At 41.4% G+C, this 115,343-nt stretch carries 100 protein-coding genes and 1 tRNA gene (2 of these 101 only partly in view); 57 read left to right on the forward strand and 44 right to left on the reverse strand.

The window, feature by feature from the left end; translation table 11 throughout:
• The 5 genes from DYH63_RS16475 to DYH63_RS16495 form a co-directional block, all read left to right on the forward strand.
• Nucleotides 1–745, forward strand: the 3' end of a protein-coding gene (locus tag DYH63_RS16475; protein WP_116789833.1) for a TonB-dependent receptor. The gene continues 1,640 nt to the left of window position 1, outside the view; only the last 745 of its 2,385 coding nucleotides appear in the window; the start codon falls outside the window, past its left edge; it ends in the stop codon at nt 743–745.
• Between the two features lie 19 nt (nt 746–764).
• Complete coding sequence (locus tag DYH63_RS16480; protein ID WP_116789834.1) at nt 765–1,328, forward strand: type 1 periplasmic binding fold superfamily protein; 564 nt, start codon at nt 765–767, stop codon at nt 1,326–1,328.
• Between the two features lie 266 nt (nt 1,329–1,594).
• A complete protein-coding gene (locus DYH63_RS16485) occupies nt 1,595–1,978 on the forward strand; it encodes a DoxX family membrane protein (protein WP_116789835.1) in 384 nt (127 codons plus the stop codon).
• A gap of 114 nt (nt 1,979–2,092) precedes the next feature.
• Entirely contained in the window at nt 2,093–4,213 is a 2,121-nt protein-coding gene (locus DYH63_RS16490; protein ID WP_116789836.1) for a prolyl oligopeptidase family serine peptidase, read from the forward strand.
• 205 nt (nt 4,214–4,418) lie between these two features.
• Nucleotides 4,419–4,931 carry a hypothetical protein gene (locus DYH63_RS16495; RefSeq protein WP_116789837.1) on the forward strand — a complete coding sequence of 171 codons (513 nt, stop codon included), beginning with the start codon at nt 4,419–4,421 and terminating at the stop codon, nt 4,929–4,931.
• Between the two features lie 35 nt (nt 4,932–4,966).
• Here the strand turns inward: DYH63_RS16495 and DYH63_RS16500 are convergent, their stop codons facing one another.
• The gene (locus DYH63_RS16500) at nt 4,967–5,911 is read right to left on the reverse strand and encodes a lipid A deacylase LpxR family protein (protein WP_116789838.1); all 945 of its coding nucleotides are present in this window, start codon (nt 5,909–5,911) and stop codon (nt 4,967–4,969) included.
• 2 nt (nt 5,912–5,913) lie between these two features.
• The gene (gene mtgA / locus DYH63_RS16505) at nt 5,914–6,591 is read right to left on the reverse strand and encodes a monofunctional biosynthetic peptidoglycan transglycosylase (protein WP_116789839.1); all 678 of its coding nucleotides are present in this window, start codon (nt 6,589–6,591) and stop codon (nt 5,914–5,916) included.
• Nucleotides 6,592–6,856: 265 nt separating this feature from the next.
• Between mtgA and recJ the strand changes: the two genes are divergently transcribed.
• Entirely contained in the window at nt 6,857–8,551 is a 1,695-nt protein-coding gene (recJ, locus tag DYH63_RS16510; RefSeq protein WP_116789840.1) for a single-stranded-DNA-specific exonuclease RecJ, read from the forward strand.
• Between the two features lie 355 nt (nt 8,552–8,906).
• On the opposite strand, the gene DYH63_RS16515 is transcribed toward recJ, so the two are convergent.
• From DYH63_RS16515 to DYH63_RS16550, 8 genes are all read right to left on the reverse strand, one after another.
• Nucleotides 8,907–9,665, reverse strand: a complete 759-nt coding sequence (locus DYH63_RS16515) for an SDR family NAD(P)-dependent oxidoreductase (protein ID WP_116789841.1) — start codon at nt 9,663–9,665, stop codon at nt 8,907–8,909.
• A 71-nt stretch (nt 9,666–9,736) separates the two neighbouring features.
• Nucleotides 9,737–10,138: a helix-turn-helix domain-containing protein gene (locus tag DYH63_RS16520; RefSeq protein WP_116789842.1), complete on the reverse strand. Its 402-nt coding sequence runs from the start codon at nt 10,136–10,138 to the stop codon at nt 9,737–9,739.
• A 297-nt stretch (nt 10,139–10,435) separates the two neighbouring features.
• Nucleotides 10,436–11,425: an aspartate-semialdehyde dehydrogenase gene (locus DYH63_RS16525; RefSeq protein WP_116789843.1), complete on the reverse strand. Its 990-nt coding sequence runs from the start codon at nt 11,423–11,425 to the stop codon at nt 10,436–10,438.
• 252 nt (nt 11,426–11,677) lie between these two features.
• On the reverse strand, nt 11,678–12,064 hold the full coding sequence (mscL, locus tag DYH63_RS16530) for a large conductance mechanosensitive channel protein MscL (RefSeq protein WP_116789844.1): 387 nt from the start codon (nt 12,062–12,064) through the stop codon (nt 11,678–11,680).
• 450 nt (nt 12,065–12,514) lie between these two features.
• Entirely contained in the window at nt 12,515–14,956 is a 2,442-nt protein-coding gene (locus DYH63_RS16535) for a bifunctional UDP-N-acetylmuramoyl-tripeptide:D-alanyl-D-alanine ligase/alanine racemase (protein ID WP_116789845.1), read from the reverse strand.
• A 3-nt stretch (nt 14,957–14,959) separates the two neighbouring features.
• Entirely contained in the window at nt 14,960–15,376 is a 417-nt protein-coding gene (locus tag DYH63_RS16540) for a type II toxin-antitoxin system VapC family toxin (RefSeq protein WP_116789846.1), read from the reverse strand.
• Complete coding sequence (locus DYH63_RS16545) at nt 15,376–15,633, reverse strand: DUF6364 family protein (RefSeq protein ID WP_116789847.1); 258 nt, start codon at nt 15,631–15,633, stop codon at nt 15,376–15,378. Before DYH63_RS16545 ends, DYH63_RS16540 begins: the two co-directional genes overlap by 1 nt.
• A 46-nt stretch (nt 15,634–15,679) precedes the next feature.
• A complete protein-coding gene (locus tag DYH63_RS16550; RefSeq protein WP_116789848.1) occupies nt 15,680–16,315 on the reverse strand; it encodes a thymidine kinase in 636 nt (211 codons plus the stop codon).
• Between the two features lie 102 nt (nt 16,316–16,417).
• Here DYH63_RS16550 and DYH63_RS16555 point away from each other — a divergent pair, with 102 nt between their 5' ends.
• From DYH63_RS16555 to DYH63_RS16580, 6 genes are all read left to right on the forward strand, one after another.
• Nucleotides 16,418–17,920, forward strand: coding sequence for a DUF8457 domain-containing protein (locus DYH63_RS16555; RefSeq protein ID WP_116789849.1), 1,503 nt, complete (start codon nt 16,418–16,420; stop codon nt 17,918–17,920).
• Complete coding sequence (gene rsmI / locus DYH63_RS16560) at nt 17,920–18,639, forward strand: 16S rRNA (cytidine(1402)-2'-O)-methyltransferase (RefSeq protein WP_116789850.1); 720 nt, start codon at nt 17,920–17,922, stop codon at nt 18,637–18,639. Before DYH63_RS16555 ends, rsmI begins: the two co-directional genes overlap by 1 nt.
• A 313-nt stretch (nt 18,640–18,952) precedes the next feature.
• Entirely contained in the window at nt 18,953–19,555 is a 603-nt protein-coding gene (locus tag DYH63_RS16565; protein ID WP_116789851.1) for a hypothetical protein, read from the forward strand.
• 124 nt (nt 19,556–19,679) lie between these two features.
• Complete coding sequence (locus tag DYH63_RS16570; protein WP_162927069.1) at nt 19,680–21,059, forward strand: glycine-rich domain-containing protein; 1,380 nt, start codon at nt 19,680–19,682, stop codon at nt 21,057–21,059.
• Nucleotides 21,060–21,126: 67 nt separating this feature from the next.
• The gene (locus DYH63_RS16575) at nt 21,127–21,402 is read left to right on the forward strand and encodes a hypothetical protein (RefSeq protein WP_116789853.1); all 276 of its coding nucleotides are present in this window, start codon (nt 21,127–21,129) and stop codon (nt 21,400–21,402) included.
• A gap of 133 nt (nt 21,403–21,535) precedes the next feature.
• A complete protein-coding gene (locus tag DYH63_RS16580; protein ID WP_116789854.1) occupies nt 21,536–22,153 on the forward strand; it encodes a hypothetical protein in 618 nt (205 codons plus the stop codon).
• Here the strand turns inward: DYH63_RS16580 and DYH63_RS16585 are convergent.
• Genes DYH63_RS16585 through DYH63_RS16595 form a run of 3 tightly spaced genes read right to left on the reverse strand, consistent with a single transcriptional unit; the run spans nt 22,122 to nt 25,235 of the window.
• The gene (locus DYH63_RS16585; protein ID WP_116789855.1) at nt 22,122–23,234 is read right to left on the reverse strand and encodes an NAD(P)/FAD-dependent oxidoreductase; all 1,113 of its coding nucleotides are present in this window, start codon (nt 23,232–23,234) and stop codon (nt 22,122–22,124) included. The two genes, DYH63_RS16580 and DYH63_RS16585, sit on opposite strands and share 32 nt — an antisense overlap.
• A 3-nt stretch (nt 23,235–23,237) precedes the next feature.
• Nucleotides 23,238–23,984, reverse strand: coding sequence for a DedA family protein (locus DYH63_RS16590; protein ID WP_116789856.1), 747 nt, complete (start codon nt 23,982–23,984; stop codon nt 23,238–23,240).
• A gap of 24 nt (nt 23,985–24,008) precedes the next feature.
• Complete coding sequence (locus tag DYH63_RS16595; RefSeq protein WP_116789857.1) at nt 24,009–25,235, reverse strand: dicarboxylate/amino acid:cation symporter; 1,227 nt, start codon at nt 25,233–25,235, stop codon at nt 24,009–24,011.
• A 255-nt stretch (nt 25,236–25,490) separates the two neighbouring features.
• Between DYH63_RS16595 and DYH63_RS16600 the strand changes: the two genes are divergently transcribed.
• The 3 genes from DYH63_RS16600 (at nt 25,491) to DYH63_RS16610 (ending at nt 29,324) form a co-directional block, all read left to right on the forward strand.
• Complete coding sequence (locus DYH63_RS16600; RefSeq protein WP_116789858.1) at nt 25,491–27,392, forward strand: S9 family peptidase; 1,902 nt, start codon at nt 25,491–25,493, stop codon at nt 27,390–27,392.
• Nucleotides 27,393–27,473: 81 nt separating this feature from the next.
• Nucleotides 27,474–28,676, forward strand: a complete 1,203-nt coding sequence (locus DYH63_RS16605; RefSeq protein ID WP_116789859.1) for a C1 family peptidase — start codon at nt 27,474–27,476, stop codon at nt 28,674–28,676.
• 78 nt (nt 28,677–28,754) lie between these two features.
• On the forward strand, nt 28,755–29,324 hold the full coding sequence (locus tag DYH63_RS16610) for a hypothetical protein (RefSeq protein WP_116789860.1): 570 nt from the start codon (nt 28,755–28,757) through the stop codon (nt 29,322–29,324).
• 84 nt (nt 29,325–29,408) lie between these two features.
• On the opposite strand, the gene DYH63_RS16615 is transcribed toward DYH63_RS16610, so the two are convergent.
• Nucleotides 29,409–29,882, reverse strand: coding sequence for a hypothetical protein (locus tag DYH63_RS16615; protein WP_116789861.1), 474 nt, complete (start codon nt 29,880–29,882; stop codon nt 29,409–29,411).
• Nucleotides 29,883–30,014: 132 nt separating this feature from the next.
• Nucleotides 30,015–30,485 (reverse strand): hypothetical protein, encoded by a 471-nt coding sequence (locus tag DYH63_RS16620; protein WP_116789862.1) that lies wholly within the window; start codon nt 30,483–30,485, stop codon nt 30,015–30,017.
• 162 nt (nt 30,486–30,647) lie between these two features.
• Between DYH63_RS16620 and DYH63_RS16625 the strand changes: the two genes are divergently transcribed.
• Entirely contained in the window at nt 30,648–32,231 is a 1,584-nt protein-coding gene (locus DYH63_RS16625) for an FMN-binding glutamate synthase family protein (RefSeq protein WP_116789863.1), read from the forward strand.
• On the opposite strand, the gene DYH63_RS16630 is transcribed toward DYH63_RS16625, so the two are convergent.
• From DYH63_RS16630 to pdxA, 8 genes are all read right to left on the reverse strand, one after another.
• Nucleotides 32,228–32,641: a hypothetical protein gene (locus tag DYH63_RS16630; RefSeq protein ID WP_116789864.1), complete on the reverse strand. Its 414-nt coding sequence runs from the start codon at nt 32,639–32,641 to the stop codon at nt 32,228–32,230. The genes DYH63_RS16625 and DYH63_RS16630 overlap by 4 nt on opposite strands.
• Nucleotides 32,642–32,761: 120 nt before the next feature.
• The gene (locus DYH63_RS16635; RefSeq protein WP_116789865.1) at nt 32,762–33,115 is read right to left on the reverse strand and encodes a DUF4890 domain-containing protein; all 354 of its coding nucleotides are present in this window, start codon (nt 33,113–33,115) and stop codon (nt 32,762–32,764) included.
• 117 nt (nt 33,116–33,232) lie between these two features.
• Nucleotides 33,233–34,585: an acetyl-CoA carboxylase biotin carboxylase subunit gene (accC, locus tag DYH63_RS16640; RefSeq protein ID WP_116789866.1), complete on the reverse strand. Its 1,353-nt coding sequence runs from the start codon at nt 34,583–34,585 to the stop codon at nt 33,233–33,235.
• A gap of 85 nt (nt 34,586–34,670) precedes the next feature.
• Nucleotides 34,671–35,159: an acetyl-CoA carboxylase biotin carboxyl carrier protein gene (gene accB / locus DYH63_RS16645; RefSeq protein WP_116789867.1), complete on the reverse strand. Its 489-nt coding sequence runs from the start codon at nt 35,157–35,159 to the stop codon at nt 34,671–34,673.
• Nucleotides 35,160–35,188: 29 nt separating this feature from the next.
• Nucleotides 35,189–36,187, reverse strand: coding sequence for a beta-ketoacyl-ACP synthase III (locus DYH63_RS16650; protein WP_116789868.1), 999 nt, complete (start codon nt 36,185–36,187; stop codon nt 35,189–35,191).
• A 175-nt stretch (nt 36,188–36,362) separates the two neighbouring features.
• Nucleotides 36,363–36,557 (reverse strand): 50S ribosomal protein L32, encoded by a 195-nt coding sequence (gene rpmF, locus DYH63_RS16655; protein ID WP_026993360.1) that lies wholly within the window; start codon nt 36,555–36,557, stop codon nt 36,363–36,365.
• Between the two features lie 9 nt (nt 36,558–36,566).
• Complete coding sequence (locus DYH63_RS16660) at nt 36,567–37,109, reverse strand: YceD family protein (protein WP_116789869.1); 543 nt, start codon at nt 37,107–37,109, stop codon at nt 36,567–36,569.
• Nucleotides 37,110–37,224: 115 nt separating this feature from the next.
• Nucleotides 37,225–38,289: a 4-hydroxythreonine-4-phosphate dehydrogenase PdxA gene (pdxA, locus tag DYH63_RS16665; protein ID WP_116789870.1), complete on the reverse strand. Its 1,065-nt coding sequence runs from the start codon at nt 38,287–38,289 to the stop codon at nt 37,225–37,227.
• Nucleotides 38,290–38,340: 51 nt separating this feature from the next.
• Between pdxA and DYH63_RS16670 the strand changes: the two genes are divergently transcribed.
• Entirely contained in the window at nt 38,341–38,931 is a 591-nt protein-coding gene (locus DYH63_RS16670; RefSeq protein ID WP_116789871.1) for a riboflavin synthase, read from the forward strand.
• A gap of 516 nt (nt 38,932–39,447) precedes the next feature.
• On the opposite strand, the gene DYH63_RS16675 is transcribed toward DYH63_RS16670, so the two are convergent.
• Nucleotides 39,448–48,636, reverse strand: a complete 9,189-nt coding sequence (locus DYH63_RS16675) for an FIDD domain-containing protein (RefSeq protein ID WP_162927070.1) — start codon at nt 48,634–48,636, stop codon at nt 39,448–39,450.
• A gap of 417 nt (nt 48,637–49,053) precedes the next feature.
• On the opposite strand from DYH63_RS16675, the gene DYH63_RS16680 reads away from it, so the two are divergent.
• Together DYH63_RS16680 and DYH63_RS16685 are read left to right on the forward strand one after the other, a co-directional pair.
• Nucleotides 49,054–50,313 (forward strand): putative DNA modification/repair radical SAM protein, encoded by a 1,260-nt coding sequence (locus DYH63_RS16680; protein WP_116789873.1) that lies wholly within the window; start codon nt 49,054–49,056, stop codon nt 50,311–50,313.
• Nucleotides 50,313–51,089 carry a TIGR03915 family putative DNA repair protein gene (locus DYH63_RS16685; RefSeq protein WP_116789874.1) on the forward strand — a complete coding sequence of 259 codons (777 nt, stop codon included), beginning with the start codon at nt 50,313–50,315 and terminating at the stop codon, nt 51,087–51,089. Before DYH63_RS16680 ends, DYH63_RS16685 begins: the two co-directional genes overlap by 1 nt.
• A 103-nt stretch (nt 51,090–51,192) precedes the next feature.
• Here DYH63_RS16685 and DYH63_RS16690 read toward each other — a convergent pair whose 3' ends face one another.
• Nucleotides 51,193–53,643, reverse strand: a complete 2,451-nt coding sequence (locus tag DYH63_RS16690; protein ID WP_116789875.1) for an AsmA family protein — start codon at nt 53,641–53,643, stop codon at nt 51,193–51,195.
• Nucleotides 53,644–54,041: 398 nt separating this feature from the next.
• Here DYH63_RS16690 and DYH63_RS16695 point away from each other — a divergent pair, with 398 nt between their 5' ends.
• The 6 genes from DYH63_RS16695 (at nt 54,042) to DYH63_RS16720 (ending at nt 59,321) form a co-directional block, all read left to right on the forward strand.
• On the forward strand, nt 54,042–54,368 hold the full coding sequence (locus tag DYH63_RS16695; protein WP_162927071.1) for a hypothetical protein: 327 nt from the start codon (nt 54,042–54,044) through the stop codon (nt 54,366–54,368).
• A gap of 262 nt (nt 54,369–54,630) precedes the next feature.
• Nucleotides 54,631–54,957 (forward strand): hypothetical protein, encoded by a 327-nt coding sequence (locus tag DYH63_RS16700; protein ID WP_162927072.1) that lies wholly within the window; start codon nt 54,631–54,633, stop codon nt 54,955–54,957.
• A gap of 136 nt (nt 54,958–55,093) precedes the next feature.
• Entirely contained in the window at nt 55,094–56,395 is a 1,302-nt protein-coding gene (locus DYH63_RS16705; protein WP_116789878.1) for a pyridoxal phosphate-dependent decarboxylase family protein, read from the forward strand.
• Between the two features lie 35 nt (nt 56,396–56,430).
• Nucleotides 56,431–58,272, forward strand: a complete 1,842-nt coding sequence (locus tag DYH63_RS16710; protein ID WP_240409025.1) for a hypothetical protein — start codon at nt 56,431–56,433, stop codon at nt 58,270–58,272.
• Nucleotides 58,239–58,805, forward strand: coding sequence for a 2'-5' RNA ligase family protein (locus tag DYH63_RS16715; protein WP_116789879.1), 567 nt, complete (start codon nt 58,239–58,241; stop codon nt 58,803–58,805). The genes DYH63_RS16710 and DYH63_RS16715 overlap by 34 nt, the downstream gene beginning before the upstream one ends.
• A 138-nt stretch (nt 58,806–58,943) precedes the next feature.
• Nucleotides 58,944–59,321: a hypothetical protein gene (locus DYH63_RS16720; protein ID WP_116789880.1), complete on the forward strand. Its 378-nt coding sequence runs from the start codon at nt 58,944–58,946 to the stop codon at nt 59,319–59,321.
• A gap of 59 nt (nt 59,322–59,380) precedes the next feature.
• Here DYH63_RS16720 and DYH63_RS16725 read toward each other — a convergent pair whose 3' ends face one another.
• Both DYH63_RS16725 and DYH63_RS16730 read right to left on the reverse strand, forming a co-directional pair.
• Nucleotides 59,381–60,142: an SDR family NAD(P)-dependent oxidoreductase gene (locus DYH63_RS16725; protein WP_116789881.1), complete on the reverse strand. Its 762-nt coding sequence runs from the start codon at nt 60,140–60,142 to the stop codon at nt 59,381–59,383.
• A 160-nt stretch (nt 60,143–60,302) separates the two neighbouring features.
• Nucleotides 60,303–60,701 carry a helix-turn-helix domain-containing protein gene (locus DYH63_RS16730; protein ID WP_116789882.1) on the reverse strand — a complete coding sequence of 133 codons (399 nt, stop codon included), beginning with the start codon at nt 60,699–60,701 and terminating at the stop codon, nt 60,303–60,305.
• A 54-nt stretch (nt 60,702–60,755) separates the two neighbouring features.
• Between DYH63_RS16730 and DYH63_RS16735 the strand changes: the two genes are divergently transcribed.
• A complete protein-coding gene (locus DYH63_RS16735) occupies nt 60,756–61,379 on the forward strand; it encodes a 2'-5' RNA ligase family protein (RefSeq protein WP_116789883.1) in 624 nt (207 codons plus the stop codon).
• On the opposite strand, the gene DYH63_RS16740 is transcribed toward DYH63_RS16735, so the two are convergent.
• Nucleotides 61,380–62,210, reverse strand: a complete 831-nt coding sequence (locus DYH63_RS16740; RefSeq protein WP_116789884.1) for a helix-turn-helix domain-containing protein — start codon at nt 62,208–62,210, stop codon at nt 61,380–61,382.
• A 94-nt stretch (nt 62,211–62,304) separates the two neighbouring features.
• On the opposite strand from DYH63_RS16740, the gene DYH63_RS16745 reads away from it, so the two are divergent.
• From DYH63_RS16745 to DYH63_RS16765, 5 genes are all read left to right on the forward strand, one after another.
• Nucleotides 62,305–63,492, forward strand: a complete 1,188-nt coding sequence (locus DYH63_RS16745) for an MFS transporter (protein ID WP_116789885.1) — start codon at nt 62,305–62,307, stop codon at nt 63,490–63,492.
• A 66-nt stretch (nt 63,493–63,558) separates the two neighbouring features.
• A complete protein-coding gene (locus DYH63_RS16750; protein WP_116789886.1) occupies nt 63,559–64,422 on the forward strand; it encodes a helix-turn-helix domain-containing protein in 864 nt (287 codons plus the stop codon).
• Between the two features lie 97 nt (nt 64,423–64,519).
• Nucleotides 64,520–64,732, forward strand: coding sequence for a putative antibiotic biosynthesis monooxygenase (locus DYH63_RS16755; RefSeq protein ID WP_116789887.1), 213 nt, complete (start codon nt 64,520–64,522; stop codon nt 64,730–64,732).
• 6 nt (nt 64,733–64,738) lie between these two features.
• Complete coding sequence (locus DYH63_RS16760; protein ID WP_116789888.1) at nt 64,739–65,647, forward strand: NAD(P)/FAD-dependent oxidoreductase; 909 nt, start codon at nt 64,739–64,741, stop codon at nt 65,645–65,647.
• Nucleotides 65,648–65,659: 12 nt separating this feature from the next.
• Nucleotides 65,660–66,253: a short chain dehydrogenase gene (locus DYH63_RS16765; protein WP_116789889.1), complete on the forward strand. Its 594-nt coding sequence runs from the start codon at nt 65,660–65,662 to the stop codon at nt 66,251–66,253.
• 51 nt (nt 66,254–66,304) lie between these two features.
• Here the strand turns inward: DYH63_RS16765 and pyk are convergent, their stop codons facing one another.
• The 5 genes from pyk to DYH63_RS16790 form a co-directional block, all read right to left on the reverse strand.
• Nucleotides 66,305–67,738 carry a pyruvate kinase gene (gene pyk / locus DYH63_RS16770; protein ID WP_116789890.1) on the reverse strand — a complete coding sequence of 478 codons (1,434 nt, stop codon included), beginning with the start codon at nt 67,736–67,738 and terminating at the stop codon, nt 66,305–66,307.
• Nucleotides 67,739–67,742: 4 nt separating this feature from the next.
• Nucleotides 67,743–68,219, reverse strand: a complete 477-nt coding sequence (locus tag DYH63_RS16775; RefSeq protein WP_116789891.1) for an IPExxxVDY family protein — start codon at nt 68,217–68,219, stop codon at nt 67,743–67,745.
• Nucleotides 68,220–68,337: 118 nt separating this feature from the next.
• Nucleotides 68,338–69,084: a ribonuclease III gene (gene rnc, locus DYH63_RS16780; protein ID WP_116789892.1), complete on the reverse strand. Its 747-nt coding sequence runs from the start codon at nt 69,082–69,084 to the stop codon at nt 68,338–68,340.
• Between the two features lie 7 nt (nt 69,085–69,091).
• Nucleotides 69,092–70,345, reverse strand: a complete 1,254-nt coding sequence (gene fabF / locus DYH63_RS16785; protein ID WP_116789893.1) for a beta-ketoacyl-ACP synthase II — start codon at nt 70,343–70,345, stop codon at nt 69,092–69,094.
• A 210-nt stretch (nt 70,346–70,555) separates the two neighbouring features.
• Nucleotides 70,556–70,792: an acyl carrier protein gene (locus DYH63_RS16790; RefSeq protein WP_026980165.1), complete on the reverse strand. Its 237-nt coding sequence runs from the start codon at nt 70,790–70,792 to the stop codon at nt 70,556–70,558.
• A 176-nt stretch (nt 70,793–70,968) separates the two neighbouring features.
• Here DYH63_RS16790 and purN point away from each other — a divergent pair, with 176 nt between their 5' ends.
• Both purN and rnhA read left to right on the forward strand, forming a co-directional pair.
• Nucleotides 70,969–71,541, forward strand: coding sequence for a phosphoribosylglycinamide formyltransferase (purN, locus tag DYH63_RS16795; protein ID WP_116789894.1), 573 nt, complete (start codon nt 70,969–70,971; stop codon nt 71,539–71,541).
• A gap of 157 nt (nt 71,542–71,698) precedes the next feature.
• Nucleotides 71,699–72,169 carry a ribonuclease HI gene (gene rnhA / locus DYH63_RS16800; protein WP_116789895.1) on the forward strand — a complete coding sequence of 157 codons (471 nt, stop codon included), beginning with the start codon at nt 71,699–71,701 and terminating at the stop codon, nt 72,167–72,169.
• 66 nt (nt 72,170–72,235) lie between these two features.
• Here rnhA and DYH63_RS21715 read toward each other — a convergent pair whose 3' ends face one another.
• Complete coding sequence (locus DYH63_RS21715) at nt 72,236–72,370, reverse strand: hypothetical protein (RefSeq protein ID WP_256386679.1); 135 nt, start codon at nt 72,368–72,370, stop codon at nt 72,236–72,238.
• A gap of 208 nt (nt 72,371–72,578) precedes the next feature.
• Here DYH63_RS21715 and DYH63_RS16805 point away from each other — a divergent pair, with 208 nt between their 5' ends.
• Together DYH63_RS16805 and DYH63_RS16810 are read left to right on the forward strand one after the other, a co-directional pair.
• On the forward strand, nt 72,579–73,508 hold the full coding sequence (locus DYH63_RS16805) for a PfkB family carbohydrate kinase (RefSeq protein ID WP_116789896.1): 930 nt from the start codon (nt 72,579–72,581) through the stop codon (nt 73,506–73,508).
• A 66-nt stretch (nt 73,509–73,574) separates the two neighbouring features.
• The gene (locus DYH63_RS16810) at nt 73,575–75,473 is read left to right on the forward strand and encodes an amidophosphoribosyltransferase (RefSeq protein WP_116789897.1); all 1,899 of its coding nucleotides are present in this window, start codon (nt 73,575–73,577) and stop codon (nt 75,471–75,473) included.
• 321 nt (nt 75,474–75,794) lie between these two features.
• Here DYH63_RS16810 and DYH63_RS16815 read toward each other — a convergent pair whose 3' ends face one another.
• Nucleotides 75,795–79,874 (reverse strand): DUF7948 domain-containing protein, encoded by a 4,080-nt coding sequence (locus DYH63_RS16815; RefSeq protein WP_116789898.1) that lies wholly within the window; start codon nt 79,872–79,874, stop codon nt 75,795–75,797.
• Between the two features lie 443 nt (nt 79,875–80,317).
• Here DYH63_RS16815 and DYH63_RS16820 point away from each other — a divergent pair, with 443 nt between their 5' ends.
• The 5 genes from DYH63_RS16820 to DYH63_RS16840 all read left to right on the forward strand — a co-directional run bounded on the left by DYH63_RS16820 (nt 80,318) and on the right by DYH63_RS16840 (nt 84,200).
• Nucleotides 80,318–81,580, forward strand: a complete 1,263-nt coding sequence (locus tag DYH63_RS16820) for a tyrosine-type recombinase/integrase (protein WP_116789899.1) — start codon at nt 80,318–80,320, stop codon at nt 81,578–81,580.
• Between the two features lie 7 nt (nt 81,581–81,587).
• Complete coding sequence (locus DYH63_RS16825; protein WP_116789900.1) at nt 81,588–82,241, forward strand: hypothetical protein; 654 nt, start codon at nt 81,588–81,590, stop codon at nt 82,239–82,241.
• Nucleotides 82,242–82,319: 78 nt separating this feature from the next.
• The gene (locus DYH63_RS16830; RefSeq protein ID WP_116789901.1) at nt 82,320–82,580 is read left to right on the forward strand and encodes a helix-turn-helix domain-containing protein; all 261 of its coding nucleotides are present in this window, start codon (nt 82,320–82,322) and stop codon (nt 82,578–82,580) included.
• A gap of 3 nt (nt 82,581–82,583) precedes the next feature.
• Complete coding sequence (locus DYH63_RS16835; protein ID WP_116789902.1) at nt 82,584–83,963, forward strand: DNA primase family protein; 1,380 nt, start codon at nt 82,584–82,586, stop codon at nt 83,961–83,963.
• A gap of 81 nt (nt 83,964–84,044) precedes the next feature.
• On the forward strand, nt 84,045–84,200 hold the full coding sequence (locus tag DYH63_RS16840) for a DUF1737 domain-containing protein (protein WP_162927073.1): 156 nt from the start codon (nt 84,045–84,047) through the stop codon (nt 84,198–84,200).
• Between the two features lie 300 nt (nt 84,201–84,500).
• On the opposite strand, the gene DYH63_RS16845 is transcribed toward DYH63_RS16840, so the two are convergent.
• Nucleotides 84,501–84,896: a hypothetical protein gene (locus DYH63_RS16845; RefSeq protein WP_116789903.1), complete on the reverse strand. Its 396-nt coding sequence runs from the start codon at nt 84,894–84,896 to the stop codon at nt 84,501–84,503.
• 428 nt (nt 84,897–85,324) lie between these two features.
• On the opposite strand from DYH63_RS16845, the gene DYH63_RS16850 reads away from it, so the two are divergent.
• Entirely contained in the window at nt 85,325–86,155 is an 831-nt protein-coding gene (locus DYH63_RS16850; protein WP_116789904.1) for a DNA adenine methylase, read from the forward strand.
• A gap of 4 nt (nt 86,156–86,159) precedes the next feature.
• Nucleotides 86,160–88,505, forward strand: coding sequence for a DGQHR domain-containing protein (locus DYH63_RS16855; RefSeq protein ID WP_116789905.1), 2,346 nt, complete (start codon nt 86,160–86,162; stop codon nt 88,503–88,505).
• Nucleotides 88,506–88,645: 140 nt separating this feature from the next.
• Here the strand turns inward: DYH63_RS16855 and DYH63_RS16860 are convergent.
• The 5 genes from DYH63_RS16860 to ileS all read right to left on the reverse strand — a co-directional run bounded on the left by DYH63_RS16860 (nt 88,646) and on the right by ileS (nt 96,266).
• Nucleotides 88,646–88,719, reverse strand: a tRNA-Ile gene (locus DYH63_RS16860).
• Nucleotides 88,720–88,827: 108 nt separating this feature from the next.
• A complete protein-coding gene (locus DYH63_RS16865) occupies nt 88,828–89,391 on the reverse strand; it encodes a hypothetical protein (RefSeq protein ID WP_116789906.1) in 564 nt (187 codons plus the stop codon).
• A 69-nt stretch (nt 89,392–89,460) separates the two neighbouring features.
• A complete protein-coding gene (locus tag DYH63_RS16870) occupies nt 89,461–92,238 on the reverse strand; it encodes a PD-(D/E)XK nuclease family protein (RefSeq protein WP_116789907.1) in 2,778 nt (925 codons plus the stop codon).
• 205 nt (nt 92,239–92,443) lie between these two features.
• Nucleotides 92,444–92,827, reverse strand: coding sequence for a TraR/DksA family transcriptional regulator (locus DYH63_RS16875; RefSeq protein ID WP_116790871.1), 384 nt, complete (start codon nt 92,825–92,827; stop codon nt 92,444–92,446).
• A 7-nt stretch (nt 92,828–92,834) separates the two neighbouring features.
• A complete protein-coding gene (ileS, locus tag DYH63_RS16880) occupies nt 92,835–96,266 on the reverse strand; it encodes an isoleucine--tRNA ligase (protein ID WP_116789908.1) in 3,432 nt (1,143 codons plus the stop codon).
• A gap of 325 nt (nt 96,267–96,591) precedes the next feature.
• On the opposite strand from ileS, the gene DYH63_RS16885 reads away from it, so the two are divergent.
• The 8 genes from DYH63_RS16885 to DYH63_RS16925 all read left to right on the forward strand — a co-directional run bounded on the left by DYH63_RS16885 (nt 96,592) and on the right by DYH63_RS16925 (nt 104,069).
• The gene (locus DYH63_RS16885) at nt 96,592–97,071 is read left to right on the forward strand and encodes a response regulator (RefSeq protein WP_116789909.1); all 480 of its coding nucleotides are present in this window, start codon (nt 96,592–96,594) and stop codon (nt 97,069–97,071) included.
• A gap of 28 nt (nt 97,072–97,099) precedes the next feature.
• Nucleotides 97,100–98,236, forward strand: a complete 1,137-nt coding sequence (locus DYH63_RS16890; protein WP_116789910.1) for a sensor histidine kinase — start codon at nt 97,100–97,102, stop codon at nt 98,234–98,236.
• Between the two features lie 52 nt (nt 98,237–98,288).
• Nucleotides 98,289–99,158: a hypothetical protein gene (locus tag DYH63_RS16895; RefSeq protein ID WP_116789911.1), complete on the forward strand. Its 870-nt coding sequence runs from the start codon at nt 98,289–98,291 to the stop codon at nt 99,156–99,158.
• A 55-nt stretch (nt 99,159–99,213) separates the two neighbouring features.
• Nucleotides 99,214–100,140, forward strand: coding sequence for an alpha/beta hydrolase (locus DYH63_RS16900; RefSeq protein ID WP_116789912.1), 927 nt, complete (start codon nt 99,214–99,216; stop codon nt 100,138–100,140).
• Nucleotides 100,141–100,143: 3 nt separating this feature from the next.
• Nucleotides 100,144–100,824 (forward strand): DUF4253 domain-containing protein, encoded by a 681-nt coding sequence (locus DYH63_RS16905; RefSeq protein ID WP_116789913.1) that lies wholly within the window; start codon nt 100,144–100,146, stop codon nt 100,822–100,824.
• A gap of 349 nt (nt 100,825–101,173) precedes the next feature.
• Complete coding sequence (locus DYH63_RS16915; RefSeq protein ID WP_116789915.1) at nt 101,174–101,584, forward strand: hypothetical protein; 411 nt, start codon at nt 101,174–101,176, stop codon at nt 101,582–101,584.
• A 191-nt stretch (nt 101,585–101,775) separates the two neighbouring features.
• On the forward strand, nt 101,776–103,257 hold the full coding sequence (locus DYH63_RS16920) for an amino acid permease (protein ID WP_116789916.1): 1,482 nt from the start codon (nt 101,776–101,778) through the stop codon (nt 103,255–103,257).
• 248 nt (nt 103,258–103,505) lie between these two features.
• Nucleotides 103,506–104,069 carry a 5-formyltetrahydrofolate cyclo-ligase gene (locus tag DYH63_RS16925; RefSeq protein ID WP_116789917.1) on the forward strand — a complete coding sequence of 188 codons (564 nt, stop codon included), beginning with the start codon at nt 103,506–103,508 and terminating at the stop codon, nt 104,067–104,069.
• A gap of 33 nt (nt 104,070–104,102) precedes the next feature.
• Here DYH63_RS16925 and DYH63_RS16930 read toward each other — a convergent pair whose 3' ends face one another.
• Nucleotides 104,103–104,675, reverse strand: a complete 573-nt coding sequence (locus DYH63_RS16930) for a lipoprotein signal peptidase (RefSeq protein WP_116789918.1) — start codon at nt 104,673–104,675, stop codon at nt 104,103–104,105.
• A gap of 209 nt (nt 104,676–104,884) precedes the next feature.
• Between DYH63_RS16930 and DYH63_RS16935 the strand changes: the two genes are divergently transcribed.
• The 6 genes from DYH63_RS16935 to DYH63_RS16960 all read left to right on the forward strand — a co-directional run bounded on the left by DYH63_RS16935 (nt 104,885) and on the right by DYH63_RS16960 (nt 112,936).
• A complete protein-coding gene (locus DYH63_RS16935; RefSeq protein WP_116789919.1) occupies nt 104,885–105,376 on the forward strand; it encodes a hypothetical protein in 492 nt (163 codons plus the stop codon).
• 39 nt (nt 105,377–105,415) lie between these two features.
• Nucleotides 105,416–106,591, forward strand: coding sequence for an efflux RND transporter periplasmic adaptor subunit (locus tag DYH63_RS16940; protein ID WP_116789920.1), 1,176 nt, complete (start codon nt 105,416–105,418; stop codon nt 106,589–106,591).
• Between the two features lie 13 nt (nt 106,592–106,604).
• Nucleotides 106,605–109,760, forward strand: a complete 3,156-nt coding sequence (locus tag DYH63_RS16945) for an efflux RND transporter permease subunit (RefSeq protein ID WP_116789921.1) — start codon at nt 106,605–106,607, stop codon at nt 109,758–109,760.
• A gap of 13 nt (nt 109,761–109,773) precedes the next feature.
• On the forward strand, nt 109,774–111,171 hold the full coding sequence (locus DYH63_RS16950) for an efflux transporter outer membrane subunit (RefSeq protein ID WP_116789922.1): 1,398 nt from the start codon (nt 109,774–109,776) through the stop codon (nt 111,169–111,171).
• 204 nt (nt 111,172–111,375) lie between these two features.
• Nucleotides 111,376–111,804, forward strand: a complete 429-nt coding sequence (locus DYH63_RS16955) for a hypothetical protein (protein WP_116789923.1) — start codon at nt 111,376–111,378, stop codon at nt 111,802–111,804.
• 79 nt (nt 111,805–111,883) lie between these two features.
• Nucleotides 111,884–112,936, forward strand: a complete 1,053-nt coding sequence (locus DYH63_RS16960; protein ID WP_116789924.1) for a PA0069 family radical SAM protein — start codon at nt 111,884–111,886, stop codon at nt 112,934–112,936.
• Between the two features lie 69 nt (nt 112,937–113,005).
• On the opposite strand, the gene DYH63_RS16965 is transcribed toward DYH63_RS16960, so the two are convergent.
• Complete coding sequence (locus DYH63_RS16965; RefSeq protein ID WP_162927074.1) at nt 113,006–113,365, reverse strand: TfoX/Sxy family protein; 360 nt, start codon at nt 113,363–113,365, stop codon at nt 113,006–113,008.
• Between the two features lie 112 nt (nt 113,366–113,477).
• A complete protein-coding gene (locus DYH63_RS16970) occupies nt 113,478–114,086 on the reverse strand; it encodes a superoxide dismutase (RefSeq protein ID WP_116789926.1) in 609 nt (202 codons plus the stop codon).
• 198 nt (nt 114,087–114,284) lie between these two features.
• On the opposite strand from DYH63_RS16970, the gene DYH63_RS16975 reads away from it, so the two are divergent.
• Nucleotides 114,285–115,343, forward strand: partial view of a UvrD-helicase domain-containing protein gene (locus tag DYH63_RS16975; protein ID WP_116789927.1) — the beginning only. The gene runs 2,100 nt beyond the window's last position; the window shows 1,059 of its 3,159 coding nt (coding positions 1–1,059); it begins with the start codon at nt 114,285–114,287; its stop codon lies beyond the right edge, outside the window.

The following is a 115,343-nucleotide window of genomic DNA, read 5'->3' on the forward strand; positions in this document are numbered from 1 at the left end:
GCGCAACCCTAACCCCAGCGAACTTTTTAGCGACGGCCTGCACCACAGCAATGCCACGATAGAACTGGGCAGCCTGCGTACCCAAAAAGAACAGGCACTTAAAGCATCGGCAACGCTGCTTAAAACTTCGGGCGATTTTACCTTTGAGGTTACGCCTTATGTAAACTCCATACACGATTTTATTTACCTGCAACCCACCGGGGTAGAATATACCATACGCGGTACATTCCCGGTATACCGCTATAGGCAAACGCAGGCACTTATGGCCGGTGCCGATTTGCACATGGGCTATAGCATAAGCAACCGCTGGGGCTACAGCTTTAACGGCGCTTATGTTTACGGGCAAAATACCCGCGATAACCTGCCCCTTATAGATATGCCGCCTGTAAACATTACAAACACAGTGCGCTATACCTATAAAGAATGGCATTCATTTTTTGCTGAAGTACGTAGCGAATCGGTAGTAAAGCAATGGCGTTATCCTGACTATAACTTTACTGCACCGGTACCGGTAAACGGCGAGCTTGTACAAACACTGGTAGACATCAGCACACCGCCATCGGGTTATGAATTGCTGCACTTTACCACAGGTGTACAATTTAACCTGGGTAAAAATGTAGCAGCGGTAAACTTCTCAGTTTATAACCTGCTTAATACCAGCTACCGCGACTATCTTAATCGCCAGCGCCTCTATACTGACGAGGTGAGCCGCAACTTTCAATTACAACTGAAGTTCAATTATTAATCATTAAATACTTTTCGACATGAAAAACCTGAAACTACTTGCGTTTATCGCATTTACAGCCATTACTGTATCTTCTTGCAGCGACGATGACACATCGCAACCCGTAAACGAGGAAGAAGTTATCACAACAATAACGGCTACCCTAACCCCTGCTACAGGTGGTACTGCAATTACCCTTACATCCCGCGATCTTGATGGCGATGGCCCTGATGCGCCGGTAGTAACCGTAAGCGGCCCTTTTGCCGCAGGTACAGCATATAACGGTACGGTAACATTCCTTAACGAGCTTGCCAGCCCGGCAGAAAACATTACCAGCGAGATACTTGAAGAAGGCCATGACCACCAGATCTTCTTTCAGCAAAACGGGTTAGGTACATTTACGTATAATGATACTGACGACCATGGCCACCCCATTGGCCTGAGCTTTAAGTATACTGCGGCTCCGGCAGCGGCTTCGGGTTCGCTGATTGTTACATTAAGGCACCTCCCTAACAAATCGGGTACCGGTGTATCGGGAGGCGATATTACTAATGCAGGCGGCGGTACCGATGCAGAAGTAGTATTCCCTGTATCAGTTCAGTAAGCTAAAAGGCTAAATCATAAGGGCGCGGATGCTGTTGGTTATCAATAGTATCCGCGCTTTTTATTTTACAGCACTTCAAAACCTTTAAGATTTCACAACAAAGGCGTACAATTAAACACCTCAAATAGTAATCTTTCTCTAAAAATTTAAATTTAACATTATTTACATAATTATGGTTTTCTCAGAATTAACTTAAATTTTTTAAGGAATATTTTATTAACTTGTGTAAACATTTCAATTCCACATCATTAAAAATTTATTCGCCTATGAATTCAAGTTTTACCCGCATTGTCCGCATACTGCTTGGGATTATTCTTATTGTATTTGGAGCTAATAAAATATACTCGTTTATCCCCTTGCCCCAACCACCTGCCGAGGCTTCCAGTTTTATGGAGTCGCTTATAAATACCGGTTACATGCTGACTGTTGTCGCCATTATAGAGATCTGTATTGGCTTCATGCTCATCCTTAAATTGTATGTGCCTTTTGCCCTGATGGTATTGGTACCTATATCATTAAACATACTGTTATTCCACCTGTTTTTAGATGTACCCGGCATAGGGGCAGCCATAGTGGTGGTAGCACTTAATGCCATATTGCTGTACAAACACAGGCGCAGGTATGTGCCACTTTTCAGGGAAGCATATTAGCATCCAATGCTTATATACCTGGCACGGGCACATAGGTTACTCCTTTCGGCCCGTGCTTTTTTATTTGTATTAGCTAAAGGCTTTTGCTTATTTTTGTGTAAATCCAATACCAGAATGAAAAAATCGGCATTAATATTTACACTGGCTACAAGCCTGAGCACATTCGCACAAATGAATACTATAAAATATCCGCAAACCCGAAAAGACAATACGGTAGACACTTACTTTGGCACAGCTGTGCCCGACCCTTATCGCTGGCTGGAAGACGACCGCAGTACAGAAACCGCAGCATGGGTAAAAGCCCAGAACGAGGTAACCAACAATTACATAGCGCAGATACCTTTTAGAGATGCCATAAAAAAACGCCTAGAGCAACTCTGGAACTACGAGCGTATATCTGCCCCATTTAAAGAAGGAAATTTTACGTACTATTATAAGAACGACGGCCTGCAAAACCAGAGCGTACTATATCGTAAAGGCAAAGATGGCAAGGAAGAAATTTTTCTGGATCCAAATACCTTTAGTAAAGACGGTACCACATCGCTTAGCATGGTACGCTTTACTAAAAAAGGCGAACTTGCAGCTTACATGATATCTGAAGGTGGCAGCGACTGGGGCAAGATTATCCTGATGGATGCCCTTACCAAAAAGCCATTGGGCGAAACCATAGAGAATGTAAAATTTAGCGGTGTGGCCTGGAAGGGCAGCGAAGGCTTTTACTACAGTACGTATGACAAGCCCGAAGGCAGCCTGCTTTCGGCAAAAACAGACCAGCACAAATTATACTACCACAAGCTGGGCACGCCACAAAGTGCTGATACCGTAATTTTTGGCGATGGCGAAAAACGCCGCTACGTAGGCGGTTACCTTACCGAAGACGAGCGTTTCCTGGTAATTACGGCTTCTAACAGTACCTATGGACGTATGCTGTTTGTTAAAGACCTTAGCAAGGCCAACAGCCCTATTGTTACCATGGTAGATAATTTTGACACCAACAGCAGCATAATAGACAATCAGGGCAGCACCCTGTTTATAACTACCGACTACAAAGCCCCAAACAACCGCGTAGTAACCGTTGATGCTGCTGCACCTCAACAGGCTAACTGGAAAGACCTGATACCGGAAACCGAAAACGTACTTTCTGCTTCAGATGGTGGAGGCTATATTTTTGCTACTTATATGAAAGATGCCATATCCCAAGTTAAACAATATGACTATAAAGGCAAACTGGTACGCGAAATTACCCTTCCGGGAATAGGCAGTGCAGGTGGTTTTGGCGGTAAGAAAGAAGAAAAAACACTGTATTATACCTTTACCAATTATGTAACACCGGGCAGTATTTATTCATTTGATGTAAAGTCGGGTAAATCGGCGGTGTACCAAACCCCAAAGATTGGGTTCAAAAGCGAAGACTACACGTCTGAACAGGTGTTTTACACCAGTAAAGACGGTACTAAAGTACCTATGATAATTACCTACAAAAAGGGACTTAAGCGCGACGGTAAAAACCCAACCATGCTGTATGGCTACGGTGGTTTTAACGTAAGCCTTACCCCTGCCTTTAGCATAAGCAATGCGGTATGGCTTGAAAATGGCGGTATCTATGCCGTGCCTAACCTGCGTGGTGGGGGCGAATACGGACGTAAATGGCACGATGCGGGTACGAAACTGCAAAAGCAAAATGTGTTTGACGATTTTATTGCCGCTGCCGAATATCTTATCAAAAACAACTATACATCACCTGATTACCTTGCCATTCGTGGGGGTAGTAATGGTGGCTTGCTTGTAGGTGCTGCCATGACACAACATCCGGAGCTGTTTAAAGTGGCCTTACCGGCTGTGGGTGTTATGGATATGCTACGCTACCACAAGTTTACCGCAGGTGCAGGATGGGCATATGACTATGGCACAGCCGATGATAGTAAAGAAATGTTTGATTACCTTAAAGGCTACTCGCCTGTGCAAAGCCTTAAAAAAGGTGCTAAATATCCGGCAACGCTGGTTACCACCGGCGACCATGACGACCGCGTGGTACCTGCCCACAGCTTTAAATATGCCGCTACCTTACAGGAATGCCAGGCCGGATCTGCCCCTGTATTGATACGCATTGAAACCAATGCCGGACACGGCGCAGGAAAATCGGTAGCGCAAAGCATTGCTGAGCTTACCGATATACAGGCGTTTACGTTATACAATATGGGAGTAACGCCAAACTCTGACGGGGGAGTTAAGTAAGTTTTTGATTTCTCTTAAATATAGCACAGAGATTCGCAGAGGAGCACAGAGATACACAGAGTTTTAAAAATTGAGATTGCGCTTATAGCGCGAGAACACAGAGCTGTGCGGAAACAGTTGGTATAACGCCCCGTGTTCTTCAACGAAGCTATTGCCTCTCCTCCTCCGTGCATCTCTGCAAATCTCTGTATAACAACCTTCAAAAATGTCTCCACGTAGCTTAAAAAACAAATACCGTATTAACACCTTGAATATAAAACATCTGGTTGCGATAGTCTTTTCACTTTGTCTTTTTTCGTGTTCGCAGAAAAAGGAAGATATTTTTTATCTTAAAAACAAGAATGGAAAAGGCTTTACGATAACAGAGCAAACGAATAGTGAAACAATTACTAACACCTTTGGTACGCCGCTATCTGTTGAACATGAGTCCAAAACCGATGCAGAAGGCCTGCCTTCATGGACAAATATTAAATACAGCGGGCTTACACTTGAACTTGTAGGGACTTCAATAGACGGAGTTACCATTACTGGCGACAACTGGTCTATTGGCGGAATAACAATAGGTACTGACGCTGAATTTATTAATGACAATTTCAAGCTTTTAAAGAAAGAGGGGAACTATCTGTTATATCAGGTACCTGATTTTGATGGGGTGCTTTTTGTCAAATTAAACACTGGATCTAAAGTTATTGAGTGCGGCTTGAGTAATCCCTCATAGCTGACTATACTGAAAAGCGCTACTGCGACTGTCAACTAAAAAAGATACCCTAACTGTATCGACCCATAATAGTATCCGGTAATGACATCGTTTTTAAGTTCTTTGCCACGGTAATTAAAAGAGAAACTATAATTCCATTTATTGTGACCGTATTTAACTCCGGCTTCGGCATTAAAACGGAACGGAATAAGCGGAAAGGTAACAGGGCTTTTATCGTTAAATGGGCTACCCAGTATGGTAGCATCAAATGCCATATATTGTAACTTAGGGTTTAGGAAGATGAACAATTCCCGGCGGCCTTTATAATTATCACGGTCGGCTTCGAGGGTAGCATTGTACATTGCAGAACTGCTTATGTTTTTCAATGCGCCTTTAAGGCTTATCCTCGAAAGTGCACCAAGAGTAGCGCTGTTCCATATTGTTCCTGCCATAGCTTCGGCCTGCAGATGAAAATCAACATTTTCGTGGTATTTTTCAGCAAAAATTTTACGACTGTAAAAGGCACCTACTTGTGCTGCGGGTGTAGTGGTTATTTGGTATTGCCAGCCATCAACTGGTTTATAGTGCGCTATTTTGTGCAATGCTTTTTGTATAATTTCGGCCCCGCTTTCAGGGCCTACTACCCCAGCCTGTACATATAACTTTAGTACGCTTTCATTGTTATAAAAGGTATTAATGCCCGCCTGTGCAAAAAGGTATCCGGCAAAAGGACGGTCGTTGATGTTGATATCCCCGGCCTGTGGGCTTTGCGGATTGTACATATATTGCGAAACACGAAACTCTGTTATCTTTTTTGCAACATTTTCTCGTCTGGATGTACCCAGGTAACGGTAAATAAACTCAATACCATTTGTATAATACTGGTCGTTTACGGTAGATGTATACAAGTCGTTATCGCTGATAATGGAAATTTCAGCAGGCTTTTGGGCGAAGGCCCAGCTCCCGTAAAACAATGTTATCAGTAATAATCTTTTCAGCATTTTTAGTAATCTAATTTTACGTAGCGCATGTGCTTAATAATCCGGCTCTTTCTACGCTCTGTATATCCTGAAGAACCCGAAGCCTTAAACTTAAGCGGATTTGGCAATATGGCTGCAATGCCCGCCGCCTGGTATTTGGTAAGGTTAACTGCGTCTTTATTATACCAGTGCTGTGCAGCTGCCTGTGCACCATACACACCGTCGCCCATCTCTATACTGTTAAGGTACACTTCCATTATACGTTCTTTGCTCCACAGCAGTTCTATCAAAACCGTAAAATATGCCTCAAAAGCCTTACGCACATAGCTGCGCCCCTGCCAAAGAAACACGTTTTTTGCCGTTTGCTGGCTTATGGTACTGCCGCCTTTTATGCGCTTGCCCTTACTGTTGTTTTTATACGCCTTAAACATAGCATTAAAATCAAAACCATGATGGGTAAAAAACGTCGCGTCTTCGCTGGCTATTACTGCCTTTTGAAGGTTGGGAGAAATTTCTTCCAGTGGTACCCAGTCGTGGCTGCTGTGCATATCTTCTCCATTGGCCTTTTGCTCTATGGCGCGGGTTATCATCAATGGTGTAAACGGCACCGGTATAAACCGGAACAGCACCACAGAGAGTACCGAGACTACAATGAACCACATGGTAATTTTCCAAAAAAAGCGGAGTATTTTTCGCAGCATAAAAAACGTATCGTTAAGGCAGGTGCAAAATTAGGGATTTAGGTTTATGTGTAATGGGTTTGGTGCATGAATTACAATAAATTTCAAGAATTAATCTTCCAACACTTCAAATAGCTTGGCTTTGCACCTTGGCGTCTTAGCGAGAGACTTTAAATAATTTCGCTGAAAATACACAAATCCGAAAAGAAATTCCTCATTCCATTAGGGAAATTAGTAGCATCGCATTTTTGAAATAAAACCTTACTTTTACCCAAAACCCTTCTCAATGCGCTGGACCCTTACCGAAAAACCTAATCCTTTAATCGTAAACCAACTGGGCGATGCACTGGGCGTAGATACCCGCATTGCAACGTTGCTGGTACAGCGCGGCATCAGCACGTTTGAGGAGGCAAGGCAGTTTTTTCGTCCGTCGTTAAACGATTTGCACGACCCGTATTTGATGAAGGATATGGACAAGGCCGTGGCACGCATTGAACAGGCCGTGGCTAATGGCGAACGCATACTTGTTTTTGGCGATTATGATGTAGATGGTACCACGGCCGTATCGCTTATGAGTGGCTACCTGCGCAGCTTTTATCCAAATGTAGACACCTATATTCCTGACCGGTATGGCGAAGGCTATGGCGTATCGATTGCCGGTATCGACTATGCCGATGATAACGGTTGTACGCTGATCATTGCCTTAGACTGCGGCATTAAGAGTCCGGATAAAGTGGCCTACGCCAATGAGAAGGGCATCGACTTTATCATCTGCGATCACCACCGCCCCGGCGACACCCTGCCCGATGCGGTAGCGGTACTCGACCCTAAACGCGATGACTGCACTTACCCGTATGATGAACTGTGCGGTGCGGGTGTAGGCTTTAAGCTGGTTCAGGCACTGGCGGCTAACCGCAACCAAACCATCATGGATCTGCTGCCGTGGCTTGATTTAGTAGCCACCGCCATAGCTGCCGATATTGTACCCATAACAGGAGAGAATCGCATACTCGCCACCTTTGGCCTGGACGTGATCAATACCAACCCCAGGCCAGGCATTAAGGCACTGATACAAAACGTAAAAAAGAAAATACTTACCATAAGCGATGTAGTGTTTACCATTGCCCCGCGCATTAACGCTGCCGGGCGCATCAGCCACGGTAACCACGCCGTGGCACTGCTTACAGAGTTTGACCTGACCCAGGCAGAGGAATTTGCTGCGCAGATAGAGACCTTTAATACCGACCGCAAAGGCCTTGACAAACAAATTACTGTAGAAGCTTTGGCGCAGATAGACCGCAACAACGACCACGACCGCAAAACCACAGTTGTGTACCAGGAAGACTGGCACAAGGGTGTGATAGGCATCGTGGCATCGCGACTTATTGAAACCTACTACCGCCCTACGCTGGTATTTACAAAAAGCGGCGATAAGCTGGCGGCTTCTGCTCGGTCGGTTCGTGATTTTGATGTTTATAATGCTCTGGAGGCCTGCGCCGACTGCCTGGAGCAATTTGGCGGGCATATGTATGCTGCCGGGCTTACGCTGAAAGAGGAGCAGTACGAAAACTTCCGTAATAAGTTTGAAGAGGTAGTATCGGCAACCATTGCACCGGAACTATTGATTCCGGAAATAAGAATTGATGAAGAAATTGACTTTAACGATATTACCCCTAAGTTTTTCAGGATACTAAAACAGTTTGAACCGTTTGGCCCCGGCAATATGACACCTGTATTCATGACCCGAAACGTGCGCGATACCGGCTACGGCAAAGCCATAGGCAGCGATAACGAGCACCTGAAACTTTATGTAAAGCAAGGCGATTCTGAAAGTTATGGCGCTATTGGTTTTGGACTTGGCAAAAAGCAGGACTTGACCTGCAACGGCGGTACGTTTGATGCAGCCTACAGCATCGAAGAAAACGAGTGGAACGGCGAAGTTAAATTGCAGTTGAGACTGAGGGATGTAAGGTGTGAATAGGGGTTAGCGGGCAGTATTAAGTTTGCTTCTTACCTAATAACCCGCAAGTTCGCACGAGCGGGACGCTCGCGCTAGCTGGGGAGGAGCGGCATATCTATCAATAGTAATTTGTGTCAAAATGTATAAGAAAAAATGCCGTCCCGCCGGGACTTCCCACCATGCATGTTATAATTGCTATAGACATAATACCCCGCTGGGCTTGACAAAAATCTTGTTTATCCAAATCTGTTTAATCGCTACCCTAAACAATTCATAGAGTCCACTTTTACTTAGCATCTATTACCTTTAAAACTCTGTATAAAACAAAAAACCCGCAAGCTTTCACTTACGGGTTTTTACGATATATCGTAAATATTTATAAATTCATACCCCCTGAAACCTCAATGCGCTGTGCAGTAATCCAACGGGCATCATCAGTACATAGAAAAGCTACAACACCCCCAACATCTCCCGGCAATCCTACACGGCCCAACGCCGTTTGCGAAGCAAGATACGCATTAAGGTCGGCGTTATCGCGAACCGCACCACCCTGTATATCGGTCTCAATGGCTCCCGGTGCCACAATATTTGCTCTTATCTTTCTTGATCCAAGCTCCTTTGCAAGATAGAGCGTAAGGGTTTCCATAGCACCTTTCATAGCTGCATAGGTAGCATATCCGGGTGTGGCAAACCTGGTTAAGCCCGATGAAATGTTGATAATCCCTCCACCTTCATTAAGATAAGGCAGCACTTTTTGCGTGAGTAAAAACGGCCCTTTAAAATGTACTTTCAGCATATCGTCAAATTGCTCTTCGCTTGCTGCATCAAAATTTTCGTAGTGAATAAACCCGGCATTATTAATTAAGAAATCAAACTTTGCTTTACCTGTATGCTCTTTCAGATGTGCCATTGCTGTATCTATAAATGCATCAAACAATTCCGGTTTGGTAATGTCAAGCGGATAAGCAATGGCCTTTTGCCCCAATGCTTTAATCTCTTGCACTACCTTATCTGCCTCTGCCTTATTTGCATTGTAAGTAAATATAAGGTCGATACCTTTTTTGGCAAGGCTAAGAGCCATATCCCTGCCCAGTCCGCGGCTTCCGCCGGTTATAACAGCTATTTTCTGTTCCATGATTTTAGTATTAAAATTACAGGAATAAAAGTAGCTTGCACCATATGGCAATTACTGGTGAGGATTTCAGTTTAATTGGTGAGGATTTCAGTTTTTTGCCTGAAAAATTCCTCCCGGTACTGTGTTGGGGTTTGACCCGTAAAGTGCTTAAAGAACTTTGTAAAGTTAGAAGGGTCATATGTAAGTAAACCTGCTATAGCAGTAATGGGCATTTCATTAGCTTCTATGAGGCCTTTAGCAACCGCCACGATTTTCTGTTCAAAATAAAAACAGGGATGGTTGCCTGTAGTAAGTTTTATGGTATTGGTAAGATGCGTGGGGTGTATATGCAGGATGGCAGCCAGATCACGTATTTCAAACATGCGGTCTGACCGGCCTTCAGTAATATCAAGCAAGTGCGCATCAAGCTCACGCAGGTAGTCTGCAGTGATTTCATGCTGCCGCGCCAGTATTCTCTTGGGAAGTTTAGTCATAACAAATTCGCATTATTGCTAATGATAAAGGTACTAAAATAGTAGCGAACAAAAAACCCGCAAACTTTCGTCTGCGGGTTTTTACGATATATCGTAAATATTGAGATTCTAGATTTATCGACTACACTTCGTTTCGCCCGAAATGAAAACGCTCTTCCTTGTCGATTGAAGCGCAGCGGAATTGAGACATCTCGAAAAGAGTTTTAAAATGATAGTCATTACGTGATTGAGATTCCTCCACTTAGCTGCGCTGCGGTCGGAATGGAATCGCCCGAATTGACAAAGTAATGGAAAAACTTATACTAAACCATTCTCCACTAAATACTCGGCGATTTGTACTGCGTTTGTAGCAGCGCCTTTACGAAGGTTATCAGCAACAATCCACATATTAAGGGTATTAGGCTGGGTTTCGTCGCGGCGGATTCGGCCCACAAAAACATCGTCTTTACCTTCTGCATATAGCGGCATTGGATATTCAAAGGCATCAATATTATCCTGAACGGTAATGCCCGGCGTGTTTGCCAGTATGTTACGCACCTCAGCCACATCAAAGTCGTTAGTAAACTCAATGTTTACGCTTTCGCTGTGCCCACCCACGGTAGGGATGCGCACCGTGGTAGCTGTAACCCTGATAGCATCATCACCCATGATCTTCTTGGTTTCTTTAACCATCTTCATCTCCTCTTTGGTATAGCCATTGGCTTCAAACACATCGATTTGAGGGATGGCATTACGGTGAATAGGGTACTTGTACGCCATTTCTCCCTCTATACCTGCATACTCGTTTTCAAGTTGTTTTACAGCCTTAACACCTGTACCGGTAACGCTCTGGTAGGTAGAAACCACCACGCGCTCTATGTTATATTGTTTGTGTAGTGGTGCCAGTGCCAGTACCATTTGTATGGTAGAGCAGTTAGGGTTGGCTATCACTTTATCGTTGGTCGTAAGTTCAGAAGCGTTAATCTCAGGCACCACTAGTTTTTTAGTTGGATCCATCCTCCATGCGCTTGAGTTATCAATAACGGTAGTACCTGCTTCGGCAAATTTAGGTGCCCATTCTAAAGAAGTGCTTCCTCCCGCCGAAAAAAGCGCTATTTGTGGCTTCATGCTTACGGCAGTTTCAAGGCTTACCACCTTATACTTGCTTCCCTTATATTCCACTTCCTTACCTACCGACCTTTCAGAGGCCACAGGTATCAGTTCGGTTATCGGGAAATTCCTCTCAGCCAGTACTTTCAGCATTACTTCGCCTACCATTCCGGTAGCGCCTACAACAGCAACTTTCATAATAATAGTGTTATTAATAAATTAGATTGAGCCAAAAGTAGTTATAAAAATGTTTCGTCTCACAAAAATATAACAAAGAAAAACCGCCCCCTAAGGACGGTTTTGTTAGAAATAGAATATCTAGTGTAGCGGAAACTTCTAAAATAACATTTTGTTATAATTAATCGAACACATCGAAAATTAACCCGATTATTTCACAGATAATTTCGAGTCCAATCCATCCCGACATATCTTTCCTGTGCTTGCTGTTCATTACGGCCTGCTTTTAAGGGCATCACGAATTTCCATCAATAGCTTTTCTTCATTGCTTGGCGCTGGTGGTGCTGCAGGCTTAGTTTCTTCTTTTTTACGCGTAGCATTAATACCCTTTACAATAATAAATAATGCAAATGCAACAATAATAAATGAAATTATATTGCTTAGAAAATTACCATATTTAATACCTGCACCCCAAGTTAATTCCTGTATGTTTTTTATTCTTGCAGCTTCCAGCAAAGGGGTAAGTATTAGCGGAGTAATAATATCATCTACCAATGATTTTACGATGGCACTGAATGCTGCACCAATAACAATACCCACAGCAAGGTCTACAACATTGCCTTTAAGGGCAAAATCTTTAAATTCTTTAAAAAACGCCATAATTAGATCAGGTTTTAGTTTAAAATTAGCTTTCTGGTATTGCTAATTTACAAAAAGTAATCTATCCATTACAGAAAAAGGTGTTAGGAGGTTGTGAAAGGGTGTTAAAATGAGATTGACTCCTGGAACGCGGACCTGCCTGCCGGCAGTCAGGTGACGAGAATGCTGTGCAGACATGAACTAACGCAGATTTAAAATAAGAATGAGGCCACTCTCTTTTCATTACTATCGTGTAGACATATTTCTTTTATATTCGATTTTTACCATATAGATACATAGCCATTTTAGCGGCTAAAAGCTTGCATAGTAAAAGCTATGCTTTACATAGCGCTATGTGCAAAATCATATTTCTACGCTCCCTTTTGACCCGAAAGCCTATGTTCCTATGTGGTTAAGAAAATATATAAAATGTTCTCGTGATGACTTTCTAAGAGGGATGGGTGAGGCCATTTACTCTTTAAAAAACACCCGCTTTACCCGTTGTGAAATACTCGTTAATATCTCATACGGAATGGTACCGAGCACCTCGGCCATTTCTACAACGGTAGGGCTTTCGCCAAAGATAATAGCGGTGTCGCCCTCTTTGCAGTCAATACCCGTAACATCTACCATAAGCATATCCATACAGATGCTGCCCAGTATCGTGGCCTTTTGCCCGTTGATGGTTACAAAACCCTTGCCATTGCCCCACGCACGCGGAATACCATCAGCATAGCCAATGGGTAGTGTGGCAATGTGTACAGGCTTATCTGCCATAAAGCGACGGCTGTATCCTACGCTATCGCCAGCGGGCACTTCTTTTATTTGTAATATAATGGTTTTTAGCGTGCCTACGGTTTGCAGGCTCTTACGCTCAGTAGCATCATTACCCACGCCGTAGAGGCCAATACCCAGACGTACCATATCATACTGCGCTTCGGGATAATTGTAAATACCTGACGTGTTAAGTACGTGGCGAAGTGGCTGTATGTGCAAATCGGACATCAATTGACCTGACCACGCCTCAAACTTATTAACCTGCTCCAGCGTAAAATCGCGAAACTGTACATCATCACTTGCACTAAGGTGTGTAAAGATGCTTTTAACCGAAACGAGATTATTATTACGAAGTAAATCTATGAGTTCGCTTATCTGGTTTTGCTGGAAGCCCAAGCGGTGCATGCCCGTATCTAGTTTTATATGTATGGGGTAGTTGCTCAGGTTTTTTTGTTGCGCCATAGCGATGAAGGAACGTAGTTCCTTGGCCGAATAAATTTCGGGTTCCAGATTATAGGCCGCCATAGCTGCAAAGGCAGTACTCTCCGGGTTCATCACGATTATAGGCGTAGTAATGCCCGCATTGCGCAGGGCAATACCTTCATCGGCAAAGGCCACACCCAGGTAATCTACCTTTTGGTGGCTTAATGCCTTGGCAATTTCGTAGCTGCCTGCACCATAGCCAAAGGCTTTTACCATAACCATAATTTTGGTCGTTGGCTTTAGCCTGCTCTTATAAAAGTTAAGGTTATGGATAACAGAGTTCAGGTTGATTTCCAGCACCGTTTCATGGGTCTTTTCTTCAAGGAACACCACAATTTCATCAAAACGGAAACTGCGCGCACCTTTTATCAGTACGGTTTCATCCTCAAAGGCATTGGCACGGTAATGGGTTAAAAAATCGGTAGTGGTTGTATAACCATAAAAATTAGGAAACTCGGCTAACTCACGGCTTATGGTTTCACCTATGCCTATAACCTGGCTAATGTTATGCCCGGCGAGCAACCTGGCAACTTTAGCATAAAGCACCTGGGTATCAAACCCGCTCTGGAACACATCAGATAGTATAACCGTTTTCTTCTGGTGTGTTTTGTGCTGCTCTAAAAAGTCGAGCGCTATTTTAAGGCTTTGGTAGTCGCTGCTATAGCTATCGTCTATCAGGGTACAGCCGTTAATGCCATTCTTAACCTGAAGGCGCAGCTCTACAGGATAGAGTCCGCCTATACGGTCAGTTATTGTTTCGGGACTATAATCTAAATGCAGCATGAGCAGTATACAGCTTATGGCATTTTCTACCGAAGCAGCATCTGTAAACGGAACCTGCACTTCAAAGTCGCCTCTGTAGTGTATGGTTAGTGTTGTGCCACCGTTATGTAGTTTTTTGGCGATGTTTACATCGGCACTGGCGTCGTCAAATCCCCAGGTAAATGTGTGCGCGCTTTCCGGAAGTAGCGCGTTAACGGCAGCATTGTTTTGCAGGATCAGTGTCTTTACATGGGTAAATAACTGTAGCTTTTCTGCTATCTTTTGATTTTGCGATGCAAATCCCTCATCGTGTGCGGGACCTATATGCGTGAGTATCCCAATATCCGGACGGATTATGGGTTCCAGCTTTTGCATTTCACCAGTGGTAGAAATTCCCGCTTCAAAAATTCCCAAATCATGATGCTCGTTAATACCAATAACACTTAGCGCCACGCCTACCTGCGAGTTATAACTGCGCGGGCTACGGATAATATTATAATCTGGACTCAGCACATAGTTAAGCCACTCTTTTACGATGGTTTTGCCGTTGCTGCCCGTAATGCCTATTACAGGGAAACTGTACAGTCCACGGTAATACACCGCAAAATCCTGTAGCGCTTTTAAAGTGTCAGGCACTACAAAAAAATTGGCTTTGCCTAATGTTTCATTCGGGATGTGATTAACCACAAAGTTAACGACGCCCTTAGCAATAAGCGCAGTTATAAACTGGTGACCGTCGCGGTTTTGGCCGCCAAGGGCAAAAAACAAGGTGCCATAATTGTTTTGCAGCGACCGGCTGTCTATAGAAACGTTGTCTATTTCCATGTCGGGCTGCGTACCGTTAAAAGTTGCTTTTAGGGCGGTGGTAATATTTTGGATGTGGACGCTCAAGGGTTATTTGCTTTTTATTGAAGCCAAAAATTCAATAGGTGTCATTACCGGAATTTCTGATTTTTTGAAATCTTTTTTATTTCTTGTAATAAAAATATCAGACTCGCTATGTATAGCGCTGTGATACTGTACAGCATCTTCAAAATCATTAAATGATGAATAAAGACTTTTATCAATGTTTAGCTCATCTATCTCAGCAACATTACAGATAATCCTGAATTTTTTCAATGTTTCTTTTAAAATATCTTTTGGATGTGTTTTTTCAAGTACATAAAAAGTATTTACATAAGAAAGTGAAGATGCCGTAATTTGAACTTGTCCTCTTTCAGCAAGAACAATCAATTTCGCAGCATCGATATAAAATGGCTCCCTTGTGTCGATGATATCAATCATCACATTAGTATCTATAAATAATCGCATTATTTATATTTTTCAGAATAATAGTCACCCAATGCTTTTTTATAATCATAATCAGCAGGAAGCGTATTTTTTAAAGACAAGCTTTTTACAAAAGAAGATATTTTGATTTCTTCAAGATCATCTTTAGTATCCTTATCTAAAGTAATTTTATCTAAATACGATTGTATAATTGCAGATAGGCTCCTGTTATTTTCAGAAGCATAGACTTTTGCTCTTGCAATCGTCTCATCACTTATATTTAATGTAAGTTTAGACATACCAAATTAGTTATACGTACAAATATAAAAAATTAATACGTATAACTTACAGTGTGTCTTTTTTTATATCTTGGTGTATATCAATTTTCTCCTTAAACGGGCTTGTTTGCTTCATGGCCTCATAATATGCTGCTCTGCTCAGTGGTTCATACTCTTCAGTTTCGCCCAGCAATACCAGTTTGTCATTATTGGCTTTGCGAAAGCTGTAGTTGGCTAAATTACCGGTGCGGGTGCATACGGCGTGTACCTTAGTAACATATTCGGCTGTAGCCATAAGTGCAGGCATCGGGCCAAAGGGGTTGCCTTTAAAATCCATATCCAGCCCGGCTACTATAACGCGAATGCCGTTATTGGCAAGGTCGTTACACACGGCTACAATCTCATCATCAAAAAACTGGGCTTCGTCTATGCCTACTACCTCGCAGCCCTGTGCCAACAGCCGTATAACTGAGGCCGACTCTACCGGGGTACTCCTGATTTCGTTGCTGTCGTGAGATACTACCATCTCATCGTGGTAGCGCGTATCTATGGCGGGTTTAAAGATCTCTACCTTTTGCTTTGCAAACTGGGCGCGCTTAAGCCTGCGTATCAGCTCTTCCGTTTTTCCGGAGAACATTGAGCCGCAGATGACCTCTATCCACCCAAATTGTTCTTTATGATTAACCGTATTTTCGAGAAACATTTTGTAATTTGTAGGGATAAAAACACAAATGTTTTGTGTTACTTTGTATTGAAACAAATTTATTAAAAAACTATTGCGCCACCCCTTATTATCTCAAAAGTTATGAAGAAAAAGTTAGAAGCCGAGCTTATAAGCATTGCCCACCGTATCCTTAAATTAAAGAACAGGGCAGAGCTTGACCAGTTGCAGCAGGAAACCCTTAAGCTGTATGAAAAGCTGTCGGTACTTAAATTCGTAGAAGATAATTTTAGCGAAGTAAAACCCACTATAGGTTATGCGTCTGCCGAGGCTAAGCTGGAGGAAATATATAGCACCCCAACCTCTAAAGAGGAAGTAGAGGATGCAACTATCGAAAAGGAAGAAGAGGTAACTACTCCTGAACCTGAAACTACTATAGAAGAACCTAAAGCAGCAGAAAAGCAGGAAGAACCTGCCGAAGAAGTAGCTCCTGAAGAAAAAGCAGAAGTTGCAGAAACCGAAGAGCCAAAAGCCGAGGAAACAGAAGAAGTCCTGGCTGAGGAAGAATCTGAAGTTGCCGAGCCTGAACAAAGCGAAACCGAGCCTGAAACAGAAGAACCTGTAGAGGAGGAAATCGAAGAAGAAGCACCGGTAGCCGAAGAAGAGAAAGCGGCGCAGGAAGTAGCACAAAAAGAAGAAAAAACTGAACCAGCAAAAGAAGTTCGGCCTGCAAAAATAATAGTAGATGCTGAAGTTGGCCTGCACCCTGAAGAGGAAATAGCTATTACACCAGAACCTGAAATGCCTGCAATAGGCACACTGCCTGAAAAAGACGGTGAAGACAAGGGCAATGACCTGGGCGAGGGCATTGACCTTCCATCAGGAAAGCCTGCGGTGAGTGAAGAAGAAAAAGACTACACAAAAGGAACCGATGCAGGTCAAACGGGGTTTGACTTTAATTTTGATAAAAAATTAGAAGACGACTTTAAGCCAAAACAGGTATCGCTGGAGGATTTCCGCAATTACCAGGAGCCTGAATTTGTAAAGAAAGGTGGCGATGCAAAACCTGCTGAAACTCCAGATCCTACCTTAGACGACTGGCGTAACTGGGAACCTGCAAAAGGCACTCCCGCACAGGAAGCCCCTAAAGCTGAGGAACCAAAAATCGACGAATCTCAGGCCGATGCTACAAATGCACCGTTGCGCGATTGGCGCGATTGGGAACCATCTAAATCTACGGAAGCGGAAACACCTAAGCAGCCCGAACAGCCAAAAGCTGAAACCCTGCGCGACTGGCGCGACTGGGAGCCTGCCAAAGCACCGGAACCCACTGCTCCTGCAACGCCGGAACCTCCTAAACCTGCTCCTGTAGCTGTACCCGTTGCCCCGGTAGCTCCTAAGTTTAACGACGGTTTTGTGCGTGCCCTAAGCCTGGGTCTTAACGATCGCATTGCATTTGAAAAGAATCTTTTTGGCGGTAGCAGCGAAGACCTGAACCGCGTGGTATCGCAGCTTAATACGTTGAATACTTTTGATGAGGCAAAAGATTTTATAGCCGACCTTGTAAAGCCAGACTATAACAACTGGGCAGGTAAAGAAGAATATGAAGAGCGCTTTATGCAGCTTGTAGAGAAAAAATTCAGTTAATGTCTAAATTATATATTGTACCCACGCCCATAGGTAACCTTGAAGATATGACCTTTCGCGCCATAAAGGTACTTAAGGAGGTAAACCTTATCCTTGCCGAAGATACCCGCACCAGCGCCAAGCTGCTAAAGCATTTTGAGATAGGCACACACATGATGAGCCACCATATGCACAACGAGCACAAAACGGTAGAGGGCGTTATACAGCGCCTGCAAAGCGGTGAAACCATCGCCCTGATAAGCGATGCCGGTACGCCTGCCATATCAGACCCCGGTTTTTTGCTTACCCGTGCCTGTGTCGAAAACAACATTCCGGTAGAGTGTTTGCCGGGCGCTACAGCCTTTGTACCTGCCCTGGTAAACAGCGGCCTGCCGAATGATAAGTTTGTGTTTGAAGGTTTTTTGCCTGATAAAAAAGGCCGCCAGACACGTTTCCTGGCATTAGCCGAAGAAACCCGGACTATGATACTTTATGTGTCGCCCCACAAGCTGGTAAAAACACTGGGTGAATTTATACAGTACTTTGGTGCAGAACGTCCTGTTTCTGTTTCGCGAGAGCTTAGTAAGCTGCACGAAGAAACCGTACGCGGTACCGCTACCGAGGTACTGGCACATTTTACAGCAAAAGAGCCCCGTGGCGAAATTGTGGTTATTGTAGGTGGTGCTGTGGTAGAGAAGAAAAAGAGGCAGCGGGGAGCAGGCACTGATCAGTCGGAGTAGTCAGTAGCTTCACTCGTGCTATTAGGAGTACTATCTTCAGGTACTGTCATTGCGAGCGGAGGAACGACCGCGGTAATCTCATGAAATATTATCTACCGAGATTTCTCCACTTCGCTACGCTGTGGTCGTAATGTAAGAGCCTGACCGGTAAAATAATGCCAGAGTGTTGTTTCATTTACTATAGGCAATACCGAAAGTTTAAGAAAGTTAAATCCCGACTTGAGGTTGTATAATATTTATATTTTCTACCGTTATATTCAGATAACCACCTCACTCATATATGAATATAAGGTCCGTCATTTTTTCTTTAGTAATGAGCTTGTTACTCCTGACTATCCCATCATGTAAACGGGAAAAAGAAGCATTGCCCAAAAAACCTGCTGTCCAGCTAAAACCTGAGGTAGAAGCTGATACCACGGCTCCCATGGTAAAAGATACAAACAGGATTGCTACAGATCCTTTCATTTCGGGCGATTATGAGTTTGCAAAGACGCCAGATGTTTTCAGAGAACGGTTTAATGCATTTATGAAAAAGTTGGGTTGGGAAATGCGGCTTAAAAAAGGCGAGGTTATAACAGTAGATCACGATATCATTTGTAACATGCCCCTAACCGAACACATTAATATTGCAGCCAAGCTCGGCAAGAATGATGCAGTAGTAAAAGTTGTTCTTTTCAGCAGTCATGATTTTAATGTTCCTTCTCAAATGGAAATCGTTCATGCCATGAAAGGCATGATTGCAGCGGGCCCGGCTTACCGTTATATTACAGATGATGAAATTGAGATTATTATGTATGGCCTGGGTACGCTTTCAGACGATAAAATTTTCCCAAAGGGTATATATAAGAGGGATGGCATTCGTTACGAAGTCAAGGTTAATTTAAGTAATATATATTTTGGTGTAAGTGCAGAATAGTAGTTGTATATAGGGATGACCTAATAATTGCATCAAAACCCAATACTGCTGTAACGAAAAAACACGCTTGAAACAGTACTTCCTCCTACCTTTATCATGCCAGAAAAAACTAACCAACATGAGCATGAATAACGAACTTTGGCAAAAAGTACTTGATTTTGAATTTGATGATTCCGGTGATTACACCTTTACCATCCGCCTTGCAAAAGAAAACTGCTGGACTCACTACTTTACCCGGCAGGCTTTATCGGAATATAAAAAGTTTATGTACTTAGCCGCCACAACGGGCAGTATGGTTTCGCCATCAGAAATTGTAGATATTGTATGGCACCAGCACCTTATTTTTACACAATCCTACACAGCCTTTTGCAACCTGCTGGAAAAACAGATACAACACATACCTTCTACTCACAACAGCCTGGATTTTGAAAAATTCAGAATAGCAAAAGAACACACCACAAAGCAATATAATGCCGTATTTGGCGAGCAGCCTAAGGCAATATGGCATAACCACACCATGCTGCAATCATTAAAGCTGCCGCAATCATCTAAAAGCATACAGAGCCTTTTTATATATGCAATACTTACAACCGCAGCGCTGCTCATGCCTGCTTATATGCTTTTAAGGCCAATATACGTACATATAAGCAGCCCCGTATTTATTATTAGTATAGCCATTACAGCACTAACGGTTTTCTTCTCATTAAAGCATTACTTTAACAACCGTTACCTGCAAAGATTGATTAATGACGCAGAAAAGGACTCGTTTATACACAGCCTACACCCCTTTGAGGTAATTTACCTGAAAACGGGCAATATTAACGCAGTTATAAATGGCAGCCTTGGCGAACTGATGTACGAAGATGTCGCCGAAATAGACCAAGAAGGTGCATTTTCTATACCTGAGAAAAGACAGGTAAATGAACCGTATATGCGGCAGGCAATGCATAAACTTGATGAGTACAACCGCATATCGCATGCCGGCATATTAGAAGAGCTTCAGCAAAAACCTATATTCGGCAATATAGAGCACAGCATGGAAGTAGTGAACAATCATGTTCTTGGGTCTGAAAAATTCCGAAAGCTTTTGCTTATAAACATGGTGCTTTTTGCTATTCCGTTACTTTTCATCTACGTGCGCATTTTTACAGGTTTAATGCGCCACAAGCCCGTAGATTTTATTGTTATGATCGGCTTGTTTTTTACCATTGCAACCGTAATGCATTTTAAACTGATGCTACAAAATCCGTTGGGTAATGTTATAGCGGGCTACTATCTTAACCATGTACTGTCTAAAGAGCAAATAAGGCGCGACTTGCAGTGGAGCTATGTGGCTGAAGGACCTGCCTTGTTAAATGCTGCCCTGCTTACAATAGCATACCCCAGGTATGATCCTAACACGGGGAGTGCCGGCGATGGTGGTTCGGGTGGTTGTTCTTCCGGTGGTTCCTGCGGAAGCGGAGGTTGTGGTGGAGGCTGCGGAGGTTGTGGCGGAGGCGATTAGACGGCTATCGCGCAGCCACAAAAATAATTTGCTATATTTGTTATCAACCAATAGTTAACCAATCACCATGAAAGCACGCCATATCATTACGCTAATAATCGCGGTTATAGTCTTCTTTGGCTTTTTAAAAATGCGTGAAAATTTCGGCAAATACAAAAAGGACAAAGGGCAGCAGGAAATTGATGCCTTTTATTCTAAACTACATTCAGAGCACACTATTAATTACTTTGAAGTACAGGGTGAAATATTTGAGATCATGTCGCGTAATGAACTGAACGATGCTCAAAAACAAAGGCTGCTAACCACAAAAGACAGTCTTAGAAAAGAGTTTGGCAGTAGATAGCATATGCCTACAACCAACCCAATGAAAAGCTTCTCTATTCCTTTGCCTAATTAGCACTGCTTACCGGCATCAAACAGGAAACTCCAAGAAATCCGGAACGGAAGCTCCTAAACAGAAATTAATATACCCAATTATGGAACGCCCTACTTCTGGCAAAACCGCTTTAGAAACACATTTGTATCAACTACAACGGGAAGCTACAATTGCAGAAAAACTTGGCTTGCCCAAGCTGGACTCCGGAGTATTAACCCTGCGTGATGCAAGAGGTTTTCGTGAGAATGAGAAATTCATGGAATATTTCTGGGTAATAGATATTTCGGTTTCATTTACCGGCTGGTTCACTATTTTTGGCTTAAAATTCAAACAGCATGCATTTAGGAAATATACAAATGCAGAAGAACTAATTACAGGGCTTTACTATTCAATGGGCAGTAATGAAGGTTTTCATACAGAAACACTGGTTGGTGATAAAATTAAAGACACTATATCAGAGCATCATAACTTTAATCTTACTGATCCGGGCAACCAGCATACAGCTATAGCTGAAGTTTCCTATAATCTGCATATTTGTAATCCTCACCTTAATACATTTATATCAACAAGAAATCCACAAAGCGAAGATTGGAAAAACTGGGAGGATATTGTGTGGAAACTTGCCAGTAAACTCTCAGCAGATGCAGGAGATAATTTTTTTAAGGAGACTTTTTCAGAGAATTACATCACACCAAATCCGCCAACTCCATCCCGATAATACTACCTATCGCAATACCCATACCGCCAAGCCGTACACCACAATAAGTGTGCTCTGATAGTTGCTGAACGATTGGATTCTTTTGGCTGCCCATTCCCATAATACCACTCCAACGGTGGGCAATCTTCACTTCGGTTTCCGGTAATATGGTTTCGCGCAGCAGTTGTTCCAACCGGTTCTGGATTATATCGGTCGTACCAAAATGTGTTGTGGTCTCACCCTCAAAGTCGAGGTTGCGCGCACCGCCAAACAATATACGGTTGCCAATATTACGGAAGTAATAATATCCCCTGTCAATATGAAACGTTCCGCGGATGTCGAGGTTAGGTATCGGCTCTGTAATCAGCACCTGCGCACGGGCGGGTTTTACCGCGCCGTTAGTAATCTGGCCGGCAAAAGCATTGGTCGCAAACAATAGCTTTTTAGTCCGGAAAGAAAAATCACCTAAAGCAACCTCTACCCCATCTGGTTTTTCATGCCATGCTGTTACTGTCTGGCTGTTTAGTATCAGGATATTTTTTTCATGGGCTTGTTTTAAAAGCGCCTGCATCATACGCCCGGTATCGATCTGCCCCTCAAACGGATTGAATATTAAATATTCTTTCGTGCCTTTAAAATTAAAACGATCCGTTTCCTTAGTAAACACATCAGCTTTAAACATCGGGCGCAGCACATCGTTTACAAACGGCATACGGCGCAGGCACTGTTCATAACCTTCGGTATCGCTTTCCGGGAAAATCTCGTAACCACCGTAGGGCTTAAAGTCGATCGTGGCATCACCCAGACGGTTGCGCAGTAATTGCAACCCCTGCCAGCGCTTTTGTATCAATCCGGTTACTTCTACTTCAGTATAATTGCTAAGGTCGTCTATAATTTCGCTAAGGCTCCCAAAACAGGCAAAGCCAGCATTTTTGGTGCTGGCTCCCTGTGGCAAAGCGCCACGTTCTAGTATAAGTATCTTGCTGTCAGGAAAACGCTCGCGCAGGCGCAATGCCGTGTGCAGGCCTACAATGCCACTACCCACAATGGTATAGTCTACATTGCTGAACCAGGAATCTATTTCCCACCAGCTAAGGTTCATGGCTTAGTTAGGAAAAATTTTGGTTTCGTTATCATCATTACCATCTTTAAGCTCTTCAAGAGCTTCCTCTTCGGTTACCTTGTTGCCTTTAATAGCATTAAGTATAAGCGGCACGGTAGTAATAAGCACGATACCAATGATGATGATTTCGATGTGTTTTTTAAGGTCGATGCCAAATGATTTAAGGAACAACGACGAAAGATAATGCCCTGCAAATATCAGCGCAAACGCCCAAAGGACAGAACTGATCATGTTATAGAGCATGAATTTTTTCTTGTCCATTTTTACCACACCGGCAATAATGGGAGCAAACGTACGGATTATGGGTAAAAACCTTGCAAAGATTATCGCCCTGCCACCGTGCTTTTCAAAAAACTCCTGAGACTGTATAAGGTATTTCTTTTTGAATAAAAAGCTGTCTTTCCTGCTGTAAAGGTAGGTGCCACTCTTAGAACCAAACCAGTAACCAAAGGTATTACCTACAATACCCGAAACTGCTACAAGGGCAGCAAGTGCGGCCACATTAATATGTTCGTTACCCAGGTCTGCAAGGGTAAGCATAAGCGATTCGCTGTAAATACCGGCCAGGAACAAAAGGCTGTCACCCGGCAAAAAGAAACCGGCAAAAAGGCCTGTCTCTGCAAAAACAATAAACAACACTACATAAATGCCTATAGGCACACTGCCTAAATGTAGGTTGATATAAAACTCCGGGTTTATTAACTGCATCCAGTCGAAACCTTTTTCCATGCTATTTGTGATTTATTTGATTGATCAGTTTTTATTTTCCCACTTATCTATGGCACTTGTGGCAAGGGCATTGCCCAGCACATTTGTCATACTGCGCGCCATGTCGCAAAAGTGGTCTATTGGTAATATTAAAGCTATGCCTGCCGCAGGTATGTCAAACATGGCGCAGGTGGCTACCACTACAATAAGCGATGCCCTTGGCACACCGGCTACACCTTTGCTTGTAAGCATTAGTACAATAAGCATAAGCAGCTGTTTTTCCAGCGGCATATCTATACCGTATACCTGGGCAATAAACAGGCTGGCAAAGGTCATATACATCATACTGCCGTCCAGGTTAAATGAATAACCCAGTGGCAACGTAAACGATACAATTTTAGGGTCGCAGCCAAAGCGCTCCAGTTCTTCGGTAAGCTTCGGGAAAACCGCCTCGCTGCTAGTAGTACTAAATGCAATAAGCAATGGGCTTGCAAGCCTTTTAAGCAACACAAACAGGCGCTTGCCCAGTATAAGGTAGCCTACAGTTAGCAACACCACCCAAAGCAATACGATACCAAGCGCAAATGCGCCCAGGTAACCGGCATACAGCTTCCAGATGTCGAGCCCGTGCAGGGCTACAGCTCCTGCAACAGCACCAAAAACACCTACAGGTGCCACCCACATAATATAGGTAACCATTTTAAGCACTACGTGTGCTATTATATCCAGTACTTTTATAACGGGCTTACCTATTTCGCCTACTGATGACAGCGCGATGCCAAACATAATAGAGAATACTACAATTTGTAATATCTCGTTAGTAGCAAACGCTTCAAAAAGGCTTTTTGGTACAATATGAACTACAAAATTTTCGAGAGAAAAAGACTGCGTACCCGCAACAAGGTCGCCTGCAGGCTCTAAAGAGCGAATGTCAATTTGTGTGGTCTTTCCCGGCTCCAGCCAGTTTACCAGCGTCATGCCCAGCAACAGCGAAACCAGCGATGCTGTAAGGAACCAGCCTATGGCTTTACCCCCTACACGGCCTACCATTTTAATATCGCCCATTTTTGCAATGCCCACCACGAGTGTACTAAATACCAGCGGCGCAATGATCATTTGCACCATACGGATAAATAGTGTACCCAGCAGTTTTATGTTTTTTGCAAAAGCAGGTGCATCTTCGGGGGTTTGGTAAAAAACAACTGCCCCTGCAACCACACCCAGCACAAGGCCTATTATTATGGCGATAAATAATTTGTTGTTGCTTTTCAAATTGACTTTTTTAGAGTGCGTGAAATTACTGATAATTTTTTAATGCACCTTTAGCTAAGAGTTAATTAAAGGCAAGTATTTTCATTTCCTTTTTCTTCGGGTACTAATCCTCAATATCCTACACTCCCCTATTTCTGCCTAAAGATGTTAAAATGAAAAGCGAAACGACATCCAAATTTGTGCTTATTCATGAAATTCGCGGCTATCTCTTAAGGATTACTTACTTTTGGAAAAGTTTTTGTAAACCATTAAACAATGAAAAAAATTCTCCTGTTAACACTTAGCATCATGGGATTATCTGCTGCGGCACAACAAACAATGACACCAGAAATGCTGTGGAGCCTGGGGCGTGTAAGCGCGGTGGGCATCTCTAAAGACGGAAAGTCAGTAATCTATAAGGTATCTATCCCACAGGTAGGCGAAAATAAATCGGATGCTAAATTTTACAGCATCCCGGTTAACGGCGGCACTGCTACCCCACTCGAAAAAACCGACGGCCTTGTGGCCGACCGTAACCTTTCTGCCGACGGCAAATGGCTGCTGGAAAGCAAAGAGATAAAAGTAGAAAAAGTAAACGGAAGCGATTACTATCCTGAATTGCAGAAAAGTACTGTACAAATTTATGACGGACTTGATTACCGCCACTGGGACACCTGGAACAACGGTACACACAACCATGTAGGCTACCACCCTGTTGACAAGAAAGACAACTGGACAGACGTTATGCCAAATGAACCTTTCGATTCACCGCAAAAACCTTTTGGCGGCGATGAAGATTACATTTGGTCACCAGACGGAAAAAGTATCGTATATGTAAGCAAAAAATTATCGGGTACAGCTTATGCGCTTAGCACAGATACAAACCTGTATGAATACAACATTGAGTCAAAAAAAACGGTAAACCTTACACCGGATAATGCGGGGTATGATATGAATCCTTCTTATTCGCCACAGGGCTACCTTACCTGGACCCGCATGAAAGAAGCCGGCAACGAGTCTGATAAAAACGACATCATCGTGCGCTTTAACGGCATCGACATGAACCTTACCGCAAACTGGGATGGTACTGTAGATGCTTTTACGTGGAGTGCAGATGGTAAAAAGGTATACTTCCTGGCTCCGGTAGATGGCACTAAGCAATTGTTTGAGGTTAACTTTCCAGGCAGGACAAAAATTGCCATTACCGTACAACAGCTTACCGATGGTGTTTTTGACATCAACCACATTACAGGTTTTTCAGGAGATAATGTAATTGTAGAGCGTACCGACATGAACCATGCCAGCGAAATTTACAGCTACAGCCTTAAAAAGAAAACCTGGAAACAACTTACACACGTAAACGATGCTGTTTACAGCAAGCTTGCATTAAGCAAAACAGAAAGGCGTTATGTAACCACTACAGATGGCAAAAAGATGCTGGTTTGGGTAGTATTGCCCCCTAATTTTGACGCTAAGAAAAAATACCCAACCCTACTATATTGCCAGGGCGGGCCACAAAGCGCACTAAGCCAGTTTTACAGCTTCCGCTGGAATTTTCAGCTTATGGCAGCACAAGGTTATATAGTGGTGGCACCTAACCGCAGGGGTATGCCGGGCCACGGTGTAGAATGGAATGCAGCCATTAGCAAAGACTGGGGCGGCCAGGTAATGAATGATTACCTGAGCGCTATTGATGATGTTAGTAAAGAAGCGTATGTAGACAAAGCCCGACTGGGTGCCGTGGGCGCCAGCTACGGCGGATACTCTGTATTCTATCTTGCAGGTATACACAACAACAGGTTTAAATCTTTCATCGCACACGACGGGGTATTTAACCTGCAAAGCATGTATGGCACTACCGAGGAGATGTTTTTTACGCACCACGAAAATGGTGGCGCGTATTGGGAAAAAGACAATGCCGATGCACAAAAAGCATACAGCCAGTTTAACCCAATAAACTTTGTTGACAAATGGAACACCCCTATACTTATAATACAAGGTGGTGTAGACTTCCGCGTGCCTGTTGGGCAGGGCCAGGAAGCCTTTCAGGCAGCACAGCTAAGGGGTATAAAAAGTCGTTTTCTTTACTTTCCCGATGAAAACCACTGGGTGCTAAAACCGCAAAATGCCATGATATGGCAGCGTGAATTCTTTAAATGGCTAAAGGAAACTTTATAGAATATTCATAAATAAGTAACATTTGCTAAATTTTATTTACTTTAGCAGTCTTATAACATAACTAAATTACACATTGTAATTATGACTAAATTTTCGATAAAGCCATTTATTGCCGTGGCATTATTAGCAGGCGGCCTTAACAGTGCCGTAGCACAGGATTACCTGGTAAACTCAGTAAAAAACAACCAGAGTGCAAACAGTAAAGACTCTTTTGTTTTTAAAGATGTAATAAACATTGAAAACACTCCGGTAAAAAACCAGGGATCAAGCGGTACCTGCTGGAGCTATTCTGCAAACTCTTTCCTTGAAAGCGAAATGATACGCTTGGGCAAGCAGCCGGTAGAGATATCCCAAATCTATACTGCACGTAATGCTTATATTGAAAAAGGTATTAACTATGTGCGCATGCACGGTGCTATTACCCTGGGCGATGGTGGTGCGCTGCACGATGTTATTAATATGTACCGCAAATATGGTGCGCTGCCGCAAAGTGCTTACACAGGTCTTAACTACGGCACTACAAATAATAAGTTTGGCGAAATGGCTGCCATTAACGAAGGCCTGCTTGCCGCTGTGGTTAAAAACCCGAATGGCGAACTTAGCCCTAGCTGGCAAAAAGCCTACACTGCCGTTATAGACAGCTACCTGGGCGAAGTACCTAAAAACTTTGATTTTAAAGGTAAAAAATATACACCGCAAACTTTTGCTAAAGAAGTTATAGGTATTAATCCAGACGAGTATGTAGAGCTTTCATCGTTTACAGATCACCCATATTACAGCCAGTTTGTAATGATGGTACCAGACAACTGGAGCCTAGACCTGATCTATAATGTAAAGATGAATGAACTTACAGACATTATAGACAATGCCCTTAAAAACGGTTATACTGTAGGCTGGGCGGGCGACGTTACTGAAAAAGGTTTTAGCTGGAAAAACGGTGTGGCATACATACCTAACAAGAACTTTGCTGATATGACTGCAGAAGAAAAAGAAGGCTTGTTTAAAGGCCCGCAAACAGAACTGGATATTACGCCTGAACTGCGCCAAAAGGCGTTTGACAACTACCAGACTACCGATGACCACGGTATGCACATTGTAGGCGTTAGCAAAGACCAGAATGGCAAAGAATATTACATTGTTAAAAATTCATGGGGTGCCACTAACGACTATAAAGGCTACCTGTACATGACTAAAAACTTTGTAAAGTACAAAACTACCGCCATACTTTTAAATAAAGGCGGATTACCAAAAGACCTTTCTAAAAAACTGAACATTACAAAATAATTTTCAACACTTTGAAAAACACTAAATCCTGCTACTTTTGTAGCGGGATTTTTTTTGCCCGGTAACAAACCAACGACCATGAAAAAAACAATAGCAATTGCCCTAATGGCACTTAGCAGCTTAACAACTTTAGCACAGGAAAGCACCGCTTTAGTAGAGAAATCAATTTTTAATGTTCAGCCCGGCTTTTTGGGGGTATATATAAATAATGAGTCGCGCCTTGGTAACAAATGGGCACTGCGCACAGAAGCAGGCCTTGATGCTGCCTTCTCAGCAAATGGCAATACATCCGATGTATGGGGGCTGATGCCTGCTATAAACCTGGAGCCAAGATACTATTACAACATATCAAAACGTGCAGCAAAAGGCAAACGTACATCTAAAAACAGCGCTAACTTTGCTACAGTGTCGTTGCGCTACAGCCCAGATTGGTTTATATTATCTAACAAAGACCATATAATAACCGAAAACACAGTATATATCATTCCTAAATGGGGCATAAGGCGCACAATAGGAAACAGCGGATTTAATTATGAAGCCGGTATTGGCATTGGCTATTATAGTATATTTGGTAACGACAGGAAATATTATGCCGACCCCGAGGGTGTAGCATTAGACCTGCATTTGCGCCTGGGATATTGCTTTTAAACAGCATTCTATAAAAACACAAAATCCCTTTTGAGTAACCAAAAAGGATTTTGTGTTTTATTACTTAAAACGTTAGCTTATAATCTACTCTGCCGATACAGCAGACATTTCAACTTTAACAGCATTAGTTTCTTCATCCAAACCGGCTTCTTTAACGGTTTTAAGCATACCGTTTACCTTGTCGGCAAACTTTGCAGCCTCTTTGGCGTTTCCTTCCCATACACTAATCGTAAATTTCTGCCCGTCAGCAGTTTTCACAACAAGTGTATGTTGCTTCTTAGCCTTTAAGAGCGATACAACTACGCCGATAGTACCTAAAATACCTAATAATACTTTTAGGAATGTATCTTCTTTAGGAAGAAAAAAAGCAACAATTATTAATAACGCCGGTAATGCGGCAAATAACAATCCTGAAACAGGAGTTGTTTTTCTGAAAGACATTTGTCGAATATCTTCCATTTCAAGAACTTTTTCGCTGGTAGAAGTAGCAAGAACTACCTTCCGGGCAAAAATTTTCCCACAGGTATTAGCAAATACCGGTTGGTGTGTTGTTTTCATGGAGTTTCTCTGGTTTCCGTAAAATTAAAAATTTTGAGGCATGAAAACTTGTAAATTAACATATTCATAACAATGCTAAGTGCAATTGCTAAGAAATCATCACACTAACCAGAGAATACATATACCACTTAATTATTCAAATGATGCAAATGGCATTATGTTATTAGCAGATACACCTCCACTACCCGGGGTATTATTTGATTTGTGTTTTTGCAAAACACTATTAGCATGGCCTGCAAATTTTTCAGCCTCCCGCTTTCCGGCAGCCCTTACCGTTATCGACTTGCCATCTGTCTTCCTTACAATTACCACATACCTTGTTTGCCCTTTAAAAAAAACCGCAGCCATGCCTAATATGCCAAGCGTTATGAACAGTATTTTTAAGAAAGATTCATGCTCTTTAAGAAAAAAAGAAATTGCAATTAACATGGCAGGCAGTATTGCTATTAAAAGATCGCTCTTGTTACGTTTTTTTTCATAGGAGATACTTTTAATTTCATCATAAGATAGAGATGAATCGCGCTTAGAAGTAGCAAGGATTAACTGGTTACGGAAAATTTTTCCGCAGGTATTTGTAAATACCTGTTGCGTAGTATTAGTCATTTTACATATTTATGGGAATACTAAATTACAAAAAACCAATCAATTCTCAATATATTAACAAGTAATCCACACAAAGAGCTATTGCATTTATCCTTAACCCTGCACATATTGGCACTTCCATTGAATTATGTATATTTGTTATATCTGTAATTTACTCCTCTAATGAGAAAAATATTCCTGCTTTTTTGCATCACATCTTTATCAATAATTGCACTACTCTCTTATATCAATATTAAGTCGGTACTATTGCTTCTCATATTCCTGCCACTCATACTTATGGGATTGTATGATATGTACCAGTCTAAAAAAACCATACGCCGTAATTTTCCTTTGCTTGGGCGTTTGCGCTATGTACTGGAATCTATAGGGCCTGAGATACGCCAATATTTTATAGAAACAGATCTTGAAGGCAAACCTTTTAACCGCCTTCAGCGCAGCCTGGTGTACCAGCGCAGTAAAAAAGAAACAGACACCACACCCTTTGGCACCCAGCTAAACGTATACGATGAAGGCTATGAGTGGATAAACCACAGCATACGCGCTATTCCTTTTGAGCAGGTAAACCCAGAGCCACGTGTACGCATAGGCTCATCACAGTGCACACAGCCCTACGAGGCAAGCCTTTTTAACATTAGTGCCATGAGTTACGGATCGTTAAGCAAGAATGCCATTATAGCGCTTAACAGAGGTGCAAAACAAGGCAGCTTTTACCACAACACCGGCGAAGGGGGCTTATCTCCTTACCATTTAGAAAACGGTGGCGACATTGTGTGGAACATAGGTACAGGTTATTTTAGCTGCCGCGATGCCGATGGTAATTTCAGCTACGAAGAATATGCTAAAAGAGCCGTGCTGGACAAAGTAAAAATGGTTGAAATAAAATTTAGCCAGGGCGCAAAACCAGGGCATGGTGGTATACTACCAAAAGAAAAGGTAACCGATGAAATTGCAGCGATACGTATTGTAGGCAAAGGAAAAGACATTGTTTCACCTCCCGGGCATTCTGCTTTTACCACACCACTGGAACTAATGAACTTTATACAAGTATTGCGAAAAGGATCTGGCGGTAAGCCCATAGGCATGAAGATATGTATAGGCAACAAATCTGAGTTTATAGCCATTTGTAAAGCAATGGTACAAACCAAAACCTATTTTGACTTTATTACAGTAGATGGTGGCGAGGGCGGTACAGGTGCGGCTCCACAAGAATATAGCGATCACGTAGGTATGCCGCTACGCGATGCTGTAGCATTTGTATATGATTGCCTTACCGGGTTTGACCTAAAAAAAGAGATAAAAATTATTTGCAGCGGCAAGGTAGTTACCGGCTTTGACATTATACGTTCGCTATCTATAGGAGCCGATTTATGTAATTCTGCCCGCGGGATGATGTTTGCACTGGGTTGCATACAAGCACTGGAATGCCACAACAATACCTGCCCTACAGGTGTAGCTACTCAAGACCCCATGCTGGTTAAAGGTTTAGTACCTGAAGAAAAGAGCATACGTGTAGCACGTTTTCAGCACGAAACAGTAAAAAGCGCCGTAGACCTTATGGCTTCTGCAGGTATAAAACACCCGGATGATGTAAGCCGCGATGTAGTAAGTATGCGCACTGACCGAACTACCATTAAAACCTATGCACAAACATATCCTGAACCTGTAGCAGGATCTATGCTGGAAGGCCACAGCGTTCCTACAGAAATGTTTTATTTCTGGAAGAAAGCCAGCGCTGAGAGGTTTTAAGCCTGTCTGCGAAGGCGGTTCTTTACCTGTTCTACAAACTTATTAGCCTCGCGCATATTGCCCTGCCATACATTCCATGTTATGGTTTCGCCATTTTTAAGATTTACCTTGAGCCTGTAGCTTTTTTGTGCTTTTATGACGGCTATTGTAAAGAAAGCAACACCCAATACTGTAACCAGGAACTTGAGGAAAACCTCTGACTCGTGAAAGAAAAAATATGGTATAAAAATAAGCATAGCCGGTACGGCAAGAAATAGCAGACTTGATGTTTTTACGCTACCTGCAAACGAAATGTTTTTAATTTCTCTTGTATCAATTTCTGTTTCTCTAAGGGCGGATGCAAAAATAACCTTGTCGGTAAACAGTTTTCCACAAGTGTTACTAAAGATGGGCATCTCTAAATTTGTCATATAGTAAGTAGATTGGATAAATACTTACGATAATATCATTAATACGGTTTTATAAAACGCAAAAAAAAGAGGCTACCTTTTTAGACAGCCTCTCTTCTCTATTTATTTGATAACATTAAATTACCTATAGTATTCCGCAATTTTTTTACGGTTAGCAGCTTTGTTGCCTACATAATTTTTATACTGGTCTTCGCTAAGCACCGATTTTAATTTAGTATCGCGCTCATCTTCCAGAACCCTAAGTTTTTTAATTTGGTCTGCACCTTTATTTTTCTTCTTATTATCTGCCTCTTTTTGAAGAAAGGAAAGATTTACAGCATACACTTTAGTGTATTGGCTATCGTTTAAAGACAGCTGCTCTTTCATATACGATGTAACAGCCTTGGCACCATCTACGGTTTTATCCTGCGCCATTACAGTAACGGTAAACAGCACCGTTAGTGCTGTAGATAATAACATCTTTTTCAGGGTCATTTGATTTTGTATTTATTAGTTAACAGATGGCATAGATACAACATTTTTATGTTCTTGGCAATGGCAGGACAAAATTAGTATATACAAAAAAGTCCCGCCTTGCAGGCGGGACTTTTATTATTCTACTATGCGTTCTTTCATCTTAAACGATTCCATAAACTTAGTGGTGTAATTACCGGCAACATAATCCGGTTCATCCATAAGCTGGCGGTGGAATGGTATAGTGGTTTTAATACCTTCTATTATAAACTCATCTAAGGCACGCTTCATTTTGCTTATAGCCTCTTCCCTCGTTTGGGCAGTAGTAATAAGCTTAGCGATCATAGAGTCATAATTTGGCGGAATAGTATAGCCACTGTAAACATGCGTATCCAGCCTTACACCGTGTCCACCCGGCATATGCAGGGTAGTGATCTTGCCCGGAGACGGACGGAAATCATTATACGGGTCTTCTGCATTGATACGGCACTCAATAGAGTGCATTTGCGGCAGGTAGTTTTTACCCGAAATAGGCACACCTGCTGCTACAAGTATCTGCTCACGAATAAGGTCATAATCTATAACCTGTTCAGTTATAGGATGCTCTACCTGTATACGCGTATTCATTTCCATAAAATAGAAATTCCTGTGCTTATCTACAAGAAATTCTACTGTACCGGCACCTTCATATTTAATATATTCAGCAGCTTTAATAGCAGCCTCACCCATTTTATTACGAAGCTCATCCGTCATAAACGGCGATGGTGTTTCTTCCGTTAGCTTTTGGTGACGACGCTGTACAGAGCAGTCCCTTTCACTAAGGTGACACGCTTTTCCAAAAGAGTCGCCTACAATTTGTATTTCAATGTGGCGCGGCTCTTCTATAAGCTTCTCCATATACATACCATCATTACCAAAAGATGCAGCAGCTTCCTGCTTAGCACTATCCCATGCTTTACGAAGCTCTTCCTGCTTCCACACGGCACGCATCCCTTTACCTCCACCACCTGCAGTAGCTTTTAGCATTACAGGATAGCCAAATTCGGCAGCAAGCTTTTCAGTATGTTCGTATGATTCAAGAAGCCCGTCAGAACCCGGTACACATGGTACACCAGCCTCTTTCATGGTAGCTTTTGCCGTAGCCTTATCACCCATTTTATCGATCATCTCAGGAGATGCACCAATAAACTTGATTCCATGCTCCTTGCATATTTTAGAAAAACGTGCATTTTCGCTAAGAAAACCGTATCCCGGGTGTATGGCATCTGCATTAGTAATTTCTGCTGCAGCAATAATATTTGAAATCTTAAGGTAAGACAGGTTGCTTGGCGGTGGGCCTATACACACGGCTTCATCGGCAAACTTTACGTGCAGGCTCTCAGCATCGGCTGTAGAATATACTGCAACAGTTTTTATGCCCATCTCCCTACAGGTACGAATAACACGTAGCGCTATCTCTCCCCTGTTGGCTATTAATACTTTTTTAAACATCTCTTTGATATTTTAAATTGTGAATTTTAAATTTTCTCCCGAATTCCTGTAATTGGAATTCAAAATTTATAATTTAAAATAATAATTAAGATGGGTCTACCAGGAATAGTGGCTGGTCAAACTCTACCGGTGAGGCATCGTCTACAAGAACTTTCACTATTTTTCCTGAAACTTCAGATTCTATTTCATTAAATAGTTTCATTGCCTCGATAACACACACTACATCACCCTTATTGATAACGCTTCCTACTTCAACAAAAGAAGGTTTATCCGGAGATGGTTTTCTGTATAATGTACCAATAATTGGCGACTTAACTGTAATAAATTTTGATGTATCTTCTCCTACAGGAGCAGCGGCAGGTGCATCGGCAACCGGCGCGGCAGGAGCAGCAGCAACAGGAGCAGCTTGCTGTGCAACTGGCATTTGCTGAATGTAAGCCGTAGCAGCAGCTTCGGCAGCACCCTCTGTAGTAGTTTTTATGGTGATCTTAAAATCATCCATCTCTAACTTAACTTCTGTAGCTCCGGACTTAGCCACAAACTTGATTAGGTTTTGAATTTCTCTGATATCCATACTTTCCGTTTTAATATTTTGTAGTTTGTTTAGTTTTTATTGTAAGCCCATTTAAGGTAGATAGAGCCCCATGTAAAGCCGCCGCCAAATGCAGCAAAAATAATGTTATCGCCTTTTTTAAACTGATGTTCAAAGTCAGCAAGTACAAGAGGCAGGGTAGCGCTGGTAGTATTACCGTAGCGCTCTATATTAATAAGCACCTTAGATTCGTCTACACCCATGCGCGATGCTGTAGCATCTATAATACGACGATTAGCCTGGTGTGCCACAAGCCAGTTTACATCATCATGTACAAGATTATTCTTTTTCATGATGCGCTCACTAACATCGGCCATATTACTTACCGCATATTTAAATACGGTTTTACCATCCTGGTAAACATAATGCTTACCCTCTTCTACGGTTTGATGGCTGGCTGGCATTAAAGATCCGCCGGCCTCTATTCTAAGAAAATCGCGACCTATACCATCGCTCCTTAGTATTTCATCCTGAAAGCCAAGGCCCTCATGGTTAGGTTCAAAAAGTACGGCACCGGCGCCATCTCCAAAGATAATGCAGGTAGCCCTGTCTTTATAATCTATGATAGAAGACATTTTATCTGCCCCTATAAGCAATACTTTTTTGTAACGCCCTGCTTCTATATAAGCAGAAGCAGTACTCATGCCATATAAAAAGCTGGAACACGCAGCCTGAAGATCATAAGCAAATGCATTAACAGCACCTATTTGAGTAGCTACATAAACTGCCGTAGCTGCCACGGGCTGATCTGGCGTAGTGGTAGCCACAAGCACAGCATCAATATCTTCAGGGTTAATACCCGCTTTTTTTATTAAATCTTCTGCGGCTTTAATAGCAAGATAAGAAGTACCCTTATCTGCATCTTTAAGTATACGCCTTTCTTTAATACCGGTACGGGATGTTATCCACTCATCATTAGTATCTACAATGGTTTCAAGTATCTCGTTAGTAAGCCTATATTCAGGAACATAAGCACCTACAGCGGTAATAGCGGCTGTTATTTTACTCATAATTAAATAGTAAGTATAATCACATCTTTATTACTGGCAATCAGTAAATAAAAAGTGACGGAAATTACAAAATTTTTTTAAAAATGGGCGATAAAAAAAGCCGCCTGGTAAAAAAACGGCTATTTAACAAAAAAAACTCCCACTAAGTGAGAGTTTTACCCTATACTTTAAGCAATTAAGCTACCGCTTCAGCTTTATCGATAACTACCTGGCCTCTGTAGTACATTTTGCCTTCATGCCAGTAAGCCCTATGATACAAATGCGCTTCGCCGGTTACCGGGCATGTAGCAATTTGAGGTACAGAAGCTTTATAGTGAGTCCTTCTCTTATCTCTTCTCGTTTTCGAGGTTTTTCTCTTAGGATGTGCCATTTTACTATATTATTTATTATCCGTTAATAGTTTTTTTAATCCGTCCCACCTTGGGTCGTCTGTTTTTTCTTCTTTAATCTCAAGTTTTTCTTTTGGGGCAAGCTCATCCAGCTTGTTTAATATCCCGGCACCAAATGTGCCGTCTTTTATCCCGGGATGTATCCGTTTTGAAGGAACAGAAAGCACGATCATTTCATAAATATACTGAGACACATCTACCTGGTATTCACCATGTGGCAGTATCAGTATTTCTTCATTATCGTTATTAAACTCATCACCAAATTTCACTATAAGGTTTATATTGCCCTTTATAGACAAGTCAAAATCCTCATTCGTCAAATCACAAGGCACGTTAACCGTACCTGCATGTTTAAACGAAAGCTCCATCATGGTGCTCTTTTTCTCCAAAACAAGATTTACTTTTACATTGACGCCATTATATTCGTCAAATTCAAAGTCATCAAAGAACGTTTTATTAATATCAAACTCAAACTGGTGCTTTCCCTGCTTTAACCCCACAAAAGGGATCAAGAATTCCTTTTTCGCTTTCATTATGCCAGTTATTAACTGTTACTACTATCTATTTTGCTACTAAAACCAGTGCAATGTGTTAGTTATAACAGTTTTGAGCGTGCAAAGATATAAAATTATTGCAAATCCAAAACCGTTATGAATATTTTTTTTCTTCTTGTTTCTCCCTTATTTTCAAAGGGTTCGATGTTAATTCGGTATATTCGCCTCTATTATGGTAAATATCGAGCGCCAGGTACACCGCTTCTTTAAACGAATTATTGTCTGCTTCGCCTTTACCTGCTATCTCATAAGCAGTTCCATGATCTGGTGATGTCCTGATTCCCGAAAGCCCGGCAGTATAGTTAACACCATTACCAAACGACAAGGTTTTAAACGGTATTAACCCCTGGTCATGGTAGGCGGCAATTACTGCATCATACTTTTCATACTGCCCACTGCCAAAGAAACTATCAGCACTAAAAGGTCCAAAAACCTTAACACCTTCTTCAAACAATTTTTTAAGCGCAGGCTTTACAACATCGTCATCTTCCCTACCTATGACACCATTGTCCCCGCTATGCGGGTTTACACCCAATACAGCAATTTTTGGGCCGTTAATTTTAAAATCCTGTTTAAGCGATTTGTTTATCGTAAGAATCTTTTTGCGTATAAGCGCCTCTGTAAGATGCGCCGAAACTTCATTTACCGGAATATGGTCTGTAAGCAACCCCACCCTAAGATTATCCTGTACCATAAACATAAGCGCATCGCCATCAAGCTCCTGATCCAGATAATCTGTATGCCCGGGAAACTTAAACTCTTCGCTTTGTATATTGTATTTATTTATAGGTGCCGTAACCAGCACATCTATTTCCTTATTTTTAAGCGCTGCAACAGCCTCTGTAAACGATTTTACAGCATAACCACCCACAACATCATCATTTTTACCAAACTCTATGTTTACGCCTTCCTTCCAAACGTTAAGCACATTAATTTTACCTATCAATAACTGATCCAGCTTATCAATACCATGAAGGTTAGCATTAAGATTAAGCGCTTTTTTTACAAACGAAAGTATTTTGACATTTGCAAAGACTACCGGCGTGCAAAACTCAAGCATACGGGCATCCTCAAAGGTTTTAAGAAACACTTCTGCTCCTATTCCGTTAAGGTCGCCTATGGATATGCCTACAATTACATTCTCTGCCTTCTTTGCCATGATAGTTCTATTGCTTAATTTTGGTGTTACAAACTTAGTAAATAAATCAGCATGTTCACAGGAATAATTGAAGCCTCGGCTATAATACAAGATATTAAGAAAGACAACGAAAACATTCATTTTACTTTTTCGTCGCCCATTACCCACGAGCTTAAGATAGACCAAAGCCTTTCTCACGACGGTGTGTGCCTTACCGTTGTAGCAATTGGCACAGATAACTACACAGTAACCGCTATTAAAGAAACGCTTGAAAAAACCAATCTAAAAGAATGGAGCGTAGGCAGTGGAGTAAACCTTGAACGTGCCATGCAGCTGGGCGCACGCCTTGATGGCCATATAGTACAGGGACACGTAGACCAGACCGGAATTTGTAAAAGCGTAGAAGAAGCCGGTGGCAGCTGGTACTTTACCTTTGAATATAACCCCGCCACAAGCAACATTACTATAGAAAAGGGCTCGATAACCGTTAACGGAGTAAGTCTTACCGTGGTAAACTCGCAGGTTAATTCATTTAGTGTTGCTATAATCCCATACACTTACGAGCACACTAATTTCAACCAAATTAAAGCCGGCACTACAGTAAACCTTGAGTTTGATGTGATAGGCAAATATGTGGCAAGAATAAATAGTTTGAGAAACTAAACACTTAAACAGTAATCAATAAAGTGTTAGCTACTCCCTCTCCAAGGAGCAGCTAACACCTACAAATGCTGGTTAATAAACAAGGCCAATCCAAGATGGATCGCTCTGTTTATTAAGCAGCATTTGTATTCTGGAAACGCGCCTGTGCAAAATGGGAATCATATCTACTTTGCTACTACCCTGTATATACACAACTCGTTGACCTCATAATTTCCCCTTCCTAATAATAAGAAATGTCTTTTTTACAAACCTGACATTTTTTATAATTAAATCCTCTCAAGCCTTTAGATTATTGAACCCTGTTTTAAAGTACTGTATCTACATAAGACTTCCCAGCCTTGTGTCAATACACGCAAACAATTGTGCGATTGGAGCTAAAGTTGCGGCTTTAAAAACAGCGCATGCCATAATAGATACAAAACAAGGGCAGCCGATTTGGCTGCCCTTGTTTTGTATTTAAAGTTGGTGTCCCACATAAAAAAGCTATTGCTGACTGCTACTGGACACTGTAACTATTTATCGCTTCATCGCAAAGTGTGCCTTAAAGGTCCTTGCATGGCCATTCTCGTTGAACTCAACGGTAAACCAGTAGTCGTCTGACGGTAACGGGTTGCCGTTGTAGGTACCGTCCCACCCCTGGCCTTTGTCGGTCCTGCTGTCAGGGCTTAGCTGTTTGATGAGCTTGCCGTAGCGGTCAAAGATAAAGATCCTTGCACCCGTACCCTGAAGCCCGATGATGTTCCAGTAGTCGTTGATGCCATCGCCGTTTGGCGTAAAGTATTTAGGGTAGTCCACTACGCTTACGCCCGGGATCCTTAGCATGTCACATGGGTTGATCTCAAGGGTGTTCGCATCGCGAACGTATACCGTAAAGAAGCCCAGTGGTACATTAGTAAATACATTCGAGTTCTGCCATGGGCCCAGTGGCGTGGCATTGCCGTCTGCATCTTCTGGCGCAAGGCTGTACTGGTAGTCGCCATAGCCCTGTACAAGCACCGTTACCGTCTGGTTGTCCCCAAAGGCGTTGCTTACCACATAGCCTGTATTAATGATCTCCGCTGGCCCCGAAAGGAATACTTCAAATGGTGCCACTGCATCAGAGATACAGTTGTCTGCATTCCATACTTCTACCGTGTAAAGGCCTTCTTCGGTTGCTGTGTACCTTTCTGAGGTGCCGTTCGTGGCTACTGCCGTACCGTTAAGGTACCACTGGTAGGTGTTGCCTGCCGTGGTGTCGCCTGCATGCAGGTACACCGGTTTGTTTACGTTGCCATTGCTGTATTCTACACACAAGGTATCATCGTTGTCTTCACTGGTGATGTTTGGTGTTGGCAGCAAACTTACCCTGATGTTAAAGCTGGTTACTGCATAGCATGGTGAGAACGTGCTGGTGTTGGTTACCCTCACCCAGATCGTCTGCCCAAGGTATACCGTATTGGTAAATGCTGCAGGCGTTGCTATATATTCCGCTGCCGTGATGTCGCCTGCCTCGGCTGCGGCCTGGCTGGTGTAGTAGCCCAGCGTATATTGTGCAGGGTTCTGGCTGCCCAGTACTTCTGCGCCTGCTGGGGTAAGGTCAAAGGCCGTAAAGCCGTCGTTCGTGCTGTCATAGTCACATTCCACCATTGGGCTGTTGGCCGGTGAGGTTACCGGGTTGGCTACCGCTGCCTGTTCGGCGTAAAGCTCAAGTGTTGTAGTGATTGAACAGGTTGTTGTCCTGTTGGTTACCACTACCCATATCTGCTGGTGGCCTGCCGTAGTATTGGTGTACAGGTGTGGCAGTGCCCTGCCTGCTGTTATGTCTGCAATGCTGGCATAGAACCTGATGTCAAAGTTCGTTGGCACTTCGCCTGCGGCCGTAATAAGGTCGGTTACATGGCCGATCAGGTTGAACGTCTCAAAGCCGGTTGTTGGATCGTTACAGATTGCATACAATGGTACTACGCCTGTGCTGTCGTATACCGGTGGCAGTGGGTTAACGTGCAGTGGCAGTGTTACAAGCACTGAACATGCCGGTGAGCCCGGTTGGGTATCGGTACGCGTTACACGTACGATTACCGTATCATCCCAAGGGGTTACGTTCAGGTATTTTGTCTCATCAGGTATCGCAATGCCTGCTGCCTCATCGGCAGCATTGGCATAATAGGTAAGCACTGATTGTGTATCGCCTGCAAGGATGTTAACCGCTGCATCGGTAAGGTCAAATTCTTCGATACCATCGCCTATTGTTGCATCATGGCTGTCGCATAGCTCCAGTGTCAACGGATTGATGTTAGGGTTTGGCGAAGGGTTAACGATCAGCGTAAGGGTTTCTTTGCTGATACAGCCCTGTGGTGTGGTTACCAGTACATATAGCGTCTGGTAGCCTGCGACTGTGTTTTCAAAGGCTTCCGGTGTAGTAATCCAGTTTATGGCTGCATCACGGTCTGCCTCTAATATAAAGTACTGCACCAGGTTTTGCTCTCCTATACCGGTTGGTGTAAGTATCTCGTCGTCTTTCGATGTAAGGTCGAAAAGAGCTTTGTTGTCATTAGGTAATTCATCACATACAATAAGCGGTGTAGCATGGGCCAATTCCTGTGGACGGTCTACAAACAGCTTAAAGCTTGTTACAATGAAACATTCTGTTGCAGGGTATTCTATCCTTACCCAGATCTCCTGGTTGTCAATCCCTGCAAAGGCAGCAGGGCTGGTAATCCTTGGGAAGCCGGCAGTAGCGCTTGGCTCGTCAATAAAGTAACGGATCACAAGGCTGCCCGGTACTTCTCCCGTAAGGGTATATATAGCTGCATCCTGCTGTGTAAGGTCAAATACCACACGCCCGTCATTAGTAGCATCATTATCATCACAGTCCCTTAGGTCGGTAAGCTGTACGTCTGCCGGGGCAGGGTTTACAATAAGGGTAATGGTGTATACAATGCTGCGGCAACCCGTAAGGGTATTGGTCGCTACTACATAAAGTGTCGTATTATCGGTATTTTCAAAGTTTGCAGTACCGGTTATGGCATTATTCCCCCTTTCGGCATCGGTCATGGTATAGTAGAAGGCTACGGTCATGTCCGTGCCGCCATCTATCATTTCTGCTGCGATCCGGTCAAGGTCAAAGTTACCTAGGTTATTATTGGTCGTGCTGCATACTGTAAGTTCATCTGTTGTTGGCTGTACCAATATTGGCAGTGGCTCTACACGGATGTCCAGTAGTACGATACGGTAGCAGCCCGTTACATTATCAGTAACCCTTACAAAGATGGGCTGTACCGCAGGAGAGCTTCTATTTTCATATGTCTCAGGGTTGGGGATTGCACCGGTACCTGCTTCTGCATCCGCAAGGTTCGTGTGGAACGTGGTGGTTAAACCGTTTACGCCTCCTGTGATCTCGTCTGTCTTACCGGTAAGGTCAAATTCCTCGACCTCATCGCCGGGGTTGTCCTCATCACAAAGTACCAGCGGTGTTGGGTTCGTTACTACCGGTAGCGGGTTCACCACAAGGTTTAGCGGTACAATGTCGTAACAGCCCGTAGCGTTTATAGTAACTTTTAGATATACAGTAGTTGTAACACTATTGTAGTTCGTTGGGCTTGCTATTGCCGGGGCACCCGCATTGGCTGCCGCTATAGTTTCATAATATGTAACCGTATGTAGTGTAGGATTAAGAGCACCTAAAACCCTGGCCTCATATGTTGTAAGATTAAACACACCAATACCATCTGTATCATTGGCACCGTTATCACAAATCGCATATGGCACAAGCGGATCTACAGCAATAGGCCTTGGATTAGTGGTAAGTTGCAACGGCACTACAGTATAACAATCTGTAGAAAGTGTGCTGTACAGCCTTATATATACAGTTTGCGTATTGGCATTACCATTTGCAAATGCAGTAATATTAGTCCATATGTTAGTACCACGTTCTGCATCTGGCAGGGTAAGGTGTATCGTGGCAGCTACTAATGGCTGAGTACCTATTGCTTCTGCTATAGCAGGTGTAAGATCAAAAATACCATGTCCAATATCATCAATAGCACATGTTACTAAACCTGTAGGTAGAATACCTACCGGCCTTGCAACAACTTTGATATGGAATGTTTCTTCATCTGTACAGTTTGGCGTAGTATGTGTTTCATCCCAAACCCACAGGTCATAATCACCAGGCAGCAATGTATCTCCCACAAAGCGTTCTACCTGGCCCGGTACACCCGGACCACCGGCAAGGTCAAAATATCTTGCTGTAGCCGGATTAGGCGTAACAAGAACATACTGGTCGCACGATACAACATTAGCCGGAACCGGAACATCTATCCTGTTTATTGTAAGTACAAAACTGTGCTGATCACTACATATCCTGTTAGTACCTGTCTGCGCATATACATATATTGTTTGCGTAGCTGTAATAGTAAGGTTTGTTATAGGACTGACACCATTAGGGCTGCTAAAATAGTTACCTACTGTAAGAGCCGGAAGTGTATGTGTATCACAATCTGAGAAATTTGTCTGTGTCTTATCTACTACAGGAGTCTGATTAATTACAATATCAATACTCGCCTCATCAGAACAGTTTTGCCTGCCTGTTAAGCGCCTGTATAAATACACTCTTGCTGAGGCTGTAAAAGTAAGGTTCGTAATCATTTGCTGACCAGCAACATCTGGCCCACCCTGAAGCGTATAATAATGCTGCAGATAAGTATCATTAGGATTAGTACCACCTACGTTTATATTAGGAAGTGTATAAGTATCACAAGCTTCTACATCAAGCACAAGCTGGCCTGCAAGAGGACTTGTAGTATCTGTTTCTAAAGATGCTGCCGCCCAGTATGCACTACCAGGAGCAGTACTTCCGTTAGCAATAGTTGTTATTTCAGTATCTACAGATGCAGAGAAAATTATTACATTAAAATATGTTTCCATAAAACAGCTTGGGTTACCCGCAGCTGCTGCATAGATATAAACGCGCGTTCCATCATCAGGATCATCATTTGTTGTAATCCTGAACTGATTAGGAAGCTGTGTTTGTCCGGGTGTAGTTGGGCCACCACTTAAGCGGTAGTAACCGTATCCCGCAGGAAGGTTTGGCAGGTTATAGAAATCGCAGACAGCAGCATCAGACTGCGCAACGATGGCAGGCGTAGCTGTAATGTTTACAACAAAACTTGTCTCTCTAAAACATTCACCGGCACCACCAGTAGCAGCATAAACAAATACTGTTTGAGAAGTAGTAAGCACAGTACCCACCGGTATTACCTGACCACCACCTGTAGGGCCTCCTGTAAGTGTATAGTAGTTACCAACCGTTAGTGGGGTTAGTGTAAACTCATCACACACATTATATACAGGATTAAAAGTATCCAGCGTTGGAGTGTTATAAATTGTTACAACAAATGATGTTGTATTAGTACAAGTTGCCGCAGCAGGTATAAAGTAATAAATAGTAGTGGTAGTGGTTATTGCCCTACCCGCAGGTATTACAGTACCGCCTCCGTTTGGAGCTGTGCGGTATTCGCCTATTGTAAGTGCTGGCAGTGTATAAGTGTCGCACGCAGACACAGGTCCAGGCGGAACAGGGTTAACCAGTATCTGTATTTCTTCCTCTGCTGTACAGTTTGGCGAACCACCCGTCTGAGCAAAAACATATATGGTTTGAGACACCAAAATATCCTGTCCTGCAGAAAGTGGTGTACCCGTACCTCCGGGGCCCGTAAAATAATTACCTACCGTAAGCGCCGGTAACCTGTAAGAGGTACAACTTGCCACCACCGGAGGAACATTAATTACCGGAGGGGCCACAGTAGTAACCGTAAACGATTTTTCATCTGTACATGTTGTACCTGAAAGTTGGGCATAGATATAAATAGTAGCGTTTGTTGTAATTATATCTCCCGGAAATTTCTGAACGTTACCCGGGGTAGTTGGTCCGCCTGCCATTGTGTAATAAGCTGACCCAGCTACCGGATATGGAGGGAGTGGATAACCTGTATCAGAACATACCGTTTGATTAGCAGGTACGTTTGTTATCTGAACACGGTTAATTGTAATATTAAACTGACTCTCTGCCGCACACCCAGGATTTGAGTTGTACACATAAAGAGGCAATTGAGATGTAGTAAGTACTGTACCACCCGCACCCGGATACATAGTACCTGTACCGGCAGGACCAGTATAATAATTACCAGCACTTAATGGCTGTAATGTATAACTGTTACATGCATTTACATTTGCAAGTGTATCTACAGTTGGCGTATTAGTTATGGTTACATTAAAACTTTCATTACCCGTACAGTTCGTTCCCGAATTTACATCGGCGTAAGTATATACAGTACGGTTAGAAGTAATTACCGTACCCACAGCAACAACACCTCCTGTACCATTTGGCCCATTATAATAAGTTCCGAATGGAAGTGTCGGCAACGTATAGCTACCACAACTTGTTACATTCTGCGGTGCAAACCTTCCTGTAATAATGTGAATCCAGAAGCTTTTTTGATCGCTACATGTAGTAGTTCCTGTAGTAGTTTCAGCATATACATATAATGTCCTGTCAGCTGTAACAACAGTTCCTGCAGGCACCACTGTACCTCCGCCATTAGCAGCAGTATAGTAGTTACCGGTAGTAAGCGATGGTAATGTATAACTAGCACAAGCTATGATATTTTGAAATGTACCAACAGAAGGATTCGGTAATATTGTAATTATAAAATTACTTTCGGCAGGACAAGATCCATCATTTAAAGATGCATAAACATAAAGCGTAGTTGTAGTCGTAATTAAATCGCCTGCAAATTTCTGTACATTTCCTGTAGTTGTTGGACCACCCGGCATAGTAAAATACCTGCTTCCTGTAGCAAGGCCAGGCAGAGTGTAGCTTCGGCAAATTGTTTGATTACCAGGGTTAGCAGCTGTTGCACCCAAAATTGTAACTGTAAATTGCCTGAATCCTCGACAGCCATCAGCAGAAGCAGGGGTTGTAGCATATAACACTGTCGTTGAAGTAATGAATGAACCCGGCTCGTGGCGTACACCTGTTGCGAAAGGACCTTCAAAGTAAGCTTCAACCTGAGGATTAACCGGTAACTGATAGCTACCACATGCAGATGCATTTGCTATAGGATTGATTACCGGATTTGGATTTATTGTCAGAGCAAAGCTACTTTCTGAAAAACAGCCAGGATTGTTAGGGCTTACTCTGTAAATATATAATGTTTGCGAAGTTCTTACATCGCTACCGGCAGGATATAGTGTACCTGTACCACCTGGCCCAGAATAAAAGTTAGCTCCTGGAATAGTAGGAATTGTATAGCCAAAACAATACGATTGTGCACCATATACAGGAACCGGCTGCACATTATTTATTGCTACTTCAAAACTTTTTTCATTAAAGCAAGTTCCATCAGGATGTGGCTTATAAACATAAATAGTTTGCGTAGTTGTTATTTGGGCATTTACTGCAAGCTGGGTACCGCCGCCAGTAGGCCCGCCCGGAGCAGTCCAGTAAGTATTACCTGCGGTAAGCGCAGGCAACCTGTAAGGCACACATTGATTAACATCGGCAGGATCATCGGCAGTAACAATGGTTACCACAAAAGAACTCGTATTAGTACACGAAGCCGCTGTAGGAATATAAAAATATATTGTTGATGTAGTGCTTATTACAGTACCCCACGGAATTACTGCACCCCCGCCATTAGCAGCAGTGCGATATTCCTGACCCGGGTCAAGGTTAGGCAGCGTATAATTATTACAAGCTGTAACGGGAGCCGGTGTTACCGCACCCGGTAGCACTGTAATGGTAAAACTGCTTTGATTAGAACAGTTAGCATTAGTATTATATATATAAATAGTTTGTGTACTTACTATCTGGCTGTTTGCCGGCAGCAATGCTCCTGTTCCGCCGCTACCGGTGTAGTAATTTCCGTCTGTAATTACAGGTAGTGTATAGCTACCGCAAACCGTTTGGGTTGTACCTGTAGATACAGCAGGCAGTGGATTTACCGTAATGGTAAAAGAAGTTACTGCATAACAAGAAGTATTACGGCTGCTTTGCACCCTTGCATAAATAGTTTGTGTACGCACTGTATTTGTAGTGGTACTCTGGTAATTTCCGGCAACCACAATATTACCTGTACCCGCATTTGCATCTGCAAGAGTAGTATAATATGTTACTGTAAAATCTGCCGGTGCCTGGCTGCCTAAAATAGCAGCATCCTGAGCAGTAAGATTAAAAATAGCAGTTCCTGTGTTAATTGTACCCTCACATGCCGAAAGCCCTGCCGCAGGCTGAGTTGCCGTAGGAGTAGGAATTGTCATTAAATCGAAAGGAACTACCACATAACAACTACTGTTATGTGATTTTACACGAGCATAAATAGTAACTGTACCACCGGTTGTTGTGTAAGCAGCAGCATTAACTGCTCCGGTACCATCATTGGCAGCCAATGCGGTAGTATGATACGTTACCTGTGTTGCAGCATCAAGTCCTGTTTTTAAAGATGGGGTATTTAGTACCAAATTATAAGTATAACTTCCTCCCGAAGGACAGGCATACAAAGTAGTGGCGGCACCCGGAACAAGTTGCGGTGCAAACTCTATAGTTACCTGTTCATCTACAGCACAAGCAGTAGCGGTATTAGTTATACGCACATTATATGTACCTGTTGCATTAACAGTAAGTGAAGAAGCTGTACCTATAACAGCTGCATTACCTACCCTGGTCCAGGCAAAAGTATATTGAGAACCTGTAAGTCCTGTATTAACTGTATAAGAGCTACCCTGGCACAGCGCAGTATTATTTGCAAGCGAAAGATTATCTCCAACCACCTGCTGGCCTAAGTTAAATGCTCCCTGAGGGAAGAAAACAGCCGAGTTGTAACGGCCATCATTACCCAATGTATTATTTGGGTTAGCATCGCCATCATCTGCAATTACTATTTTAATGTGGTAAGTTGTACCTGGAACAAGATCATTGGCCGAAGCAGTAAGCTGCACTGTTTGCCCCTCAAAATTGGTCGCTGCAGTTGGCGCCGCGCTACCACCGTTAAATACACCAAAATACTGAGAATTAACTGAAAGACATGTAGCAGTACCACTGTTAAAAGCACTGTTCCTGATGTTAGCAACAGAAACAGGAAGGTTAGTATTTGGCACAGTTGCTATATTTCGGTATGCCGCAGGGCTACCTGCAACTTTTATCAATATAGCAAATCCGTCTTTAGAGTTACACTGATATTGCCCATACTCTTCTGAAGCAAAGATATAAGGTATTGATATATTAGGTGTTGCCGCAACAAAATCAAACTCTAAAACCGTAGCATTCATACTACGTATAGGCGTTGTTGCTGCAAAAGCGGCCTGAAGATCTGCATCGCCCAGCCACGTTTGCGACTGCACACTATTATCTGAAGACACACTGGTATTAGGACCGGAAGCCGTTGCGGCATCTCCCGTTACAAGCACAACACCAGATGCCATTGGAAAAGCGGCATTTGAGTTTGTAAATGTACCGATACTATTTCCCTGTGCATAACTTACAGAGCTCAAACCAGTGCTTTTTACAGCACCTGTAGGCTGTACCAAACACGCTGAATTTCCCAGCAAGTAATTAACCAACTGGGTGGGGTTGGCATTACCGTTAGCGGTAGTGCTAACAACAACACCTTGCGAATAGCCTGTCAAACAGCAAAACAGGACAAACAGAACAAGTAAATTTTTTCTCATAACTTCCAACTAACTAGCAATCTATAAAATTTCGGGGCCAATCTTAATAAGTTAAAATTCAGCTTATTAAAACAGGAAGGCAAATATAAAATAATTGTGTTTCCTCATGTTAAAATTCACAACAATTTTCACACATCTCAGGCATCAATATAATTTTTAAAACATAAAAGAATTTTTAACACAAAAGCAAAGATTATCTAATGTATAATTAAAACTTTTTGTCATTATTTTATAAAAAAACATAATACCTCTATTTACTATTGAACGCAAAAATACACGATTTTTTGATTTATCAAAGTATCCTGTAAATTTTATATTTTATAAAACATTTAACATTCATTTTCCCCTACTTATTTAACTTTTGTTTATTGCGAAAATATTCTTATAGTTAGTATTTTTGTCTTAAAAGAATGGCAGATGTATGAACGAATAAGAGAAAAGTTAACTATACTGGCAGATGCGGCTAAATATGACGTATCGTGCTCATCAAGTGGAAGCAAAAGAAAGAATGAAAATAAAGGCATAGGCGATGCGAGCAATGGCATATGCCATACTTATACCGAAGACGGCAGATGTGTTTCATTGCTTAAGGTATTGCTTACCAACCATTGTATTTTTGATTGTGCCTTTTGTGTATCGCGCCGTAGTAACGATGTGCAGCGTGCTGCCTTTACTGTAGATGAAGTTGTGGAGCTTACCATGAGCTTTTACCGCCGCAATTATATCGAAGGGTTGTTTTTAAGTTCGGGTATTTTTAAAAATGCCGATTTTACGATGGAACGCCTTGTACGCATTGTAAAGAGGCTGCGTACAGAAGAGCGTTTCAATGGCTATATACACCTTAAAACCATACCGGGAGCAAGCCCGGAATTGCTAACCGAAGCCGGCCTTTATGCTGACCGTATGAGCATTAACCTGGAGATGCCTACCGAAAACGGACTTAAACTACTTGCCCCCGAAAAATCGCACGAAGAGGTTAAAAAGCCGCTGGGATTTATTCAAAATACCATTACCAAATTTAAAGATGAAAAGAAAACCGGTCTGATAAAGAGCGCTCCTAAGTTTGTACCTGCCGGCCAAAGCACCCAAATGGTTATTGGGGCAACCCCCGAAAGTGATATGGAAATTATGTACAGCGCAGATAAATATTACAAAGATTTTTCGCTTAAGCGTGTGTATTACAGCGGTTACATACCCATTAGTTATGATGAGCGTATGCCGGTTATAGGCAGCCAGCCACCACTACTTCGCGAAAACAGGCTATATCAAACCGACTGGCTGATGCGCTTTTATGGGTTTGGCGTGCAGGAGCTGCTGAATGCTAAAAACCCGCACCTGGATACTGATATCGACCCTAAGCTCAGCTGGGCTTTGCGTAACTTAGACCAGTTTCCTGTTGATATTAACACTGCCGATTACCGCATGATACTTCGTGTGCCCGGCATAGGTGTAACCTCAGCAAACAAAATAATCCAGGCCAGAAAATTTGGCAGGCTGCGTACAGATCAGCTGCAAAAAATAGGTATTGCTTACAGCCGCGCAAAGCATTTTATACGTTGCGCAGATAGCCCTTACGTACTACAGGAACCTGAAGCACCGCATCTTAAAAACCTCATCCTGGCCGAAAGCAGCAGTAAATACCTTAAAGTTCCGCAAAACCAGTTAAGCCTTTTTTAATGGTTACCTATATTTTTGATGGCTCTTTTGAGGGATTGCTCACGGCAGTTTTTGAAAGCTATGACCGCAAAGAAAAAGCGGTAAGGCTTGTATGGGATAAACTCTACCAGCCTGAAATGCTTGATGAAAGTTTTGAAATTTTAAATGATGAAGCTAAGGCTACCCGTGTATGGACGGGGTTAAAGAAAAAGCTAGTACCGCAATGGGCTGTTATGTTTTATAAAGCTTACCTGAGCGAAGACCCACAAACTTTTCAGGATCTGTTTGATTTTGCCCATTACATTTTTGATAATGTAAAAGGTGCGGAGCAAAACTTTGGCAATCCTCATGTAATGGCTGTTAGCAAAGTGGACAGAAAAGTAAACCGCGAAAAGCACCGCATGAAGGCATTTATACGTTTCCAGAAAACTGCCGACGGCATTTATTACTGCCCTGTTGAACCCGACTTTAATGTGTTGCCGCTTATTGCTACTTTTTTCAAAAATCGCTATGCCGACCAGCAATGGATAATCTATGACGTAAAACGAAAATATGGCCTGTTTTATAACCTGCACACGGTAGAAGAAATTACATACGAATTTGTGTCTGCTATAGATACCCGTAAAATAGCGTTACCCAAAGAACTTACAGACGAAAAAGAAGAACTTGCATCTATACTATGGAAAGACTATTTTAACAGTACAAATATACCCGCACGTAAAAACATGAAACTCCACATACAGCACGTACCCAAGCGCTACTGGAAATACCTCAATGAAAAGGAAGGGAAAAATTAAATCGTGTTGTAAAGTTGCAAAGTCGAAAGTTGTAAAGTTAGCTTCACTCATAACTATTACACTTTTAACTCTATAACCTGATGCTTTCGACTTTAAGACTGCATCAATCTTTCTTACCCAGCTTTACTTTTACCTTGCCGTTTTCATCATCTTCGGCTTTAAGATGCAGTACAATACCTTTATGTCGGCGTTCGGCAAGTTCTTTTTCATCGGTAATGTCTTTATCCTTTTTAGGATTGCGCAGTGGTACATCTATATATATGTGTGTGCCGTTGCCAAAGGAGTATACCCCCTCTATATCCATATTAATCAAACTGCTGTTTATTTTCATTGGATGCACCTTTACCTTCTCTCCCATCAGTTCAAAGCGGCCTTTAAGGTTATAAAATTCTATGTTCTTGACATCCCTGAACGGAAAGGCAAATTTACCCACGCTTACCACAGGGTCAAAATCTACTAACCGGCCTTTTTTAAGCCCAAAATTTACATTACCGGAAATAGATCTTGGTAACAACGTACCACTTTCGGTAATTGTACCTTTTACATCGGCCTGTGCAGAAAAAAGCCCTTTCAGGTTTTTAGAAGTAAGGCTCTCAAGACCGAAGTTATCAAAGGCATATAAAAATTTACTTACCTCAACATTCTGCACATTTGCCTGCAGGTTATAATGCGTAGCGCCACCGGTAGTTAGTGCGCCATTAATTTTTAGTGCGCCGCCTGCATGCCTTAGCCCTGCATTTTTAAGCACAATGCCACCTTTGTCAGTAAGCAATACGTTAGCTGTAGCATTAGTTGCATAAAACTTCTTATAGTACAGCTTGTCAACTTTAAGCTTCATATCTACATTACATTTTTCAAACAACTCATTCATTTCGCCGGTAAAATTGCCTTTAGTATTTTGGCGAATAGCCCTTTGCGTTTTTTTACGGGTTTGCAAAAATGCCATAAACTCACCCAGGTGCAATTGCGGGCTATACATTTGCCATTCAAGCACAATTTTTTCGGGTGCAGTATAATATAAGTTTAGAAAATTACGAATGCTGCCCTGCATGTTCACAATACTATGTCCGGTTTTTAAAACAATCTGGCTAATGTTAAGGTTGTCCTGATTAAAATCGAGTGCTACAGATACATCTTTAAATTCCAGTTTTCGCGGCACATAAGCAACGTTTGCATTTTTTACCATAAGGCTGCCGCTAACCAATGGTTTTGTAAGCTTAAAATGTTCTACATCGGCCTTAAAGTTAAACCGCGCACTTGCAGTACCTTTGTTAAACTTAAGCAAATCGTCATCAACAAGGCCGGCAAGCTGTTCCATTTTAAAGTCAGAAGTAAAATTACCTATGGCAACAGGTTTCTCAAGGTTACGAATTGCCACACGTTTCATAAGAAACGGTATCCCTTTATAATTCCCCTTAAAGCCAAAAAGCTTAATGGCAGAATTGATGTCATCATAACCCCGCCCTGCTATATTATTATTGGTAAATACACCAAAAAAACTACAAGCCTCTACATCGCCGCCCGGTGTAGTAAGTACATTATCTTTTACCACCGCGTTTACCTGAATAAGCGGATCGCCCGTGCTATTAAAGTCGCCCACAATATCGCAGGCAACTACAATAGTCTTTGCAATATCAAACATCATCAGCTTCTCGGTAATGTTAGGCGAAAGCAGGTTCGCGGCATTCTTCCATAAAATGTCTTTATTTTGTATGGTAATGCTAAATTTAGACGACTCTCCTACACCCAGTTTTGCACCAATAATAAAATCTTCGCCCCCTATGCTTAGCGTTCGCCTGGCAAATTTAAGAGCTCCCTCCTTTTCATTATATGTTATATCAAAGCTGCCGTCAAGACTTTTGTCTTTAATAAAACTGCCGCGGCCGGTATTAAAAGCCATACTTTTTGCCATACCCTCTAAAGAAACATTTGCCTCCCAGCCAAAACTTTTATAATCAAGCGCTGCCTTAAGGCTGCTTACATTAAAACGGTACAGTTTACTGGTCTTGCGGTTATCGGCAGTAAACGATACATTTTCGAGCGTAAGCTTTTTCAGTTCAGGAAAAGCACCACCGGACGATGATTTTTTTTCGGATTTCTTCTTCTTGCCAAATACCGCAGTATTGCTATATCCTTCTTTTGAGGTAAAAAGGTCAATAGCAGCATCGGCAATACTGATCTTCTTAATTTCTACCGCCCCCCTAAATAGTGCAAACATGTTAACATCTACCTGCATAGCGCCGGCAGTAAGTAGTGTACGCTTATGGTTTACATACAGGCTGTCGCGCAGGGTAACGTTTTTAAGGGTAAGGCCTATTCTGGGAAACCCCTGTAATAAGGTAGTTTCCATATTGCCTATAGTAAGCGTGCCGGATATATCATCATTAAGCGATGTAGTTACCGATTGTAGCACCTGTTTTTTATGGGTATGCAGGTACCACGCCAGCCCGGTGTACAGGCATATTATAATAATTAACAGAGCTAAAAATATCCTTCCGGCAATTTTTAACCATCTCTTTTTTACAGGCAGCGGTGGGGTATTTGTTTCTTCCATTAGTAATTAGCGGCATTAATGCACAGGGACATCTAATTTAGTTAAGAAGAAATGTAAAAGCTTTTAGATTTTGTTAAAGTGTGGCAGGTATATAAAAAGAGTGCGGACGCATAAAGCGTCCGCACTGCCCCCAGAAAATAAACGCACTAAAATCGACAATTAGTGCATTGTAAAAACAACTGTATCATATCATAAATGATCGGCACCTATTATGAGGATACGGTTGCAAAAGTAAGGCAGGCTGTGGGGTTTGATACATTAGAGAGTATAGACAAAGTATAGACAACAGTATTATTCTTACAAATTTTATGTTAACATTACCTAATTTAGCACCGCACTCAACTATCCGAAACTTGTTTTGCCTGATGTATGTGTTTAATTTTTAAATTACATTCACAATGTCATCATCCGTAAACTGGTTCACATTCAATCTTCACGTTCTTAACAGATGCCTTGACATCATTCCGCGCCGCAGTAAACGAATAAAGATGCTCTACATAGAGTATGTAAGTTCGGCTAATGCAGAATCTGGGCGAATGATAAAGTACCGGTTCACGAATGCGCTATGGTATAAGGTAGGTACATTAAAAACTGTTGCAACCAGAATTCCTGTTTCAGAAACCGAAAACTCTGAAATTGAAATTACGGTACAGGGGTTCTTCAGGAAAAGTATCTACACCGTAGAATTAAAGCATGACTACGTTCAGGTACTCAGGGTAGCATGATAGATCGTGAATGATTAAGCTCCCGTTATATTATATAATATAACGGGAGCTTTTTTTATGCTTCATTGCAAAGCAATGATTTTCATCATACTTTAATTTACAACAACGGGCTTACTTTGATATGTAATAATTATAACAGTGCTGTATCACGAAAAACTTTGCCGTAATCTGTATTGCAAGTGTAAATATTACTGTCATTTTACTAAGCAACTGCACACGCATTTCGACCAGTGCCGAAGCATAATCTTAACCCATATTCACAATGCCCTCATCCGTAAACTGGCTTACATTTACACTACACGTTATTAGCAGGTGTTTTGAGATCATGCCACGCCGCAGCAAACGAATAAAAATGCGCTATCTGGAGTATGCTGGTTCTACTACTTTAGAATCTGAGCGAATCATAAAATTCAGGTTTACCAATGCGCTGTGGTATAAAGTAGGATCTCTAAAAACCCTGGCAACGCGTATTCCTGTTTCAGGAACAGAAGGTTCAGAAATAACAATTACTGTACATGGTTTCTTCAGAAAGAGTATTTATTCAGTGGAGCTAATGCATGACTATGTTCAGGTACTCCGGGTAGCATGATAGATCTTGGATAAGTAAACTCCCGTTATATTATACAATATAACGGGAGTTTTTTTATAGGCTATTTTATACACATGACTTTTATCATACTTTACCTCATAGTGGTTAGCGTACTTTGCTGTATAATAAATTATTTATGCTGTACTGGAAAAAACTTCCTGTGGCAAATCGTGCAGAACGGATACACAGGGCGCTTAGCGAAAATGTAAACTTTAGTACCGATACTACTTTTGGTTATCCGGCATCGCGCCTTGATGACAGGGTGTTTAATGAAGACGCTCCGTTTTTAAAAGATGCACCCATACTGCAAACTTTTGCGGCAAACCCAAACCACATTGGCTGTCATACTTATAACGATGGAGAATCTGCGTTTAAGGGAACACAGCAAATAGAACGCGAAGTACTAAATGTTATAGCCTGCGATATTTTTAAGGCAGCACCGGATAGCTTTGACGGTTACATAGCACCCGGTGGTACCGAAGCAAATATTGAAGCACTGTGGATATACCGCAACTACTTTATAAAACACCATAACGCACAGCCGCATGAAATTGCGGTAATAGCTACCGAAGATACACACTATTCTGTACCAAAAGGCTGTAACCTCCTCATGCTGGACCGCCTTAGTGTACCTGTACATTTTATGAGCCGTTATATTGATGAAATGGCCCTGGAAAGTATAATAGTAGCCGCAAAGGCAGGCGGTAAAAAATATTTTATTGTAGTGGCTAATATGGGCACAACCATGTTTGGATCGGTCGAAGATACAGAATTGTACACCATGCTGCTTGAAAGGTACGACCTGCAATATAAACTGCACGTAGATGCCGCTTATGGCGGTTTTGTATATCCATTTAGCAATCAGGGCAGCCACCTCAATTTTGAAAATCCTAAAATTAGCTCTATTACCATAGATGCGCACAAAATGCTGCAGGCACCCTACGGCACCGGTATTTTTATTTGCCGCAAGGGCCTTATGGAAAACGTGCTTACGGCCGAAGCCGAATATGTAGCCGGTATGGACTTAACCCTTTGTGGTAGCCGTTCCGGGTGCAATGCCGTAGCAGTATGGATGATACTTTTTACTTATGGCCCTCATGGCTGGCAGGAAAAAGTAAACGTACTGCAAATGCGAACCGACTGGCTTTGCAAAAAGCTGGACGAACTCGGTATAGAATACTTTCGAGAACCCTATATGAATATTGTAGCCATACGGGAGCATTACATTCCTGAAGACATAGCCCATGCTTTTACATTAGTACCACAAAAGCACAGCGAAGGCAACCTGTGGTATAAGATCGTGGTTATGGATCATGTAGAAACAGAACACCTGGCACATTTTACAGAAGCACTTAAAAACAGGCATCTCCCGGCAGATAGCCCTCCGGCAAAATACACCGGCATCATAAAGAACAATTCAGTTTTTGTGAGGTTTTAGCAATAAAACCTCTTTTTACTTTACACAAACATCACATGACACAGTACAACAACGCGCACAGTTTTCACATCCCGGTTATGGGGCTTGCCTATACTATAGACACCCCTATAAGGCTTGCCCACCTGGGTATTTCGTCGTGCATTTCTATTACAGATGACGACCTTATCGAAAAAATGGCTGCTTATTACAGTAAAACATTCAGCCTGCCCTACACGCCTTTTAGCCTTAAGGCGTTTGACCACCGTGCCAAACGGATAACCCAGTACCTTAATATGGTAGATACCATTGTTAAGCAGAAGTTTGAAGCCTTTAAAACCGAACTGGCAGAAAGCCGCCCGGCATTAGACCGGTTTTTAGGGATGCTGCCTACCAAGAACGACTTTAAGGAAGGGCTGGAGCAGCTTGTAGCAAACGGCACCGAAATGGCCGAAAACATCAAGGCTTACTTAGAGGAGCATTTCTCTCCCGGAGGTATTGATGTAAACATCATGACCAAAGTAGACAAAGAAAACCGTGATGAAAAAAACATGCCCTTACCGGTAGAATATAACGATGCGCATGCTTCGTTAAGGGGTTTTGCACAAAGTAACCTTTCATCTTCGGTAGTGCTGTCAGCAGGTATGAACCCAAGGCTGTACAGCTACTTTGAACAATTTCCTGATTTTTACCCGGACGCTAACGGCAATTTTAAAAAGAAGATCGTACTTAAGGTTAGCGATTTTCGTTCGGCATCCATTCAGGGTAACTTTTTAGCAAAAAAAGGGCTTTGGGTATCAGAATACCGTATAGAATCAGGGCTTAACTGCGGAGGTCATGCTTTTGCTACCGAGGGTCTGCTTATGGGGCCTATTATGGAAGAATTTACCCAAAAGAAAACCGAACTTGCTCAGGCTGCCTACACGCTGATGCAAAAAGCACTCGAACAAAAAGGGCTTCCAACTCCGGCAACAATACCCAATATACATATTACCGTTCAGGGTGGTGTGGGCACAGCTAAAGAGCACAACTTTTTATTAGACCATTATAAAGTAGCCTCAGTAGGCTGGGGCTCGCCATTTCTGCTCGTACCAGAGGCTACCGCAGTAGATGCAGACACCCGTAAACTACTGGCAGATGCGGGGGAAGATGACCTTTACCTTAGTCATATGTCGCCATTGGGTGTACCTTTTAACACCGTGCGCGGCACCAGCAACGACCTTATAAAACAAGAACGTGCCTTAAAGCACCGCTATGGCAGTGCCTGCCCTAAAAAGTACCTGGCAATGACCCCGGATGAGGCAGAAGGCTTTATATGTACCGCAGCACGCAAGTATCAGGAAAAAAGGATAAATGGCTTACTTACTGAGAATGAAATTGCCGCGATTACCGAAAAATCATGCCTATGCGTAGGGTTATCCTCTCCCGCACTTATAGAAAAGGGTATACCTGTTAAGGGAGAACAACAGGGCGTGGTGGTATGCCCCGGCCCTAACATGGCTTATTTTACAGAAGAGGTTTCGCTGGAGCGCATGGTGCGTCATATTTATGGGAATGACAATGTGATGGCTGTAGCACGCCCCAATATGTTTATTAAAGAATTATGGCTGTATGTAAACCATCTAAAAAAGGAGTATGCCGCCCTAATCGATGCTACTCCGCAACAACTAAAAAAACTGAATACTTTTAAAGAAAACCTGCTTAGCGGCATTGAGTATTACAGAGTATTATTAAACAACACCCCATACTTTAACCAAATTAAAACCGAGATGGAAAAAGAGTTAAACAAAGCCGCACAAGAAGTTACAAACCTTAAACCGGAAAACCAGCCGGAAAACGAATACATTTGCACCAAACAGTGCGCTACATGCAAATGCCAGACAACACCTTATACTTTATAGCCATAATACCTCCCGATATTATTTGCAGGGAGGTAACAAGCTTTAAAGATGATATAGCATTGCATCATAATAGCAAAAAGGCGCTCAGGGTAATGCCGCACATTACCTTAAAAGCGCCTTTTGCCATATCATACAACCGAGATATTGAAGTACGCGAATGGTTTACATCAATGCCTATAAAAAGCACAGCGTTTGAGGTTGAACTCAATGGTTTTGATTGTTTTGATAAGCCTAAAGACCCGGTAATTTTTGTAAAGCCAAAACTAAGTTCTGAGTTAATTTCGCTGCAAAAAAAAATTATTGAAGCATTCGAAATGCAGTTCCCAGAACTCAAATCACAATTTTCAGATAAAGATTTCCACCCGCATATAACGATTGCTTACCGTGATTTAACATATCCTGAATTTGGAAAAGCATGGGAGAAATATTCAAAAAAAGAATATCAAAACTCCTTTAATGTCCAACATATATTCTTACTGAAACACAACAAATCATCTTGGGAAATTTCAGTAAAAAAGAACATTGATATTTAAAAATGTAATAAAAATTAAGATTTCATTTAAAAAACGCAAATCTTAAATTATCGTTAAGCGGAGGTTAAAAAACTGGAACCTAAAAAATGAGGTCGATATATTTGCTTAATAACATTAAAAATTTGCAAGATAAAAAAAATGTTTTTAGGCCTTTTTATGGCTGCTTCGGTATTAGCTACCTCATGTTCTGACGATGATGATAGCGGAAGCACAAACAGCTCAAGAGAGATTAAGTATGAAGTTACAGGTAACTTTACAGGCGACATTACAGCTGCCTACACAACTGAAAGTGGTGGCGCTACTACCGCTGAAATTACATCATTACCATGGAGCCTTGCTATTACAGCAGCACCAAGCGTGCAGGCTGTAGCATTCTCTGTTCAGGGTAGTGGTGGCACTGATGGCCAGCAGGTAGATGTAAAAATACATCAGGGTGGTCGTGAGGTTAGCTCGGTAAAAGCTACTGCAAATTCAAGCGGTATTTTTGTAGCTTCATCTCCGGCGGTTGTTTTTTAAAAGCATTTGCCTACCAGTAAAATAAAACGGGCTCATAAAGCCCGTTTTGTATTATATCATTAAAGAAACATCCCTCCTGACGCTTCTATGCGCTGTGCTGTTATCCAGCGGGCATCATCAGTACATAAAAAGGCTACTACACCGCCAATGTCGTCCGGCAGGCCTACTCTGCCCAGTGCCGTTTGCGATGCAAGGAAGTTGTTAACCTGCTCGTTATCGCGCACCATACCACCGCCAAAATCAGTTTCTATAGCGCCCGGTGCCACAATATTTACACGAATGCCTTTTGCACCCAGTTCTTTCGCCTGGTATTTTGTAAGCGTTTCCATAGCGCCTTTCATAGAAGCATAGGCTGCATAACCCGGTGTGCTAAAACGTGCCAGCCCGGTAGAGATATTAATGATCCCTCCTCCATCTGCAAGCAATGGCAACGCCAGCTGAGACAGGAAGAATGGCCCCTTAAACTGTATATTTACCAGTGTGTCAAACTCATCTGTTGTAGTTTCGGCAAATGCTTTATGAATACCAATACCGGCATTGTTTACCAGGTAATCAAATTTATCGGTACTAAAAGTTTCGCTAAGCGCTGCTCCCACTGCTTTAAAAAAACCTTCAAAGCCTGTACTGTCTGCTACGTTAAGTTGTAATGCAACTGCCTTTTGCCCCAATGCTTCAATTTCTTTTACTACCTCATCGGCTTCGCTCTTCTGGCTGTTGTAGGTCAGCACTACATCAAGGCCTTTTTTGGCAATAGCCAAAGCCATATTTTTACCCAGTCCGCGGCTGCCGCCAGTAACCAGTGCAATTTTAGATTGTCTCATTCTGTAAATATTTTTTGTTGTTTATTACATCGCAAAGGTAGCACGGGAAAGAACCCCAAAAATGGTAGACTCTTCAGTATTTTACTTCGTTGTTTCAGGTTTAAAGTTTCAGGTTTATGCCGTTCTGTACGTTTGAGTCAGTAACCTAAAACCTGAAACGTTAAACAAATTGTTTTCTATACTGAAGCGGTGTTATACCCGCCATGCTCTTAAAAAACTTGGTGAAATTAGTAGGTTCGTCATAGGCAAAGCGCTGGCCTATTTCGGCTATTGAAAGGGTAGTTTCGCGCAGCAGCTTTTGGGCTTCTGCCAGTATACGCTCTTCCATCACATCGCAGGGTGATGTATTAAGGGTTAGGTGCAGTGTATTGGTAAGATGCCTCGGGTGAATGAACAATTTCTCAGCAAAATCTTTCGCATGAAACCGCTTTACCGCACGCCCCGCCATAAGGTCGGCCATGTGCTGATCGGCAATTTTCATAAAATCGGCGGTAATTTCATCCTTGCGGGAAAGAATCTTTTGGGGAATAGTGGCTTTTTTAGCGGTTTGTGTTTCCATGCGTATAGAGTAAAGCACTAAATTACAAAAGAGTTTATTATTTTTGCGGTACTTATGGCTAAACGCAACGCTAATACCGCACAAATATCGCTTTTTCCGGAAACGCTGTATGAATACCACATACTGCTAAGCCCCAGTGATGCCATTAAAGACGATGTAGACGCTTTAAAGCAATCGCTGCACGAGGCCATAGGTATTGCTGACCGCGATCGTACTTCCATAGCTCATATTACCCTGCTGAAAACCGAGGCTTTTGAATCGACCAGCATGAAGGATATTGTGAGGAAAGCGTTATTGGGCGAATCAAAATTCACCATTAAGTTAGATGGCCACGCCGACTTTAAAAACGGAAAGGAACATACCCTTTACCTTAAGTTGGAAAACCCTGAGGCGGTAGACCACCTGGCCGTAGCAATAAAGAACCCTACAAAAAAGAAGGCTCCCAAGCCAAAATACCGCCAGACAAGTATTGTAGACAAGCCCGAGCGTAAGACAAAACTGTCTATGACACCCCACATTACAATAGCGCGCAACATTAGCGAAGACGATTTTACAAAAATCGACTTCACCGCTTTTGAATACCAAAATGAATGGGTTTGCGACCGTGTTATCATCCGCCGCCGACTGGCCGGTACTGATAAGCTTTTTAGCCCTGCGGGTGAAGTGAAACTGGGTTAGTTACCGCTTACCAAATGCACTCGGATTAATATTCTTACGCTTTTTAAAATAGTTAGAGAGATGGCTTTCATCGGTAAAGCCAAATTCGTGAGCTATCTGCTTAATAGGCATATTACGCCCTTTAATGCGTTGCTCTATAAGCTTGGTGCGCAGATTGTTTATGTAATCGCGGTAGGTAAGTCCAAAATTTCGTTTAAACCACGCACTAAAATAAGACGGCGCAATATTAAAATTATCTGCCACGGCCTTTATCTGTACCAGTGCCGGAAAGTAAATATTCTGGTGTATGTATGTTATTACCTGTCTGTTATCAAAAGCTGTTCCCTGTACCTCGGGAGTCATTTTAGAAAGCGCTTCTTTTATCAACCCGAAGATTGAAAGCACCTGGAAAAATATAATTGGCGAGCTGGATATATCCTGACGGCAATTATAAGCCGTAATATTCTCAACCGTATTTTTTAATATGGTACGGCACGGTTCATCCAGTTGCAATGTAGCCTCTTTCAGCAGCCTTTCGCGCATTATCTGCTCCGGCGTGCTAATGAGCATATCATCACTATACAGGTTTTTCTTGGTACTAAAGTAGCTATCCGTAAACTTAATGAATACAAAGCGTGTACTGTTATGAATGTCAAAATAGTGTTGATCATCCGGCGAAATAGCAAACAAATCGCCGGCAGTATACGGCAGCAGGTTTTTGTTAAGATGGTGTATACCATCACCTTTTACAATATAAATAAGCTCATAATACGAATGGCTATGTTCTGGCAGGTGAAACTTCTCTTCCTCAAACTCATCGAGCATAAGGCTTTCAAACTGGTTTAATTTCATATATGATAATTGCAAGTAAGTGTTGCTAATTTACAACTTAATTAGGTCATGAGCACCATATCTTTGCTTTACTTTAAAGCAATTAATTAAACACATGAAATTAAGCCTTCTTCCCCTCGCCCTCGGCGGGCTTACCATTGGTATTACCGAATTTGTAATGATGGGCCTGCTGCCCGACGTAGCACGCGACCTGAACGTAACCATACCCGAAGCCGGACACCTCATAGCAGCATACGCAATAGGTGTAGTAGTAGGTGCACCATTACTTGTAGTGGCAGGCCGCAACATGCCTCCTAAAAAAATGCTTACCATACTTGCCCTTATGCTTACGGTATTTAACGCTCTTAGTATTATAGCGCCCGGTTACGATCTTTTGCTTGCTTCGCGCTTTCTGTCAGGCCTGCCGCACGGTGCCTTTTTTGGAGTAGGTGCAGTAGTAGCCAGCCGCCTTGCAGATAAAGGTAAAGAAGCACAAAGCATAGCAATAATGTTTACGGGGCTTACCATAGCTAATGTTGTGGGTGTGCCGCTTGGCACCTGGATAGGACATCACCTTAACTGGAGGTATACTTTTGTAATAATTGCTGTTATAGGCCTGATAACCGCCATAAGCATGGCCATGTATATGCCTGCACTGGATCAGCAAAAAAATGCGCCAATGCGCCAGCAAATGGCTTTCTTTAGTAAGTTTAAAGCATGGCTCATCATGTTTATTACCGCAATAGGCTTTGGCGGGCTGTTTTGCTGGATAAGTTATATAGCGCCATTACTTACAGAAGTATCCGGTTTTTCAGCAGAAAACGTTCCTTACATCATGATGCTGGCCGGAGTGGGCATGGTTGCAGGAAATTTTATAGGTGCGCGGCTTGCCGACCGTTACAGTCCTGCAAAAACACTTTTGATATTACTAATATTTATGAGTGCCACACTTACCGCTGTATATTTCTTTTCGGGTAATCAATACACCTCGTTAATTCTGGTGTTTTTTACACCATGTGTAGCATTTACCCTTATAGCCCCAATAAATATGCTGGCTATACAAACCGCAGTAGGTGCCGAAATGATAGCGTCTGCCGCGCTACAGGCCGCTTTTAATATAGGAAATGCACTGGGAGCTTACTTTGGCGGACTTCCGCTGGAGTATGGTTATGGCTATACCAGCCCCGAAATAGTGGGTATTGTTATGGCACTTGTGGGTGCAGGCGCTACCTTGTTGTTTATAAAAACAACTCCTGCAAGTGAACTCGCACCAAGTGCCGAAAAACCGCTAATGATGCATTAATTTTTTAGCATAAATATTGCAATACCGCTTATTGATTTTTGCCATAGGAAAACTTAAATTAGCACTATGGATAAAATACCTGTACGGCATATAAGCGGTATTGTAAAAGAACCTGAACTTTCGGGCAATTTCAGCATCCGTAAAATTGAAGAAGTACTTTCCGGCGGTACGTTTATACAAGAACTACACCGGCACAGTTTCTATTTTATCCTGATCATAAATCAGGGTAGTGGCGAGCATGTTATAGATTTTACACCTTACCCTGTAGTGCCGGGGTCGGTGTTTTTTATGAGGCCCGGGCAGGTACACCGCCTTCAGTTAGAACACGCCACAACCGGTTATTTAATTCAGTTTAACAATGAGTTTTATAACCCAAAGGAAAAACCTGCAAGAGATATACTCAACCATTTAGGAAACCGTACCTATTGCAAACTCAGCGACTCCAGACTTTTAGCTACATTTAATATATTACAGTGTATTTATGAGGAGTGCCTGGTAAAAGATACCCTGCAACAAAAGGCCATAGGGTCCTGGCTGGATTTATTACTTATAGACCTTTTTAGGCAGGGATGCAATTGTGGTAACTGTAACCAAAACACCGGAGATTATTCTTACCGTAAACTGGAAGAATTACTGAACCTGATAAACACGCATCTGACAAACCACAAACAGGTTAATTTTTATGCCGGTAAAATGAACCTTACTGCCTATCAGTTAAATGCGATTATAAAGGCAACAGTTAGAAAAACGTTTACCGGACTGGTTACAGAAACTGTTCTGCTTGAAACTAAAAGGCAATTACTGGCTACTTCAAACCAAATAAACCATATTGCTTTAAATTTAGGGTATGAAGACGTATCGTACTTCATACGCTTCTTTAAAAAAAACACAGGCCACTCACCAGAAGCGTTTCGTAATAACTTTAAATAAGTCCTGTACAACTCCATTTCTGTCCTGTTTTCATACTAAGCAACCCGTGTACTTTTGTCCTGTATTTTAATTTCAACAAAAGTAAAACATTGCAATTATGAAACACAAAATCAAGTTAATACATTCAGTAAAAATATGGGTTGCAATATACCCCTCTATTACAATATTTCTGTACATTTTTGGCCCACAAATTAAAATGCTGCCAATCTATGTACAAACCTTCCTATTAACCATATTACTGGTTCCTTTTGTTGTTTTTGCAGGAATACCCCTTATAGATTCTGCCCTGAAACTAACCCAGCAAAAATAACTACATATGAAAAATAAGAATATTTATGATGTTATAATCATAGGCGGCAGCTACTCAGGCCTGTCGGCAGCACTGGCATTAGGCCGGGCTTTAAAAAACGTACTTGTACTGGATGCCGGATTTCCGTGTAACAGGCAAACACCACACTCTCATAACTTTCTTACCAATGACGGAAAAACCCCGGCAGAAATAGCTGCTACCGCAAAACAACAGGTTATGGCATACCCAACGGTAGCATTTTTTAATGACGTTGTTACCGAAGCTTTAAAAACAAAAGATGGCTTTAGGGTAAGCCTCTCCGGAGGTGAGGTATTTTATTCCCGCAAACTCATCTTTGCAACCGGAATCAAAGACATTTTACCCGGTACACCCGGCTTTGCACAATGCTGGGGCATATCTGTACTCCATTGCCCTTATTGCCATGGCTATGAGGTTAAAGGCATGCCTACAGCAATATTTAACAACGGCGATACAGGCTTTGAAATTGCCAGGCTGATTCGTAACTGGACAGATGACCTTACCATTGTAACTAATCGCGACGCTTCCTTTTCTGAGGAGCAATGGCATTTTATAAGAACCCAAAACATAGAGGTAAGGACAGAAGTGATAACCAACATAGAGCACAACAATGGCTATATATCGGGAGTTACTTTTAACAACAACACAACCTTAGCCGTAAAAGCAGCTTACACCAGGGTACCATTTGTACAAAACAGTGCACTAGCTAAAAAGCTAGGCTGCGAAATTACTCCAGAAGGGTACATAAAAACCAATGCCATGCTGCAAACCACAATAGACGGCATTTATGCCTGCGGAGATAGTATAAGCCCCATGAGGGCAGTTGCCCATGCCGTATTTACAGGAACGATGGCAGGTATAAGCTCGAGTAAAGAACTGATTTTTGAAAATTACTAAACATAACCACATATGAAAATAATTATTGTAGGTGCTTCCGGAACTATGGGTCAATATCTGGTACAGCAGCTTAAAAATGACCATGAAATAATTACAGCAGGCTCTCGCAGTGGCGACATACTTGTAGATATTACAGATGTACAATCTATAGAAAACTTATACCGTCAGGCCGGGTCTTTTGATGCTCTTGTAAGCACAGCCGGCCCTACTTATGTAGGTTCTTGGCACAGTCTTAACGACGAGCAGTTTCGTGTAGGTGTAAATGGTAAGATGATGGGGCAGATAAACCTGGTACTTATAGGGCAGCATCATATAAACCCTAAAGGGTCTTTTACGCTTATAACAGGAGCATTAACACATACACCACAACGCAACTTTGCAAATGCGTCTGCCGCAAACGGAGCTGTAGAAGGCTTTGTAAGAGGAGCGGCAATAGAACTTGAAAACAACATACGCATTAATGCTATAGCACCGGGTGTAATTGAAAATTCTCCGCAGTATTTCCCCTACTTTCCGGGAGAGGTGCCTACCACAATGAAAAACCTGGAATACGCATTCAGGAAAAGCATTTTTGGTCCTTCTACCGGAGAAATTATTACCGTATAAAAAAAGTGGCTGCCATTGGCAGCCACTTTCATATATATAATAAAAAATTTATTATGCTTCAATTTCAGACACCCTAAGTGTATTAACCATACCACGCTCGTTTACCGGCATAGCAGCAAGGTTAATAAGGATATCGCCTTTTTCTGCAAAACCTTTTTCTACAGCAATAGCGTTTACATCTTCTACCGTTTCATCTGTACTAAGCGATTTGTCGTAGTAGAAAGAGTTAACTCCCCATAGCAGGCTCATTTGTGTAAGTATCCTTTTGTTATCTGTAAACACAAGGATTTGAGAATTTGGCCTCCATGCAGAGATCTGGAATGCTGTGTAACCACTGTTTGTAAGTGTACAGATAGCTTTAGCACCTATTGTACCTGCCATTTGAGCAGCGTGGTAACAAATAGATTTAGTTACATAACGCTTAGTGCGCACAGTAGGTACGTTTTGAGGTACTTTGATAAGCGGAGAATCTTCTACCGCCTCAATGATCTGAGTCATTTTTTCGATAACCTGAACAGGGTAGTTACCTACCGATGTTTCACCAGAAAGCATTACCGCATCAGCACCATCCATTACAGAGTTTGCTACGTCGTTAACCTCAGCACGTGTAGGTGTAAGGCTGCTTATCATGGTCTCCATCATCTGTGTAGCCACAATTACAGGTATACGGGCATTTTTAGCCTTAAGGATAAGTTTTTTCTGGATAAGCGGCACTTCGTGAGCAGGCATTTCTACACCCAGGTCACCACGTGCTACCATTAGTCCGTCGCAGTAAGCTACGATCTTATCAATATTCTCAACACCTTCCGGTTTCTCGATTTTAGCGATGATAGGAATTTTGTAAGAAGAGTGCTCAGAAATAAGTTCCTGAAGGTCTTCAAGGTCGCGTGGTGTACGTACAAATGAAAGTGCGATCCAGTCTACCTCTGCTTTAATAGCGAAGATAGCATCACGAATATCTTTTTCTGTAAGTGCAGGAAGCGATACTTTAGTATTAGGAAGGTTTACACCTTTTTTAGACTTAAGCGGCCCACCCTGTACAACACGGGTAGTAACTTCGTCAACTTTATTTGTAGCAACAACTTCAAACATAAGTTTTCCGTCGTCAAGCAAGATCATTTCTCCCGGGTTAACATCATTAGGGAATGCCTTATAGTTCATGTAAACCCTCTCAGCAGTACCAAGTACGTCTTCTGCAGTCTGGAATGTAATAATGTCGCCAGGGCTCACTACAACGTCCTCTTTCATAACACCTACCCTTAGCTTAGGCCCCTGAAGGTCGGCCAGGATAGAGGTATTGTAACCGTATTCAGCGTTAAGGCCGCGAATAATATCTATACGCTCCTGAACATCGGCATAGTCAGCATGCGAAAAATTTATCCTGAACACGTTTACACCGGCGTCTACCATATTTTTGATAACTTCCTTAGTGCTACAGGCAGGGCCTAACGTGGCTACAATTTTAGTTTTTTTGTTTGTCGGCATTCTCTTAAAAAATTAAGTTGTTTTTCGATTTAAGTTTATAGTGGTCTACTTTATAGGCGGTGGCAATATGCTTTACCATAAGCAGGCTACGGACAATTTCAGCTTCTGTTTGCTCCGCGTTATCTACTTTAAGAACATAATCGGCTGTTTTCAGCTCAGGTATAAAATATACGCTGGCGCTCATGCTGTAGTCCTGTCCTGCAAAAAGCGGGGCGGTGTTTGTCTGGGTAAGTATGTTATCCTTATTACGTATCAGGTTCCAGGCAGAGTCCTGGTAAGGGTCTTCAAAAATGTAGCGTGAAAAAAAAGCAAGGTCGTCCTTTTGTTTCACTCCAATATCTTTGGGGCACTTTTCGAGCTTTATTTCGAGCTCCCTGTTTACAAAATAAGCCAATCGATAGTCTTCTAATGATGAATGAATAGCGATTAATGTATAATCGACACTATCAAAATCATCTATTATTAACTTATGAATAGCCATAGTATTAACCTTTCAAACAAGCTGTAAATATAGTACTTATAACTTACATAAAATAATCTTAAAATTAAGTTTATGCTATTTTAATCACGAAAACGTTTGAGTAAACTGAGGAGTTGATTTATTTTTTGTTAATTTTTTCCTGAAATGCAAAATAGGCTCTTTGCGATGCTTTCTCCTCTGCTTTCTTCTTGGAGGTTGCCCTGGCACGCGCCACTATTTGTCCATCTATTTTAAGCTTAACCCCAAAATGCTTTTGTCCCTCCATACCATTATCTTCATAAACCTCATAGTAAAATGGTTTTTTTTGCTTTTGGCACCATTCTATCACCAGGCTTTTATAACTGATAACTTTGCCCTCTAATTTTGGGATGTCTACATATGGCAGTATTACTTTTTGATGTATAAAGCGCTCACAGTATTCAAAACCACCATCAAGGTATATGGCACCTACAAAGGCTTCAAAAAGATTACCATGAATGTTTTCTCCAAAATGCTGAGCAGAAACTTTACTCTCAACCCATTTAATAAGGTTAAGGTCGCGCCCCAGTTCATTAAGATGTTCCCGGCTTACAATTTTAGAACGCATTTTAGTAAGGTATCCCTCATCTCCTGTGGGTACCTCATTAAATAAATGCGCTGCAATGACCGATCCCAGCATTGCATCTCCTAAAAACTCCAGGCGCTCATAATTAACGGCGTTGCCATTCTCATCGTGCTTGTTACTGGAACGATGGGTAAAAGCCCTGCGGTAATGATTAAGTTCTACAGGATCAAACCCTAAGATTGCCTGCATTTCAGAAAAAAAAATCCCGCCTTCTTTAGGAGCCTGGCGGGATTTTGAAAATATTTTTTTAAAGAACCCCATATGCGGATTATTCTTCAAGCTTTTTTACAAGTACGCAAGCGTTATGCCCACCAAACCCAAAGGTGTTGCTCATTACCACTTTCATATCCCTTTTCTGGGCTTTGTTAAAGGTAAAGTTTAGCTTAGGGTCTATGTTTTCATCATCCGTAAAATGGTTGATGGTAGGTGGCACAATGCCGTGTTTTATAGATAATATTGATGCAATAGCTTCAATAGCACCCGCTGCACCCAGCAGGTGGCCCGTCATACTCTTTGTAGAGTTAAGGTTCAGGTTATAGGCATGCTCGCCAAAAACCTCGATAATGGCTTTGCTCTCGGCAATATCGCCCAATGGTGTACTGGTACCGTGCATGTTTACACCATCTACGTCTTCCGGCTTTAGGCCAGCATCTCTAAGACATGCAAGCATTACATTGCGTGCGCCAAGCCCTTCCGGGTGCGGAGCCGTAATGTGGTGCGCATCGGCACTCATGCCGCCGCCACCTATTTCGCAGTATATTTTAGCCCCACGCGCTTTAGCGTGCTCATACTCTTCAAGAATAAGTGCACCGGCACCTTCACCCAGCACAAAGCCCTCGCGGTCTTTATCCATAGGGCGGCTCGCCGTGGTAGGGTCGTCATTTCTTGTACTAAGGGCATGCATGGCATTAAAGCCACCCATACCGGCTATGGTTACAGCTGCCTCGCTACCCCCACTCACCATAACATCGGCATAACCAAGGCGAATGTAGTTAAACGCATCTATAAGTGCGTTTGTAGACGAAGCACAGGCACTTACCGTAGTAAAGTTTGGCCCGCGGAAACCATATTTTATAGAGATATGCCCACCGGCAATATCAGCAATCATTTTAGGGATAAAGAACGGGTTAAATTTAGGCACACCGCTTCCTTTAGCCCAGTTAATTACCTCTTCCTGAAAGGTTTCAAGGCCTCCTATACCAGAGCCCCATATTACACCTGCCCTGTCTTTATCAAGAGCATCCAGGTCAAAGCCTGCATCTTTAACAGCCTCTTCGGTAGCTACTACGGCATATTGTGCGTAGCGGTCCATCTTGCGGGCTTCTTTGCGCTCTACAAAATCTTCTACATTAAAGTTTTTTAGCTCGCACGCAAACTTGGTTTTAAAGTTAGTGGCGTCAAAATATGTAATGGGCGCAGCACCACTCACACCGTTTATCAGGCTGTTCCAGTATTGTTCTACCGTGTTGCCTATTGGGGTCAGGGCGCCAAGGCCGGTTACCACAACTCTCCTTAATGTCATACAGTTACTTTTTGATTTAAAATTATAAAACAGTACCCATGCATCTTTATCTGACTGAGCAAGAGTAAGAACATGGGTACTGGCTATTATATAGAGGTGCCGGGGCGGTGCCGCGGCTTATTTTCCTGTAATACAAAACTGGCATTGCAAAGATGCCAATAAACAATAACATCCATGTAATTATAAAGCTACATGGATGTTAGGTATTTATTACTTTTTTGCTTCTTCTATGTAAGAAATAGCCTGACCAACAGTAGAGATGTTCTCAGCCTGATCGTCTGGAATCTGAATATCAAATTCTTTCTCAAACTCCATAATAAGCTCAACAGTGTCCAGTGAATCTGCGCCCAGATCGTTAGTGAAGCTTGCTTCTGATACTACTTCATTCTCGTCTACGCCTAATTTGTCTACGATAATCGCTTTTACTCTTGATGCAATGTCTGACATAATCTTTAATTTTAGAATTTAAATTGAACGGCAAAAATAAAAAACTTTATTTTAAAACCACGCATTACCTAAAAAATGTGAGTACTAAGGTAAAAAATTAATTTCAGAATAATGTGAAGACTTAGTTATTTTGCGGGATATTATTCTTTTTTTTGCAAAGCGAAACCTGTTATCAAATGAAGAATATTGTAATATTTGCTTCCGGAAGCGGCAGTAATGCAGAGAAAATAATAAGTTATTTCTCACAATCTCAGACTGCAAAAGTAGTACTTGTGCTTACAAACAATGCAAACGCGGGCGTTATAGCCAAAACGGAAGCACACGGCATACCCTCATTTGTTTTTACAAAAGAAGAGCTAAATAACGGTTTTGTGCTGCGCCATTTGCAGGCTTTTAATCCGTCGTTAATCGTGTTAGCAGGCTTTTTACAAAAGTTTCCGGGCGATATTATAGCAGCATATCCGCATAAGGTAGTCAATATACACCCTGCCCTCCTGCCTAAATATGGCGGAAAGGGAATGTATGGTGCCCATGTGCACCGCGCCGTACACGAAAACAAGGAGACAGAAAGCGGCATTACCATACATTATGTAAACGATAATTATGACGAAGGCAATATTATTTTTCAAAAGGCAGTAGCTATTGAGGAATGCCTGAGCCCTGAGGAAGTTGCCCTAAAAGTACTGGCACTGGAGCACGAGCATTTTCCGAAAGTAATTGAAAAATTGATAAATGAAGAAGATTTTTAGAATATTGGTATTTCAGAATATTAGACAGCATATGTTAGTGCCATGATATAATATCTGAAATACTTTCAGCCTAAAACACTAAAAAACGAAAAATGATTACGGTTTACACTCCCCTAAGGAAGCTAAATCTAAAATACTAAAGATCTAATAATCTAAAATGCACACCGTACATATATATACTGATGGCGCAGCCAAAGGAAACCCGGGCCCGGGTGGCTATGGCGTGGTTATGGAGCACGTAGGCACCGGCTATCGCAAAGAATTTTACGAAGGCTTCAGGCTTACGACCAATAACCGCATGGAACTACTGGCGGCTATCGTAGGATTAGAAAAACTAAAAACACCAGGCACGAGCGTACTAGTAGTATCTGACAGTAAATATGTGGTAGACAGTATTAGTAAAGGCTGGGTTTTTGGCTGGGAGAAAAAAGGCTATAAAGACAAAAAGAATCCCGACCTATGGAAACGGTTCCTTAAAATATACCGCCAGCACAAAGCCGATTTTAAATGGATAAAAGGCCACAACAGCCACCCGCAAAATGAGCGTTGCGACGAACTTGCCGTAATGGCCTCTAAGCTACCCAACCTTAATATTGATGCTTTTTATGAGCAACTGGGTAATGAGTAAACATTCTACTAAATAGTAGCGCCCGGCATAACATACCGGGCGCTACTACAAGAAATCTGCGATGCGTTAAATTTCAAATAAGGCAAGTGCTACAAGGCATGTACCAATTACAGAAACTATACTAACAGTAAGTATTTTAGCAAACATTCCCTGAGGGAGTTCATTTGCATCTCTTAAATCATGATTATCGTGCACTAACATAACTATAATGTTTTCGTTCATGATAAAGCTACAATAATTGTTCCAAAAATACTGCTAACGTTTTTACAATTAAAACCTTACAAAACGTTAAATATAAATATTGCAACCGCAATACACCTATCCCGCTATAACTTAAATTGATAATAACCATATTGCTACTGTCATAGATATGCCTTATCTTTGCGTCCTCAAAAATTGGGACAGCAAAATGAACAAACTACTTATTGTGGGAACCGTAGCGTTTGACGCTATCGAAACACCCTTCGGCAAAACCGATAAGATACTTGGCGGAGCAGCCACGTATATTGGCCTTTCGGCTTCATTCTTTAAAGTACAAAGCGCCATAGTATCTGTTGTGGGCGAAGATTTTCCACAGGAATATCTTGATATGCTGTCTGCTAAGGGCATCGACACTTCGGCTATCGAAGTAGTTAAAGGTGGAAAAACCTTCTTTTGGAGCGGACGCTACCACAATGACCTTAACAGCCGCGACACGCTGGATACCCAACTTAACGTACTGGCCGATTTTCAGCCAAAAGTACCTGCAAACTTTACAGATGCTGATGTAGTAATGCTGGGCAACCTGCACCCTATTGTACAAACAAGCGTATTAGACCAGTTAACTGCTGCCCCTAAACTTGTAGTACTAGATACGATGAACTTCTGGATGGACTGTGCGCTACCTGAGCTTTTAGATGTTATTAAACGTGTAGACGTTATTACTATAAACGATGAAGAGGCACGCCAGCTAAGCGGCGAATACAGCCTTGTTAAAGCAGCTGCTAAAATTCACACCCTTGGCCCTAAATATGTGGTGATCAAAAAAGGCGAGCACGGCGCACTATTATTCCACGACAAAAAAGTGTTCTTTGCTCCTGCGCTTCCGCTTGAAGAGGTGTTTGACCCAACCGGTGCCGGAGATACTTTTGCAGGTGGCTTTAGCGGCTACATTGCACAAAGCGAAAACATCAGCTTTAAAAACCTTAAAAACGCGATCATCTACGGCTCTAACCTGGCTTCGTTTTGTGTCGAGAAATTTGGCACAGAACGCATGGAAGACCTGCAAAGGGACGAAGTGCTGGAACGCCTGCAGGAATTTAAGGCGCTTACCCAGTTTGACATTGCGCTTGAAGAATAACAAAACAAAAATACAAGGCCTCATTGCGGGGCTTTTTTTAATACAACTACAACACACAACTACACTATGAGCGATGCTATTAAACATGAATGCGGTATTGCACTACTCAGGCTTTTAAAACCCCTGGAATATTATAAAGAAAAATACGGCACTGCTTTTTACGGGATACAAAAAATGTACCTGATGATGGAAAAGCAGCACAACCGCGGGCAGGATGGCGCCGGTTTTGCCAGTATTAAAATGGACGTAAAACCCGGGCAGCGCTACATAAGCCGCGTACGCAGCAACCAGCAGCAGCCCATTCAGGATGTTTTTGCCCAGATAAACGAACGCATAAACGAGGAGCTTACAAACCATCCCGAATATGCCGATGATGTACAGGCACAAAAAGACATGATACCGTACATTGGCGAAGTGTACTTGGGCCACGTGCGTTACGGTACATTTGGAAAAAACAGTATAGAGAGCGTTCACCCGTTCCTGCGCCAGAATAACTGGATGCACCGCAACCTTATTGTAGCCGGTAACTTTAACCTGACTAATGTACAGGAGCTTTTTAACAGCCTTGTAGAGCTTGGCCAGCACCCTAAAGAACTTGCCGACACCGTTACGGTAATGGAAAAAATAGGCCATTTTCTTGATGATGAAGTGAGCGAGCTGTACCAGGTTTGCAAAAACGAAGGCTACACAAAGCAAGAAGCTTCTGCCGTAATATCAGAAAGGCTTAACATTGCCCGTATTTTAAAACGTGCCTCTAAGCAATGGGACGGCGGTTATGCCATGGCAGGTATGTTTGGTCACGGCGACTCATTCGTTTTCCGCGACCCGGCAGGTATTCGTCCTGCATACTATTACCAGGATGACGAAATTGCCATTGTAGCATCTGAAAGGCCGGTGATACAAACGGTATTTAATGTAGCGTTTGACGATGTTAAAGAGCTTGACCCCGGTCATGCCATCATTATCAAAAAGAACGGTACAGTATCGGTTACAGAGATTATTCCCCCTACGGTTAAGAAAGCATGTTCGTTTGAGCGTATTTACTTTTCACGCGGTAGCGATGCCGAGATTTATGAAGAGCGCAAAAAACTGGGCCACTTAGTACTACCTGACGTTTTAAAAGCTATCGATAACGATACTGACAATTCGGTTTTCTCATACATTCCTAACACTGCCGAGACTTCTTTCTACGGAATGGTTGAGGCCGCGCAGGACTTTTTGAACCAGCGCAAAAACAATGAGATATTAGAAAAACGCAACACACTTAATGAAGAAACCCTTAAGGAACTACTATCTGTTAAGATACGTACTGAGAAGATAGCCATTAAAGATGCTAAGCTGCGCACCTTTATTACCGAAGACAGCAGTCGCGACGATCTTGTTGCACACGTGTATGACGTTACCTACGGCGTTATTAAGCCAGAGGACAACCTTGTTATTATAGATGACTCTATTGTACGCGGAACAACGCTTAAAAAGAGCATCATTAAGATGATGGACAGGCTAAACCCTAAGCGCATTGTAGTAGTATCCAGCGCACCGCAAATTCGCTATCCTGACTGTTATGGTATAGACATGGCAAAGCTGGAAGGGCTTGTAGCTTTTCAGGCAACATTAGCGCTACTTAAAGAGCGTGGGTTAGATCATATAATTGACGATGTATATAAGAAGAGTAAAGCTCAGGAAGGCCTGCCGGATAATGATGTTGTAAACTACGTTACTGAATTCTATGCACCTTTTACAGATCAGGAGATTTCAGACAAGATTGCACAGATACTTACTACCGAAGATATTAAAGCAGAAGTAAAAATCATCTTCCAGACGGTAGAGAACCTGCACATTGCCTGCCCTAAAAACTTAGGTGACTGGTATTTTACAGGAGACTACCCTACACCGGGAGGAAACCGTGTAGTAAACCGCGCATTTATAAACTTTTACGAAGGAAACGACGCAAGGGCTTATTAAGAAACCATACAGCTTAATTTTACAATGACTATAACCGAAAAAGGGAAGTGCTGTAAATGAACGATTTAAAATGTATTTTGCCGATGTTTTAATTTTTTTAACAAAATTATTTGGAATATCTATTTAATACATATATTTTTACCCAAAATAGCATTAGTAAAATATAAATTTTACGGTATTTTTGGGGGCTAAAAAAGGGAAAACTAACCGTTTTCCCTTTTTTTATGGGGCATTGAGATCTTTTTACCTTATGCCCATGACTAAATTACTAAAGGTGAGAAAATTGATTTATTAACAACAAATCATTACCACACAGATACTTTATCGTATTAACGAAAAATGCCCCTTAAAATCAGGCTTACCTTCCTGTTGCAGCATGAACCAATAATCCGTAGCAGGCAAGGCATAACCATTATAAGTACCGTCCCATCCTCTATCATTTTGTTTAAGGGTAGTAATTAACTTTCCATAACGATCATAAATAGTAATCAGCGCTTTATTAAAGCCTGCGAACTTAACATGCCAGTAATCAAATTTCCCATCAGCATTTGGGGTAAAGTATTTAGGATAATCGAGTAGGGCTATCATTTTAGAAATTTTGCCACATTCGCCTTTATCTTTTACAAATACTGTATACAGACCGGCTTCTAAGCCTGTAAATACATTTTCCTGCCGATAGGAAATATCGTCTAATGAATACAAATAATCTTCATTATAAGGCAGTACGGTAATGGTGTTGTTTTGCGCGGTTAGGTCAGCTGTCACCACCTCACTTATGTTCGGGCCGTTATATTGGTTTATAATAAAATACCGTATTGATTCGCATATAACACCATCTGTAAGAGTAGACACGGTGGCTGAATAAGTGCCGGGCACGGTAAAAACAGCAGTTTGGCCTATTGTGCCATTTGACCATTTATACATATAAAAACCATCAGGCAGGGTTATTGTAACTGAATCTCCAGCGCAAAACCCATACTCCGGCTCCAGTACGAAATCAGAATTTTGAATAAGACTGAGTTCCTGCTTAAATATGTATGGGCAGCTGCCCATTGCTTTAAACCTGTAATATATCGTAGTTGCGGTTAATGTAAGGTTTAGCACTGGACTAATAGTGTTAGATGTTCCATTAATAGCATCGGCATATACATTATAATAACCAGCATCATAATTACCTGCCGGCAAAGTAGCTATAATGGCCGCCTGCTGCTGGCTAAGATCAAAAGTAACCGCATCGGTACCTTCGCATTCTTTGTAAGCAGGCAGTGTGGTTTCTGTAGCGTAGCCTGCCTTCAACTCTATTGTACCGGTAGCGGTACAGCCCCATGTATTTTTTGCTTTAACATACAGGCGGTATGTAGCTGTGGTGGTTGTAAAATGAACGGCATCAGGTATTGGAATATTATTTAGCATATCGGCCGCTGTAGCATAAAAAGTTACTTCAAGTTCATTACGAGGGTCAATAAACAGGAGCGCTTCACTAAGGTCATAAACCTGACCACCTGTGCCAAAACATTTTTCTAATACATATGTAGGAATAACAGGAAACGGGTTATAGTTAAGTGATATGTTTGAAAGTACTTTGCAACCATTTGGAAGAGTAACCACCACAAAAATCTGTCCGCTGCCGGCAACTGTGTAAGAAGTTGGACTTGTTATTGGGTCTATCTGTTGCTGTGCCTTAGCCGCATCATCATAATAGGCAAATATAACACCAGCCTGTGTGGTAATCAGTGTTTGGGCTGCGGTAAGGTCAAACGGATTCCCGGCACAGCTGTATAGCATTACATTAGACTCTATGGTTAAATTGGGCGGGGTGACTACGATGCTTTGGGGCTGTGTCACACTATTACCCGAGCTATCGGTAAAATTCCAGTTTATGATATAATTTCCTGCTATGGTGTAAGACAAAGGATCTATGGTTACTGCATTTAATATTCCGTCACAACCATCTGTGGCAGTAGGTATTTGCGATACCGTAATACTACAATCGGAGGTTAATTGAGGTAGGTTGGGCAATGTAGGTACGGGTTGGGCAGTATCACCTACAATTATTTCAACGGTTTGGGTTGCATCACACCCTGCTGTACCGCTTATGGCGCAGCTATACGTTCCGGCTTTTAGAGCAGAGGCCGACGGTATAACAGGGTTTTGCTGCGTTGAAGTAAAGCCGTCTGGGCCCGTCCATAAATAATTTGATCCGCCCTGCGCAGTAAGATTGATATTTCGCCCTACACAAACCGGGGAGTTTGATGAAAGTGTACTAAACGAATTACAGTCGCGGAATTTTACTATATAGGTTGCACCGACATTTACTGGCGAAATACCGCTTTGGTGCGCGCCCGGTGTGGCAATGCCTGACATGCTGCCGTTTGTTATGCCGTGCATATAAATATCTCCGGCAGTATCTACAGCTACATAGCAATTTTGTTCAGCTTTATCACCACCATAATAAGTGCCCCAAATACGTTCTCCGGCAGAGCCCAGCTTTACCAAAAATGATTTTGAGTACATCCCTTTTACAGGCATATAGGCATCTGGTGTCGCAATATTGCTATTACCACTCGCATCACCACAAAATAAGGCTTCGCCATTTTGGTTTACAGCAAGCCCGGTTATCATGCTATTAAAATAAGTGCCCCATGCCATAGATTGATTTTGCGTATCAAAACTCATAACAAATTCTGAATCGACTCTATTATCTGGCACTATGTAATAAGGAAAGTAACTCCCCGGCGTGGCTATATTTGAAGTACTGCTTGTTCGCCCCTGCAAATAAAGATGTGTGCCATGTAAAGCTGCCCTAAGCATATAGTCGTATCCACTACCACCGGCGTAAGTACTCCAAAGCCTTGCTCCTGATGTGTCAAATTTTCCGATATAAATTTCATTTGTCCCATCCCAGTCCGATTTATAACTACCGGGTGTACCAAGTCCCCCGCTATTTGCCGTGCCGGCAACATATAAAAAGTCGTCATCAGAAATATTAACAGTATTTAACCCATCTGCCTCGCTTCCTCCAAAATAAGTACCCCATAAACGGTCTCCAAAGGGCGAAAACTTTACGATAAAACCATCAGTTCCGCCATTAAATCTGGGTTGAAAAGTACCGGCTGTAGCCATATATTGTGTACTGTTAGTACTTCCCACAAAATAGATATTATCAGTGCTGTCAGTAACAATTGAAACACTTCCTGCTTCTTCATTTCCATTTCCACCATAATATGTACCCCAAAGCCTTAATCCTGAAGAATTAAGTTTTACCACATAACAATCGGCATAAGTATTTTTAGAAGTCTGATAGGCCCCGGGCGAGGCAAGGTTAGGATAGCTGTTACTTGTTTTACCGCAAAAAATAACATTTAAATCAGAATCAATAGTAATTGATTTGCCAACAACACAATAGTAAGTGCCCCAAATTTGCGCACCGTCGGGTGATAGTTTAGAAACGTAACCGCTACTACTACCCTCCACATAAGTAGATTGAAAAGCCCCCGCTGTAGCTACAAATTGGGTACTGGCTGTAGAGCCGCTTACATATACATTATTTAAGGCATCAGTTTCGACATATGCAGGGAATGCAGTAGCATACCCTCCAAAATAGGTACCCCACATACGTATGGGCACAGGATCAATAATTACTTTTTTGCCCTTAAGATTGTTTTCTGATTTAAATCCGTAAACATTTTTACATATTTGCCTGTAGTTTATTTTAAGCGCCTCGTTCCCGGTATCCGACTCTGTCCAGCTCAGCGGAATGGTTTCTTCAAAAGCACCAAACCGCACATTAAATTTGATCCTATCGCCCTCTAATGTATTTTTTGCTCCCCTTACTCTGAACTTTATATCATTAATATTCCCGTTACTGTGCACTACAAAATTATATTCTACAGGTTTGGCAGCATCATCCGGAACTGAAAATACCAGATCGATACCCTTATAGAGATTTTTATATATTACCTTTTTGTAATTGTACACCATCTCTACCCCATTAGATTTCCAGGGCATATTATAATAATTGTTGTAAGCTGATGATTTTTCATGTTCGGTCAAAATCATTGCGGGATTTGCATTCTCAAAATCAAAGTCTACCCTGTGCAGCTTAGTAGTATATGTGTACGATACAGTATCTTCAGTTGGCAAGAATGATACATGATTTACTTTTTTAATATGTCGTTCAGTTTCATAAAAATCATAACTAAAGCCAGTTTTTCTTAACTGCACATTCATTCCGGGAGCATTAAGCAAATAAAACACATCTGTATTTGCTTTATTATTCTGGTTATAAAACTGACCTTTATTTTTAACAAAACCTATTGAGGGCTGCTGATTTTGCACTGCAAGCTGCGCACCTGCTTTCATAAAAATTAAAAATAAAACTACTGCAATAAGATTTTTCATGGATGGTTAATTGGAGGTCAAATTTACAATTTTTATCCGTGAAATTATAGAGATTTCAGATGCTTCCATTCTTAGTAACTAAACAACTTCTTTATTAGTGAATAGTTTCAAATAATGAGTTTTCATGATATAATTATTTAATTGGTTTCAAAATAGTTATATCAAACAGCCTGCCGAAAAAAACAGAATCTAACAAAAAAAGCCTCCACATTGCTGTGAAGGCTTTCTGTAAAACCAGTGGTCCCACCTGGGCTTAACCTTTGCAAAAAAGCACAAACTGAAATTAGCACATAAAATCCATAAAACCCTTTATTTGCAAAGGTTTTACGAAGATACGCTTTATCTTGATTATTGTAACGGTTTGCGATAAATTGTCTGAATTTGCAAACTACCGTACAAATGCCGTACAAATAATTGGTTATATTTGCCCTTAAATCAATTTTATGGCTACAGTTAACTACTTATACCGTTCTACAAAAGAAAGCGCAAATCTAATACTCAGATTGCTCTATAGGCACGACAATAAAGACCATGTTATAGGTGCTAATACCAAATGTGAAGTTTCAAAGGAATACTGGAATAAGTATCACAATCAGAAACGCATTAAAGATATTGACCTGTTCGATAAACAGGCTGAAATTAAGTCAGAATTAAAAGAAGTAGAAAAGCATGTATTGAAAGCATTTAATGCTACCCAAACGATCGACGTAAATAAAAAATGGCTTCAGACTCAAATAGACAACTATTATAATCCACCTGCTGCCCCAGTTAGTTTGCCGACAGAGTTAGTGAAATATATGGATATTTACATTGAGTATAAGCGTGGTGAGTTAACCGAAACTACGATAAGAAAATGTAATGTAATAAAGCAAATGGTAACGCGGTATCAAACTGACCGCGACAAAGCACTGCTTATTTCTGATGTAGATACACATTTTAAAAAGGATTATGAAGATTATTGTGCCAATAATGGATACGCTCCCAGCACAGTAGCTAGAAGCGTTCGCTTTATAAAAACGGTTTGCAGGCATGCAAAATTTAATGGACTAGAAACCAATCATCAGCTTGACGGCATAAAAACAAAACAGTATAAAACAGAAATCATATATCTAACGAAAGCCGAATTAGAAACAATTTCGGAAACTACAGGGTTAACAAAATCTCTGGAAAATGCACGCGATTGGCTACTTATAAGCTGTTATACAGGACAGCGCGTTTCAGACTTTATGCGTTTCACTAAAGACTGGATACGCTATGAAACGAATAGGCAAGGGGAAAAGAAACCTTTAATTGAATTTACACAGGTAAAAACAGGTAAAAAAATGACTATACCCTTATCAAAACTGGTAATTGATATATTACAAAAGCGAAATGGAGAATTCCCACGTGCTTTATCCGACCAAAAATATAATGCCTATATAAAGGAAGTATGTAAGGCAGCAGGGCTAAACCATGAAGTATACGGCAGTAAAAAAGTTGAAACATCTCCCGGAAGTAAACTTTACCGCAAAGACACAGGATTGTTTGAAAAATGGGAACTGGTAAGTTCGCATATAGGTAGGCGCACCTTTGCCACAAATAACTATGGTATTATACCAACATCTTTTTTAATATATGTAACCGGACATAGCACAGAATCTATGTTTTTGGCATATATTGGCAAGAGCAATAAAGACATTGCAATGGAGTTAACTAATTATTTTTAATGAACACATGGCAGAAAATTTTGTACGAACAGGGTATAAACAATTCTTTAAAATGAATTACTCTTTAGGCCTTAAGGAATTTATAAATAATAACCCTTTAGCTGATGAGGTTTTCTACATTAAATTTCTACTAAAAAATCAACAAAAAGAAATTCTTAGCTTAGAAAACGATATTTCTATTTTTTTAGACAATGACGTTAACCTTGATAAAATATCAAAAAGTAAAGTTAAAAGTGCCAAATATATAGAAAGTAAAACAAAGCGAGATCACTTTTGGATGTTGAAAGAATACTCCTCTTTTCTTGAAGAAAGGCTTACAGAATTGACAGCACCTAAAGCACCATTAATAGAAAGACTTCTTGATTTATCATTAAGCGAAATTGCCATGTTTTTTTATTACTCTAATAAAAACATTACGCAACTAAACGCAAATGCAATAGCTCAAGAACATGGACACTCTTCAGGGAAAAAATTACTTCAATTATATAACGAATGCAGTTATAGAGCTAATAGAATTGCATCGGGTGAAACTGAAACTAAGCAAAAAAACAAGGTCAAAAGATTAGAGAAAATAATAAGTCTATTATTTTCAAAAGGACTTGAAACTTTAAAGGCACAGCAGGATTTAAATGATTTGAATGAAAATTTTAAAAATCAGTAACCAGTTATAACCGGTTACCACCTCTCTACCCGTCATAATCTTTGCAATAGAAATCATTATTAATTTAAACTATTGCAGATGAATAATCCATTTGAAACGATTGACAAACGCCTTAATTCCATTGAGGCACTTCTGGCCAGCTTACAGCAAATACCCCCGATTAAGATGGAGGAGGTTGACCTACTGACCCGCGAACAGGCCTGCGACCTTCTTAAAATAAATAGTAGTACCTTATGGCACTGGACGAACCGAGGTAAGGTTAAAGCCTACGGGATTGCCAACAGGCGATACTACAAAAAAAGCGAGCTTTTAGAGTGTCTTAAACCATTAAAGAAGTAAGCTATGCAAGAGGAAAATATACCAGTGCTAAGTATCCTTGCCCATCTACAAAATAAAATTCAGCCTATTAAGTTTGCAAGTTATTTTGACGACACAGCAGAGATCAACAAGCTTCAGAAAAAGCATTACCTTATACCAGTAGTTGATAATCTACTCAACGTAACAAACCAAGAAAACTATAGTCTATGTCGCAAAAATGAAGTGGTATATCTTTTTAATGGGGAATATTGGCAGCAGCTTGATACGCCAATATTTAAAGATTTTTTAGGGGAAGTAGCACTACAATCGGGAACGGATAAGTACGATGCTCGCTTTTTCCAGTTTAAGGACGATTTACTAAAACAGTTTATGTCAGATGCCTCTTTAAAAGAAATACACCTGCCAGAAAAGGTTTTGATAAATCTAAAAAACGGAACATTTGAGATTAGCGAACAGAACCAAGAGTTAAGAGGTTTTAATAAGTCCGATTTTATGACTTATCAGTTACCATTTTCTTACGACAGTTCTGCACGATGTCCAAAGTTTACTAATTTTTTAAATCAAGTTTTACCCGACAAAGAACTGCAATTGGTTTTGGCCGAGTACTTAGGATACATATTTATACGTAACAAAGTATTGAAGCTTGAAAAGGTTTTGATACTTTACGGTTCAGGGGCAAATGGCAAAAGTGTTTTGTTTGAAATTATAAATGCCTTAGTAGGTAAACAAAATATTTCTGTATACAGTTTGCAATCCTTAACGGACTCCAAAGGTTACAATAGAGCTATGATTTCACACAAACTATTAAATTATGCAACAGAGATAAATGGCAAACTCGATACGGCTGTCTTTAAGCAGTTATGTTCAGGAGAACCTGTGGAAGCCCGTCTGCCCTACGGTATGCCATTAACAATTGAAGACTACGCAAGATTAATCTTTAATTGTAATGAGCTACCAAAAGAGATTGAGCATACAGACGCATACTTTAGAAGGTTCCTAATAATACCGTTCAAAATTACTATACCTCCGGAAAAGCAAGATAAGGAATTGGCGACCAAGATTATTGAAGATGAGCTTTCAGGCATTTTTAATTGGATAATAGAAGGGCTTCAGAGGCTATTGGCAAACAGGAATTTTACGCATAGTAGTATTATTGAAAATCAGGTAAAAAAATACAGAGTAGAGAATGACAGTATATTAATGTTCCTTGAAGAAGAAAATTACGAAAAATCTATTTTAGAAAACATTAAACTGGCTGCATTATACCTTGATTATAAAATTTTTTGCCAAACAAATGGTTTTATAGCATCCGCTGAAAGAGCTTTTTCAAAAAAACTGGATAGCTTAGGTTACGAAAGAAAGCGAACAAGTTTGGGGTACTCGATTTATATCAAAAAAAAATAGTTTAAATAGCTGCATATTATACACTATATACATGATATATGTAGGTAATGCAAAATATGTAGCATTAAAAATATCTTTCTTATGAAAATTAAAAAATACAAGCTGGTTAGAGAGCCACAATTAATAGAATTTGAAAAACAGTTAAATAAACACCTGAAGGAAGGGTGGCAGTTATATGGTAATCTTACATTAGATACTGAAAACTACTTATATCAATCAATGATACTGATGGAATAGAAATATGCTTATAAAATAAATATACACCTGAATATGACAGTGTATTCAGGTGTATATTGTAATTAAGCTGCTGCCCTAAACCGACCCAACCTCAACATTCAATATAACATTTGCTGCGCTATAAGCATGAAAGACAATGCAATTACAGCCTTTTTAAGACTGTTATATTTAGCAAGCAACAAAATATATAACAAATCCAAAAAGTGTGTTGAGTGTAGATGTATAGGCGTGGGCAACACATTGCATTAATACTTATAAATCGTTTACAGTACCTTACGACTTGTTAAGTCCTTTTCGTTATTACTTCTCTTCCAGCTTCAAATCTTCGCATCTCGCCTGCCCAAGTTCATGGCCTATAACTTTGCACTTATAATAAGTCCTCATCAATGCGCCAAATTCATTTTGAGAATCCACATAGCTTAACACTATAAATGTAGTATCATTTATTTGTTCAATTGTTTCGTCTGGCTGGTATGCAAACTTAGCACTTCCAGGCGACTTTAATAATTTCTCTACACATAGGTGTGATTGTACAACAGCGTCCTGTTTGGTGAATTTTGGTTTTGTAACCTGCTCTTTAGCATCGTTATTAAAGAAACACGATTTGATACTAAAAAATCCTATAGCAGCTATTGCTATCATAATTGCACAGCCTTTAGCGGCCTGTTTTGGGTCTTGCTTTGGTTTTTGTGTCATGGTGGTAATTTGGTGATTAAAAAAACTTTACAAATAAAAAGAGCGTGAACTACATCACGCTATCACCAAGGTTACCACACCTTACCAAAGCAAATGACATAGCCACGCCCAAACGGGCGCACTACATACATTATAAGCTTTGGTTTCGTTTTGTGGTAATTCGGTGAAAGCAATAAATGTAATCAGTACGTAATATTTTACTTGAGCAAATATAACACCTTTGTCTTATTAATAAATAAATGTATATTGGATAAATCTTAATCCCGCCAGTATTTTGGTCAGTTATAGCATCCCTTACTCAAACACTTTTTTACGTCTTAAGCATCCCCATTAATAGGTATTTTTACCTGAATTGAGGGATTACTCATTTTTATCATAAAATTATAATATATATTTACGCTAGCTTTAGATTGCAGATCATAAATTATATGCTTGAAAATATTTCTATTTTAAAAAAAAAAGATCCTAAACCTTTTTTGAGATGGGCTGGGGGAAAGAGGTGGCTTAAAAAGGAGTTAGACCTATTTGTGGATATAAAAAACTATGAAGGCTATCATGAGCCATTTGTTGGCGGTGGAGCTATATTATTTCATTTCCAGCCAACTCAAGCGTTCATTTCAGATACAAATAAAGATTTAATAGACACTTATTTGGCTGTAAAAGAAAATCCCAAGTCAATAGTAGAGATTTTGAAAGGTTTAAAAAAGGATAAAGACTCATATTATGAAATCAGATCTAAATCTTTTAATGACCAATTTGAAAAAGCTGCACAATTTATTTATCTAAATCAATTTTCCTTCAACGGCATATATAGAGTTAACTCCAATGGAGGATATAATGTGCCTTATGGATATAGAGAAAAGTTTAACTTCGATTTTGATAACATTTTCTATGTTAGTGATTATTTACAGTGTGTTAATATCACTCATTGTGATTTTCAAGACTCTCTTGTTAACATAAACGAAGGTAGTCTTATATTTCTCGATCCTCCATACACAATTGCACACAATCAAAACGGTTTTATTCAGTATAATCAAAAAATTTTCTCTCTAGATGATCAATATAGGCTTGATAATGCTATCAATCAAATAAAAGCCGATGGAGCATACTACATTCTTACCAATGCGGCTCATAAAAAAGTGAAGGAAATTTTTGAAAAAGAGAATGACACAATCAAAGAAATTTCACGAGCTAGTGTAGTGGGAGGTCGGAATTCTTCTAGGGGTCAATATTCAGAGTATTTATTTACAAACATATAATTCTATGGCGTTTTTATCAGACACAGAGGTTAACAGAATTAAATCAGAGATTACACAGGACACGTCGTCACTAGGTAAAATATATAAATCAAAGAAAAGCCAATTTGAAAATATAGCTGTCAACCATTCAGATGTTGTAAAGTATAATTCAGATGGCTGGGAGGAATATACAAAGCCTTTAAAGACAAAAACGCCATTACGCAGGTTAAAGGGTTTTTTTACAAAATTCGAGGACGATATATGGTGTCAATTCTATGAACTAGGATTTAGAAAAATTAGTTCAAAGCCAATTCTTTTACCGTACAGTAAAAATGAAGGTGAATTAGAAGAGATTAATATCGTAGCAATACACGATGAAACTATTTTTATTATCACCTGTAAAGCCAATGAAGTCTTTTCTAAAGCAGAATCCTTTGCTGAAGAGTTTAGTACATTAAAGCAAAAACTAGATGGCTTTAAAAAATTATTTAGGCAAATTTACGGCGATAAATATAAAGTTAAATATATTTTTGCTACGCATAATATAAGATTTGATCTTGATAGTCCAGACTTGGAGGTGCTTAAAAGCAGTAAATCTTTCCTCTATGATAACAATGCTTATAGCTATATTAACAATATCATAAAAAGCTATAAATCTTCATCGCTTTATCAATTTTTTGGGTTGATATTTAAAAATGAACTGATTAATCTTGATAAGATCGAAATTCCCGCTGTGCAAGGCATGATGGGTAACAAAAAATATTACATGTTTTCTATTGAACCTCATTTGCTTTTAAAGATGGGATTTATTTTACATAGAACAAAGGCTAACGTTAGTGAGTTTCCAACGTATCAGAGATTACTTGTGCCCAAACGCCTGAAAGGCATAACAAAATTTATCGATGATGGAGGCTATTTTCCAAACTCTATTATCGTAAATTTTAATAGCTCAAAGCACTCAATACACTTCGATGCATCATCAAAACTCACGAGTTCAAATTCATGTTTTGGCACGCTCAAAATCCCAAATTCTTATGGAATCGCCTATATTATCGACGGACAACACCGAGTATATGGTTACGCTGGATCTAAATATTTAAAAAACAACACAATACCTGTTGTAGCATTCGACGGACTTGATACCATAGAGCAATTGGAAATTTTTATGGATATTAATGAGAATCAAAAGGCCGTAAGTCCAAGCCTTAGACTAGACTTGGAGGAAGATTTATTTTGGGATTCTGATAGGGCTGATAGCCGAATAAAGGCTTTAAGGTCATCTATAACAAAAGAATTGTCAAATTCTAATTCTAGTCCTTTATATAACAAAATATCTGTGGGCGAAGATACCTCTATCTTAACATTTAAGCCTTTCACTATAGCCCTAAGTAATAGCGGTTTGCTTCCTGTAGCAAAAGGAAATAAATACTCTGATGACTCAATAAAATATTCTTTATATGACGAATCTAATAAAGATCATAATCAAGAAATGACAAACGCCAAGAGTAATATTGGAATATTACTCAAGTTATCTTATGACTTTGTAGAGCAGAATTATTCAGATATTTTTAAACGCGAAAAATATTTTATAGTATCGAATAGAGGTACGTATGCGTTTATATGTCTAATAGGTAGTTTAAACCGTTTTTTAATTGACGAAAATACTTTGACAAAGAAATCAACTCCTGAAGAACGATTTGAACAAATAAGGAAATACTTAAAAGCATTGCTTGACTACGTCAGTGATATACCTAAAGAGGAAGAAGAAAAACAGTTAAGTCTGCTTGGTGCGGGTGCAGATATAAAATGGCTAAGAAATTTTCAAAGCATTGTAAATAAAAAATATAACGAATTTAATCCCGCAGATCTGATCGACTGGAATGAAAGGCAAAATGACGAGTTGCAAGATAAAGGAAGAAAATTTGGTGTAGAGATTGAGAAGTTCATGAAAAAATCCACATTATCTAGATTAAAAGAAATATATGGAGACAAATGGGAACTTGAAATTGGCAGCATAAAGCGTGATTGCGTTGACAGAGCACTGCAAGAAGACGAGAAAAACCACAAAGAAGGCCTTGATAAAGAAAGTTCTGACTGGAAAGATATGTTCAATATTAATGATTACAAAACTATTATTGAAAAACACTGGACAAAGAAACCTGAAAAGAACAATGGGAATTTTAAGACCTTTGAAGATGAATTCTCAATAAATATCGGTAATGGTTTTAATAGCAAGACAGACAAAATAAAATGGATATCTATATTTAATTCGCATAGAAACCTTTGGGCACATGAAGGCACAAAAGAAAAAAGATTAAATAAAAATGAAGTTGAGTTTTTAGAAATGATACATGGACATTTTTATAATTAATCCATAATTTGTTGTATCATCTTTTACCTACTAGTCAGTAGGTATTTTCAATATTATAACACAGCCGTACAAAAATCGTACAATTATAAAATAAAAAAACCTCAACTAATTGATAATCAATTTCGTTGAGGTTTTACCCGTGGTCCCACCTGGGCTCGAACCAGGGACCACCTGATTATGAGTCAGGTGCTCTAACCAACTGAGCTATAGGACCGGTTTTGTGGGTGCAATATTACCGCTATTTTACATTCAAAGCAAGTAAACAACAACATTTATTTACAAAAAAAGCACACTTTTTTTTAACCTACACAGTATCAAACAATCACTTTGCAAAAGTTTTTTCTAAAAGTGCAAAATGACCCTGAATAAATTGCCTTGATTTCGACTTAACTGCGTAAATAACCTCTCTCTCGGTGGTAATAACATCAATTTTTCTAATCTGCACGTTTTTCAACTTTTCAAAATTCTGTTTCATTTGCAAAGATGTACCACCTTTTGGCATTAGTGCAAAAGCACTTTTAAAACCAAGAGGGTCGCAATCTGTATCACTTATCTGGGTGCATTCCATTTTTGAACCATCTTCAAGCTCCAGTATAATTTTGCTCACCCCCTGCGTAAGACAACCAAGACGGCTGTCGCTATGCACAATATTTAGCTCAACAAAATAAATCTCAACAGTAGTATTTGCCTTTTTTGTTTGCTGTATTCCGGCAGAAAAAAACACCAGCCCGTCTCTTGCAATGGTATCATCCGGGCCAATCTCTTTAGCCGCAAAATTTTTTGTAATTACCGTTCTGGTTCCGGTATCGTTGTCTGTTGTATCTTCAGCTATGCTTTGCGCATTAGCACAAAAAGCCATTAACAGGGCAGGAATAATGTATTTCATAATATAATTGGTATTTTGGTTTTACAAATATATGACAGCTATCTTTATTTTGTAAGTGAAAAAAACGTTTTAAACCACTTCTTCTTTAAAAGACATTTCAGCATTTAGCAACTCTTTTATTAACGATGCCAGTTGTTCTTTAAACGAACCCAACAGATTTGCATCAACTACATCCTGTACAGGAGCCGACTTATCCCACCCATTTTTAAAACTAAAGCCCATAAAACCGGCTTTCATGTTTTTAAATGATATGATCCCCACTTCCATTTCCAGCCCGTTTGCCAACGGTTCATACATAAATGCATAACACAGCAGCTGTATTATCTTATCGTTCTTTACATCAAGCGTAAGGCCGTCCCAGTCTTTCAGGGTAACATTTGTTTTTTCAACCTTACCGGTTTTGTAATCCGTTATCCTTAGTTTACCGTTACGCTCTTCTACCCTGTCGATATTTCCTGATATCAGCACCGGATACGGCAGCAACTCATGTTCAAGCCAGCGGTCGTATTTAGTTTCGAGCGCAAGTACTTTAATCGCCTCACCCCGGGCAAGGGCGGCCTTTTCCTGTTTCAGGAAGTTATTTACATTGCGCTTAGCCACTTCAAAGGCCAGCAGGTTACGCCCACGCTTTATTTCACCCTCTTTATATACCGTAACAAATTGGCGCATTACCCCATCATTGGCAAGAGCCTCCATAATCACAATATCCTGTTCTGTAAGGAAACGGCTCAGCACAGGCTTATAAAGTTCCTCAAGCGCCCCGTGAATAATCGTACCCAGGGTATTCAGTGCTATATTCTCTTCCACCTCATCGGTTTCGCGAATGCGGAGAATGCGCTGGTAGTAAAACTGCATAGGGTTACGCATATATCCTGTAAGTGCCGATGGCGAAAAACCACTAACAGTAGCAATTTCCTTTAGGCGATCCATCACTAAAGAAGTCTTAACCACTTCCATGGGCTCATAGGCTTTATCCGGAAGTTCAGCGTTGTAAATAACACTACTCAGAGTATGAGCAGGGCGTTTTTCTATTTCAAGCTGTGTAAGGAAACGGCTGCGTTCGCCGGCATCGAGTCCTTCGCTTTCGGTATTGTATAATAGGTAAATATTTTTTGCCCGAAGCAGCAAATGGTAAAAGTGGTAACTATAAATAGCATCCTTTTCTTTGTATGTAGGCAGGCCTAATTCGCGCTTTACGTCATACGGAATAAACGAATTTTGTGATTTACCTGCCGGAAATTTCCCCTCATTCATACTGGTAATGATTACATTCTCAAAATCGAGTACACGACTTTCCAGTACTCCCATAATCTGGAGTCCACTCAATGGCTCACCCTCAAACGAAACCTCAGCCAAATCGATTACCTGCTTATAAATACTATGCAGCACCTGTAGCGAATTGATGTGGCCGTGCTTTTCGCAATAGTTAGTAAGGCGGTTCATCACCTTAAAAATAGAATACACAAAAGCCTTAGTAATTTTATCCTCCTCATTATCTCCGCCCAAATAGGATTTCAATTCTAAAAGAATATTACTAATACGCTCAAGTATTACTTTAGGATCTGCAGGGTCCCAACGCTCAAACAGCAGGGTAAAGAACGACGTAGCATTACCCTGTATCTCAAATAATTTATTAAGCGAAAAGAAGGTTATGTTATTCCGGTTGATAACATCGACCAGTTTAGCCGCTCTTATATAAGGCTCTACCAGCGGATGCGTAAGCACATCGAGCACTTCGCGGTAGTATAGTGTATAACTTTTTTCACTACGACCTATGGCATTAGTATGTAGTTTAAATAATTTCTGGATAAGTATTTGCGCAGGATTGTTTCGGCTGCTGTAGCCCATAGTAATGTTAAGGCTGCCCACATTAGCCGGAAGGCTGTACAGCATGGGTATCAGCAGGCTTTCTTCGCCCAGCACCAGGGCTGTTTTATCAAGGCTGTGCCCGGCATCCTGCAAACCTTCTATAATCTTACCCGCTATCTTGGCCTGTCCTACAGTTTTTGGCGTACCAATAACCTTTATCTCCTTTGGGGTATCAAAGTCGTTTACAATCCATTCAAAGGTGTTTCCTGCATATTGTTTCCACTCTTTTTGAAAACGGCGGATAAAGAGTCCGGCATTATGGTAGGGATCGCTTAAAAAAGCATAGTCAATATCCCAGTATATTTTAGCCTGCCCCTGTGCCATAAGGTGCTGAATTATTTTTTCTTCGGCAGCATTTAGCGCGTTAAATCCGGCAAAAACAAGTTTTGTGCCCGCATAGACATTACTAAAATGATCGATATTAGAAACAGCCTCACGATAAATAAGTCCCTGGTAACCCACACCCTTTTCCAAAAGATGGCTATAGAACGCCTCATAATACACCGGGAGTTGCTTATAAAAATCCAGGTAGTTGCTTATCATGGTAGTGCGCTTTTCTACATCTACCGCCCAGTGTTCTATCTCCTCAATATTTTCGAGGTAAGAAAGTACAAATTTAGGATTAAGCAGGTAACGGTCTATTTCGTTAAAATCCTGCAGGAGTGTCTTGGCCCAGTTGGCAAAATTTTCGAAGGGTTGCTGTTTATCTTTTGGCGTAAGGCCAAGGTAAACATTATAAAATTCAAAGAGTAATTCAATAGGATCTGACGTACGGATGTTAGCCACATCCTGTACAAAATCTTCAATACTGGTAATAGTGGGCGCAAAAATAGTACCTGTAAGCTGCTTTTTAAGCGACTCCAGCAAGAATACACGCGCCCTTTTATTGGGCAATATAATAGTAATGCCCGATAGCTGTGCGCCATAGTCGGCCACGAGCTGCGCACTGAGTTTATCTAAAAAAGTAAGGTTTGCCATAAAGCAAAGCTACAGAAAATAATGGCAGTCTCATCTTAATTGAGAAGGACACAGCACCTTTCTCATGTTGATTAGATTGCCGCGTTCCGTTCCTCCACTCGCAATGACAGAACCTACCATTCCTGCAAGTATAGCTACCTAATTTCCTTTTGAGAGTTTGCAGTTCAAAAAAATACCCCCGCCGGTGTGGCAGGGGTAGAGGATATTATCGTTGCATATTCTTAGCTTCGATGCTCATAGTAGCATGCGGAACCAGTTTTAAGCGGTCTTTATTGATAAGCTTACCGGTTACTTTGCAAATGCCATACGTTTTGTTCTCAATACGTATAAGTGCATTTTTAAGGTCGCGGATAAACTTTTCCTGGCGTATAGCCAGTTGAGAGTTAGCCTCCTTGCTCATTGTCTCGCTGCCTTCTTCAAACGCCTTAAAGGTAGGCGACGTATCGTCTGTACCGTTATTAAGGTCGTTCATATACGCAGAACGTATCAGGTCAAGATCGGCTTTGGCTTTCTCTATTTTCTTTGAAATTAATTCCTTAAACTCGGCAAGATCCGCATCCGAGTATCTAATTTGCTGCTCATCTACCATTTCCAATCTATTTTGAAATTAATATTAGGGTTGTTATGTCATCAAACTCAATTTCCGTACCATTTTCTACTACAGCACTAAAAACCAGTTCATCAGTTAATGTTTCACTCTTTATATACGCTTCATTTGCCTTAACGGATTGCTGAAGTGCGTTATTATCCTGCAATGTAACCTTTATCCTGTCAGTTACCTCAAAACCACTGTCTTTACGGATGTTTTGTATCCTGTTTACAAGCTCGCGGGCTATACCCTCGTTCTTTAATTCTTCAGTAAGCGTTATATCCAGCGCTACGGTTAAACCGTCTGCATTGGCTACCAGCCAGCCCGGTATATCCTGGCTCGAAATCTCCACATCTTCAGGGGTTAAAGTAATACTTTTTCCTGAAACCGCAATTTCAAGGCTTCCTGCCGCTTCAAGCGCTGCAATCTGCTCCTGACCAAAACCTTTTATCTCATTGGCTATCAGCCCCATATCTTTACCAAATCGTGGGCCAAGTGCCTTAAAATTAGGCTTTATCTGCTTTACTAAAACGCCACTTGCATCGTCTAAAAGCTGTATCTCTTTAACGTTCACCTCTGCTTTTATAAGCTCGGCAACCGCCTCAATTTCAGCCTTCTGTTTTGCGTCAAGCACCGGAATCATCACCCTTTGCAGCGGCTGGCGTACTTTAATAGCCTCTTTCTTACGGAGGGATAGCACCAGCGATGAAATGGTCTGCGCCTTCTGCATCCTGCTTTCTAACGATTTATCAACATACTTATCAGCATACACCGGGAAGTCGGCCAAATGTACACTCTCAGCTGCATCTTTCTGTGAAGCCTGTGTTAAATCTTTGTACAGCCTGTCCATAAAGAATGGCGCTATAGGCGCACTTAGCTTAGCTACAGTAACTAAGCAGGTATATAAAGTTTGATAAGCTGCAATTTTATCCTGCGCATATTCGCCTTTCCAGAAACGGCGACGGCACAGGCGCACATACCAGTTGCTCAGGTTTTCCTGTACAAAGTCTGATATTGCACGTGCTGCACGTGTAGGCTCATATTCAGTATAGAATGTATCTACGTCTTTTATTAGCGTGTTAAGCTCAGATAATATCCAGCGGTCAATTTCCGGTCTTTCCTCTAACGGAACCTCAGGCTCAGCAAAGCTAAAGTTATCGATATTAGCATATAAAGAGAAGAATGAGTAGGTATTATAAAGTGTACCAAAGAACTTACGGCGCACCTCAGCCACACCTTCAATATCAAACTTAAGGTTATCCCAAGGGTTGGCATTGCTTATCATGTACCAGCGCGTAGCATCCGGTCCATATTCAGCCAACGTCGTAAACGGATCTACTGCATTGCCCAGGCGTTTAGACATCTTTTGTCCGTTCTTGTCTAACACAAGTCCATTAGAAACAACATTCTTATACGCCACCTGGTCAAACACCAGCGTACCTATAGCATGGAGCGTGTAGAACCAGCCACGTGTCTGGTCTACCCCTTCGGCAATAAAATCGGCAGGGAAAGACTCGTGGTTATCTATAAGCTCTTTATTTTCAAACGGATAATGCCACTGCGCATACGGCATGGCACCACTATCAAACCAAACATCTATCAGGTCGGTTTCACGCTTCATCGGCTTGCCTGATGGCGAAACTAACGTTATCGCATCTACCACATTTTTATGCAGGTCGATAAGATCATAATTCGCATCACTCATATTGCCCGGTTCAAATCCTTTAAACGGATTATCTGTTGCAACACCGGCAGCGATTGCCTTTTCTATCTCGTTATACAGTTCTTCGGCAGAACCTATAAGTATCTCTTCGGTCTTATCCTCAGTCCTCCATATTGGCAACGGGATACCCCAGTAGCGCGAACGGCTAAGGTTCCAGTCGTTAGCATTCTTAAGCCAGTTGCCAAAACGTCCTTCTCCGGTAGCTTTAGGCTTCCAGTTAATGGTATCGTTAAGCTCGAACATACGGTCTTTAACATCGGTCACTTTTATAAACCAGCTGTCAAGCGGGTAGTACAATAGCGGCTCATCCGTCCTCCATGAGTGCGGGTAGCTGTGTACATATTTCTCAACCTTAAAGGCTTTGTTGTTCTCTTTAAGATAGATTGATATTTCTACATCGGCACTGCGTTGCGGCGCCTGGTCTTTATCGTAATATTCGTTTTTTACATATTTACCGGCAAGCTCCAGTGCATCTCCGTTAGGATTTGACAGACTGCCCAGATGCGAAGTAAATTTACCCTGAAGGTCTACCAGCGGCACTGGGTTACCATGCTCATCTAACACAAGCATAGGCGGTACCTCAGGCTTAGCCTCTTTAGCTACCTTGGCATCATCAGCACCAAAAGTAGGCGCGGTATGTACAATACCGGTACCATCTTCGGTAGTAACAAAATCGCCCGAGATTACCCTAAAGGCATCCTGCGGATTTTGGTACGGTAATACATACGGCAACAGTTGCTCGTAGCGTATACCTACCAGGTCTTTACCTTTGGCTTCGGCTAATACTGTATATGGAATCTTTTTATCAGCTTCTGTATAGCTTGCAAAATCAGTTTCTTCAGCACTTTCAAAATACTTACCACCAAACTGCTTGCCAACAAGGTTTTTTGCCAATACAACATTGATCGGTTCAAACGTATATTGATTAAAGGTTTTCACCAATACATAATCAATGTTTGGACCAACAGTAAGTGCAGTGTTACTTGGCAGTGTCCACGGTGTAGTGGTCCATGCCATGATGTCGATAGCTCCAAAGCCTTTCAGCACTTCAGGCAGTGTATCGGCCACGGTCTTAAACTGTGCTACGATAGTAGTATCGGTAACATCTCGGTAGGCACCCGGCTGGTTTACCTCGTGCGAGCTAAGCCCTGTTCCTGCCTTTGGCGAATACGGTTGTATGGTGTAACCTTTGTATAGTAACCCCTTATCATAGATCTGCTTAAGCAGCCACCATACGGTTTCCATATACTTGGGTTTGTAGGTAACATATGGGTCTTCCATATCTACCCAGTAGCCCATTTTTTCAGTAAGGTCGTTCCACACATCGGTATAACGCATTACGGTACGCTTACAGGCTTCGTTATATTCTTCTACGGTAATGGTTTTACCTATATCTTCTTTAGTAATGCCCAGTTCTTTCTCTGTACCCAGCTCTACCGGAAGGCCGTGGGTATCCCATCCTGCCTTGCGCTTTACCTGGTGTCCCTTCTGGGTTTGGTAACGGCAAAAAATATCTTTAATGGCGCGGGCCATCACGTGGTGAATGCCCGGCAGGCCATTTGCACTTGGCGGGCCCTCAAAAAACACATACTGCGGCTTGCCCTCGCGCGTGGTTACACTCTTCTCAAATATATTCTCTTTCTTCCAGAAATCAAGCACCTCACTTGCCACTGTAGGCAGGTCAAGACCCTTATATTCAGTAAACTTCTTACTCATTATAGATACGTTCAAAAAATCAATTTGCGAATGTAATGATTTTTTTTTATGAGATGCGGAAATTATGGAATAATGTAAAAGATGTGTCACAGATTTAATTTGACAACATAAAATACTATATTTGGATTTCAAAACCAATATAACATGAAATATTCTTTAACCAGGGCTTTCTGCCTGCCTGGCATTGCTGTGCTTTGCCCGCAATACTGCCTGTGCACTCTATTGCCCGGATATTACAAGACATTTCCTGTCCTTAACATGGTATATACGTATTGCATTCCTTAAGCACATCCTTACTAAAAAATATACATCACAACTATCAGCCATGAAGAAATTATTCTTTGTTATCAGCAACAAACTGGACAGTAACCTGTATGCCGAAGAGGAACAACAACAGCCTGTTGTGTACCTCATTGACGACGACGACGACGACCGCGACATTTTTTCTATTGCCCTTAACCGTGCACAGGTTGATGCTGTTTGCCTTACCGCAAAAAACGGCAGCGAAGCATTGACCGATCTTAATGACACCATAAAAACACCAAACTTTATTTTCATAGACCTTAATATGCCACACATGAGTGGTAAAGAGTGTTTACAGGAAATAAAAAAACGCCCTATGCTGCGCGACATCCCGGCGGTTATATACACAACATCATCGCGGGAGCAGGAAGCAGAAGAGCTAATGAAAATGGGCGCTGCGCACTACCTGGTAAAACCAGACAGCCTGGGAAAGCTTACACGGGTTCTTAAAGAACTCATTACCGGCAACGATATGCCTTATTTTATTAACATGACTGCTTAAAACCGCAGTAAAACATTAAAACCACCCCATGGAAGACCAAAAAGAAAGTACACAAAACAGCAGGCAAAACCAGGAAACTTACCAGCGAATGATAGCCGAAGTGCAGGACTACGCCATTTTATTACTGGATACCGAAGGAAATGTACAAAACTGGAACCTGGGTGCGCAACAGATAAAAGGCTATTCTGAACAGGAAATAGTGGGCCGCAATTTCAGGATATTTTACCTTGATGCAGACCGCGAAGCACTACTACCGGAAAAACTTATTAGTGAAGCCTTTGCCGTAGGGCGGGCTACCCATGAGGGATGGCGCGTGCGAAAAGACGGTTCTACCTTTTGGGGGCTCGTGGTTATAACAGCTGTACACGATGCAGAGGGAAATACTATAGGTTTTACAAAAGTAACCCGCGACCTTACAGAACGTAAACTGGCCGAAGACCAGATACGCAATTATGCAAAGGATATTGAATTCAGGAACAAGCAGCTCGAAGAGTTTGCCTATATAGCATCGCACGATTTACAGGAGCCCCTGCGAAAAATACAGATCTTTGCCGAAATGCTGCACAGTAATCTAGATGATAAGGACTCTGCAACGCGCTATGCCGAAAAAATAACAGCATCTGCACAGCGCATGTCTAACCTTATTAAAAGCGTACTAAAGTATAGCCAGCTTTCGCGTACAGACGATCTTTATGAAAGGGTAGACCTTAATACTGTACTCGGAAATGTAAAGGAGGATTATGACCTGCTTATAAAAGAAAAGAATGTAACACTTACTGCTGTGGGCATGCCCGTTATTAATGCAATACCGGTACAAATGCACCAGCTACTGGGCAACCTGCTTAGTAACGCTATAAAATTTGCATCGCACGAGCCAGACATAAAAATTACGTCAAGGCCGGTATTAAGATCTGAGCTTGATGACATTACCATTAGCGACAAAAGCAGGGCGTATATACAAATTGTAGTAGCAGATAACGGCATTGGGTTTGAGCAACACTATGCAGAGCAAGTTTTTAAAATATTTAAGCGCCTTACCGATAATGCCGGTACCGGAATAGGACTGGCGCTTTGCAAAAAAATAGTAGAAAACCACCACGGCCACATTAGTGTAGCCAGCGAATTAGGTAAAGGTACCGTATTTACTATTTTGTTGCCGGAGTAGTTTATACAACATTTTACACGCCCGCTACCTTATTATTGTAAATCAGCTTAATATGAAAGCTCTTATCATATTCCTAATACCTTTTCTTTGCTTTTCCCAAAGCAAAGAAGCACTTATAGACAGCGTGCTTACAGCGAATTCAAATTCATCGATATTCCCAAGTCCGCAACAAATTAAATTCCAGGAACTAAAGAACGCCTTGAATCATGACGAATTTACATCGCTTGCAAACCACGAAAACGGAACAATCAGGATGTACACCTGCCATGATCTTATTAAATCAGGCAAAGGCAATCCTTTTTTGATGTTTAAAAATGAACTGGCAAGGGAAGAAGAAATTGACATAAGTGCAGGCTGTACTTCTATATCTAAATATACTTCTGCTATCGTCTATGATGACTTTTGGACCAGCATACAAGAGAATGCCGGCGACAGCATTATATATTACCCAAATGACAAGCCTATAAAGCGCATGAGCAGGAGAGCAGGAAGGAATGTAGTGATGAACCGTATGGACAGCCTTGCTATTTTTACTGATAAACACGTATCGTTCAGGATATGGGGTCTGCTTATTGAAAACAATAAAATCAGTAAAAAATTCCTCCCCCGTATAGAATATCTTGCCTTTAATAAGAACAATGCCATTGCAATGGAATATCTCTTAGATCATTATCCGCGACGCTATAAAAAAAAGGCTGAGGCTTATTTTAAAGATGTGTTCCAAACATTTAGCTTTAAATCTGAAGATGAAATGTATTATTATCATGGGTTTACCGAAATATTACTAAAAACGGGTAAGCCTGAAATGACTGAGTTGGCCATAGCTAAATTAAAAAGTGATGACCTGGGCGAATACAAATCATGGTTTAACGAATTGCTCGCAGGACACAACCTGCCTGCTTTGCCTGAAGAACAACAATAGTCTTTTAAAATTCTTTGCTTGTGCCGCAAAACCTCACAAATAAAACTAAAACACAATGTCTAAAATCACCTTTTTCATACTCGCCTTTTTTACACTAAGTTTTGCCAGTGCTCAGGATTACAAAACCATTACCTATTTTGTAAACGATAGTGCCCAGCTACAACTCGACCTCTTTTTGCCAAAGACGGCAAAAAAAAGTAAACTAAAAGAAAAAACACCATTACTCATCCATGTGCATGGTGGGGGCTTTGCAGTGGGTACGCGCGAATGGGGACATACCGTATGCCGCGAGGCTGCAAAAAATGGCATTGCAGCAGCCTCTATAAGCTATACGCTATACATGAAAGGCAAAAAGTTTAGCTGCGATGGCATTTTGACCGAGAAAGTTAAGGCATTCCAAATCGCCGCGAACCAGCTATGGCAGGCAACACTATTTTTCATCAAAAACAGTGAGACCTATAATATAGATACCAGCAAAATATTCATCTCGGGAAGCAGTGCCGGTGCCGAAACCGTACTGCACGCCGCCTTTTGGGATCGCTCTTTAATGAACCTTTACCCTACAAGGCTACCGGACAGTTTTCGTTATGCCGGGCTTATATCAGGTTCGGGTGCCATTATGGACCTGAACCTTATCACAAAAAAGAACGTGCTTCCTATAATGCTGTTTCACGGCAGTTGCGACCCTACCGTTCCTTACGCCACTGCGGCACACCACCTGTGCCCTACTAACAGCAGCGGCTGGATAATGCTGTTTGGGTCATATTCCATTTACAACCATATTTTGGGGCTTAACGGCAATACACACCTGTACACCTACTGCAATGGCGGACACGAATATAGCGACGAGCTCTTTGGCAAACAACCCACCGAAACCATTACCTTTATAAAACAGGTATTGGCAGGACAAAAAATGCAGTCGCACACCATTATTAGCACCGGAAAGATTTGTACTAAAGGAGAATATAATTTTTGTGAATAGCCCATGAAAACAACTATCTATTGCGCTGTATTAGCTTTTGTTTTTCTTTCCTGCGAGAAAAGGAAAGATGGTCCGGTATTATCTGTTGAAGAAACAGCCCTAAATGAAAAGGTGCATTTTAACCCGGCAGTGCTGCTAAAACTCAGGGAGTATACAGATGCACAGGTTAAACAATTTATTACCGTTACGCATGAATATGACGCAGAGCGCCACCAGGACATGACGGCTACTAACTACAATCATGCTCTTGTTGTTGGCTTACCACCAAATGAAGCTACAGCTATTTCAGGAAAAATGGACGCATGGCTAAGGCAAAAAGGTTATATTTTATTTAAAAGCTATGACGGTTTTGGGCATGGCAGCGACAGCCTGACCATACTAAAAACAAAAGACCAGTTCGATATTTTGAGAGCCGTAGGTACTGAGGCTGTTAATTATAACCATACAACTAATGCTATTATTGGCACACTTTACAGATGGCATACCAAGTATCCTTTTACTATTAAAGGCGCAGGACCGGACTGGATTGAAGCTCAATTCATTAAACAACCCGCAGACATGACGGCTTTTGCAAAAGAGCTATACGCTTTTTGCCCCGATATAGTAGACCAGGGAAGCGGATCTGTGGATGAAATGGCAAAAGAAATGAAAGACAATAATATTTTGTATCTGTGGTGGGATTAAAACTTGCCGCATAACCTAATCAATCAAATGATATTTAAGCTTATTGTATTCATATTGCTCATCGTCAATTGTATTGGCCTCTATTTTTACCTTGATGGGATATATCTAAATCCAGGCATGAAAACAATGAGCACCAATGACCTTATCTATTTTGTAGCGATTGATATGGCATTTATACTTTTTTACCTTATTAGAAAAAATACTCAAAAGGGACATTAAAGAATCTGTAAGTAAAAATCCCAATGTTAAGTTTTTACGCACAATGCAATCCTTAACATTGAAATCCGTATTTTTAATTTTAGTCACGTTAATTTTGCGTTACCAAAATGTAAAATAAAAAAGCAACCCCATGAACAGAGAAGATTTAAGGCTTGTAGCGTTTACTGTTATTGAAAAGAGTAAACCTAAAAAAGGAAAGAAAACGGTTAAGAAAGAAAAGAAAAAAATAGGCCTGTTCCACCTGTGGGGCACCAATGTTAACGGAAAAGGCAACGAGAAGTTTTATGGCCTTATTGAAGATGCCGAAACCGGCAACCTGCTTGAAGTTAGCTTTAAAGACATTCGTTTTTTAAACGAAGATGAAGTAGAAGAACTTGCAGAAGCTGCACTTGAAGCAGAAGAAGAGCTTTTTATTGAACTGGAAGAAACTACAGAAGTTGCGGCTGAAGCAGTACTTACCGAAGAGACAGCAGCTGAAGTTGCGGCTGAAGCGGCTACAGCAGAAAAGCCAAAACGTGCACCGCGCGCTAAAAAAGCATAATATTCCTAAACTATTATACTAAAAAGACACCTTACAGGCTACGGCATTGAAAGGTGTCTTTCGCTTTTTTTAAATACTGCATATTCAAGCGCTTAAAAAAACAGTTACCCATATAAATACGTTAAAATTATTATAATAATCACAAAACCTTTATATTTGGGCATTCTTAAAACAACACTAAACAACTATCTATGTCTATTTGGAGAAGGAAACCCTTAACGCAGTTGCTAGCCGAAGCTTCTGAATCTGAAAAAGGTTTAAAAAGAACATTAACAGCATGGTCGCTAATAGCGCTGGGCATCGGGGCAATTATAGGCGCCGGTCTTTTTGTACGCACCGCTACAGCAGCAGCACAAAATGCAGGCCCGTCTGTAACCATTGGCTTTATTGTTGCCGCAATAGGGTGTGCACTTGCAGGCCTTTGCTATGCAGAACTTTCATCTTCAATTCCAATTTCGGGTAGTGCTTATACCTATACATATGCAACAATGGGCGAGTTCCTTGCCTGGATAATTGGCTGGGATCTTATTCTTGAATATGCTGTGGGTGCCGCAACCGTGGGTATTGCCTGGAGCGAATACCTCAATAATTTACTGGTCAGTGTGCTGCACATGAACCCTATACCGTATGAGTGGAGCCACTCCCCTTTTCAAACCTCTGCCGAGGGTGTATCAGGCCTTATTAACCTGCCAGCCTTATTTATAGTTGGGGCTATCAGCTTACTGCTTATTAAAGGCACACAGGAATCGGCTTTTGTAAATGGCTTAATTGTACTTGTAAAAGTTACTATCGTGGTTCTTATAATAGTACTGGGCTGGCAGTTTATCAATCCGCTTAACCACGAAAATTATATTCCTGCTGCTTCAACTTATAAAGATGAAGCAGGCGTATCGCATAACTTTGGGGGTATTATGGGTATACTTGGTGCCGCAGGTACCGTGTTCTTTGCCTTTATTGGCTTTGATGCCGTAAGTACTGCTGCACAGGAAACTAAAAATCCTAAGCGCGATATGCCAATTGGTATATTAGGCTCACTAGCGGTATGTACAGTGCTTTACATACTGTTTGCACACGTGCTTACCGGTGTTGCCACCATAGAAGATTTCCGTACCACAGGTAAAGAAGCATCAGTCGCTTTTGCCATCAACAAATACATGGTGGGCTACTCATGGCTGGGCGATTTCGTAACCGTAGCCATCCTTTTTGGCTTTTCATCGGTAATACTGGTAATGCTTTTAGGCCAGAGCCGTGTATTTTACTCAATGGGTAAAGATGGGCTATTACCTAAGTTCTTTAGCCACCTGCACCCTAAATTCCAGACGCCTTATAAAGCAAACCTTGTAATTTTGCTTATTGTGGGCTTATTCGCTGCATTTGTACCCGGCGACATTGTGGGCGACATGACCAGTATTGGCACCCTGTTTGCGTTTATACTTGTGTGTATCTCTGTAATCATATTACGTAAGAGAGAGCCAAATATGGTGCGTGAGTTTAAAACACCGCTTGTACCGTTTGTACCACTTTTAGGTGTCGTGGTATGCCTTGCCATGATCTACGGACTTGGATGGCTAAACTGGGCCAGGCTTATTGGCTGGATGGTACTGGGTGTAATTTTCTATTTTGCTTACAGTAAAAGCAGGAGCGTTTTAGGAAACAAAGAAAATCAGGCTTAATCCATAAAACAGATATTTTTTCAGGATCCCGCTTCGGCGGGATTTTTTGCTATACAACTTCGTTCAAACAGGATTATAACAAAGCATTTATTATTTTTGGCTTATGATGTTATCAAGTAAAAAAACCAAAACTACCTTAATTGCCTTTGACAAAAATCTTGAGCAATATAGAAATCAGGTTTTATTTCCCAATACAGTTGAGAAAGCTAAAGAGATACTCTCCAAAACAGAACTTCCAAAGAGAAAGAATGAGTAAAAAAGAGCTCCGCCTAAAATATAAGTACCTCCGCCAGGAACTCTCGGTTGCCGAAGTGGAAGAAAAAAGCCTGGCAATTGCCAACAGGCTGCTGGCTCTTGATATTTGGGATAACACCTATTATCACCTGTTCCTTACTATGGAAAACCAAAAGGAAGTACATACTGGTCTTATTCAGCATGTACTGTGTGGCAGGGATAAGGAGATTGTTGTTTCGAGGTCAGATTTTGAAAGTTGCAGCATGGTACACTATCTGCTTACAGACAATACAAAACTTGTAATTAACGCTTACGGCATACCTGAGCCGATAGACGGTATTGAAGTACCTTCTGCTAAACTTGATGTGGTTTTTATACCCCTACTGGCTTTTGACTCTAAAGGACACCGTGTAGGATACGGCAAAGGATTTTACGACCGCTTTCTGGCTGAATGCAAACCTGATGTTATAAAGATAGGCTTATCCTTTTTTGAGGCAGAAGAACAGGACATTCCGCATAATGAGACAGACATTGCACTGGAATACTGCATAACACCTGAGAGAATTTACAGGTTTTAGCCATCTGATTCCAAGACTGGGTAAAGCTACTACCTACTGCTTTGGGAATGCCTTTTTATTAAACACGATCAGGATACCCACACCTACCGATATGGCGGCATCGGCAATATTAAAAATTGCATTAAAGAAATAGGTTATTCCATTCTTCTGGTAAATAGGAAAATACAGCATATCTACAACTTTCCCTTCAAACCATCGTCCATAATGCTGTGCTGTATCAAAGGCAGCCACCTTATTTGGCAGGCTGTGATCGAATATTACGCCATAAAAAACAGAATCGATAATGTTACCAAAAGCCCCGGCAAGTATTAGCGCAATAGATACTATGAGATAGGGAGACATGTGTTTTTTAACCGAATCGGCCAGCCACCAGCCTATACCTGCTACCGCACCGATACGGAAAACCGTTAGTGTTATTTTACCGCCCAGCCATGCTGGTATTTTAGTACCCCAGGCCATACCTTCGTTTTCTATAAAACGTATCTGGAACCAGCTAAAAACATTTACAGCCTCATCCAGCATAAAATTTGTTTTTATATAGATCTTAGAGATCTGGTCCACCAATAAAACAAGGATAACAATAAGGTAGGCTTTCTTTAAAGACATTTTTTTTATTTTACCCCGCAAAAATAAATTAATTTATTAAACAATAGGCATTTTAAGTGTGTTTATGGTGGTATTGTTAATGCGCCACATGCCACAATTCATACCGCTTTAAAACACTTAACAAAACTTTAACTACACATCTGGTTCGGCTGCAACCGAACCAACAGAACTAATTTATACCTTTGCACCTCATTGCTTCAAAAATAAACATGTCTGATTTTAAACAAGAACGTGAAGAGCTTATAGAGATGTTCGGTATTCATTTCGAAACCCTGCACCATCTGCCGCCGTTGGCTTCCAGAATATTAGCCACATTGATACTTGACGGATGCAGCCGCGAATTTACGTTTGAAGATTTTATTGAAATGACCGGCGCCAGTAAAAGCTCTGTTTCTACAAACCTGAACCTGTTGCTTAAACTGGGCAAGATTACCTATTATACCCAGCACGGCGACCGTAAAAAATACTATCGCCCATCGGCATTTAGCGAGCGTTTTGACAATTACATCAAGATGATCACTTTTGAAAAAAACATTATTGACAGGATGCTAAACTATCGTAAAAAGACGATGTCCTGTAAGGCAGAAGAGGCAGACCTTGAAAGGGTAGTTGTATATAAAGAGCATATGCTTCTAATGGAAGAACTTATTAATGCTACTATCAAAAAGTTTAAAGAAATAGAATCTAAAATATCAAAATAACCATTACTAATTAAACATCACCATATCCCGTCACACACAATGAAAAGAACGAAAGTTATTAGTGCATTAACTGCTATACTACTGCTTACCGCCTGTGGCAAAAAAGAAGAACAGGCACCACAACAACAAGGCCCTGCACCATTCCCAGTGCAAACTGTTGTTCGCGAAGATGCTACCGTATTTGAAGAATACACGGCTAACCTTGAAGGCCGCCAAAACGTAGAGATCCGCCCGAAAATTACCGGTTTCATCAGTAAGATATTTGTAGATGAAGGCCAGGAGGTTAAAAAAGGTCAGCTGTTATTTAAAATAGAAACACAGACCCAAAACCAGGATGCTAACGCTGCTAAGGCTGCCGTATCTGCCGCACAGGTAGAGGTAGACCGTCTTAAGCCGCTTGTAGACCGCAAAATTATAAGTAACGTACAGCTAGAAACTGCCAAGGCCAGCCTTGCACAGGCTAAAGCAAACTACAGTAGTATTGCAGCAAACATAGGCTACGGTACTATAGTTTCTCCGGCTAACGGCGTTATAGGCGGGCTTCCGTTTAAAGAAGGCGCCCTTGCCAGCCCTACTATGGAGCTGCCGCTAACTACAGTAGCTGACACCCGTTTTATGCGTGCTTACTTTAGCATGAACGAAAAGCAGATGATAAGTTTTGCAAAAACTTTTAAAGGTGCTACACTTCAGCAAAAGCTGAAAAATACACCTAAGGTAAGCCTGCTTCTTGCAGATGGCAGCGAGTACGACCAAAAAGGTACACTGGAAACCGTAAACGGGCTTGTAAACGCTACAACGGGTACATCGCAATTCCGTGCAGAATTCCCTAACCCAGAGTCTGTATTAAGAAGCGGTGGTAACGGTATTGTGCGCATACCTGTATTACACAAAGATGTAGTGGTAGTTCCGCAAAATGCCGTGTTTGATATGCAGGGCAAGCAAATGATCTATGTGGTGCAAAAAGACAACACGGTAAAGAGCAAGATACTTACCATAGAAACCACATCGGGGCTTAACTTTATTGTAAGCGAAGGCCTTGAAGCCGGTGAAGTTGTGGTAGTAGAGGGCGCAAGCAAACTTAAAGATGGTGCCGCCATACAGCCGCAGCAGGTTAAAAATGACACACCGGCACCCGCTACCCAGGACAGTGTTAAGAAAGACACCGTAGCTACAATAGTTACTACCAAAAAAACGACATCTACTCAAGCTAAATAATTAAGATACAGCAATGCTAAAAACATTTATAGAAAGGCCGGTACTTAGTACCGTAATTTCGATATTAATAACCATTTTGGGTATATTGGGGCTTACATCGCTACCAATAGAGCAATACCCTGAAATTGCCCCACCTACCGTACAGGTAACGGCTACTTATACAGGTGCCAATGCTGAGACGGTGCTTAACTCTGTTGTTATTCCGCTTGAGGAAGAGATAAACGGTGTAGAGGGCATGACCTATATGACGAGTAGTGCCGCTAACGACGGTTCGGCTAACATAAGTGTATTCTTTGAACTGGGCGTTAACCCCGACATTGCTGCGGTAAACGTACAAAACAGGGTATCTCGCGCTACACCTAAGTTACCCCAGGCCGTAATCAACACAGGTATTACTACCCTTAAGAGCCAGACGAGTTCGCTTATGTTCCTTTCGCTATACTCTACAAACCCTGAGTATGACGGAACGTTTGTACAAAACTATGCCAAGATTAACCTTGTACCAAGGCTGCAAAGGGTTAAAGGTGTGGGCCAGGTAAACGTATTTGGTGCGAAAGACTACTCAATGCGTATCTGGATCGATCCTGAAAAAATGGCAACTTATGCCCTTACCCCTGCCGATATACAGGCTGCTCTTAACGAACAAAACGTAGAGGCCGCACCGGGTAAATTTGGAGAGAATGCCGAAGGTATTTATGAATATGTTATTAAATACAAAGGCCGCCTTAACAAGACCAAAGATTACGAGAACATCGTAGTAAAATCTACCGGAAACGGAAACTTTGTACACCTTAGCGATGTTGCTAAAGTAGAACTGGGCGCCTTTAACTACGGCCAGAAAAACTTTGGTATGGGTAAAGACGGTGTGGCTATTGGTATCTTCCAGACATCGGGTTCTAACGCTAACGAAATTATTGATGCCGTTAACCAAATCCTTGCAGAGGTTAAACCTACTTTTCCTGAAGGTATAGAATATGTAGTGCCATTTGACACCAAAATATTCCTGGATGCGTCTATCGATAAGGTAATCCATACACTAATAGAAGCCTTTATCCTGGTGTTTATTGTGGTATTCCTTTTCCTTCAGGATGTGCGCAGTACGCTAATTCCGGGTATTGCGGTACCTGTAGCCATTGTGGGTACGTTCTTCTTCCTTAATGTTTTTGGTTTCTCAATAAACATGCTTACGCTTTTTGCAATGATCCTTGCCATCGGTATTGTGGTCGATGATGCAATTGTGGTGGTAGAAGCCGTTCATGCCAAGCTCGATGAAGGCGAACAGGACCCTAAAAAGGCAACCCTTAGTGCCATGAGCGAAATTACCGGTGCTATCGTATCTATTACATTAGTTATGGCTGCGGTTTTTGTACCCGTATCTTTCCTTGGAGGTCCATCGGGAGTATTTTATAAGCAGTTTGCCATTACCCTTGCAGTAGCTATCCTTATATCTGCTGTAAATGCATTAACGCTTTCTCCTGCACTGTGTGCGCTTTTCCTTAAGCCACATAACGATCACGGCGAACATAAAAAGAAAAACCTCAAAGACCGTTTCTTTACCGCCTTTAATGCAGGTTTCGATTCGATGAACAATAAATATGTAGGCTCTCTTAAGCGTCTTGCCAAGCACAGATGGATAACAGGTTTTGCTATCCTTGTGTTTGTGGGTATTACGTACTGGCTGTTTACCACTACCCCATCAGGCTTTATTCCTAACGAAGACCGTGGTATCATCATGAGTGATATTACCATGCCTCCGGGAACTACACTTGAAAAAACTCAAAAGGCCGTGAACCAGCTGGACTCGGTACTTAAAAGTATGCCGCTTGTAGAAGCGCGTATGAGCGTTGTGGGCTTTAGCCTCCTTAACCGTGTAAATGGTGGTAGTTATGCCTTTACTATTATCAAACTGAAAGACTGGAGCCACCGTAAAGAAAAAAACCAGAGTGTAGATGCCATTGTAGGCGAACTCTTTGGCCGTACCGCAGGTTTTAAAGACGCTAAGCTGCTGTTCTTTACGCCGCCTAGTGTTAACGGTTTTGGTACTGCCGATGGTTTTGAATTTAAAATTCAGGATACCGGCGATGACGACTGGGCAACGGTAAGTAAGGTAAGTAACGAGTTCCTTGCAGAACTTGGCAAACGCCCTGAAATACAATATGCCATGACTAACTTTAACCCGGGCTTCCCGCAATACCAAATGGATATTGATGTAGAGAAGGCTAAAGATGCAGGCGTATCTGTTACCAATATCTTTAACACCATGCAGGGTTACTACGGTGGTTTGTACACTACTGACTTTAACCGTTTTGGTAAGCAGTACCGTGTAATGATACAGGCCGAGGCCAACCAGCGTGCAGACGAAAACTCGATCAACAAGATCTATGTGCGCAATGCCAATAACCAAATGGTAGCCATAAGCCAGTTTATCGACTTTAAAAAGATATATGGTCCGGAAGCCGTAGCGCGTTTTAACATGCTTAAGGCCGTTAACGTTAACGGTAAAAGTAATGCCGGCTACAGTAGTGGTGATGCTATTAAAGCCATACAGGAAGTTGCTGCACAGCACCTGCCAAAGTCATACACATATGAATTTAGCGGTATGACGCGTGAAGAAATTATTGCGGGCAGCCAGGCCGCCGGTGTGTTCTTACTGAGCCTTATATTTGTTTACTTCCTGCTTAGTGCGCAGTACGAGAGTTATATTGTACCGCTTGCAGTACTGTTGTCTTTACCTGTGGGTATAGCAGGAGCCATTGGCTTTGTAAAACTTGCCGGGCTTGAAAACAACATTTACTTCCAGGTAGCGCTTATCATGCTTATAGGGCTACTCGCCAAGAACGCCATCCTTATCGTAGAATTTGCCATGCAAAGGCGTAAGCACGGCCTTGGCCTTGTAGAATCGGCTATTGAAGGTGCACAGGCGCGTTTAAGGCCAATCCTTATGACGTCGTTTGCCTTTATCTTTGGCCTTATGCCACTTGCCTTTGCCAGCGGTGTAGGCGCTGTGGGTAACAGGAGCATAGGTATGGGTGCCGTGGGTGGTATGTTTATAGGTACCATATTCGGGGTATTTGTTATCCCTATCCTGTTCATCATCTTCCAGGGATTACAGGAACGCATTTCGGGCAAGCCGAAAGATGACACCGCGAGCGAAAAAAGTATTGCTTAACAGACACTAAACCATGAAAAGAAACATATATAGACTAACAACTGTTGTAGCCGTGGGCCTGCTTTTGCAGTCGTGCTTTTCGGCAAAAACATACAAACGCCCCACTGTAAAGGCTGAGAACCTTTACCGCACTGAGGTTATAGCCCAGGACAGTGCATCGCTGGCCGATGTATCGTGGGACAAATTATTTACAGACCCGTTATTGCAGGGCCACATTAAAAAAGGCCTGCAAAATAATTTTGATGTGCGTGTAGCACTTCAAAATATTGTAGCCTCTGAGGCTTACCTTAAACAGGGTAAGGCCGGATACCTGCCTACCTTTAGTGCCACAGCAAGCGTACAGCACCAGGCGCTGGCAAAAAACAGCCAGTTTGGCGCAATATTTAGTGGTAGTATAGATACTTATATGTTGACAGGTAATCTAAGCTGGGAAGCTGACATCTGGGGTAAGATACGCAGTAACAAGCGTGCTTTTAACGCAACATATTTGCAAACCATAGCGGCAAATCAGGCCATTAAAACAACGGTTATAAGCAATGTTGCCAGTATGTACTACCAGCTATTGGCGTTGGATGAGCAGTTAAAATTGGCAGACAGCACTCTTATAAACCGTAACGAAAGTATAGAGGTAATACACGCGCTTAAAGATGCGGGCAGTGTAAATGAGGTAGCAGTAAAACAAACCGAAGCACAAAAATATGCAACGGAAATAATTATTGCCGACCTTAAAAACAACATCATTCTTTTAGAGAACAGCCTTTCGCTATTATTGGGCGAAGCACCTCACAAAATAGAGCGCAGCACCTTTACAGCACAGCAGGTAAATGCAGATATTAAAGCAGGATATTCTGCATCGTTGCTTAAAAACAGGCCCGATGTTATTGCTGCAGAATATGCTTTTATCAATACTTTTGAACTTACTAATGTTGCCCGCAGCGCATTTTATCCGTCGCTAACCCTTACTCCTCAGGGTGGTTTACAAAGTATAGATATTAAAACATGGTTTAGCACTAACTCGCTTTTTGCTACCGTACTGGCAGGTATTACACAGCCTATTTTTAACCAAAGGCAAATACGCACTAAGTATGAGGCGGCAAAAGCTACACAGGCACAGGCCTATGTACAGTTTGAGCAGTCGCTGGTTACTGCAAGCCGCGAGGTTAGCGATGCACTGGCTACTTATAGTAACGAAACCAATAAAATAACCATAAGGGAAAAGCAGGTAGATGCGCTTAAAAAAGCCGCAGACTACAGCGACGAGTTGCTTACTTATGGGCTGGTAAACTACCTTGAGGTACTTACCGCAAAAGATAACGCGCTTAACAGCGAACTAAGCCTTATAGACAACCGTTACCAAAGACTGTCTGCAATCATTACACTTTACAGGGCCCTTGGCGGTGGCTGGAAGTAAACCGCATAATTAGGAGAGGTTATCTTAATTATTTTAGATTAATTGTTTGTTTTATGTAGCTGCCCGGATCAGGAAACTGTCTCCGGGCAGTTTTTTATTTGTGGTAACTTTAACCATCACATAATAACACAATTGGCATAATATTATAACCAGTTGAAAATTATACGCCCTAAATTTGTGTATCACCCCCACTATATCAAAAAAATGAAAAAGAACGGAAAATTAATACTTTTAGATACCGATGAAGACCATAGCAGGCAGGTGTGCGACCATATAAAGGCAGCAGGTTTTAAAAATGAGTTTGTGTGCTTTACAACTTCAGATGAGGCATCTGCATACATACAGCAAAATATTGATGATACTTTTATAGTGATGCAAAGCACACTTACAGATGCGATTGAAATTATGGATAGCCGCAACATGATCTATATGCACGAAAAATTTGATACAGAACGCGTACCTTATATGTTTTTAATCTTGGCGAACCAAAGCCTTCCGGTAAATTCAACACACACGTTTGTACATTGCTACTATAAGCCAGATACAGCAGAAAAGCTTGCCAATACACTTATTAGTGTTATCGAATTTTGGAAAGACCATGTATTTCCGCCAAGGGTAAACCATACAATTTAATATAAGATTATTTTCTTAATTAGCTTTTTTTAGTCTTCTAAAATATATAACTTGCCTCCCGGTTAAGGAGGCATTTTTTATGAAGAAGGAAACTATTAAAGGACAGGGCGCGGTACAAAACATACACAATCTTTTTTTAAAGAACCGCTATGAAAAATCCATCTATGATGACGATTTTGAAGAAGAGATAGCAAAGACCGAAATACTCGAAGTTTTCCCTAAATCTATTGTGAACCCGGTTAAAAGTCCGGATTTAAGCATGGCATACAGCATGAATCCGTATCAGGGTTGCGAACACGGTTGTGCCTATTGCTTTGCGCGCCCCACGCATGAATACTGGGGCTATAGTGCAGGTGTAGATTTTGAACGGAAGATAATGGTCAAGAAAAACGCGCCCGAACTGCTGGAACAGTTCTTTAAAAAGCGTGGTTATAAACCGGAATCAATACTCATGTCTGGCAATACCGATTGCTACCAGCCCATAGAGCGCAAGCTACAAATTACCCGCAAACTGCTACAGGTATTTTTAGACTACAGGCATCCGGTTGATGTCCTGACCAAAAATGCGCTTGTAACCCGAGATATCGACATACTTAAACAACTGGCCGAAAAGAATCTTGTTACGGTTTCGCTAAGCATCCCTACAGTAAATGAAGAACTGCGCCGCAAGCTGGAACCCCGCACCTCATCAGTAAACACTAAGCTGCAAGCCATAGAAACCCTGAGCCAAAACGGCATTCCGGTACATGTAATGGTAGCACCCATAATTCCGGGGCTAAACAGTATGGAAATACTAAATACCGTTAAGGTAATTACCGAGAAAGGTGCATCAAGCTTTGGCTATACCCTTGTGCGGCTAAATGATACGGTAGAGCCCATATTTATAGACTGGCTGGAGGAGCATTACCCGGACAGGCGTGATAAAGTGTTGAACCAGATAGCCAGTATGCACGGCGGTAAACTGGGCGAGAAAAACGTTGCAAAGCGTAAAAAAGGCGAAGGCAATATTGCCGATATGATACATACCACTTTTAAAATAGCCCGCCAGAAATATTTTAACAACAAAGGAATTCCTGATTTAAGGACCGATTTGTTTGACGGTACTAAGGGTGAGCAATTGAGGCTTTTTTAAGACCTCTCCCCAGCCCTCTCCGAAGGAGAGGGAGCAGCTTCCCTCTTACAGATGAAGAGCTCAATATTATTATTTCCTCTTACTCGCTTTAGCAAGCGGGTTAAATTCAAGGCATAGCTGCAGCCAGTAGTTAAGTTGTTTTGTAGTAGCGAAGGCGCCAGCCTCTACATACACATACCCTTTCATAGATTTTCCGGTAAAGTCCATAGGGCTTACATCATCCTGTTTTACAGCTTCTTCAGCATCTTCAGGGCTAAGGCGGCACATAAGGCGGTCTTCTCCTGTAGCTTTTTCGATCTTGCAGGCACATAGCATTTTATCATCTACCATAAAGCATATGCCGCCAAACATGGCTTTCTCATAAAAGTCAGCCCCTTTTTGCTGGAGTATTTCGCGAATGCGCTGTATGGTGTTTTCGTTGTAAGGCATTGTTAAGTATAAAATAGTGAATACATAAGATTCTTCACTACAATGACCAAATTTAAATAAAAAAAACGGGCACCTCTCAGTACCCGTCTTCATTATCTAAAATTAAAGAGAATTATTTCTCGTTGGCGTAACGCCTTGCAACTTCTTCCCAGTTTACCAGGTTCCAGAATGCCTCAATATAATCAGGCCTGCGGTTTTGGTAGTTTAGGTAGTATGCATGCTCCCATACGTCAAGGCCAAGAATAGGTGTACCTTCGCCACCTACTTCCGGCATTAGTGGGTTGTCCTGGTTAGGAGTACCTACCACGTCAAGCTTGCCGCCTTTTTCTACAGTAAGCCATGCCCAGCCAGAACCGAATTGTGTAGCAGCTGCTTTGTTAAATTTAGCCTTAAACTCTTCAAAAGAGCCAAACGCTTTTTCGATAGCAGCCTCAAGTTCGCCTGTAGGCTCGCCTCCACCTTTAGGAGAAAGTACAGTCCAGAACAGGTTGTGGTTATAGTAACCACCGCCATTGTTACGTAGAGCAGCATTCTTTTTATCAAGGTTAATAAGAATGTTCTCTATCGTTTTGCCTTCAAGGTCTGTACCTGCTATGGCAGCATTAAGGTTTGTAGTATATGCGTTGTGGTGCTTAGTATGGTGAATTTCCATTGTCTTAGCATCGATATGTGGTTCTAAAGCGTCGTATGCGTAAGGAAGTTTAGGTAGCTCAAATGCCATGATGATATGTGGTTTTAAAGATTAGTATAATATCTATACCAAATTTAGGTAATTTACATTTCATAATAAATAGGATTTTGCAATTATTTAGTGGTCATAACTACTAAAACGATATTTTAAACTTTGAAAAATTGTTTTTTTACAATCAGGTATTGAGTCCTATTTTTACTATTAACAATCATACGTTATATTTGTGCTATGGCACATACCGCATTTTCCATTTACAATGCCTCGGCAGGGTCGGGCAAAACCTATACGCTTGTTAAAGAGTACCTGCGTATCTTGCTAACCGCAAATACAGATGATGCCTACCGCCGCATCCTGGCCATTACCTTTACTAACAAGGCTGTAGCCGAAATGAAGAGCCGCATCATCAAAAATCTTTCTGATTTTGCGAAGGATGAACCGGGCGACCGCGCCGAAGCCCTCATGATCGACTTGCGGGCCGAAACCGGGCTTTCGCTTGCCACAATTAAAGACAAGAGCCGGTCGATAATTAAAAACATCATACACAACTATGCCGCTTTTGACATTAGTACCATAGACCGGTTTACCCACAAGGTTATCCGCGCCTTTGCGCACGACCTTAACCTGCCGGTTACGTTTGACGTGTCGCTGGAAACCGACCTCCTGCTACAGGAAGCCGTAGATGCCGTAATTGCAAAAGCAGGAGATGACCCCGTGCTTACGTCGCTGCTTGTAGATTTTTCGCTGGATAAGACCGATAACGACAAAAGCTGGGATGTAACCTACGAGCTGTTTGAAACCGGAAAGCTATTAGTGGACGAAAATAACCGTACCGAACTGGAACAGTTTGAGTCTAAATCTATAGCCGATTTTTTATTAATTAAAGAGAAACTGCGCCAAACCACAACAGCACTCGAAGCTGAAAACACAGCATTAGGCCAGCAGATCGAGGATATTTTAAACAATCAGGGTATCGACCTCAAGTCGTTTTCCCGGGGTACGTTTCCAAACCATATTGGTTATATAAAGATAAATGACCCTAAGGCCGCCAATTATAAATTTGCCACCCCTGAGGAAGTTGCTATCAACAAAACTGCTAAAGACCGACCTCTTATAGAAGGTGTACTGCCCGAAATAATTACGCTGCTGCAAAAAGCCTATAAGAATAATGAGAAGCGCAACTTTTATGCAGCCTTTCTAAAAAACATTACACCACTATCGTTGCTTAACACCATTGGGCAGGAACTTAAGCGCATACAGGAAGAGCAGAATGTACTCTCGATTTCTGAA

Origin of the sequence: Flavobacterium psychrotrophum, from assembly GCF_003403075.1 — a bacterium.
In the GTDB taxonomy this organism is placed as follows: Bacteria; Bacteroidota; Bacteroidia; order Flavobacteriales; family Flavobacteriaceae; genus Flavobacterium; species Flavobacterium psychrotrophum.

Excerpts from the sequence above, each read along its gene's own strand:
- DYH63_RS16805 (WP_116789896.1), top strand. The coding sequence starts at position 72,579 with ATGAACAAACTACTTATTGTGGGAACCGTAGCGTTTGACGCTATCGAA.
- DYH63_RS16750 (WP_116789886.1), top strand. The coding sequence starts at position 63,559 with ATGGATAAAATACCTGTACGGCATATAAGCGGTATTGTAAAAGAACCT.
- DYH63_RS16755 (WP_116789887.1), top strand. The coding sequence starts at position 64,520 with ATGAAACACAAAATCAAGTTAATACATTCAGTAAAAATATGGGTTGCA.
- DYH63_RS16550 (WP_116789848.1), bottom strand. The coding sequence starts at position 16,315 with ATGTTTCTCGAAAATACGGTTAATCATAAAGAACAATTTGGGTGGATA.
- DYH63_RS16525 (WP_116789843.1), bottom strand. The coding sequence starts at position 11,425 with ATGAAAGTTGCTGTTGTAGGCGCTACCGGAATGGTAGGCGAAGTAATG.
- DYH63_RS16685 (WP_116789874.1), top strand. The coding sequence starts at position 50,313 with ATGGTTACCTATATTTTTGATGGCTCTTTTGAGGGATTGCTCACGGCA.
- DYH63_RS16630 (WP_116789864.1), bottom strand. The coding sequence starts at position 32,641 with ATGACAAATTTAGAGATGCCCATCTTTAGTAACACTTGTGGAAAACTG.
- DYH63_RS16590 (WP_116789856.1), bottom strand. The coding sequence starts at position 23,984 with ATGGAAAAAGGTTTCGACTGGATGCAGTTAATAAACCCGGAGTTTTAT.
- DYH63_RS16815 (WP_116789898.1), bottom strand. The coding sequence starts at position 79,874 with ATGAAAAATCTTATTGCAGTAGTTTTATTTTTAATTTTTATGAAAGCA.
- DYH63_RS16745 (WP_116789885.1), top strand. The coding sequence starts at position 62,305 with ATGAAATTAAGCCTTCTTCCCCTCGCCCTCGGCGGGCTTACCATTGGT.
- mscL (WP_116789844.1), bottom strand. The coding sequence starts at position 12,064 with ATGGCGTTTTTTAAAGAATTTAAAGATTTTGCCCTTAAAGGCAATGTT.
- DYH63_RS21715 (WP_256386679.1), bottom strand. The coding sequence starts at position 72,370 with ATGTTAGTGCACGATAATCATGATTTAAGAGATGCAAATGAACTCCCT.
- fabF (WP_116789893.1), bottom strand. The coding sequence starts at position 70,345 with ATGACATTAAGGAGAGTTGTGGTAACCGGCCTTGGCGCCCTGACCCCA.
- DYH63_RS16885 (WP_116789909.1), top strand. The coding sequence starts at position 96,592 with ATGAAGAAATTATTCTTTGTTATCAGCAACAAACTGGACAGTAACCTG.
- DYH63_RS16705 (WP_116789878.1), top strand. The coding sequence starts at position 55,094 with ATGCTGTACTGGAAAAAACTTCCTGTGGCAAATCGTGCAGAACGGATA.
- DYH63_RS16935 (WP_116789919.1), top strand. The coding sequence starts at position 104,885 with ATGTCTGATTTTAAACAAGAACGTGAAGAGCTTATAGAGATGTTCGGT.
- DYH63_RS16895 (WP_116789911.1), top strand. The coding sequence starts at position 98,289 with ATGAAAGCTCTTATCATATTCCTAATACCTTTTCTTTGCTTTTCCCAA.
- DYH63_RS16825 (WP_116789900.1), top strand. The coding sequence starts at position 81,588 with ATGGCAGAAAATTTTGTACGAACAGGGTATAAACAATTCTTTAAAATG.
- DYH63_RS16940 (WP_116789920.1), top strand. The coding sequence starts at position 105,416 with ATGAAAAGAACGAAAGTTATTAGTGCATTAACTGCTATACTACTGCTT.
- DYH63_RS16570 (WP_162927069.1), top strand. The coding sequence starts at position 19,680 with ATGAATAACGAACTTTGGCAAAAAGTACTTGATTTTGAATTTGATGAT.
- DYH63_RS16850 (WP_116789904.1), top strand. The coding sequence starts at position 85,325 with ATGCTTGAAAATATTTCTATTTTAAAAAAAAAAGATCCTAAACCTTTT.
- DYH63_RS16915 (WP_116789915.1), top strand. The coding sequence starts at position 101,174 with ATGAACAGAGAAGATTTAAGGCTTGTAGCGTTTACTGTTATTGAAAAG.
- recJ (WP_116789840.1), top strand. The coding sequence starts at position 6,857 with ATGCGCTGGACCCTTACCGAAAAACCTAATCCTTTAATCGTAAACCAA.
- ileS (WP_116789908.1), bottom strand. The coding sequence starts at position 96,266 with ATGAGTAAGAAGTTTACTGAATATAAGGGTCTTGACCTGCCTACAGTG.
- DYH63_RS16610 (WP_116789860.1), top strand. The coding sequence starts at position 28,755 with ATGAAAAAAACAATAGCAATTGCCCTAATGGCACTTAGCAGCTTAACA.
- DYH63_RS16690 (WP_116789875.1), bottom strand. The coding sequence starts at position 53,643 with ATGGAAGAAACAAATACCCCACCGCTGCCTGTAAAAAAGAGATGGTTA.
- DYH63_RS16765 (WP_116789889.1), top strand. The coding sequence starts at position 65,660 with ATGAAAATAATTATTGTAGGTGCTTCCGGAACTATGGGTCAATATCTG.
- purN (WP_116789894.1), top strand. The coding sequence starts at position 70,969 with ATGAAGAATATTGTAATATTTGCTTCCGGAAGCGGCAGTAATGCAGAG.
- DYH63_RS16835 (WP_116789902.1), top strand. The coding sequence starts at position 82,584 with ATGCAAGAGGAAAATATACCAGTGCTAAGTATCCTTGCCCATCTACAA.
- DYH63_RS16500 (WP_116789838.1), bottom strand. The coding sequence starts at position 5,911 with ATGCTGAAAAGATTATTACTGATAACATTGTTTTACGGGAGCTGGGCC.
- accC (WP_116789866.1), bottom strand. The coding sequence starts at position 34,585 with ATGTTTAAAAAAGTATTAATAGCCAACAGGGGAGAGATAGCGCTACGT.
- pyk (WP_116789890.1), bottom strand. The coding sequence starts at position 67,738 with ATGCCGACAAACAAAAAAACTAAAATTGTAGCCACGTTAGGCCCTGCC.
- DYH63_RS16545 (WP_116789847.1), bottom strand. The coding sequence starts at position 15,633 with ATGTCTAAACTTACATTAAATATAAGTGATGAGACGATTGCAAGAGCA.
- DYH63_RS16735 (WP_116789883.1), top strand. The coding sequence starts at position 60,756 with ATGGCTAAACGCAACGCTAATACCGCACAAATATCGCTTTTTCCGGAA.
- DYH63_RS16865 (WP_116789906.1), bottom strand. The coding sequence starts at position 89,391 with ATGAAATACATTATTCCTGCCCTGTTAATGGCTTTTTGTGCTAATGCG.
- DYH63_RS16600 (WP_116789858.1), top strand. The coding sequence starts at position 25,491 with ATGAAAAAAATTCTCCTGTTAACACTTAGCATCATGGGATTATCTGCT.
- DYH63_RS16520 (WP_116789842.1), bottom strand. The coding sequence starts at position 10,138 with ATGACTAAACTTCCCAAGAGAATACTGGCGCGGCAGCATGAAATCACT.
- DYH63_RS16725 (WP_116789881.1), bottom strand. The coding sequence starts at position 60,142 with ATGAGACAATCTAAAATTGCACTGGTTACTGGCGGCAGCCGCGGACTG.
- DYH63_RS16695 (WP_162927071.1), top strand. The coding sequence starts at position 54,042 with ATGTCATCATCCGTAAACTGGTTCACATTCAATCTTCACGTTCTTAAC.
- rnhA (WP_116789895.1), top strand. The coding sequence starts at position 71,699 with ATGCACACCGTACATATATATACTGATGGCGCAGCCAAAGGAAACCCG.
- DYH63_RS16615 (WP_116789861.1), bottom strand. The coding sequence starts at position 29,882 with ATGAAAACAACACACCAACCGGTATTTGCTAATACCTGTGGGAAAATT.
- DYH63_RS16905 (WP_116789913.1), top strand. The coding sequence starts at position 100,144 with ATGAAAACAACTATCTATTGCGCTGTATTAGCTTTTGTTTTTCTTTCC.
- DYH63_RS16620 (WP_116789862.1), bottom strand. The coding sequence starts at position 30,485 with ATGACTAATACTACGCAACAGGTATTTACAAATACCTGCGGAAAAATT.
- DYH63_RS16965 (WP_162927074.1), bottom strand. The coding sequence starts at position 113,365 with ATGCCTTACAACGAAAACACCATACAGCGCATTCGCGAAATACTCCAG.
- pdxA (WP_116789870.1), bottom strand. The coding sequence starts at position 38,289 with ATGGCAAAGAAGGCAGAGAATGTAATTGTAGGCATATCCATAGGCGAC.
- DYH63_RS16565 (WP_116789851.1), top strand. The coding sequence starts at position 18,953 with ATGAGCTTGTTACTCCTGACTATCCCATCATGTAAACGGGAAAAAGAA.
- DYH63_RS16820 (WP_116789899.1), top strand. The coding sequence starts at position 80,318 with ATGGCTACAGTTAACTACTTATACCGTTCTACAAAAGAAAGCGCAAAT.
- DYH63_RS16845 (WP_116789903.1), bottom strand. The coding sequence starts at position 84,896 with ATGACACAAAAACCAAAGCAAGACCCAAAACAGGCCGCTAAAGGCTGT.
- DYH63_RS16970 (WP_116789926.1), bottom strand. The coding sequence starts at position 114,086 with ATGGCATTTGAGCTACCTAAACTTCCTTACGCATACGACGCTTTAGAA.
- DYH63_RS16890 (WP_116789910.1), top strand. The coding sequence starts at position 97,100 with ATGGAAGACCAAAAAGAAAGTACACAAAACAGCAGGCAAAACCAGGAA.
- DYH63_RS16515 (WP_116789841.1), bottom strand. The coding sequence starts at position 9,665 with ATGGAACAGAAAATAGCTGTTATAACCGGCGGAAGCCGCGGACTGGGC.
- DYH63_RS16555 (WP_116789849.1), top strand. The coding sequence starts at position 16,418 with ATGAAGAAAAAGTTAGAAGCCGAGCTTATAAGCATTGCCCACCGTATC.
- mtgA (WP_116789839.1), bottom strand. The coding sequence starts at position 6,591 with ATGCTGCGAAAAATACTCCGCTTTTTTTGGAAAATTACCATGTGGTTC.
- DYH63_RS16920 (WP_116789916.1), top strand. The coding sequence starts at position 101,776 with ATGTCTATTTGGAGAAGGAAACCCTTAACGCAGTTGCTAGCCGAAGCT.
- DYH63_RS16710 (WP_240409025.1), top strand. The coding sequence starts at position 56,431 with ATGACACAGTACAACAACGCGCACAGTTTTCACATCCCGGTTATGGGG.
- DYH63_RS16715 (WP_116789879.1), top strand. The coding sequence starts at position 58,239 with ATGCAAATGCCAGACAACACCTTATACTTTATAGCCATAATACCTCCC.
- DYH63_RS16925 (WP_116789917.1), top strand. The coding sequence starts at position 103,506 with ATGAGTAAAAAAGAGCTCCGCCTAAAATATAAGTACCTCCGCCAGGAA.
- accB (WP_116789867.1), bottom strand. The coding sequence starts at position 35,159 with ATGGATATCAGAGAAATTCAAAACCTAATCAAGTTTGTGGCTAAGTCC.
- DYH63_RS16580 (WP_116789854.1), top strand. The coding sequence starts at position 21,536 with ATGGAACGCCCTACTTCTGGCAAAACCGCTTTAGAAACACATTTGTAT.
- DYH63_RS16930 (WP_116789918.1), bottom strand. The coding sequence starts at position 104,675 with ATGTCTTTAAAGAAAGCCTACCTTATTGTTATCCTTGTTTTATTGGTG.
- DYH63_RS16790 (WP_026980165.1), bottom strand. The coding sequence starts at position 70,792 with ATGTCAGACATTGCATCAAGAGTAAAAGCGATTATCGTAGACAAATTA.
- DYH63_RS16830 (WP_116789901.1), top strand. The coding sequence starts at position 82,320 with ATGAATAATCCATTTGAAACGATTGACAAACGCCTTAATTCCATTGAG.
- DYH63_RS16960 (WP_116789924.1), top strand. The coding sequence starts at position 111,884 with ATGAAGAAGGAAACTATTAAAGGACAGGGCGCGGTACAAAACATACAC.
- DYH63_RS16945 (WP_116789921.1), top strand. The coding sequence starts at position 106,605 with ATGCTAAAAACATTTATAGAAAGGCCGGTACTTAGTACCGTAATTTCG.
- DYH63_RS16605 (WP_116789859.1), top strand. The coding sequence starts at position 27,474 with ATGACTAAATTTTCGATAAAGCCATTTATTGCCGTGGCATTATTAGCA.
- DYH63_RS16660 (WP_116789869.1), bottom strand. The coding sequence starts at position 37,109 with ATGAAAGCGAAAAAGGAATTCTTGATCCCTTTTGTGGGGTTAAAGCAG.
- DYH63_RS16775 (WP_116789891.1), bottom strand. The coding sequence starts at position 68,219 with ATGGCTATTCATAAGTTAATAATAGATGATTTTGATAGTGTCGATTAT.
- DYH63_RS16950 (WP_116789922.1), top strand. The coding sequence starts at position 109,774 with ATGAAAAGAAACATATATAGACTAACAACTGTTGTAGCCGTGGGCCTG.
- DYH63_RS16810 (WP_116789897.1), top strand. The coding sequence starts at position 73,575 with ATGAGCGATGCTATTAAACATGAATGCGGTATTGCACTACTCAGGCTT.
- DYH63_RS16740 (WP_116789884.1), bottom strand. The coding sequence starts at position 62,210 with ATGAAATTAAACCAGTTTGAAAGCCTTATGCTCGATGAGTTTGAGGAA.
- DYH63_RS16575 (WP_116789853.1), top strand. The coding sequence starts at position 21,127 with ATGAAAGCACGCCATATCATTACGCTAATAATCGCGGTTATAGTCTTC.
- DYH63_RS16680 (WP_116789873.1), top strand. The coding sequence starts at position 49,054 with ATGTATGAACGAATAAGAGAAAAGTTAACTATACTGGCAGATGCGGCT.
- DYH63_RS16760 (WP_116789888.1), top strand. The coding sequence starts at position 64,739 with ATGAAAAATAAGAATATTTATGATGTTATAATCATAGGCGGCAGCTAC.
- rpmF (WP_026993360.1), bottom strand. The coding sequence starts at position 36,557 with ATGGCACATCCTAAGAGAAAAACCTCGAAAACGAGAAGAGATAAGAGA.
- DYH63_RS16585 (WP_116789855.1), bottom strand. The coding sequence starts at position 23,234 with ATGAACCTTAGCTGGTGGGAAATAGATTCCTGGTTCAGCAATGTAGAC.
- DYH63_RS16720 (WP_116789880.1), top strand. The coding sequence starts at position 58,944 with ATGTTTTTAGGCCTTTTTATGGCTGCTTCGGTATTAGCTACCTCATGT.
- DYH63_RS16490 (WP_116789836.1), top strand. The coding sequence starts at position 2,093 with ATGAAAAAATCGGCATTAATATTTACACTGGCTACAAGCCTGAGCACA.
- rsmI (WP_116789850.1), top strand. The coding sequence starts at position 17,920 with ATGTCTAAATTATATATTGTACCCACGCCCATAGGTAACCTTGAAGAT.
- DYH63_RS16870 (WP_116789907.1), bottom strand. The coding sequence starts at position 92,238 with ATGGCAAACCTTACTTTTTTAGATAAACTCAGTGCGCAGCTCGTGGCC.
- DYH63_RS16900 (WP_116789912.1), top strand. The coding sequence starts at position 99,214 with ATGTCTAAAATCACCTTTTTCATACTCGCCTTTTTTACACTAAGTTTT.
- DYH63_RS16625 (WP_116789863.1), top strand. The coding sequence starts at position 30,648 with ATGAGAAAAATATTCCTGCTTTTTTGCATCACATCTTTATCAATAATT.
- DYH63_RS16540 (WP_116789846.1), bottom strand. The coding sequence starts at position 15,376 with ATGCGATTATTTATAGATACTAATGTGATGATTGATATCATCGACACA.
- DYH63_RS16495 (WP_116789837.1), top strand. The coding sequence starts at position 4,419 with ATGTCTCCACGTAGCTTAAAAAACAAATACCGTATTAACACCTTGAAT.
- DYH63_RS16875 (WP_116790871.1), bottom strand. The coding sequence starts at position 92,827 with ATGGTAGATGAGCAGCAAATTAGATACTCGGATGCGGATCTTGCCGAG.
- rnc (WP_116789892.1), bottom strand. The coding sequence starts at position 69,084 with ATGGGGTTCTTTAAAAAAATATTTTCAAAATCCCGCCAGGCTCCTAAA.
- DYH63_RS16675 (WP_162927070.1), bottom strand. The coding sequence starts at position 48,636 with ATGAGAAAAAATTTACTTGTTCTGTTTGTCCTGTTTTGCTGTTTGACA.
- DYH63_RS16635 (WP_116789865.1), bottom strand. The coding sequence starts at position 33,115 with ATGACCCTGAAAAAGATGTTATTATCTACAGCACTAACGGTGCTGTTT.
- DYH63_RS16480 (WP_116789834.1), top strand. The coding sequence starts at position 765 with ATGAAAAACCTGAAACTACTTGCGTTTATCGCATTTACAGCCATTACT.
- DYH63_RS16730 (WP_116789882.1), bottom strand. The coding sequence starts at position 60,701 with ATGGAAACACAAACCGCTAAAAAAGCCACTATTCCCCAAAAGATTCTT.
- DYH63_RS16855 (WP_116789905.1), top strand. The coding sequence starts at position 86,160 with ATGGCGTTTTTATCAGACACAGAGGTTAACAGAATTAAATCAGAGATT.
- DYH63_RS16700 (WP_162927072.1), top strand. The coding sequence starts at position 54,631 with ATGCCCTCATCCGTAAACTGGCTTACATTTACACTACACGTTATTAGC.
- DYH63_RS16650 (WP_116789868.1), bottom strand. The coding sequence starts at position 36,187 with ATGAGTAAAATAACAGCCGCTATTACCGCTGTAGGTGCTTATGTTCCT.
- DYH63_RS16840 (WP_162927073.1), top strand. The coding sequence starts at position 84,045 with ATGAAAATTAAAAAATACAAGCTGGTTAGAGAGCCACAATTAATAGAA.
- DYH63_RS16670 (WP_116789871.1), top strand. The coding sequence starts at position 38,341 with ATGTTCACAGGAATAATTGAAGCCTCGGCTATAATACAAGATATTAAG.
- DYH63_RS16485 (WP_116789835.1), top strand. The coding sequence starts at position 1,595 with ATGAATTCAAGTTTTACCCGCATTGTCCGCATACTGCTTGGGATTATT.
- DYH63_RS16955 (WP_116789923.1), top strand. The coding sequence starts at position 111,376 with ATGAAAAAGAACGGAAAATTAATACTTTTAGATACCGATGAAGACCAT.